Annotated in this window: 89 protein-coding genes, 3 tRNA genes, 5 rRNA genes and 12 pseudogenes (2 of these 109 cut by a window edge); 42 read left to right on the forward strand and 67 right to left on the reverse strand. The window is 36.0% G+C overall.

The window, feature by feature from the left end:
- The 7 genes from H3Z85_11035 to rrf (H3Z85_11065) form a co-directional block, all read left to right on the forward strand.
- Nucleotides 1-1,316, forward strand: a 23S ribosomal RNA gene (locus H3Z85_11035) (it extends 1,439 nt beyond the left edge of the window).
- 144 nt (nucleotides 1,317-1,460) lie between these two features.
- Nucleotides 1,461-1,568: ribosomal RNA gene (rrf, locus tag H3Z85_11040) — 5S ribosomal RNA — on the forward strand.
- Nucleotides 1,569-2,630: 1,062 nt separating this feature from the next.
- Nucleotides 2,631-4,151: ribosomal RNA gene (locus H3Z85_11045) — 16S ribosomal RNA — on the forward strand.
- A 206-nt stretch (nucleotides 4,152-4,357) separates the two neighbouring features.
- A tRNA-Ile gene (locus H3Z85_11050) sits at nucleotides 4,358-4,431 on the forward strand.
- A gap of 87 nt (nucleotides 4,432-4,518) precedes the next feature.
- A tRNA-Ala gene (locus tag H3Z85_11055) sits at nucleotides 4,519-4,592 on the forward strand.
- A 203-nt stretch (nucleotides 4,593-4,795) separates the two neighbouring features.
- A 23S ribosomal RNA gene (locus H3Z85_11060) occupies nucleotides 4,796-7,550 on the forward strand.
- A gap of 144 nt (nucleotides 7,551-7,694) precedes the next feature.
- A 5S ribosomal RNA gene (rrf, locus tag H3Z85_11065) occupies nucleotides 7,695-7,802 on the forward strand.
- Together the 16S, 23S and 5S rRNA genes with 2 tRNA genes alongside form the textbook arrangement of a ribosomal RNA operon.
- A gap of 250 nt (nucleotides 7,803-8,052) precedes the next feature.
- Here rrf (H3Z85_11065) and H3Z85_11070 read toward each other — a convergent pair.
- Nucleotides 8,053-9,681, reverse strand: coding sequence for an acyl-CoA carboxylase subunit beta (locus tag H3Z85_11070; protein QPQ53789.1), 1,629 nt, complete (start codon nucleotides 9,679-9,681; stop codon nucleotides 8,053-8,055).
- Between the two features lie 249 nt (nucleotides 9,682-9,930).
- Nucleotides 9,931-10,482: a GNAT family N-acetyltransferase gene (locus H3Z85_11075; protein ID QPQ53790.1), complete on the reverse strand. Its 552-nt coding sequence runs from the start codon at nucleotides 10,480-10,482 to the stop codon at nucleotides 9,931-9,933.
- Nucleotides 10,483-10,671: 189 nt separating this feature from the next.
- On the opposite strand from H3Z85_11075, the pseudogene H3Z85_11080 reads away from it, so the two are divergent.
- The 3 genes and pseudogenes from H3Z85_11080 (at nucleotide 10,672) to H3Z85_11090 (ending at nucleotide 13,408) form a co-directional block, all read left to right on the forward strand.
- Nucleotides 10,672-11,549: pseudogene (locus H3Z85_11080) on the forward strand (EamA family transporter).
- A gap of 13 nt (nucleotides 11,550-11,562) precedes the next feature.
- Nucleotides 11,563-12,645 (forward strand): PorV/PorQ family protein, encoded by a 1,083-nt coding sequence (locus H3Z85_11085; GenBank protein QPQ53791.1) that lies wholly within the window; start codon nucleotides 11,563-11,565, stop codon nucleotides 12,643-12,645.
- Nucleotides 12,638-13,408, forward strand: a complete 771-nt coding sequence (locus tag H3Z85_11090; GenBank protein QPQ53792.1) for a hypothetical protein — start codon at nucleotides 12,638-12,640, stop codon at nucleotides 13,406-13,408. The genes H3Z85_11085 and H3Z85_11090 overlap by 8 nt, the downstream gene beginning before the upstream one ends.
- Nucleotides 13,409-13,964: 556 nt before the next feature.
- Here H3Z85_11090 and uvrC read toward each other — a convergent pair.
- Both uvrC and H3Z85_11100 read right to left on the reverse strand, forming a co-directional pair.
- The gene (gene uvrC, locus H3Z85_11095) at nucleotides 13,965-15,758 is read right to left on the reverse strand and encodes an excinuclease ABC subunit UvrC (GenBank protein ID QPQ53793.1); all 1,794 of its coding nucleotides are present in this window, start codon (nucleotides 15,756-15,758) and stop codon (nucleotides 13,965-13,967) included.
- Nucleotides 15,759-15,787: 29 nt separating this feature from the next.
- A complete protein-coding gene (locus tag H3Z85_11100; GenBank protein QPQ53794.1) occupies nucleotides 15,788-16,543 on the reverse strand; it encodes a hypothetical protein in 756 nt (251 codons plus the stop codon).
- 131 nt (nucleotides 16,544-16,674) lie between these two features.
- Here H3Z85_11100 and hutH point away from each other — a divergent pair, with 131 nt between their 5' ends.
- The 3 genes and pseudogenes from hutH to H3Z85_11115 all read left to right on the forward strand — a co-directional run bounded on the left by hutH (nucleotide 16,675) and on the right by H3Z85_11115 (nucleotide 20,304).
- A complete protein-coding gene (hutH, locus tag H3Z85_11105; protein QPQ53795.1) occupies nucleotides 16,675-18,162 on the forward strand; it encodes a histidine ammonia-lyase in 1,488 nt (495 codons plus the stop codon).
- Nucleotides 18,163-18,226: 64 nt separating this feature from the next.
- Nucleotides 18,227-18,672, forward strand: a pseudogene (locus H3Z85_11110) (GNAT family N-acetyltransferase).
- Between the two features lie 150 nt (nucleotides 18,673-18,822).
- Nucleotides 18,823-20,304, forward strand: coding sequence for a S8 family serine peptidase (locus tag H3Z85_11115; GenBank protein ID QPQ53796.1), 1,482 nt, complete (start codon nucleotides 18,823-18,825; stop codon nucleotides 20,302-20,304).
- Nucleotides 20,305-20,370: 66 nt separating this feature from the next.
- On the opposite strand, the gene ygiD is transcribed toward H3Z85_11115, so the two are convergent.
- On the reverse strand, nucleotides 20,371-21,198 hold the full coding sequence (gene ygiD / locus H3Z85_11120) for a 4,5-DOPA dioxygenase extradiol (protein ID QPQ53797.1): 828 nt from the start codon (nucleotides 21,196-21,198) through the stop codon (nucleotides 20,371-20,373).
- An 83-nt stretch (nucleotides 21,199-21,281) separates the two neighbouring features.
- A complete protein-coding gene (locus tag H3Z85_11125) occupies nucleotides 21,282-21,794 on the reverse strand; it encodes a polyisoprenoid-binding protein (GenBank protein QPQ53798.1) in 513 nt (170 codons plus the stop codon).
- A 287-nt stretch (nucleotides 21,795-22,081) separates the two neighbouring features.
- Here H3Z85_11125 and H3Z85_11130 point away from each other — a divergent pair, with 287 nt between their 5' ends.
- A complete protein-coding gene (locus H3Z85_11130) occupies nucleotides 22,082-24,217 on the forward strand; it encodes a DPP IV N-terminal domain-containing protein (protein ID QPQ53799.1) in 2,136 nt (711 codons plus the stop codon).
- Between the two features lie 408 nt (nucleotides 24,218-24,625).
- Nucleotides 24,626-25,651 (forward strand): LLM class flavin-dependent oxidoreductase, encoded by a 1,026-nt coding sequence (locus H3Z85_11135; protein ID QPQ53800.1) that lies wholly within the window; start codon nucleotides 24,626-24,628, stop codon nucleotides 25,649-25,651.
- Nucleotides 25,652-25,736: 85 nt separating this feature from the next.
- On the opposite strand, the gene H3Z85_11140 is transcribed toward H3Z85_11135, so the two are convergent.
- The 4 genes from H3Z85_11140 to H3Z85_11155 all read right to left on the reverse strand — a co-directional run bounded on the left by H3Z85_11140 (nucleotide 25,737) and on the right by H3Z85_11155 (nucleotide 30,299).
- Entirely contained in the window at nucleotides 25,737-26,738 is a 1,002-nt protein-coding gene (locus H3Z85_11140; GenBank protein ID QPQ53801.1) for a hypothetical protein, read from the reverse strand.
- A 212-nt stretch (nucleotides 26,739-26,950) separates the two neighbouring features.
- Nucleotides 26,951-28,771, reverse strand: a complete 1,821-nt coding sequence (locus H3Z85_11145; GenBank protein ID QPQ53802.1) for an SMC family ATPase — start codon at nucleotides 28,769-28,771, stop codon at nucleotides 26,951-26,953.
- A gap of 3 nt (nucleotides 28,772-28,774) precedes the next feature.
- Nucleotides 28,775-29,980, reverse strand: coding sequence for an exonuclease subunit SbcD (gene sbcD, locus H3Z85_11150; GenBank protein QPQ53803.1), 1,206 nt, complete (start codon nucleotides 29,978-29,980; stop codon nucleotides 28,775-28,777).
- Between the two features lie 169 nt (nucleotides 29,981-30,149).
- A complete protein-coding gene (locus tag H3Z85_11155; GenBank protein ID QPQ53804.1) occupies nucleotides 30,150-30,299 on the reverse strand; it encodes a hypothetical protein in 150 nt (49 codons plus the stop codon).
- A gap of 117 nt (nucleotides 30,300-30,416) precedes the next feature.
- On the opposite strand from H3Z85_11155, the gene H3Z85_11160 reads away from it, so the two are divergent.
- Complete coding sequence (locus H3Z85_11160) at nucleotides 30,417-30,668, forward strand: DUF2132 domain-containing protein (protein QPQ53805.1); 252 nt, start codon at nucleotides 30,417-30,419, stop codon at nucleotides 30,666-30,668.
- Between the two features lie 211 nt (nucleotides 30,669-30,879).
- Nucleotides 30,880-31,380, forward strand: coding sequence for an FKBP-type peptidyl-prolyl cis-trans isomerase (locus tag H3Z85_11165; protein QPQ53806.1), 501 nt, complete (start codon nucleotides 30,880-30,882; stop codon nucleotides 31,378-31,380).
- A gap of 152 nt (nucleotides 31,381-31,532) precedes the next feature.
- Here the strand turns inward: H3Z85_11165 and H3Z85_11170 are convergent, their stop codons facing one another.
- The 3 genes from H3Z85_11170 to H3Z85_11180 all read right to left on the reverse strand — a co-directional run bounded on the left by H3Z85_11170 (nucleotide 31,533) and on the right by H3Z85_11180 (nucleotide 34,828).
- Nucleotides 31,533-32,126 (reverse strand): hypothetical protein, encoded by a 594-nt coding sequence (locus tag H3Z85_11170; GenBank protein ID QPQ53807.1) that lies wholly within the window; start codon nucleotides 32,124-32,126, stop codon nucleotides 31,533-31,535.
- Between the two features lie 6 nt (nucleotides 32,127-32,132).
- On the reverse strand, nucleotides 32,133-32,510 hold the full coding sequence (locus tag H3Z85_11175; protein QPQ53808.1) for a YchJ family protein: 378 nt from the start codon (nucleotides 32,508-32,510) through the stop codon (nucleotides 32,133-32,135).
- Between the two features lie 176 nt (nucleotides 32,511-32,686).
- Nucleotides 32,687-34,828 (reverse strand): M3 family metallopeptidase, encoded by a 2,142-nt coding sequence (locus H3Z85_11180; protein ID QPQ53809.1) that lies wholly within the window; start codon nucleotides 34,826-34,828, stop codon nucleotides 32,687-32,689.
- 231 nt (nucleotides 34,829-35,059) lie between these two features.
- Between H3Z85_11180 and H3Z85_11185 the strand changes: the two genes are divergently transcribed.
- The gene (locus tag H3Z85_11185; protein QPQ53810.1) at nucleotides 35,060-35,875 is read left to right on the forward strand and encodes a DUF2807 domain-containing protein; all 816 of its coding nucleotides are present in this window, start codon (nucleotides 35,060-35,062) and stop codon (nucleotides 35,873-35,875) included.
- Nucleotide 35,876: 1 nt separating this feature from the next.
- On the opposite strand, the pseudogene H3Z85_11190 reads toward H3Z85_11185, so the two are convergent.
- The 5 genes and pseudogenes from H3Z85_11190 to H3Z85_11210 form a co-directional block, all read right to left on the reverse strand.
- A pseudogene (locus tag H3Z85_11190) lies at nucleotides 35,877-37,762 on the reverse strand (cation:proton antiporter).
- A 3-nt stretch (nucleotides 37,763-37,765) separates the two neighbouring features.
- Nucleotides 37,766-38,286 (reverse strand): annotated as a pseudogene (locus H3Z85_11195) (NAD(P)H-dependent oxidoreductase).
- Nucleotides 38,287-38,484: 198 nt separating this feature from the next.
- Nucleotides 38,485-39,303 carry a TPM domain-containing protein gene (locus H3Z85_11200; protein ID QPQ50130.1) on the reverse strand — a complete coding sequence of 273 codons (819 nt, stop codon included), beginning with the start codon at nucleotides 39,301-39,303 and terminating at the stop codon, nucleotides 38,485-38,487.
- Complete coding sequence (locus H3Z85_11205) at nucleotides 39,284-39,715, reverse strand: TPM domain-containing protein (GenBank protein QPQ53877.1); 432 nt, start codon at nucleotides 39,713-39,715, stop codon at nucleotides 39,284-39,286. The genes H3Z85_11200 and H3Z85_11205 overlap by 20 nt, the downstream gene beginning before the upstream one ends.
- A complete protein-coding gene (locus tag H3Z85_11210) occupies nucleotides 39,712-40,317 on the reverse strand; it encodes a LemA family protein (protein ID QPQ50131.1) in 606 nt (201 codons plus the stop codon). Before H3Z85_11210 ends, H3Z85_11205 begins: the two co-directional genes overlap by 4 nt.
- 75 nt (nucleotides 40,318-40,392) lie before the next feature.
- On the opposite strand from H3Z85_11210, the gene H3Z85_11215 reads away from it, so the two are divergent.
- Together H3Z85_11215 and H3Z85_11220 are read left to right on the forward strand one after the other, a co-directional pair.
- The gene (locus H3Z85_11215; GenBank protein ID QPQ50132.1) at nucleotides 40,393-40,890 is read left to right on the forward strand and encodes a dihydrofolate reductase; all 498 of its coding nucleotides are present in this window, start codon (nucleotides 40,393-40,395) and stop codon (nucleotides 40,888-40,890) included.
- A gap of 148 nt (nucleotides 40,891-41,038) precedes the next feature.
- The gene (locus tag H3Z85_11220) at nucleotides 41,039-41,608 is read left to right on the forward strand and encodes a tetratricopeptide repeat protein (GenBank protein ID QPQ50133.1); all 570 of its coding nucleotides are present in this window, start codon (nucleotides 41,039-41,041) and stop codon (nucleotides 41,606-41,608) included.
- A gap of 70 nt (nucleotides 41,609-41,678) precedes the next feature.
- Here H3Z85_11220 and H3Z85_11225 read toward each other — a convergent pair whose 3' ends face one another.
- The 3 genes and pseudogenes from H3Z85_11225 to H3Z85_11235 all read right to left on the reverse strand — a co-directional run bounded on the left by H3Z85_11225 (nucleotide 41,679) and on the right by H3Z85_11235 (nucleotide 44,030).
- Nucleotides 41,679-42,311 carry a trimeric intracellular cation channel family protein gene (locus H3Z85_11225; GenBank protein QPQ50134.1) on the reverse strand — a complete coding sequence of 211 codons (633 nt, stop codon included), beginning with the start codon at nucleotides 42,309-42,311 and terminating at the stop codon, nucleotides 41,679-41,681.
- A gap of 224 nt (nucleotides 42,312-42,535) precedes the next feature.
- Nucleotides 42,536-42,999 (reverse strand): annotated as a pseudogene (gene coaD, locus H3Z85_11230) (pantetheine-phosphate adenylyltransferase).
- A 74-nt stretch (nucleotides 43,000-43,073) separates the two neighbouring features.
- Nucleotides 43,074-44,030 (reverse strand): D-alanine--D-alanine ligase, encoded by a 957-nt coding sequence (locus H3Z85_11235; protein ID QPQ53878.1) that lies wholly within the window; start codon nucleotides 44,028-44,030, stop codon nucleotides 43,074-43,076.
- Between the two features lie 182 nt (nucleotides 44,031-44,212).
- Between H3Z85_11235 and H3Z85_11240 the strand changes: the two genes are divergently transcribed.
- From H3Z85_11240 to H3Z85_11260, 5 genes are all read left to right on the forward strand, one after another.
- Nucleotides 44,213-45,301, forward strand: coding sequence for a PASTA domain-containing protein (locus H3Z85_11240; GenBank protein QPQ50135.1), 1,089 nt, complete (start codon nucleotides 44,213-44,215; stop codon nucleotides 45,299-45,301).
- Nucleotides 45,302-45,373: 72 nt separating this feature from the next.
- A complete protein-coding gene (locus H3Z85_11245; protein QPQ50136.1) occupies nucleotides 45,374-46,447 on the forward strand; it encodes an RluA family pseudouridine synthase in 1,074 nt (357 codons plus the stop codon).
- Nucleotides 46,448-46,498: 51 nt separating this feature from the next.
- On the forward strand, nucleotides 46,499-47,449 hold the full coding sequence (locus H3Z85_11250) for a PorP/SprF family type IX secretion system membrane protein (GenBank protein QPQ50137.1): 951 nt from the start codon (nucleotides 46,499-46,501) through the stop codon (nucleotides 47,447-47,449).
- A 51-nt stretch (nucleotides 47,450-47,500) separates the two neighbouring features.
- Nucleotides 47,501-48,625 (forward strand): radical SAM family heme chaperone HemW, encoded by a 1,125-nt coding sequence (gene hemW, locus H3Z85_11255; GenBank protein QPQ50138.1) that lies wholly within the window; start codon nucleotides 47,501-47,503, stop codon nucleotides 48,623-48,625.
- Nucleotides 48,626-48,688: 63 nt separating this feature from the next.
- Nucleotides 48,689-49,519: a glutamate racemase gene (locus tag H3Z85_11260; GenBank protein ID QPQ50139.1), complete on the forward strand. Its 831-nt coding sequence runs from the start codon at nucleotides 48,689-48,691 to the stop codon at nucleotides 49,517-49,519.
- 296 nt (nucleotides 49,520-49,815) lie between these two features.
- Here H3Z85_11260 and H3Z85_11265 read toward each other — a convergent pair whose 3' ends face one another.
- A complete protein-coding gene (locus H3Z85_11265) occupies nucleotides 49,816-50,415 on the reverse strand; it encodes a nitroreductase family protein (protein QPQ50140.1) in 600 nt (199 codons plus the stop codon).
- Nucleotides 50,416-50,499: 84 nt separating this feature from the next.
- Here H3Z85_11265 and H3Z85_11270 point away from each other — a divergent pair, with 84 nt between their 5' ends.
- Nucleotides 50,500-50,847 (forward strand): helix-turn-helix transcriptional regulator, encoded by a 348-nt coding sequence (locus H3Z85_11270; GenBank protein QPQ50141.1) that lies wholly within the window; start codon nucleotides 50,500-50,502, stop codon nucleotides 50,845-50,847.
- Here H3Z85_11270 and H3Z85_11275 read toward each other — a convergent pair.
- The 6 genes from H3Z85_11275 to H3Z85_11300 all read right to left on the reverse strand — a co-directional run bounded on the left by H3Z85_11275 (nucleotide 50,837) and on the right by H3Z85_11300 (nucleotide 54,275).
- On the reverse strand, nucleotides 50,837-51,415 hold the full coding sequence (locus H3Z85_11275) for an RsmD family RNA methyltransferase (protein QPQ50142.1): 579 nt from the start codon (nucleotides 51,413-51,415) through the stop codon (nucleotides 50,837-50,839). The genes H3Z85_11270 and H3Z85_11275 overlap by 11 nt on opposite strands.
- A gap of 88 nt (nucleotides 51,416-51,503) precedes the next feature.
- Complete coding sequence (locus H3Z85_11280; GenBank protein ID QPQ50143.1) at nucleotides 51,504-52,220, reverse strand: DUF3822 family protein; 717 nt, start codon at nucleotides 52,218-52,220, stop codon at nucleotides 51,504-51,506.
- An 18-nt stretch (nucleotides 52,221-52,238) separates the two neighbouring features.
- Nucleotides 52,239-52,733 carry a Smr/MutS family protein gene (locus tag H3Z85_11285; GenBank protein ID QPQ50144.1) on the reverse strand — a complete coding sequence of 165 codons (495 nt, stop codon included), beginning with the start codon at nucleotides 52,731-52,733 and terminating at the stop codon, nucleotides 52,239-52,241.
- Between the two features lie 42 nt (nucleotides 52,734-52,775).
- Complete coding sequence (locus tag H3Z85_11290) at nucleotides 52,776-53,273, reverse strand: metallophosphoesterase family protein (GenBank protein QPQ50145.1); 498 nt, start codon at nucleotides 53,271-53,273, stop codon at nucleotides 52,776-52,778.
- Nucleotides 53,273-53,722 carry a hypothetical protein gene (locus H3Z85_11295; protein QPQ50146.1) on the reverse strand — a complete coding sequence of 150 codons (450 nt, stop codon included), beginning with the start codon at nucleotides 53,720-53,722 and terminating at the stop codon, nucleotides 53,273-53,275. The genes H3Z85_11290 and H3Z85_11295 overlap by 1 nt, the downstream gene beginning before the upstream one ends.
- Nucleotides 53,723-53,810: 88 nt before the next feature.
- Nucleotides 53,811-54,275 carry a hypothetical protein gene (locus H3Z85_11300; protein QPQ50147.1) on the reverse strand — a complete coding sequence of 155 codons (465 nt, stop codon included), beginning with the start codon at nucleotides 54,273-54,275 and terminating at the stop codon, nucleotides 53,811-53,813.
- Nucleotides 54,276-54,369: 94 nt separating this feature from the next.
- Between H3Z85_11300 and H3Z85_11305 the strand changes: the two genes are divergently transcribed.
- Nucleotides 54,370-55,914 (forward strand): serine hydrolase, encoded by a 1,545-nt coding sequence (locus H3Z85_11305; protein ID QPQ50148.1) that lies wholly within the window; start codon nucleotides 54,370-54,372, stop codon nucleotides 55,912-55,914.
- A gap of 27 nt (nucleotides 55,915-55,941) precedes the next feature.
- On the opposite strand, the gene H3Z85_11310 is transcribed toward H3Z85_11305, so the two are convergent.
- Complete coding sequence (locus tag H3Z85_11310; protein QPQ50149.1) at nucleotides 55,942-56,418, reverse strand: histidine phosphatase family protein; 477 nt, start codon at nucleotides 56,416-56,418, stop codon at nucleotides 55,942-55,944.
- A gap of 115 nt (nucleotides 56,419-56,533) precedes the next feature.
- Here H3Z85_11310 and ruvX point away from each other — a divergent pair, with 115 nt between their 5' ends.
- From ruvX to H3Z85_11335, 5 genes are all read left to right on the forward strand, one after another.
- Nucleotides 56,534-56,950, forward strand: a complete 417-nt coding sequence (ruvX, locus tag H3Z85_11315) for a Holliday junction resolvase RuvX (protein QPQ50150.1) — start codon at nucleotides 56,534-56,536, stop codon at nucleotides 56,948-56,950.
- The gene (locus H3Z85_11320; protein QPQ50151.1) at nucleotides 56,947-57,519 is read left to right on the forward strand and encodes a peptide deformylase; all 573 of its coding nucleotides are present in this window, start codon (nucleotides 56,947-56,949) and stop codon (nucleotides 57,517-57,519) included. Before ruvX ends, H3Z85_11320 begins: the two co-directional genes overlap by 4 nt.
- Nucleotides 57,520-57,593: 74 nt before the next feature.
- On the forward strand, nucleotides 57,594-58,151 hold the full coding sequence (locus tag H3Z85_11325; GenBank protein QPQ50152.1) for a DUF5606 domain-containing protein: 558 nt from the start codon (nucleotides 57,594-57,596) through the stop codon (nucleotides 58,149-58,151).
- A 175-nt stretch (nucleotides 58,152-58,326) separates the two neighbouring features.
- Nucleotides 58,327-59,103, forward strand: coding sequence for a nucleoside triphosphate pyrophosphohydrolase (gene mazG / locus H3Z85_11330; GenBank protein QPQ50153.1), 777 nt, complete (start codon nucleotides 58,327-58,329; stop codon nucleotides 59,101-59,103).
- Nucleotides 59,104-59,154: 51 nt separating this feature from the next.
- On the forward strand, nucleotides 59,155-60,027 hold the full coding sequence (locus H3Z85_11335; GenBank protein QPQ50154.1) for a hypothetical protein: 873 nt from the start codon (nucleotides 59,155-59,157) through the stop codon (nucleotides 60,025-60,027).
- Nucleotides 60,028-60,117: 90 nt separating this feature from the next.
- Here the strand turns inward: H3Z85_11335 and H3Z85_11340 are convergent, their stop codons facing one another.
- Both H3Z85_11340 and H3Z85_11345 read right to left on the reverse strand, forming a co-directional pair.
- Nucleotides 60,118-60,837 carry a hypothetical protein gene (locus H3Z85_11340; GenBank protein QPQ50155.1) on the reverse strand — a complete coding sequence of 240 codons (720 nt, stop codon included), beginning with the start codon at nucleotides 60,835-60,837 and terminating at the stop codon, nucleotides 60,118-60,120.
- A 318-nt stretch (nucleotides 60,838-61,155) separates the two neighbouring features.
- A pseudogene (locus H3Z85_11345) lies at nucleotides 61,156-64,871 on the reverse strand (metallophosphoesterase).
- A 26-nt stretch (nucleotides 64,872-64,897) separates the two neighbouring features.
- Between H3Z85_11345 and H3Z85_11350 the strand changes: the two are divergent.
- Nucleotides 64,898-66,071 (forward strand): annotated as a pseudogene (locus tag H3Z85_11350) (HD domain-containing protein).
- Between the two features lie 67 nt (nucleotides 66,072-66,138).
- Here the strand turns inward: H3Z85_11350 and H3Z85_11355 are convergent.
- The 18 genes and pseudogenes from H3Z85_11355 to H3Z85_11440 form a co-directional block, all read right to left on the reverse strand.
- Nucleotides 66,139-68,439, reverse strand: a complete 2,301-nt coding sequence (locus H3Z85_11355) for a GAF domain-containing protein (GenBank protein ID QPQ50156.1) — start codon at nucleotides 68,437-68,439, stop codon at nucleotides 66,139-66,141.
- 311 nt (nucleotides 68,440-68,750) lie between these two features.
- Nucleotides 68,751-70,130, reverse strand: coding sequence for an NADH-quinone oxidoreductase subunit N (locus tag H3Z85_11360; protein ID QPQ50157.1), 1,380 nt, complete (start codon nucleotides 70,128-70,130; stop codon nucleotides 68,751-68,753).
- A gap of 154 nt (nucleotides 70,131-70,284) precedes the next feature.
- Nucleotides 70,285-71,778 (reverse strand): NADH-quinone oxidoreductase subunit M, encoded by a 1,494-nt coding sequence (locus H3Z85_11365; protein ID QPQ50158.1) that lies wholly within the window; start codon nucleotides 71,776-71,778, stop codon nucleotides 70,285-70,287.
- Between the two features lie 2 nt (nucleotides 71,779-71,780).
- A pseudogene (gene nuoL, locus H3Z85_11370) lies at nucleotides 71,781-73,695 on the reverse strand (NADH-quinone oxidoreductase subunit L).
- Nucleotides 73,696-73,697: 2 nt separating this feature from the next.
- On the reverse strand, nucleotides 73,698-74,027 hold the full coding sequence (nuoK, locus tag H3Z85_11375) for an NADH-quinone oxidoreductase subunit NuoK (protein ID QPQ50159.1): 330 nt from the start codon (nucleotides 74,025-74,027) through the stop codon (nucleotides 73,698-73,700).
- A gap of 4 nt (nucleotides 74,028-74,031) precedes the next feature.
- The gene (locus H3Z85_11380; protein ID QPQ50160.1) at nucleotides 74,032-74,529 is read right to left on the reverse strand and encodes an NADH-quinone oxidoreductase subunit J; all 498 of its coding nucleotides are present in this window, start codon (nucleotides 74,527-74,529) and stop codon (nucleotides 74,032-74,034) included.
- Entirely contained in the window at nucleotides 74,529-75,086 is a 558-nt protein-coding gene (locus H3Z85_11385) for an NADH-quinone oxidoreductase subunit I (protein ID QPQ50161.1), read from the reverse strand. The genes H3Z85_11380 and H3Z85_11385 overlap by 1 nt, the downstream gene beginning before the upstream one ends.
- 123 nt (nucleotides 75,087-75,209) lie before the next feature.
- A complete protein-coding gene (nuoH, locus tag H3Z85_11390; protein ID QPQ50162.1) occupies nucleotides 75,210-76,274 on the reverse strand; it encodes an NADH-quinone oxidoreductase subunit NuoH in 1,065 nt (354 codons plus the stop codon).
- Between the two features lie 96 nt (nucleotides 76,275-76,370).
- Nucleotides 76,371-77,369: a (2Fe-2S)-binding protein gene (locus H3Z85_11395; protein ID QPQ50163.1), complete on the reverse strand. Its 999-nt coding sequence runs from the start codon at nucleotides 77,367-77,369 to the stop codon at nucleotides 76,371-76,373.
- Nucleotides 77,370-77,410: 41 nt separating this feature from the next.
- Nucleotides 77,411-78,283: a hypothetical protein gene (locus H3Z85_11400; GenBank protein ID QPQ50164.1), complete on the reverse strand. Its 873-nt coding sequence runs from the start codon at nucleotides 78,281-78,283 to the stop codon at nucleotides 77,411-77,413.
- A gap of 5 nt (nucleotides 78,284-78,288) precedes the next feature.
- Nucleotides 78,289-79,647, reverse strand: coding sequence for an NADH-quinone oxidoreductase subunit NuoF (gene nuoF, locus H3Z85_11405; GenBank protein QPQ50165.1), 1,359 nt, complete (start codon nucleotides 79,645-79,647; stop codon nucleotides 78,289-78,291).
- A gap of 102 nt (nucleotides 79,648-79,749) precedes the next feature.
- Nucleotides 79,750-80,259, reverse strand: coding sequence for an NAD(P)H-dependent oxidoreductase subunit E (locus H3Z85_11410; protein QPQ50166.1), 510 nt, complete (start codon nucleotides 80,257-80,259; stop codon nucleotides 79,750-79,752).
- A gap of 126 nt (nucleotides 80,260-80,385) precedes the next feature.
- Nucleotides 80,386-81,609: an NADH dehydrogenase (quinone) subunit D gene (gene nuoD, locus H3Z85_11415; GenBank protein ID QPQ50167.1), complete on the reverse strand. Its 1,224-nt coding sequence runs from the start codon at nucleotides 81,607-81,609 to the stop codon at nucleotides 80,386-80,388.
- 75 nt (nucleotides 81,610-81,684) lie between these two features.
- On the reverse strand, nucleotides 81,685-82,179 hold the full coding sequence (locus H3Z85_11420; protein QPQ50168.1) for an NADH-quinone oxidoreductase subunit C: 495 nt from the start codon (nucleotides 82,177-82,179) through the stop codon (nucleotides 81,685-81,687).
- 6 nt (nucleotides 82,180-82,185) lie between these two features.
- Entirely contained in the window at nucleotides 82,186-82,746 is a 561-nt protein-coding gene (locus H3Z85_11425; GenBank protein QPQ50169.1) for an NADH-quinone oxidoreductase subunit B, read from the reverse strand.
- Between the two features lie 101 nt (nucleotides 82,747-82,847).
- Nucleotides 82,848-83,219, reverse strand: coding sequence for an NADH-quinone oxidoreductase subunit A (locus H3Z85_11430; protein ID QPQ50170.1), 372 nt, complete (start codon nucleotides 83,217-83,219; stop codon nucleotides 82,848-82,850).
- Nucleotides 83,220-83,341: 122 nt separating this feature from the next.
- Complete coding sequence (locus H3Z85_11435; protein QPQ50171.1) at nucleotides 83,342-83,518, reverse strand: hypothetical protein; 177 nt, start codon at nucleotides 83,516-83,518, stop codon at nucleotides 83,342-83,344.
- A gap of 53 nt (nucleotides 83,519-83,571) precedes the next feature.
- A pseudogene (locus tag H3Z85_11440) lies at nucleotides 83,572-84,710 on the reverse strand (GNAT family N-acetyltransferase).
- Nucleotides 84,711-84,814: 104 nt separating this feature from the next.
- On the opposite strand from H3Z85_11440, the gene H3Z85_11445 reads away from it, so the two are divergent.
- Entirely contained in the window at nucleotides 84,815-85,525 is a 711-nt protein-coding gene (locus H3Z85_11445) for a zinc metallopeptidase (protein ID QPQ50172.1), read from the forward strand.
- On the opposite strand, the gene H3Z85_11450 is transcribed toward H3Z85_11445, so the two are convergent.
- The 7 genes and pseudogenes from H3Z85_11450 to rbfA all read right to left on the reverse strand — a co-directional run bounded on the left by H3Z85_11450 (nucleotide 85,522) and on the right by rbfA (nucleotide 93,146).
- Nucleotides 85,522-86,124 (reverse strand): YigZ family protein, encoded by a 603-nt coding sequence (locus H3Z85_11450; protein ID QPQ50173.1) that lies wholly within the window; start codon nucleotides 86,122-86,124, stop codon nucleotides 85,522-85,524. The genes H3Z85_11445 and H3Z85_11450 overlap by 4 nt on opposite strands.
- 489 nt (nucleotides 86,125-86,613) lie before the next feature.
- The gene (ribD, locus tag H3Z85_11455) at nucleotides 86,614-87,648 is read right to left on the reverse strand and encodes a bifunctional diaminohydroxyphosphoribosylaminopyrimidine deaminase/5-amino-6-(5-phosphoribosylamino)uracil reductase RibD (GenBank protein QPQ50174.1); all 1,035 of its coding nucleotides are present in this window, start codon (nucleotides 87,646-87,648) and stop codon (nucleotides 86,614-86,616) included.
- A 63-nt stretch (nucleotides 87,649-87,711) separates the two neighbouring features.
- Complete coding sequence (locus H3Z85_11460; GenBank protein ID QPQ50175.1) at nucleotides 87,712-89,511, reverse strand: DUF349 domain-containing protein; 1,800 nt, start codon at nucleotides 89,509-89,511, stop codon at nucleotides 87,712-87,714.
- Nucleotides 89,512-89,594: 83 nt separating this feature from the next.
- Entirely contained in the window at nucleotides 89,595-90,323 is a 729-nt protein-coding gene (locus tag H3Z85_11465) for a shikimate dehydrogenase (protein ID QPQ50176.1), read from the reverse strand.
- Nucleotides 90,324-90,385: 62 nt separating this feature from the next.
- Nucleotides 90,386-91,498, reverse strand: coding sequence for an endonuclease (locus tag H3Z85_11470; protein ID QPQ50177.1), 1,113 nt, complete (start codon nucleotides 91,496-91,498; stop codon nucleotides 90,386-90,388).
- Nucleotides 91,499-91,578: 80 nt separating this feature from the next.
- A pseudogene (locus H3Z85_11475) lies at nucleotides 91,579-92,783 on the reverse strand (ABC transporter permease).
- Between the two features lie 3 nt (nucleotides 92,784-92,786).
- Nucleotides 92,787-93,146, reverse strand: a complete 360-nt coding sequence (rbfA, locus tag H3Z85_11480; GenBank protein QPQ50178.1) for a 30S ribosome-binding factor RbfA — start codon at nucleotides 93,144-93,146, stop codon at nucleotides 92,787-92,789.
- Between the two features lie 93 nt (nucleotides 93,147-93,239).
- Here rbfA and mce point away from each other — a divergent pair.
- A pseudogene (gene mce, locus H3Z85_11485) lies at nucleotides 93,240-93,637 on the forward strand (methylmalonyl-CoA epimerase).
- A gap of 62 nt (nucleotides 93,638-93,699) precedes the next feature.
- A tRNA-Ile gene (locus tag H3Z85_11490) sits at nucleotides 93,700-93,773 on the forward strand.
- Nucleotides 93,774-93,878: 105 nt separating this feature from the next.
- On the opposite strand, the gene H3Z85_11495 is transcribed toward H3Z85_11490, so the two are convergent.
- On the reverse strand, nucleotides 93,879-94,409 hold the full coding sequence (locus tag H3Z85_11495) for an antirestriction protein ArdA (GenBank protein QPQ50179.1): 531 nt from the start codon (nucleotides 94,407-94,409) through the stop codon (nucleotides 93,879-93,881).
- Nucleotides 94,410-95,023: 614 nt separating this feature from the next.
- Here H3Z85_11495 and H3Z85_11500 point away from each other — a divergent pair.
- Both H3Z85_11500 and H3Z85_11505 read left to right on the forward strand, forming a co-directional pair.
- A complete protein-coding gene (locus H3Z85_11500) occupies nucleotides 95,024-96,892 on the forward strand; it encodes a hypothetical protein (protein QPQ50180.1) in 1,869 nt (622 codons plus the stop codon).
- A 40-nt stretch (nucleotides 96,893-96,932) separates the two neighbouring features.
- On the forward strand, nucleotides 96,933-97,931 hold the full coding sequence (locus H3Z85_11505; GenBank protein ID QPQ50181.1) for a DUF4365 domain-containing protein: 999 nt from the start codon (nucleotides 96,933-96,935) through the stop codon (nucleotides 97,929-97,931).
- Nucleotides 97,932-98,019: 88 nt separating this feature from the next.
- Here H3Z85_11505 and H3Z85_11510 read toward each other — a convergent pair whose 3' ends face one another.
- The 6 genes and pseudogenes from H3Z85_11510 to H3Z85_11535 all read right to left on the reverse strand — a co-directional run bounded on the left by H3Z85_11510 (nucleotide 98,020) and on the right by H3Z85_11535 (nucleotide 103,829).
- Nucleotides 98,020-98,349, reverse strand: coding sequence for a hypothetical protein (locus tag H3Z85_11510; GenBank protein ID QPQ50182.1), 330 nt, complete (start codon nucleotides 98,347-98,349; stop codon nucleotides 98,020-98,022).
- Between the two features lie 15 nt (nucleotides 98,350-98,364).
- Nucleotides 98,365-98,715, reverse strand: a complete 351-nt coding sequence (locus H3Z85_11515) for a hypothetical protein (protein ID QPQ50183.1) — start codon at nucleotides 98,713-98,715, stop codon at nucleotides 98,365-98,367.
- 279 nt (nucleotides 98,716-98,994) lie between these two features.
- Nucleotides 98,995-100,945, reverse strand: a pseudogene (locus H3Z85_11520) (ATP-dependent helicase).
- Complete coding sequence (locus H3Z85_11525; GenBank protein QPQ50184.1) at nucleotides 100,927-103,083, reverse strand: AAA family ATPase; 2,157 nt, start codon at nucleotides 103,081-103,083, stop codon at nucleotides 100,927-100,929. The pseudogene H3Z85_11520 and the gene H3Z85_11525 overlap by 19 nt, the downstream one beginning before the upstream one ends.
- A gap of 94 nt (nucleotides 103,084-103,177) precedes the next feature.
- Nucleotides 103,178-103,522 carry a hypothetical protein gene (locus H3Z85_11530; GenBank protein QPQ50185.1) on the reverse strand — a complete coding sequence of 115 codons (345 nt, stop codon included), beginning with the start codon at nucleotides 103,520-103,522 and terminating at the stop codon, nucleotides 103,178-103,180.
- Nucleotides 103,523-103,535: 13 nt separating this feature from the next.
- Nucleotides 103,536-103,829, reverse strand: coding sequence for a hypothetical protein (locus H3Z85_11535; protein QPQ50186.1), 294 nt, complete (start codon nucleotides 103,827-103,829; stop codon nucleotides 103,536-103,538).
- Between the two features lie 291 nt (nucleotides 103,830-104,120).
- Here H3Z85_11535 and H3Z85_11540 point away from each other — a divergent pair, with 291 nt between their 5' ends.
- The 3 genes from H3Z85_11540 to H3Z85_11550 all read left to right on the forward strand — a co-directional run bounded on the left by H3Z85_11540 (nucleotide 104,121) and on the right by H3Z85_11550 (nucleotide 109,959).
- Complete coding sequence (locus H3Z85_11540) at nucleotides 104,121-106,034, forward strand: ATP-binding protein (protein ID QPQ50187.1); 1,914 nt, start codon at nucleotides 104,121-104,123, stop codon at nucleotides 106,032-106,034.
- A 71-nt stretch (nucleotides 106,035-106,105) separates the two neighbouring features.
- On the forward strand, nucleotides 106,106-109,135 hold the full coding sequence (locus tag H3Z85_11545; GenBank protein ID QPQ50188.1) for a hypothetical protein: 3,030 nt from the start codon (nucleotides 106,106-106,108) through the stop codon (nucleotides 109,133-109,135).
- Nucleotides 109,136-109,290: 155 nt separating this feature from the next.
- On the forward strand, nucleotides 109,291-109,959 hold the full coding sequence (locus H3Z85_11550) for a hypothetical protein (protein ID QPQ50189.1): 669 nt from the start codon (nucleotides 109,291-109,293) through the stop codon (nucleotides 109,957-109,959).
- Between the two features lie 116 nt (nucleotides 109,960-110,075).
- Here H3Z85_11550 and H3Z85_11555 read toward each other — a convergent pair whose 3' ends face one another.
- The 4 genes from H3Z85_11555 to H3Z85_11570 all read right to left on the reverse strand — a co-directional run bounded on the left by H3Z85_11555 (nucleotide 110,076) and on the right by H3Z85_11570 (nucleotide 114,416).
- Complete coding sequence (locus H3Z85_11555; protein QPQ50190.1) at nucleotides 110,076-111,353, reverse strand: hypothetical protein; 1,278 nt, start codon at nucleotides 111,351-111,353, stop codon at nucleotides 110,076-110,078.
- 224 nt (nucleotides 111,354-111,577) lie between these two features.
- Nucleotides 111,578-111,907, reverse strand: coding sequence for a DNA-binding protein (locus tag H3Z85_11560; GenBank protein QPQ50191.1), 330 nt, complete (start codon nucleotides 111,905-111,907; stop codon nucleotides 111,578-111,580).
- Between the two features lie 114 nt (nucleotides 111,908-112,021).
- The gene (locus H3Z85_11565) at nucleotides 112,022-113,134 is read right to left on the reverse strand and encodes a hypothetical protein (protein ID QPQ50192.1); all 1,113 of its coding nucleotides are present in this window, start codon (nucleotides 113,132-113,134) and stop codon (nucleotides 112,022-112,024) included.
- A gap of 58 nt (nucleotides 113,135-113,192) precedes the next feature.
- Complete coding sequence (locus tag H3Z85_11570) at nucleotides 113,193-114,416, reverse strand: site-specific integrase (GenBank protein ID QPQ50193.1); 1,224 nt, start codon at nucleotides 114,414-114,416, stop codon at nucleotides 113,193-113,195.
- Between the two features lie 339 nt (nucleotides 114,417-114,755).
- Here H3Z85_11570 and H3Z85_11575 point away from each other — a divergent pair, with 339 nt between their 5' ends.
- A protein-coding gene (locus tag H3Z85_11575; GenBank protein ID QPQ50194.1) for a T9SS type A sorting domain-containing protein crosses the window boundary here: on the forward strand, nucleotides 114,756-115,343 show its start. Its footprint extends 852 nt past the window's final position; 588 of the gene's 1,440 nt are visible here — the first part of the coding sequence; the start codon lies at nucleotides 114,756-114,758; the stop codon falls past the right edge of the window.

The following is a 115,343-nucleotide window of genomic DNA, read 5'->3' on the forward strand; positions in this document are numbered from 1 at the left end:
AAGGCCTAGCCTTCGGGCGAAGCTGCTGTAGGGAAAGTGCTTCCAAGAAAAGCCGAAGTGAAGCAACCCGTACCAAAACCGACACAGGTAGTCGAGGAGAGAATCCTAAGGTGCTAGAGTGAATCATGGTTAAGGAACTAGGCAAAATAGTCTCGTAACTTCGGGAGAAGAGACGCCATCAGCAATGGTGGCCGCAGTAAAGAGGCCCAGGCGACTGTTTATCAAAAACACAGGACTCTGCAAAATCGAAAGATGCAGTATAGGGTCTGACACCTGCCCGGTGCTGGAAGGTTAAGGAAGGTGCTTAGCGTAAGCGAAGGCATTGACTGAAGCCCCAGTAAACGGCGGCCGTAACTATAACGGTCCTAAGGTAGCGAAATTCCTTGTCGGGTAAGTTCCGACCTGCACGAATGGTGTAACGATCTGGGCACTGTCTCAACCATGAGCTCTGTGAAATTGTAGTATCGGTGAAGATGCCGATTACCCGCAATGGGACGAAAAGACCCTGTGAACCTTTACTATAACTTCGTATTGACTTTGAGTAAGTAATGTGTAGGATAGGTGGGAGGCTTTGAAGCTGGCACGCTAGTGTTGGTGGAGCCGACGTTGAAATACCACCCTTTACTTACTTGGAGCCTAACTTCTTTCAGAAGGACATTGCGTGGTGGGTAGTTTGACTGGGGTGGTCGCCTCCAAAAGAGTAACGGAGGCTTTCAAAGGTACCCTCAGCACGCTTGGTAACCGTGCGTAGAGTGTAATGGCATAAGGGTGCTTGACTGTGAGACCAACAAGTCGATCAGGTGCGAAAGCAGGACATAGTGATCCGGTGGTTCCGTATGGAAGGGCCATCGCTCATAGGATAAAAGGTACTCCGGGGATAACAGGCTAGTCTCCCCCAAGAGCTCACATCGACGGGGAGGTTCGGCACCTCGATGTCGGCTCGTCACATCCTGGGGCTGGAGAAGGTCCCAAGGGTTGGGCTGTTCGCCCATTAAAGTGGCACGCGAGCTGGGTTCAGAACGTCGTGAGACAGTTCGGTCTCTATCTATTGCGGGCGTTAGATGTTTGAGAGGGCTTGATTCTAGTACGAGAGGACCGAATTGAACAAACCTCTGGTGTATCAGTTGTACCGCCAGGTGCACTGCTGAGTAGCTACGTTTGGAAGAGATAAGCACTGAAGGCATATAAGTGCGAAACTCGCCTCAAGATGAGACATCTTTTAAGGGTCGTTGGAGATGACGACGTTGATAGGCTACAGGTGTAAAGGCAGTAATGTCATAGCCGAGTAGTACTAATTACCCGTAGATTTATAGCCTGATAAGGCGCACAAGAAAGTGCAGCAAGGTTAGCTCTTTGTGAAAGTTTTTATCGCTTAAAACAGATATCAGAGATGATCTCTCAGATCTCAGGCATTGGTCTGACATCTGAAGTCTTACCACTGACATCTTATATACAACCTTTAGGGTGGTTTTAGCGGTGGGGCTCACCTGTTCCCATTCCGAACACAGAAGTTAAGCCCACCAGCGCCGATGGTACTGCTAACGCGGGAGAGTAGGCCGCCGCCAGTTTTTATTTTATTTTTAAAAAGTCTCATACAGCAATGTATGAGACTTTTTTTTGCTTTATACCTAAGCAGGTTACAGGCAATAGGCAGTAAGCCTTAAGCTAATAGGCAGTAAACAAGAAGTATCAGGTAACAGATACTGTCTAAAATATCTTATATCACGCTCTTTGGTATTGTATGTCGAAGAATCTATCTTATCATTCCTGATTGATCATTTTCAACTCTCAATTCTCAATTTTCAACTGTTCTGAAGTTTGACTAAACCCAATGGAAATGCTTTTATTCAAACGGTCTAACGTCTGTACTATTGAATACTATTCTCCAACGGATCCCATGTATTTCGCGAAATGTAATTTCTAAATCTCAGTTATTATCTACAAAAAGATTTGTTTTAAAGATTTAGGACTTTCTGATTCTAAATGTTTATACATTGAAATTCTGTATCTCAATTCTAAAACAACAATAAATTCTTATCATATATTCAGCTATGCTTTTGTATTTCAATTACTTATGCTCATTGTGGATAAGTATAAATTGAGATATAAATATAAATAAATCAATAAGTTAAAAGTATAACTTATCCACAATAGATGTGTGTGGCTCAAATTTATGTTAAATAAACTTGCGGGGTATTGAGGAAGTCTCTATCTTTGCCCCACTGAAAAACGAAAGACATTCAGTAAGCGCAGAAGGGCTTTAGATAAGCAAAAACAAAATACTCTTAAAAGAAGCAGACGAAAAAAACTTCAAAACTTTTTACAAAAAAAAGTTGCCGGTTAAAAAAGAGTTTGTATCTTTGCAGTCCCAATTAGAGGGAGCGCAGGAGTAGAGTGATTAAGGTTTCGAGAAGGGTTTAGGGTTACACAATAAACTTTAAATTTTCTTCAAAAAACATTTGGTCAATTCAAAATAAAGTTTTACTTTTGCACTCGCAAATACGGAGCAACACTGACAGAAAGATTGCATCGTTATAAAGCGGAAGATATAAAGATCATTGACATACAATATAACAACCAAGTAAGGAAAAACTAAAGCGTTAAAAACTTTGAGTGAGTCAGACAAACATACAATGGAGAGTTTGATCCTGGCTCAGGATGAACGCTAGCGGGAGGCCTAACACATGCAAGCCGAGCGGTAGAGATCTTTCGGGATCTTGAGAGCGGCGTACGGGTGCGGAACACGTGTGCAACCTGCCTTTATCTGGGGGATAGCCTTTCGAAAGGAAGATTAATACCCCATAATATGTTGGATGGCATCATTCGACATTGAAAACTCCGGTGGATAGAGATGGGCACGCGCAAGATTAGATAGTTGGTGAGGTAACGGCTCACCAAGTCTGCGATCTTTAGGGGGCCTGAGAGGGTGATCCCCCACACTGGTACTGAGACACGGACCAGACTCCTACGGGAGGCAGCAGTGAGGAATATTGGACAATGGGTGAGAGCCTGATCCAGCCATCCCGCGTGAAGGACGACGGCCCTATGGGTTGTAAACTTCTTTTGTATAGGGATAAACCTACTCTCGTGAGAGTAGCTGAAGGTACTATACGAATAAGCACCGGCTAACTCCGTGCCAGCAGCCGCGGTAATACGGAGGGTGCAAGCGTTATCCGGATTTATTGGGTTTAAAGGGTCCGTAGGCGGATCTGTAAGTCAGTGGTGAAATCTCACAGCTTAACTGTGAAACTGCCATTGATACTGCAGGTCTTGAGTGTTGTTGAAGTAGCTGGAATAAGTAGTGTAGCGGTGAAATGCATAGATATTACTTAGAACACCAATTGCGAAGGCAGGTTACTAAGCAACAACTGACGCTGATGGACGAAAGCGTGGGGAGCGAACAGGATTAGATACCCTGGTAGTCCACGCCGTAAACGATGCTAACTCGTTTTTGGGCTTTCGGGTTCAGAGACTAAGCGAAAGTGATAAGTTAGCCACCTGGGGAGTACGAACGCAAGTTTGAAACTCAAAGGAATTGACGGGGGCCCGCACAAGCGGTGGATTATGTGGTTTAATTCGATGATACGCGAGGAACCTTACCAAGGCTTAAATGGGAAATGACAGGTTTAGAAATAGACTTTTCTTCGGACATTTTTCAAGGTGCTGCATGGTTGTCGTCAGCTCGTGCCGTGAGGTGTTAGGTTAAGTCCTGCAACGAGCGCAACCCCTGTCACTAGTTGCCATCATTAAGTTGGGGACTCTAGTGAGACTGCCTACGCAAGTAGAGAGGAAGGTGGGGATGACGTCAAATCATCACGGCCCTTACGCCTTGGGCCACACACGTAATACAATGGCCGGTACAGAGGGCAGCTACACAGCGATGTGATGCAAATCTCGAAAGCCGGTCTCAGTTCGGATTGGAGTCTGCAACTCGACTCTATGAAGCTGGAATCGCTAGTAATCGCGCATCAGCCATGGCGCGGTGAATACGTTCCCGGGCCTTGTACACACCGCCCGTCAAGCCATGGAAGTCTGGGGTACCTGAAGTCGGTGACCGTAACAGGAGCTGCCTAGGGTAAAACAGGTAACTAGGGCTAAGTCGTAACAAGGTAGCCGTACCGGAAGGTGCGGCTGGAACATCTCATTTTAGAGCGTCTTAAAGACGATAAAAAAATTAGTATCGCAAGATACAGCACTTACTTAAAGTTCAGGCTTTAGTTTTTATTTGGTTGATATATAACAATACAAAACCCACTAGAAATTAGTAAAGGGATTGAGATACAAGAGCCCAGAGCGAAGAACCAAGACGAATGAAAGTCTTGTATCTAGCATCTAGGATCTGTAAGTCTAAAAAGACAGTCTCGTAGCTCAGCTGGTTAGAGCGCTACACTGATAATGTAGAGGTCGGCAGTTCGAGCCTGCCCGAGACTACTAATTAAAAAGACGGGAAGACATCAGATATGAGACATCAGACATTTAAGTCTGAGATCTGGGATCTGATATCTGAAGTCTACTAGCGGGGAATTAGCTCAGCTGGCTAGAGCGCCTGCCTTGCACGCAGGAGGTCAAGGGTTCGACTCCCTTATTCTCCACAGTTTTGTGAGTTTGATTTAAAAGTTACGGATGGAGCCAAAAACAACATCTGTTTATCAGACGAGCAAGAAGCAATTAAGATCATTGACATTAACGGTAAAGACATCACAAAGAGATAACCGAGCACTTTCGAGTGCGAAGTTTAAAAATATTAATTAGCATTGAATGCTAATGACAAAACTAAACTAATATAATTATTAGGAAAGAAATCGTTAAGGGCGTATGGCGGATGCCTAGGCTTTCAGAGGCGAAGAAGGACGTGGTAAGCTGCGAAAAGCTGCGGGGATTGGCACACACGAATTGATCCGCAGATGTCCGAATGGGGCAACCCGGCATGTTGAAGACATGTCATCCCTTAGGGGAAGCAAACCCGGAGAACTGAAACATCTAAGTACCCGGAGGAAAAGAAATCGAAGAGATTCCGTAAGTAGTGGCGAGCGAAAGCGGATTAGCCCAAAAGTCTTTTATATTTAGAAGAATGTTCTGGAAAGAACAGCCATAGACGGTGATAGCCCGGTATTCGAAAGGTATATTAAGATGATAAATGAGTAGGGCGGGACACGTGAAATCCTGTCTGAATATGGGGGACCATCCTCCAAGGCTAAATACTCCTGAAAGACCGATAGTGAACAAGTACTGTGAAGGAAAGGTGAAAAGCACTTCGAATAGAAGGGTGAAATAGAACCTGAAACCGTACGCCTACAAGCGGTCGGAGCAGCGTAATGCTGTGACGGCGTGCCTTTTGCATAATGAGCCTACGAGTTAATTTTACTAGCGAGGTTAAGGTATTAAGTACCGGAGCCGGAGCGAAAGCGAGTCTGAATAGGGCGCATAGTTAGTAGGATTAGACGCGAAACCTTGTGATCTACCCATGGGCAGGTTGAAGCTCTGGTAACACAGAGTGGAGGACCGAACCGGTTGACGTTGAAAAGTCTTCGGATGACCTGTGGGTAGGGGTGAAAGGCCAATCAAACTGGGAGATAGCTCGTACTCTCCGAAATGCATTTAGGTGCAGCGTCGTATATAAGTTTATTAGAGGTAGAGCTACTGATTGGATGCGGGGGTTTCACCGCCTACCAATTCCTGACAAACTCCGAATGCTAATAAATGTTCTACGGCAGTGAGGGCATGGGTGCTAAGGTCCATGTCCGAGAGGGAAAGAACCCAGACCAACAGCTAAGGTCCCCAAATATATGTTAAGTTGAAGCAACGCGGTTGGACTGCATTGACAGCTAGGATGTTGGCTTGGAAGCAGCCATTCATTTAAAGAGTGCGTAACAGCTCACTAGTCGAGCGGTCCGGCATGGATAATAATCGGGCATAAACATATTACCGAAGCTATGGATTTGTATTTAAGATACATCTGGTAGGAGAGCATTCTATTTGCGCCGAAGCAGTACTGTGAGGTATTGTGGAGCGGATAGAAAAGAAAATGTAGGCATAAGTAACGATAAAGCAGGCGAGAAACCTGCTCACCGAAAGACTAAGGTTTCCTCAGCCATGCTAATCAGCTGAGGGTTAGTCGGGACCTAACGCGAACCCGAAAGGGGTAGTGGATGGACAATGGGTTAATATTCCCATACTTGCTCACACTAAAAAGGGGACGGAGTGCCGTACTTACTGGAGACTGACGGAATAGTCAAGGCCTAGCCTTCGGGCGAAGCTGCTGTAGGGAAAGTGCTTCCAAGAAAAGCCGAAGTGAAGCAACCCGTACCAAAACCGACACAGGTAGTCGAGGAGAGAATCCTAAGGTGCTAGAGTGAATCATGGTTAAGGAACTAGGCAAAATAGTCTCGTAACTTCGGGAGAAGAGACGCCATCAGCAATGGTGGCCGCAGTAAAGAGGCCCAGGCGACTGTTTATCAAAAACACAGGACTCTGCAAAATCGAAAGATGCAGTATAGGGTCTGACACCTGCCCGGTGCTGGAAGGTTAAGGAAGGTGCTTAGCGTAAGCGAAGGCATTGACTGAAGCCCCAGTAAACGGCGGCCGTAACTATAACGGTCCTAAGGTAGCGAAATTCCTTGTCGGGTAAGTTCCGACCTGCACGAATGGTGTAACGATCTGGGCACTGTCTCAACCATGAGCTCTGTGAAATTGTAGTATCGGTGAAGATGCCGATTACCCGCAATGGGACGAAAAGACCCTGTGAACCTTTACTATAACTTCGTATTGACTTTGAGTAAGTAATGTGTAGGATAGGTGGGAGGCTTTGAAGCTGGCACGCTAGTGTTGGTGGAGCCGACGTTGAAATACCACCCTTTACTTACTTGGAGCCTAACTTCTTTCAGAAGGACATTGCGTGGTGGGTAGTTTGACTGGGGTGGTCGCCTCCAAAAGAGTAACGGAGGCTTTCAAAGGTACCCTCAGCACGCTTGGTAACCGTGCGTAGAGTGTAATGGCATAAGGGTGCTTGACTGTGAGACCAACAAGTCGATCAGGTGCGAAAGCAGGACATAGTGATCCGGTGGTTCCGTATGGAAGGGCCATCGCTCATAGGATAAAAGGTACTCCGGGGATAACAGGCTAGTCTCCCCCAAGAGCTCACATCGACGGGGAGGTTCGGCACCTCGATGTCGGCTCGTCACATCCTGGGGCTGGAGAAGGTCCCAAGGGTTGGGCTGTTCGCCCATTAAAGTGGCACGCGAGCTGGGTTCAGAACGTCGTGAGACAGTTCGGTCTCTATCTATTGCGGGCGTTAGATGTTTGAGAGGGCTTGATTCTAGTACGAGAGGACCGAATTGAACAAACCTCTGGTGTATCAGTTGTACCGCCAGGTGCACTGCTGAGTAGCTACGTTTGGAAGAGATAAGCACTGAAGGCATATAAGTGCGAAACTCGCCTCAAGATGAGACATCTTTTAAGGGTCGTTGGAGATGACGACGTTGATAGGCTACAGGTGTAAAGGCAGTAATGTCATAGCCGAGTAGTACTAATTACCCGTAGATTTATAGCCTGATAAGGCGCACAAGAAAGTGCAGCAAGGTTAGCTCTTTGTGAAAGTTTTTATCGCTTAAAACAGATATCAGAGATGATCTCTCAGATCTCAGGCATTGGTCTGACATCTGAAGTCTTACCACTGACATCTTATATACAACCTTTAGGGTGGTTTTAGCGGTGGGGCTCACCTGTTCCCATTCCGAACACAGAAGTTAAGCCCACCAGCGCCGATGGTACTGCTAACGCGGGAGAGTAGGCCGCCGCCAGTTTTTATTTTATTTTTAAAAAGTCTCATACAGCAATGTATGAGACTTTTTTTTGCTTTATACCTAAGCAGGTTACAGATTATAGCTTACAGGTTACAGGCTATAGCCTATAGGCCCTAATCCACTAGATCATTCCTGATTGATCATTTTCAACTCTCAATTCTCAATTTTCAACTTATTATATAGCTAGAATATAAAAAATCGGCTATCTCAAAAAATTGAGATAGCCGATTTTTATTTATGAAATAGGTGATCAGACCTGGATCACTCCTAAATTAAATTTTTCTGTAATAGGAGAGTGATTAGCAGCTTCAATCCCCATGGAAATCCATTTTCTGGTATCTACAGGATTAATGATGGCATCTGTCCATAATCTGGCTGCAGCATAAGTAGATTCTGTTTGTTTTTGGTATCTTTTTGAGATCGTATCCAGAATTTCATTATGTTCTTCTTCAGAAATTTCTTTTCCTTGCTTTTTAAGGGTAGATTCCTGGATTTGTGCAAGTACTTTTGCAGCTTGTGCTCCACCCATTACGGCCAGGTCAGCCCAAGGCCATGCCACGATAAGTCTTGGGTCGTATGCTTTTCCGCACATTGCATAATTTCCGGCACCGTAAGAGTTTCCGGTAATAATAGTAAATTTTGGAACTACAGAGTTGGAAACGGCATTCACCATTTTGGCTCCGTCCTTGATAATTCCTCCATGTTCTGACTTAGATCCTACCATAAATCCTGTAACGTCCTGTAAAAAGATCAAAGGAATCTTTCTTTGATTACAGTTGGCAATGAATCGGGTAGCTTTATCTGCAGAATCTGAGTAAATTACTCCGCCGAACTGCATCTCTCCTTTTCCACTTTTTACCAATTTTCTCTGATTGGCTACAATTCCTACAGACCATCCGTCAATTCTCGCTGTGGCGCAGATTATACTTTTACCGTAATCAGGTTTATACTCTTCATATTCTGAGTTATCCACAATACATTTGATGATCTCAAAAGTATCATATTGTTCCGCTCTCGAAGCAGGCATAATTCCGAAGATATTTTCCGGATTTTCTTTGGGCGGAAAGCTTTCTGTTCTATCGAAACCTGCTTTTTCAGTACTTCCGAGAGACTTCATAATATTTTTAATTCTATTCAGAGCATCTTTATCATCCTTGGCCTTATAATCGGTCACCCCTGAAATAGAACAATGTGTGGTTGCTCCTCCTAACGTTTCGTTATCGATGCTTTCTCCGATGGCTGCTTTTACAAGATAGCTTCCGGCAAGAAAGATAGAGCCTGTTTTATCAACAATCATGGCTTCATCACTCATAATAGGTAAATAAGCTCCTCCGGCTACACAACTTCCCATAACCGCTGAGATCTGGATAATTCCCATAGAGCTCATCTTTGCATTATTTCTGAATATTCTTCCGAAATGCTCTTTATCAGGGAATATTTCATCCTGCATAGGAAGGTAAACTCCCGCAGAATCTACAAGATAAATAATAGGAAGTTTATTTTCCATAGCGATTTCCTGTGCTCTGAGATTTTTCTTTCCCGTGATCGGAAACCAGGCTCCTGCTTTTACAGACGCATCATTAGCCACGACAATACATTGTCTTCCTGAAATGTAGCCGATCACTACTACGACTCCCCCGCTGGGACAACCACCATGCTCAGGATACATTTCATATCCGGCAAATGCTCCTACTTCAATGGAATCTGAATCCTTATCAAGAAGATATTCTATTCTTTCTCTTGCAGTCATTTTTCCTTCTTCACGAAGCTTTTGAAGCCTCTTTTCTCCGCCTCCTTTTTTGATTTCGGTGAGCAAGCGATTGATTTCTGATAACTTTAATCTGTTGTGATCTTCCCGTTTGTTGAATTCGATGTCCATAAGATTTCAATTTTTACGCTTAAAGATACTATTTTTATGAAGAATATGGCTGTGAAGTAAAACAAGTGTTTAATACTTTGGTTATTAGTAAATTGTGAATTTTTTAACAGAAAAATATTTTTAAATGATTGAGATTTTTTCTAACTTTACATCAGAGTAACAGGGGGTGATATCCTCTGCAAATACTCTGTTCCTAGTTTATTTTTTTAATAGTTTATTATTTGAAGGCCCTGAAAGTTTACCAAATTTTCAGGGTTTTTTGTTACTCATCATTGCGGGCTCGTAGTATTTTCTATACTCTACAATACTAAGATCGGTGAGAATATCTTTGTACTTCTTATACCTTTTAGCAGGAATAAACCCAAGTTTTTCCGGAATTTTTCTACTGGCAACATTGGATTCGTCAACGGGGTAGAGGATATATTCAAAAGTAAAATGATTTTCGAGAAACTCAATCAGGCCTGTTATAATTTCACTTCCCAGTCCTTTCCCGTGAACGCCCTTTTTCAGCCATAAACCCAGCTCAACAGATTCCTGTGTTATATTGTGGATACCACAACATCCGATAAAATCTTCATTTGAATCCAGGGCAACCAGTACCAGATCTGTGTTTTGAGATAAAGTTCTTTTTGATTCATTCACAAAATTTACGATCTCCTCTCTGTCTCCTTGCGGATTAAAGGGCATGTATCTGGTGATTTCACTTGTGAAATGTTCCAAGATAGCATTGATGTCTGAGTCTCGGACAGGCTGCATAATTACCCGTTTCGTTCTTATTTTAATTTCAGGACTTAATATCATGGTATACTTTTTTTCTCTTCTCTTGTATTCTCTTTTTCATGAAATGAATAGAATGAATCAGGTATTAGCAAGAAAATCTATAAAAAACTTTATTTATCTTTTTTTTACTAATGTAAATTTATATTTTTTATAAGATTTGTAAAAGCCTATTTGTACCTTTGCCTGTTAAAAAATTGAAGTAGAAAGAATATGCATAAGCTGGCACTTTTTAGGTTGCATTTAATTGTATTTTTATGGGGTTTTACCGCTATTTTAGGGAAGTTGATTCATGCCAATGCCCAAATTTTGGTGTTTTACAGAATGTTGTTTGCAGCAATTTTTCTTTTTGTATTTATCAGAATTTATAAAAAGGAAAGCATCGCTGTTTCGAAAAAATATTTTTCCAGCTCGCTGCCATAGGATTTGCAATGGCTCTCCACTGGTACTGTTTTTTTTATTCCATTAAGGTTTCGAATGTTTCCATAGCTTTAAGCTGTCTTTCGTTGTCTACACTCTTTGCATCAATACTGGAACCTATTATTTTTAAGAGAAAGGTGGATGTTTCAGAAGTGGTCATGGGAGTGGTTATCGTAGCTTGTATTCTGATGATTTTTAAAACAGAATTCCATTTTAAAGAAGGAATTATATATGGGATCTTTTGTGCTGTTTTCGGGACCGTTTTTTCCGTATTTAATGGGAAGATGTTTGGAAAGACAAGCTCTGGTAATATTATATTTTATGAGATCTTCTGTGGTTGGTTTATTTTAATGTTATTTTATCTGTTTTCAGGTCAAATTATCCATATGAATGAAATAAATTACAGAGATCTGGCGTTAATATGCTTATTGGCCAGTGTTTTCACCGCTTTTCCGATGCTGGAATCGGTTAAGCTCATGAAGTATATATCACCGTTTACTCTAATTTTAACAGTTAATTTAGAACCAGTTTACGGAATTATACTAGCTTTTTTTATCTTTGGGGAATCAGAACATATGAGCCCTATATTTTATATTGCTTCAGCAGTTATGATACTGGCAATCATAGTGAACGGATTAATAAAAGCCAGGAAAACTAAAAACTTTAACTAAGCATCAATTGTATATGATGAAAAAATATTTTTTACTTGCATTTTCACTGCTGTTTGGGTGGTCTCAATCACAGATCATCAGGAAATATTCCAATGAATTTCTAAATATCGGAGCAGGCGCGAGGGGACTGGCGATGGGAGGAGCGGTAATCACTAACCAGGATGATGTCTATGCTCCTATGTGGAACCCTGCGGGATTGATGTCCATTGAAAGAGACTGGCAGGGCGCAGCGATGCACGCAGAATATTTTGAATCTATTGCAAAGTATGATTATCTGGCCTATGCCAGGGTATTGGAAGAAGGCGTATTTGGTGTTTCGGTAGTAAGACTGGGTGTAGATAACATATTGAATACAACCCAGATGATCGATTCCGAAGGAAATATCGATTATGATAAGATAACCAAGTTCTCACAATCTGATTATGCTGCCATCCTTTCATATGCCTTCAGACCTGGTGGAAACCCGAATCTGAACGTAGGGGTGAATGCCAAAATTGTATACAGGAATGTGGGTAAATTTGCAAACGGATATGGATTTGGTTTTGACGTGGGAGCAATTTATAAGGCAGATAACGGATGGAAATTTGGAGGGATGATCCGGGATATTACAACGACGGTAAACTTCTGGAGTATTAACCAAAAGGAACTTTCAACGGTTGTAAACGGGGAAGAATTTAACCCTGCACCAAAAGATAAGATGGAGCTTACCATGCCTAAACTTAACGTAGGTGCCAGTAAATTATTTGAAATCAACAGCAGTGTTTATGTTTTACCTGAAGCAGGTTTAAATGTAGATTTTGCAAAAACGGCATCACTGGTTTCAACTGATTTTGCCAGTATCAGCCCATATGCAGGTGCTGAATTAGGATATCAGAAAATGATATTTGTAAGATTGGGTATCAACAGATTTCAATCTATCACAGATATTGAAGATCTTAAAAGAAAAGTTTCTTTCCAGCCAAGCGCAGGAGTTGGGATAAGATACAGAGGCCTTACATTGGATTATGCGATTACAAATTCAGGGATAGGAGGCTCCAATTTTTATTCTAATTTCTTTTCACTTAAGCTCGATATGGGAGCATTTAGAAATGATTAAAAAAATAAAAATGAAGAAGACACTAGTAATTATAATGGCTGTATATTCAGCGGCAGTTTTCGGACAAAAAGTTTCGGATTATAAATATGTTTCAATTCCACAAAAATTCGAGACCTTTAAAGGTGATACTTTTGGATTGGAGGCTTTTTTAGCTAAGGGTTTGGCAGCAAAGAATTATACCGTTCTACCTGCTCATATAGATCAATGGCCTGCTGAAGCTAAAGATAATTCCTGTAACATCGTCAACGCAGAAGTAATTAATGATAAGAGCTTATTCACCAATAAAGTTATTGTACAATTTAAAGATTGCAATAAAAAAGTAATCTTCGAATCCAAAGGGCGTTCTGATATCAAAGAATTTGAAACGGGATATCCGGATGCACTAAAGGATGCATTACTAAAAGTGGCGTCTTCTAATCCTGTTGAGATGCTACCGGCTGTTCAGAAAAAAGTATCTGATCAGGTAGCTTCTGTTTCAGAACCTGTAGCTCAATCAACTTCAGTGGCTCCAACAGCGGGTAATTTTTCTAATGGAAAAACGGATGTCCAGAAAATACAGATTGATGCCAGTCAGTTTATTTTAGCTAAGTCAGGAAGCTCTGTGCCGTTTGCTGTTTTCAAAAATTCTTCAAAAAAAGATGTTTTTATTGTAAAACTGGCTGACGGTAATTCAACTGTAGGGTATTTTGAAAATGGCAGTATCGTCATTGATATTCCTCAATCTGATGGCAGATATACTAAGGAAGTGTTTACAGGTAAATAAAAGGTATTTCGATTACAATATAAAAATAAGCTCTTGAAAAAGAGCTTATTCGTTTTTAATATGATGATGTGTTTTTTAGGAAGTAAATGGTTGTATATCCATCAATTTTTCATTATCCTTTAATGATAGTATAATGAAAATCATCCTCATCAATAAATGATACCTTTTATTACAATACTAATTTACGATAAAAAATATAAATATTGTTAATTTTTAGTTAAGTTTTTATCATAAGATATTAATTGTTATTAATTTTTCTTTTGTTGATCGGTATTTATGTATTTTGTCTTTTTTTTGATATATAGAAAATATAATCCGTTGAAGACTGTTTCATATGGATATGAATCATAAAAAAGACCGCTGTTATTACTATAAAGCGGTCGGTGCAGATTGTGAAAAACTGCTAATTTTTAATAAACTTACCGCTAAAGTCATAAATTTTGACAGATTGAATCGTAGCAGTGCCTTCAATAGTTTACTGCTCACAGAACTTTTGAGGTGAAATCTGCTGGAAAAAGAAGGTAATTGTCAATATCAGCATTTGATTTTAAAGAAGTTAATCTATATTGAAAAATTCCCAAATAACTTTGGCCTTGGTCTTTCCTAAAATTTCTTCCAATGTTTCAAGATTGGATTCTTTAATTCTTTTTACAGACTTCAGTTTTGACAACAATAGTTCTATTGTTTTTTCTCCAACACCCGGAATTTCTTCCAACTCAGATTTTATTGTGGAATTTTTCCTTCGGGTTCTGTGATGCTTTACTCCAAAACGGTGAGCCTCATCTCTTACCCTTTGAAGAATTTTTAAAGTTTCAGATTTTTTATCAAGATATAATGGGATAGGATCTTCCGGGAAGAAGATCTCTTCCAGCCGCTTTGCAATTCCTACTATGGTAATTTTTCCGTATAGTCCCAGCAATCTTAAACTCTTTACGGCCGAAGATAATTGCCCTTTTCCACCATCAATAAGGATCAGCTGCGGAAGGCTTTCTCCTTCATCCAGCATCCTTTTGTAACGGCGGTAGATCACTTCTTCCATGGTAGCAAAATCGTTTGGCCCTTCTACTGTTTTAGGATGAAAAATTCTGTAATCCGCTTTGCTGGGTTTCCCGTCTTTAAAAACCACACAGGCAGATACCGGATTGGTTCCCTGAATATTGGAGTTATCAAAACCTTCAATATGTCTTGGTTCCAAAGGCATTCTCAGCAATTTCTGCATTTCCGCCATGATTCTGTTCGTATGTCTTTCAGGATCTACAATCTGAACCTGCTTTAATTTTTCCAAACGATATTCTTTGGCATTCTTTTCTGAAAGTTCCACAATTCTTTTCTTATCACCTACCTTGGGAACAATAAGCTTTACATTGGGGATTTCTACAGAAAGATGGAAAGGCAGGAGAACTTCCCTTGAATTGGAATCAAACTTTTGTCTGATTTCTATCAATGCTTCCTCCATAATATCTTCATCAGTTTCTTCCAGGATTTTTTTAATCTCTGTTGTAAAACTCTGAATGATATTACCATTCCTTATTTTAAAGAAATTGACATAAGCTGCGGTTTCATCACTGGTCATTCCAAAAACATCCACATCGTCAATATTGGGGTTGACAACAGTATTCTTAGCCTGATAATCTTCAAGAATGTCTAATCTTTCTTTAATGATCTGGGCTTCCTCAAACTGTAGGTTGGAGGCCAGTTTCATCATCTGATTTACCAGATATTCTTTTGCCTTACGGAAGTCCCCCTTGATTATCCCGCGGATGGCCTCTATCTTTTCATCATAGTCTTCCTTACTTTCAAGGTCCTCGCATGGGCCCTCACAGTTTTTGATATGATATTCCAGGCAGACTTTATACTTTCCGTCTGCTATTTTTGCAGGGGAAAGATTAAGATTACAGGTTCTGAGTTTATATATATGCTTAATCGTATCCAGTAAAATTTTAGCGGGACGAACTTTCGCATAAGGCCCATAGTATTCGGAACCGTCTTTAATTTTATTTCTGGTGAGAAAAATTCTCGGGAAATCCTCATTTTTAATGCAAATCCAGGGATAGGTTTTGTCATCTTTCAGCATGACGTTATAAAACGGCTGGTGTTCCTTAATCAGATTATTTTCCAAAAGAAGAGCATCATACTCACTGTTCACAATAGTCGTTTCCAGACGCTGGATTTTACTGACCATTATTTTAATCCTGTACCCGGAAAGATTTTTATTGAAGTAGGATAGTACCCTCTTTTTTAAATTTTTGGCCTTACCAACATACAAAAGCTGATCATTTTTATCATAATAACGATAAACGCCGGGTTCGGATGGTAAAGTTTTGAGTTGTAATTCTAAAGAAGGATTCATATAACAAAATTAAGGAAACTTTCTATATCTTAAAATAGAAAAACCTGCAGATTGCTCTGGAAACTGAAGTAATCCCATTCTACAGATTTCTTTGGATATTTCTTCATAAATTCCTGATGGTCTCCGAAAAGGAAATCATAATGGTCTTCAAAATCATCTTTATGAAGCCAAATTACTTTGTCCCCCTTTTTTACATAATAGGATTTAATAACGCCGCCGCCAAGCTGTGGAGAGCCCATGACAGAAAACCCTGTAGTTTCCTTAGCCCTTGGATCATGATATACTGCGATAATATCGTCAAACCCCGGATTGATAACCTGCATCAGAAATTCTTTATCGTCCTTTTTATTTTTCAGGGAAACTGTTTGGTTTACGAAGTAAATTCGGTCATTATTAGTGTTTTTGGTCAGTTTCTTTGTTCCGAAGTTTCTGATATTTCCCATGTATTTGGCCACTTTGGCAATTTTTTCTGCATTGCTTGGATATACATACATTTCACTGATCTGATCGGCATTAAAAGTACTGTTCTTTTTAGTAACACTATCTTTAATAGCTACTTCATAGATTTGTCCCTTCTTAGTTTCAATCTTATTGCAGAAACCTTTATAGGTATTTCCGTCTTTTAAAATAATAGTGGATGTCTTTTTGGGAGAGGGAGTATTAAAACCTTCATTAAAAAGATAAGTCTCCATTTTTTTGATCTCATCCTTTGAGTATTTTACTTTCTGTGCGAAGGTGGAAGTTCCTGCAACGCATAAAGCCAGCAGTAAAGTTTTCAGTCTCATGTATTATTGTTTTTTATGTTCAGGCCTAAAAATAGTAAATTAATTCACTCATTTTCATAAAAATAGAGAACAATGAAATTTAGTTTCTCCAATTATTGTTAAATGCTTAATTTTAAGAAAATTTTTTAGAAATGATATACGGAGTAGATGTTTTTACATTCCATGATGTTCTGGAAATATGTAAAAAACCTAATAAAGCCAAGCTGAACAAAGCAGCAAAAGAACAAATTTTAAAATCTCAGAAAAACGTACAGGAAATTGTAGAGTCCGATAGATGTGTATATGGAATCAATACGGGATTCGGGCCGCTGTGCGACACTAAAATATCAGCTGATGAAACAGCGCAGTTACAGTATAATTTAATTATTTCTCATGCTGTAGGGGTAGGAAAACCTATTCATAAAGAACTTTCCAAGATTATGATGATCGCTAAAGTTCATGCTTTATCAAAAGGGTTTTCCGGGGTTTCTCTCGATGTGATTGAAAGAATGATCCTGATGCTTGAAAAAGATATCATTCCTGTAGTACCTGAACAAGGTTCTGTAGGTGCCTCAGGAGATTTGGCTCCGTTGGCCCATCTTGTATTGCCATTGCTGGGGCTTGGACAGGTTTGGGAAGGTGATCAGGTGGCTGAAACGATGGATGTTTTGGAAAAGCATAATCTGGAACCTTTGGTTTTGGGACCTAAAGAAGGGCTGGGGTTAATCAATGGAACCCAGTTTATTTTAGCTCATGCCATTAAGGGGCTGGAAAAATTCGAATATTTACTTGACCTTGCCGATATGACGGCTGCCATGAGTATCGAAGCATATAGAGGTTCTGCAAGCCCGTTCAAAAAAGAACTTCATGATATCAGACCGTTCGAAGGAAGTAAAAAAGTGGCGGCCAGAATGCTTAAGTTCCTGAAAGGATCGCAGAACATGAAAGCGCATGAAGATTGCGAGAGAGTTCAGGATCCCTATTCGATGAGATGTGTACCACAGGTACATGGAGCGAGCAGAAATGCTTTTGAGCATTTGAGGAGTATGGCTGAAACAGAATTAAATTCAGTCACAGACAATCCAATTGTTCTTAGTGCAGAAGAATCTATTTCGGGAGGAAATTTCCACGGACAGCTAATGGCATTACCGTTAGATTATGCTACATTGGCTGCGGCTGAATTGGGAAATATTTCTGACAGAAGAAGCTACTTGCTGCTGGAAGGAAAATACGGACTTCCAAGATTATTGACAGAAAGCTCAGGATTAAACTCAGGATTTATGATTCCTCAATATACTTCAGCTGCTTTGGTTACAGAAAACAAAACATTATGTTTCCCTGCATCTGCCGATTCTATTCCTACAAGTTTAGGTCAGGAAGACCATGTTTCTATGGGAAGTATTTCAGGAAGAAAATTCAATCAGGTCCTAGGAAACCTGGTTAATATTTTATCTGTTGAATTGATGTTTGCCGCTCAGGGACTGGAGTTCAGAAGACCTTCCAAATGTTCCAAAGTCATTGAAGAAAACTTTGCTATTCTTCGCTCCAGAGTTTCTAAACTGGAAGACGACAGGCTTATCGGTAAAGATATGCTGGCGATTGCAGCACTTATTAATGAAAGAAAATTTATCGTCAACTAACCGTACTATATAAAAGCTTCCAATCGGAAGCTTTTTGCTTTTAATTTTTAAAATTTAAATAGTCATGACAATACAAAGACTGGATTCCACTCACCCGGACTTTCAAAATCTGGTAAAACATCTTGATGCGACACTAGCCGAACATAATGGTGAAAATGATGATTTTTTCAGCCAGTTTAATACCATAGATACTCCTAAAAATTGTATTGTAGTGTATGTTGATGGGATCCCGGCTGCGTGCGGGGCTTTTAAACCTTTTTCCAAAGATACCGTTGAAATTAAAAGGATGTACACGGACCTGAATTTCAGAAAAGAGGATTAGCTTCTGCAATGGTTACTGAATTAGAAAGCTGGGCTAAAGAACAGGGATTTGGAAAAGCTGTCCTGGAAACTTCTTCAGGATTGCATAGTGCGATTTCCGTATATGAAAAAAGCGGATTCTACAGGATTCCCAATTATGGACAATATATGGGAATAGAAAGCAGTGTCTGTTATGAGAAAATACTTTAACTGTATTTTTATATTATTATTTTGTTAATATTTTGCTATTTATTTCGTTTTTATATTATATTTAGTGTTGTTTAATGCTAAATTCACTTTTTAAAATTCGTTAATTCCCGGTAAAGTGTTATATTGTGATCACAATCAAAATTATAACATATGAAAAAAAGTGTATTCCTACTGGCACTATGTATTGCTTTACATTCCTGTACCAGAGATGAACTTCAAAATGAAAATCCGAAAATTGAAGTGTCTCAGAAAGATCCGTTGACAGGTAAACAAATCAATGAGAGAATTAATCAGTCTATCAAAACTGATGGTACCTTCAACTGGAGCAACGAATCAGATCATTTTTTGTGGAGCGCAGTTTTTCGCGGAAACAGGATGGTATCTATCGGATTTGGATCCTCTAAGGACGATTTTGACAGAAGTAAATCTCCGGAAAATAAGGTTATGGAAGGCGAAATTTTATCCGTAATCAAACAATATGAAGGATCGGAACCTGCGAGATTTCTTCTTACTTCTGATAAATATCTTAATCAGATAGATGTCGTTATCGAAAAGGAAGAGACTTTGACAGCACTTCGTCAGATGAAAAATATCCGATATGTGGAGCCGGCGGATTACCATTATTTTGAAATAGAAAACCAATATAATTTAGCTTCAAAATCTTCAGGTAGCGGATCATCAGGATGTGGCTTTTCATCCACAGCTTTAAATGCCGCAGATTATACTTCAACTACTCCGGGTGCAAAAATTCCGTGGGCTTTTGCCAAACACAATATTCCCGATGCCTGGAGCTACAGTACCGGAGCAGGCGTCACCATCGGTCTTGTAGATACAGGAGTTTCACCTGAACAAACCTTGCTTGGAACAAGCTTTAATAATGGGGCTTCCTCAGGAAGAACAATCAGTAAATTCGGAGTATTCAATTCAGATGGGTCAGCCGACCAGTGTGGGCATGGAACGAAGATGGCTTCAGTAATGACTGCACCAAGAAATAATGCGGGATTACCGGTGGGGGTTGCTTATAATGCCAATTTAATTGCTTACAGAGCTGCAGAAAACGTGGTGCTGGAAACCTCCGCAGAACAAAACGGGGTAAAGACTGCATTTACAGAACTGGGGAATAATGCCAATGTAAAGATTATTTCCATGTCAATGGGACATATCTTTTCAGTAGGTAAAATTGAAGACGGGGTAAAATATGCCTATAGTAAAGGAAAACTGATTTTCTGCGCAGGCGGAACTTCCACTAGTTTTACCAATTTTGTAGGAGTGATCTTCCCTGCATCCATGTCTGAAACACAAGCCATCACAGGGGTGAAGGAAGGAACATCCAACCAGAAATGTAATGTCTGCCATTCCGGAAGCCAGATTGATTTTACCTTTCAGATGGAGAGAGCTTCAGGGAATACCGTTCCTGTGTTAAGTTATTATAACGGACAGTCTGACTATGTAGGAGGATCTTCTGTAGCTACCGCTGCTACCGCGGGAATTGCTGCTTTGGTTTGGGCTAAAAATCCTTCCTGGACCAGAGATCAGGTACTGAACAAAATGAGACAGTCTGCCACTTATTATCCTAACGTAAATTCCAGCTACGGCTACGGGAATATCAATGTGCTAAAGGCTGTTCAGTAATACAAATTCTAAACTATAAAAAGAAAGGAAATATCTCTTGAGGTATTTCCTTTTTATTTTAAGGTCTTATCCGATCCTGACACTTGTCATACTTAAAGAGCCTCCGATGAGCTCGTCGTTGAATAATGCAAGTTCCTCAGACCTGTCCTTTAATCCCAACGTATAAATGAGAGGCAGATAATGATCAGGAGTTGGGATGGCATACTGTAAGGATGTACCTTGCTTATGGTATTCGATGATATTTTGGAAATTGCCGTCCAGAAGCCAGTTATTGGTTTTTTCACGGGCTTCAATCGCCCAATCCCAGCCGGCACCAACGGTATTGATATTTTTCCAGTCTATCAGTCGGAGATTATGAACAATATTTCCGCTTCCGATGATGAGGATCCCTTTTTCCCGAAGTCTATTAAGCTGTTTGGCCAGATCATAATGGTATTGTGCAGGTTTTGTATGATCTATACTAAGTTGTATCACAGGAATATCAGCTTCCGGATACATATGTTTGATCACCGACCAGGCACCATGATCAAGTCCCCAGCTGTGGTCTTCTTCCACGATGGCCGGTAACAGAAGCTCTGCCGTTTCTTTTGCCAGTTCAGGACTTCCCGGAGCAGGATATTGTACATCAAATAAAGCTTTTGGGAAACCATAAAAATCATGAATGGTCTTGGGCATGTCCATAGCCGTCACAAAAGTTCCTTCCGTATACCAGTGGGCAGAAATACACAAAATAGCATTGGGTTTTGGTATTTCTCCGGCTGCTTTTCGGAAGCCTTGTACAAATTGATTTTCTTCAATTGCATTCATTGGTGATCCGTGGCCGAGAAATAAAACGGGCATTCTTTGAGTTGAATTAAACTGATCACTTATATTTTGAAGATCATGTAGATTCATAATTGATAGGAATTAATAAAAAACAAAAGGTTCAGAGGTTTTGTAGCAAAATCCCTGAACCTTTTATATGATATGGTACCAAATTATACTTGTTTTACAAACTGCAATTCTCCGGCAATTTTTACATCATCACTTACCATTACACCTCCTGCTTCAAGAGCTGCATTCCAGTTAAGTCCAAAGTCTTTTCTGCTGATTTTTCCTTCAAAAGAGAAACCTGCTTTTGTATTACCCCATGGGTCAACATTGATTCCTCCGAAGTCAACGTCCAAAGTTACCGGTTTTGTGATCCCGTTGATCGTAAGATTTCCAACGACTTCATTATTTAAATTTTGAGATTCAAAAGTGATGGTTGGATGTGCCTCAGCATTAAAAAACTCTGCTGATTTTAAGTGATTATCTCTGTCTGTATTATTAGTGAACACAGAATCAGTCTGGATCGTTGCAGTAGTTTTTGCATTACCGAAAAATTCGTCTTCAGATTCAATTTCTGCAGTGAAAGTTCTGAAGCTTCCCTTTACATTAGAAATCATCATATGTTTTACTTTGAAAGTGATTTCACTATGTGTTGGGTCTAGGTTCCATTTTGTTGCCATTGTATTGTATTTTTTATTTGTTATTGATACTGCAAATTTAGGATAGGGAGCATATACGGAACATTGATATAGGATAAGAAATGCTTCTGATACTTAAAATGATTAGTTTGGGTTTAAAATCCATCAATTTTCAATTTAAGTTCTCCATTTTCAATTCAAAAAATTCTAGTAGTAAGTTAAGAAATAATTTCATTGGATGCATTAATTCTATTTTATGAAGGTTTTATTTTAACATTTCTTAACGGATGATTTTTATTTCTTATTTTTGATGGATTCAATTCTATACAATGAAATTAAATAAATTTTCTTTATTGATGCTTGTTTTGGGCGGTGCAGCATTGGCCCAGACGCAGAAATTTACGATGGCGGAGGCTGTAAATGGGATGAGAACAAATCTTGCCGTGAAAAATATTTCTCAGTTTTCATGGTCTGCAGACGGGAAATCTTATATTCAGGGTGTGAAAGGAGGATATCTGATCACAGATCTTAAAACCAATAAACAAGATACTTTAGTGTCTTTAACTCAGTTGAATAAATTCTCGGATGATAAACTGAAAGCTGTTCCACAGATAAGGTTTGCCGATAATTCAAGAGGATATTTCAATAGCGGAGGCAAAATGTTCTGGATCGAAAAATCCGGAAATGACTGGAAAGTAAAAAATACAGCAACGATGGACAAAGATGCTGCCAATGTGAAAATGTTCAGTGACGGACAAACCTTTGCATTTACAGCAAAGAATAATTTATTTGTCAGTAAAAACGGAAAAACGATCGCGGTAACGAATGAATCTAATGAAAATATCATCAGTGGTCAGGCTGTTCACAGAAACGAATTCGGAATCGATACAGGAATTTTCCCGGCTCCCAATTCTGAAAGCGTAGCCTTCTATAAAATGGATCAGAGCATGGTGGCAGATTACCCGATCATTGACTGGTCTGTAACCCCTGCCGTGAACCATAATATCAAATACCCGATGGCCGGTCAGACCTCTCATCAGGTAACTTTGGGAGTATATAATATTAAAACCCAAACTACAACCTTCTTAAAAGTAGAAGGTGAAAAAGATCAGTATTTAACAGCAGTTACCTGGAGCCCGGATTCTAAATATATTTTCATCGCTGTTCTGAACAGAGGCCAGAATCATATGAAAATGAATCAATATAATGCGGCTACAGGAGAATTGGTAAAAACATTATTCGAAGAAACAGACAGCAAATATGTGGAGCCACAGCATCCGCTTACTTTCTTCCCGAATTCGAATACAGACTTTATATGGCAAAGCCAGAGAACAGGGTACAACCACCTGTTCCACTACAGCCTTGAAAAAGGACTTGTGGCACAGATCACAAAAGGAGACTGGCTGGTAACCGATATCCTCGGATTCAATGAGAAGAAAAAGGAAATCTATTTTACGTCAACAAAAGAAACGCCTTTAGAAAGACATTTGTATAAGATCAACTGGACCAACTTCAAAATGCAGAGACTGGATGATGCACCGGGAATGCATATCGGAACGTTAAGCAATGATGGGAATTACTTATATGATGCTTACAGCAATGCGAACTCACCAAGAATCGCTAATATCATTAATACATCAAATCTGAAATCCAGTAATATTCTCACCTCTGAAAACCCGTTAAAGAACTATCAGAGACCTGAGATTAAAAATGTAGAATTAAAAGCTGATGACGGAACTCCTTTGTATGGAAAAATTATTCTTCCAACAAATTTTGATCCCAACAAAAAATATCCGACGATCGTTTATCTTTATAACGGACCACACTTACAACTGATCACCAACAGCTTTCCGGCTTCAGGAAACCTGTGGTATGAATATATGGCTCAAAACGGATACATCATTTTCACAATGGACGGAAGAGGATCTTCAAACCGTGGAATGAAATTCGAGCAGGCTGTTTTCAGAAACCTGGGAACCACAGAAATGAATGACCAGATGAAGGGAGTAGATTACTTAAAATCTCTTCCTTATGTAGATGCTGAAAAAATGGGAATCCATGGATGGAGCTTCGGAGGATTTATGACAACAAGCTTTATGCTTCGCAAGCCGGATGTATTTAAAGTGGGAGTTGCGGGAGGCCCTGTAATCGACTGGAGCATGTACGAAATTATGTATGGTGAAAGATATATGGATACGCCACAGGAAAACCCTCAGGGATATGCTGCAGCCAACCTGTTGGATAAAGTTCAGAATCTGAAAGGAAAACTATTGATGATTCATGGTGCTCAGGATGATGTCGTAGTATGGCAACATTCTATAAAGTTCATTAAATCGGCTGTTGATAACGGAGTTCAGCTGGATTACTTTGCGTATCCGGGACACCCACACAACGTGATCGGAAAAGACAGGGTACACCTGATGCAGAAAATCACAGATTATTTTGATTTATATCTGAAGAAATAATAGTAAAATCCAACCATAACGGTTGGGTTTTTTGTTTGTGTATTGATTCGAAATTACAAATATGCAAAAAGATGTAATGACGTACTGTTTTTATAGGCGTAAGGATTTTATCTGTGATAAAATGCTGGTATGCTTTATTGCCAAGAATTCACGAATATTTTTAACGCATAAAACCTATGTGTCTGTGTGGTTCAAATTTTAGAACCACATAGACCCATAGAATATATATTAATATGCAGCCTTATTAAAAAAAATTATGAATTCGTGGCAACAAAACTGGAGTATGGCTTGCTGAAACCTTTGATGTTCTTATACTTTTAGTGTGTAAACATATGGTCGTCGTTCTTATCAAACATCAATGCATATGATATTTCATAGCGCTATTTTTGTAGTACTAAAATCAACAATATGGAATTAGGAATAGGAATGTTTGGAGATCTGGCATTAGACCAGTCCACCGGAAAATATAGAGATGCCGGAACTAAGATTCATGAAATATTGGATCAGGTAAAATTAATGGATGAGGTAGGAATTGACGTATTTGCAATGGGAGAACACCACCGCCCGGATTATGCCGTTTCTTCTCCGGAAATGGTATTGGCCGCGGCAGCCGGTATTACAAAAAATATAAAATTAGCAAGTGGGGTTACTGTTTTGAGTTCTTCGGAACCGGTAAAAGTTTATGAAGACTTTGCCACACTGGATCTTATTTCCAATGGAAGAGCGGAGATATTCGTGGGAAGGGGAAGCTTTATAGAATCTTTTCCTTTATATGGATATTCATTGAACGACTATGAAGAGCTTTTTGACGAGAAACTGGAATTATTGTTAAAAATCAATTCTGAAGAAAACGTAAGCTGGTCAGGAAAGCTTCGTGCTCCAATGCAGAATCAGACTGTTTACCCGAGAGCAAAAAATGACGGGAAACTTCCGATCTGGAGAGCAGTAGGAGGGACGCCACAATCTGTTTTGAATGCTGCTCAATTAGGAATGCCTTTAGTGGTAGCCATCATTGGAGGAATGCCGATCCAGTTTAAAAACCTGATTGAGTTTTATAAGCAGGAATACGAAAAGGCAGGGCATGATATGGCTGAAATGCAGATTGCAGTTCATTCACACACTTTTGTAAGTGATGATCCCAATGTTGTAGACGGATATTTCCACAATTATAAATCCCAGATGGACAGGGTAGGGGCTTCCCGAGGCTGGGCTCCTTATACTAAAATGCAGTATGACGGAGGAAGAAGTAAAGATGGAGCTTTATTTATCGGAAGTCCGAAAGAAGTTGCAGATAAAATTGCTTATATGAAAGAGCTTTTCGGGATCACGAGGTTTATCGGGCATATGGATATCGGCGATCCTGCCCATGATATAATGATGAAATCCATCGAGCTATTCGGGAATGAAGTAAAGCCTTTGGTTCAGCACTTATAATTAAAGAGATTATTCAACCACAAAAGTCACAAAAGTATTTTTCAGATAAAACTTTTGTGACTTTTGCGTTTTTAAAATTTATTGTTTAGCCAATTCCGATCAAACTACCTCTTTCTTCATCTTTAATAATGGTAAGCGCTGTAGGAATTTTTTCTTTAAGCTCTTCCACGTGCGAGATGATTCCCACGATTCTGTTTTCTTTGATCAGATTGGTAAGGGTTTCAAATACAATATTGACAGACTCCGTATCCTGCGTCCCGAAACCTTCATCGATAAAAAAGAAATTCTTGTCTGCCTGTGCATTCGCCTGTACACTTTCTGCCAATGCCAGTGCAAGGCTCAGTGATACCTGGAATGCCTGACCTCCCGATAGGGTCTTTACACTTCTGCTGCGGCCTTCGTTGAGGTAATCGATGATTTCGAAATCATTATTTTCATTGAGTTGCAGACTCAGCTGGTTCCGGGTCATTCTGTGAAAACGCACATTAGCATGGTCACAGAGCTGCCTCAGATAAATAGAAGAAACGTATTGTACAAAACCGGCTCCTTTGAAAAGATTGACCATCAGTTTTAAATTTTCAGCACGTTTCTGAAGAGCTGCAAGATCTTTTAAAAGTTGTTCTTTTTTAGCATATTCTTTTTCCAGACGCTGAATTTCAGATGTCATTGTAACGACAGAATCATTGACCTGCTGAACTTCAGCTTTCACGTCATTATATTGCTTTTCTGCCAAGGAAAACTGTTCATTGTCAAAAGAAAGATTTTTGAGTTTGAGTTCCAATCCTTCAATCACTTTTTTCAGGGTTTGGAAATCGATTTTGAACTTCTGGATCTGAGCTCTTGACTGCTCAATATTGATTTCCTGAGAAAGAATATGTTCAACTTCTTTGAAATCTGCAAATTGATGCTCCTTTAAAGAGCCGGCTATAGCCTTCTGATGATTATCGATCTCTTTTTCAAGCGTCATGATCAGTTTTTCAGTCTGACTAACAATGGCTTTTTGTTCTGCCAGCACGGGAGCCAATATTTTTTCCTGTTCAACGGCTGCCTGATAATTCTGTTCGGTTTCTTTATTGCTTTGAACCAACTTCTGATAAGCTTCTTCAACTTCCTGAACCGTTTTATGCTGGTAAAGATTCCAGTCCAGAGTTTTAAGTCCCGAGCGGCTTATGTTAATCTGTTCCTGTTTCGTCGCTTCTTCCAGTCTGAAGGCTTCCAGCGCCGATTTATATTTTTCTAAGAGCTTGTTTTCTTTGTCGGTTTCCTCACGTTCCGCGGTAATGTTCCGTTCTATTTCTTCTATCTTTTTTCTACGGCAAAAGAATCCTGGCGTTTTTTATCAAATTCTTCCTCACGTGCAGGGCTGAACTCTTTCCAGATAAAAAGCTGAATATGATTCTCCAGATCTTTTTGAATGGCTTGTAACGTCGTTTGTTCGTTGATAAGCTGATCTTCAAAAATCTTTTTTCTATCAAGAACTTTTTCGATTTCCGTTTCCTGTTTCTGAAGTTTCTGAAGCTGCTCATCAAGAGCATTTATCTTTTCCTGGGTTTCCTGCATTTCCATATGTACATCGTGAAATTCCACAATATAGGGATGTTCCTTAGAACCACAAAGAGGACAGGATTCTCCGTTTTGAAGTTCACTGGCAAAACGGGATAGTTCTTTTTGTATTTTTAAATGGTCTAGCTTCTGAACCCATTGTTTTTTGTTACTTTCAAGACTTTCTTTCTGCGTTCTGAAATTTTCCTGATAATTTTTGTGGTAAGGAAAAACCTTTAATTCTTCAGCGACGCCATGAACCTGTTTCTGTTGTTTTTCAGTTTTTTCCGTTTGCTCAAGCTGGGATTTTTGTAAATTTTTATGTTGAATAAACCAGTTGCCAATTTGAGAAAGAAGAGCGGTGTCAAGCTTTTGCTCTTTTAAAGTCACCAGACTTTTGGTAAGTTCTGTAATCTTTTTAAGGTTGCTTTCTCTTTTTGTCTCTACTTCCGTTACTTTTTCTGAACCCTTCTGCGTACGCTCATTGAGTACTTTGATCTCTTCAGAAAATTTGAGAATATTGACAATTAGATTCAGATCGTTTTCCTGTATTCTGGATTGATCCAAAGATTTAAATTGGGGCTCAAGAATAATCAGTTGCTCTTTGACAGCATTGAACTTTTTTTCAGTGTCCTGCACAACCTTCACATGGTTTTCTTTTTCCGTCTGCTGATCTTTTATTTCTTTTGAAAGCTTGTTTTTTTCAATAATCAAAGGATTAAAAACCCTGAAAACGCGGTCGTACAGATCGGTCTTAATTTCCAGCGCATCAATCATGGGTTTTTGGAGAGAGAGCTCAGCGAAATTTTCTCTGTTCTGTTGCAGGCTTTCAAAGTCGGTTTTTAAATTCTTTAGCTGTTGATAAGTATTGGATACCTGTTCCAGTTTCTCATTGACCTGAGTGAGTTTTTTCTGTTCCTCTGTTAAAAATTCCTTTTGCTGCTGAATCTTTTCTTCACTGATTTCTTCAAAACCTTTCAGCTGTCCTTCAAGCTGATCCAGTTCGGACCTGTTTCTGACGTTCAGGGAAGAAACATTATTCTGGAGATCAAATCTCTGAAGACTGAAGATCTCCTTCATCATATTGGTTCTTTCTGCAGCACCAAGTTCAAGAAACTCTTTAAACTGACCTTGTGGAATGATAATGGTTCGCTTGAAATTAGGATAACTTAGCCCAATGATCGTCTCCGCATTGGAATGATCCAGCGGAACCCATTTGTTATCAATATTTTCATAAAAAGTGACGGAATAAGGCTTTACATCGTCAAATTTCTTGGAATTACGTCTGAAATCCCTGGTTGCACGAAACTGTTTATTTTCAAAATTGATGAAATCAAATTCGATATAAGAATTGTTTGATTTTAAATTCATCATGTTGTACGCCCTCTTATCACGCATATTCAGACGTTCCGTTTCGCCGTATAACACAAATGAGATGGCTTCAAGAATCGAAGACTTTCCGGAACCTACCGGCCCGAAAATACCGAATAAACCGCCTTCCGTAAGATTTTTAAAATCAATAATCTGGCGTTCCTGGTAAGAATATAAACCTTCAACTGTTAATTTTACTGGAATCATAGATCAGGCATTTAAAATTTCATTAAACAAATTCATCAATTCTTCATTAGCCTCCTGGCCTCCGTTTTTAGATTTAAAATAATCTTTAAATAATGCTTCTATATTTTGATTCAGATTAATTTCGTGATTTTCAGGCTCTATGAGTTCTCTATTTTTAATTTTCGGGATCAGATACACAATTCCGTTGTGAGACTGATAGATAAGCCTTCTTTCATCAGCGGTTAAGAAAGTTTCACTTTCTAAAGTAAGCTCGATAAAGGTATCAGGATTTTCTTTAAGCCACTTAATGGTGTCTTCTGTTGAAGTGAATGTTTTCCGTACCAACGCTCTTCCGCTTTTCAAAGCTTTCTTCTCATAGGTAACAGATTTTCCCGGCTCTGCATTAATAATAGATACATATTTTATCTGACCTGCTTCACTGAAACTGTAACATAACGGAGAAGAAGAATAAACCACAGGTTTTTCTCTGGTTCCTATATTCTGAAAGCCATGAAGGTGTCCTAATGCCGTATATTGAATCTGCTCAGGAATACTATCCGAAAAAATAAGATCAGCATTTCCTATTTTAATAGGTTTTTCCCCCTCCGGTTCTTCCAGAATTTCATTTCCTTTTTTATTCATGTATAAATGAGCCGTCAGCAGATTGACCCCTGCATCATCACAAAACTGCTCTGCAAGCTCATTCCAGGTGTGGGCAAGGACTTTGTTGATTTCTTCTTCTTTATTCTCACCAAAATATTCCTTTAAACGGATCTCATTGGCATAAGGGGTGTGAAGGATTCGTACCGGAAAATCAATGGTATTGATTTTCATTTCTATAAAGCCTTCCCGGGAGTTCAGGATGCTGAAATATTCTGTTCCAAAAGGCTGTATGACTGTTTTGGGATGTCCGATTAAAATAATTCCGCATTCCCTGGCCAATGGATCAGGTGCGTTGATGAGGTTCGGTGAATCATGATTTCCTGAAATGGCAATGACAGGACGTTGTCCGTTTTTGGATAAACGTTTCAGGGTTTTATAAAAAAGTTCCACAGCTTCTACGCCGGGGTTAAAGGCATCAAAGAGATCTCCGGCCACCAGGATAAGATCTGCATTTTCTTCATCAGCAATGCCGATGATTTCTTCTATCACCAATATTTGCTCCTCGAGACGCGAAAAGCGATCCAGTCTTTTTCCTAAGTGCCAGTCGGCAGTATGCAGAATTTTCATAAAAAATTATCATTGTTAACAGTCAATATCCAAAGATAAATGAAGTTGTATTGTTAAAATTACGGCTTACCTTACTTCATCGGGATCTACACCTGTGTCAAAAGAATCTGCTTGAACCTTAGACAATTTTACAGTTTCAAAACCAGGATGTTTAGTAATGAAGGATGGATTATTTTTGATCGCCCTCTTTTGCTTTAAAATCTTCCAGAATCTGCTTTAAACGGGCTTTTCTTTCTGCTTCAGCATTTTGTGTTTTCCGTTTTTTCTGGTCGATCATCTTTTTATTCTTTTTCCTGTTTGCTTCGTTGTTTTTGCTCATATTTTTGATACGGATAACTTTATGGGTAAGCCATCGCTTCATCAAAAATACTAAAGATTAAGAGTCGAAACAATTTTAGTCGGTAAGTCTGATAAAATGTTTTAATTTTACTGCGTTATGGAAGAAAAATCAAAAGATCCCTTACACGGAAAAAGACTCGATGCCATTCTCGAAGAATTGGTAGAATACTACGAAGGCTTTGAGAAATTGGGTGAGCAGATCAATATCAGATGCTTTACAGATCATCCGAGTATCAGTTCTTCCCTTAAGTTTTTACGAAAAACACCATGGGCAAGGACAAAAGTTGAAAGTTTATATCTGTTTGTACTAAGACAGAAGAAGAGAGAAGAAAACAGAAATAGTAAATAAAGGGCGAAAGCTGGAAATTATTTCCGCCTTGTAACTTATTTTTAAAATTAGTAAAAATGAATTTTTGGAAGTTAAAAAACAGATGTGGTGTACTTTATGCCCCTCATAACTTCCTTCTTCCATCTCCCGTCTTTCAACCTGATCAAATCATTTCAAAAACAGTATCTTTGTACCATTAATCGTGAAAGAGCTCACGACAAAAAAGAATAATATGACAATTGAAAACAATCACGTTGTAGCTGTAAAATACATTCTTCACACCATCGAAGAGGATGGAAGTAAAGTTCTTGTAGAAGAAACAACAACAGAAAATCCACTTACATTCTTGTACGGTGTGGGAATGATGATTCCAAAATTTGAGCAAAATATCTTAGGATTGAAAGCTGGTGATAAAGCTGCTTTTGTAATTCAGCCGGAAGAAGCTTACGGTGAAAGACAACCTGATGCTATCGCACAATTGCCAATCGAGATGTTTAAAGAATCAGGTACTCCTCCGATCGGGGCGATTTTACCTTTATCAGACAACCAGGGAAATAACTTCCAGGCGTTTGTAGTAGAAGTAACTCCGGAGGTTGTTGTAGCAGATCTTAACCACCCAATGGCAGGTAAAGTATTAGATTTCCAGGTAGAAGTGCTAAGCACTCGTCCGGCAACAGAAGAAGAATTGTCTCACGGACATGCACACGGAATTGACGGAACTGAAGGTCACTAAAAAATAAAAATGCCCGGTATTCGGGACATTTGTAAAAACCACAGCTTCAGCTGTGGTTTTTTATGGTTTATGTCAGCCAAACAATGCCTTGGCATTCCGGGATGTCAATCTACGATTTGGCGGAGTGGCCTACACCGTGATGATTATCCACATTATTCCGCATTATATTCCGTTACATCAATAAACGTAAGAACCCATTTTCCCTTGATCTTAGTCATCACAAACCTGAATCCGTTGATCGGAGCTTTCTCTTTAGTATTCTCGGCAAGCGTTACAAAAACTACATTCTTAGCATCAGAATTAATTTTAAAAATCGTCTGATCTTTTACAGAATACTGATCAGGGAATTGATCTGCATATTCATTCACTGCATCAGAGTTGGACTGAACAAATAATCCCTCTTTTTTCCATTTTTTGCTTTCTGAATCATACTCGTAAGCTGAATCAAACTGGATAGGAAACTGATTTCTGATAGTCCATGCTTTTGAAATATAACCTAATGGCATACTGAAATCCACATCTTCATTCGATACAAACCCAAGATTACCGCCACTTTTAAAAAGAACGCCTATTCCGTAGTTTTTGTCTACATATTTGTTCATAAGTTCTCCGTTTTTAGTCTGGAAGCCTTTTAAAATATCCGTAACGGCAGCCGTGATCTGTTTTTTGTCATCTGCGGTCTGAGCCTGGGAAAAGGCGAAACCGCAAACCAGCATCAATACTGTGTAAATAAAACTCTTCTTCATATTATATTAATCTAAAAATTCTCCTGAAACATAATACCAGCGTTCATGCATTTTTTGAAAAACAGAAAACTCATGATGAACCTGAGGATGGCCGTCCTGATCTGTGTAATACGCTTTAAACTCTACATGGTTTAATGCGGGCGTCTGGATGATTTCCAGTTTTGTCCACTCATTGATTTCGCCCCATTCCTGAAGATCCTGTTTGTTGTGGTACTTTCTTTTGCCCGGAAGGGTAGTTTCCATTAAATATTCTCCATTCGGAACAGCGAAGGCAGAAAATCGGGAGCGCATTAAGGCTTCAGCAGTTGGCGCATGCTTTTCTCCTGTATGATAAGGTTTGCAGCATTCTTCATAACTTTTTCCTGAGCAGCAGGGACAATTCATAGGTTGTATTTTAATTTCGAGCCACAAAAATAAGAAATATCAATAGAAATGGGCTTTAGTTATTATAACCTCTCAACAACTGAGATGTTCGGGTAAGCCTTTATGATGTACCTGTTTCTATGAAATTAATATTTCAACAAAAAAGAAGCACTCTAAAAAGAATGCTTCTGATTGTATTATTTGATAAATCCTCTGTTTCTTAGTAGAGGCTTAATGTCCGGATCATGTCCTGTGAAATCTCTGAATGCCTGGTTAAGGTCTACAGAATTTCCTACGGAAAGAATATATTTTCTGAAACGGTCTCCATTTTCTCTTGTTAAGCCGCCATTGTTTTTAATCCACTCCCATGCGTCATTATCCAAAGTTTCAGACCATAAGTAAGCGTAATATCCTGCTGAATAGCCACCTCCCCAGATGTGAGCAAAATAAGGAGTATGGTATCTCGGCGGAACTGTTGCTAAATTGAATCCGTGATTTGCCAACGATTGTTTTTCAAAATCTAAAACAGGAATAAACTGCTTTTCATCGCTTACTGTATGCCAGTCCATGTCAAGTTCAGCAGCAGAGATCAATTCAGTGGTCATATATCCCTGATTGAATGTTGATGCTTTTTTTATTTTTTCTACCAATGTTTGCGGAATCGGCTGTTTTGTTTCGTAATGAACGGCATAATTTTTCAGTACAACCGGATCCAGTGCCCAATGCTCGTTAATTTGTGACGGGAACTCCACGAAGTCTCTCGGTACGTTAGTTCCGGATAATGAAGGGTATTTCTGACTTGCAAACATCCCGTGGATCGAGTGTCCAAATTCATGGAAAATTGTTGAAACATCATCAAAACTGATTAATGAAGGTTTTCCCGGAGCCGGTTTCTGATAGTTGTAGCAGTTTACGATGACAGGTTTTGTACCCATTAAGTAAGACTGTTCAACGAAATTGCTCATCCATGCTCCACCGTTTTTAGAGTCTCTGGTGTAGAAGTCAAGATAGTAAATAGCAATCGATTTACCGTCGTGATCGAAAACCTCGTAGGTTACAACATCAGGATGGTAAACCGGAAGATCTGTTCTTTTTTTGAACGTTAGTCCGTAGAATTTTTCTGCTGCGAAGAAAACTCCTTTTTCTAAAACCGTAGTGATTTCAAAGTAAGGTTTTATTTCACTCTCATCAAGGTCGAATTTTGCTTTTCTTACTTGCTCTGCATAGAAATTCCAGTCCCAAGGTTCTACTTTGAAACCTCCTTTTTGCTGATCAATCAGATCCTGAATATCTTTTGCCTCACGTCTTGCTGTTTCTACAGCCGGAGTAGCCACCTGATTCATTAGCTTAGTAGCAGCTTCAGGAGTTTTGGCCATCTGGTCCTGTAATTTCCATTCTGCGAAATTCTTTTTACCTAAGATCTGTGCTTTTTTCAGTCTAAGTTTAGCCAGTTTTTCAATGGTTTCCCTGGTGTCATTGGCATCACCTTTTTCAGCACGCGTCCACGAAGCTTTGAAAAGTTTTTCTCTTGTGGATCTGTTTTTTAAATTTTGCAAAAGAGGTTGTTGCGTAGTATTCTGTAAAGCCAGAAGATATTTTCCAGGTTGTCCTGCAGTCTTAGCATCAGCTGCAGCCGCAGCGATTTCATCTGCAGAAAGCCCGTCAAGTTCCTTTGCATCAGCAAAGAATACCCCTCCCTGCTTTCTTGCTTCCAGTAATTTATTGGAGTACTGAGTAGAAAGAGAGGCAAGTTCCTGGTTATATTGCTTTAATTTCTCTTTGTCAGCCGTTGAAAGATTAGCACCTGCAATCTCAAAATTTTGTTTGTAATATTGAAGAAGCTTTTTACTTTCAGAATCTAATCCGTCTTCTTTGATCGATTTGATTCTTTTATAAAGATTTTCATTCAGGTACATTTTATCGGAATGTGCAGCAAAAATTGGTGCATATTCTTGATCTAATGCCTGTAATGTAGGGTTGGTATTAGCACTTGTAAGATTCGAAAAAACAATGATTGCTCTTTTCAAAACTTCGCCACTTTTTTCCAATTCTACAATTGTATTTTCAAAAGTAGGAGAAGCCGGGTTGTTGGCAATTTTTTCAATTTCAGCAGCATGTTGTTTTAAACCAAAATCAAAAGCCGGTTTGAAATGTTCGTTTTTAATTTTATCAAATTCCGGAGCTTCGTATTGAAGCTTGCTTTTCTTCATAAACGGATTAGAAGATAAAGACGGGTCAGGAGCAGGAATTTCCTGTTGAGTATCGGTTTTTTTCATTGTAGTACAAGATTGATTGAACGCCAAGGCAGAAATTAATAATACCGATGAAATATTCTTCATAAAATAGTTGTTATTAAAGCATAAAGATATTAAAAACTTACTGTATAGGACTTATTTTGTAAATCGAATTAAGATAAAGAAACAGAAATATATTTTTTAAGTGAATACATGCCAGACTATTAGTTAATTTTGAATACTTACATAGTCTTTCGGTACTGATGTAATATTTTTCATACATTAGTTGTTTTAATATTAAAATAGCAAGAAAATAATCTATAAAAGATAATAAACATGAAAACAAGGACTCTTTTTATTTTTTCAGCCTTAGTGGTATTGGCCTCATGTAACGAAAGACATGAGAAGAAAAACAGAGAAAAAAGCGGATGGGTAGAGAAAGTAATCAATAAAGAAAGCGGCCCGATGCAGCAGAAAGAATTTACCGGAGAATTTGATGAAATCCAGGTTTCACAGGCTATTGATGCAGAGGTGATCAAGTCGGAAACTGAGAAAGTAGTTATTTCAGCTCCTCAAAGTATAATCAACGAAGTTCTTGTAGATAATGAAGGGGGAAAGCTCCATATTCATTATAAAAGAGGAATCAGAGTGATGAATATCAATAATGTAAGCGCGAAAATTTATACTAAAGATTTTTCGAAACTTGGAGCCGATTCTGCGGCAAAAATTACCGTAAAAGATAAATTTACCCAGGAAAAAACGGATATTGAGGTGTCAAGTGCGGGAAGTGTCTCCGGTGATCTTGAGGCGAATGATTTTAACATCAATGCAGGCAGCAGCAGTAATTTCAGTGGAAAGGTCTGGGCGGTAAACCTTGATATTGAGGCGTCTTCCGGATCAAGTATTGATATTTCAGGAAAAGCAAAACATGCAGACGTGAGTGCTTCTTCAGGAAGTAGTATTTCTGCCCAGCAGGTTATTGCAGACAATGTAGAAGCTGATGCTTCCAGTGGTGCAAGTGTCCAGTTGAGCGCGGTGTCTTCTGTAAAGGCGTCAGCATCATCAGGTGGAAGCGTTGATATTTCTAAAAAAGGCGAACTGAAAAACGTAAGTAAAGACGAAAGCAGTGGCGGAAGCGTAAGCATTCAATAAATTAACCCTGGGAATCTTCCTCATCTTCTTCTTCGGTTGATGAGGAATCCTCCCAATTTTTAGTATCAAAATTAAGATTATCAAAAGCAAGTAATTCCTCCTCCCGTTGGAGGATTTCTTTTGTGGTAAATAATTCAATATCATCTTCCTCTTTCGATTTTGCCAGCTTTCTGATCGAAGCTTTATCAATAGCCATAAACCTTTGCCCCAGACGCCTTGCCGCATATTTTCTCATTCCCGTTTCATGAAGGACGTCAATAGCCATATCAACGGCAGTACCTAAGGTTTCACGGTAGATATGATTGATTCCGTTGTTAAGATATTCATACGCGTCGATTCTGTTTTTCGCCCGCACAAAAATCTTTACCTTCGGATAATGTTCACGAACAAGTTCTGCAATAAACATATTATCATCAGGGTCATCAAGGCATAAAACGAGTATTTCAGCATCTTCAATACCGGCCGCTCGTAAAATGGGAATTCTTGTGGCATCCCCATAATAGACTTTAAAACCATAACTTCTTAACAATTTCACACGGTCGGAGTCTCTGTCCAGCACGGTTGCTGATATTTTATTGGCTTTCAGAAGACGGCCTACAGTACTTCCGAAATGCCCAAATCCTACAATTATAATTTTCTTCTGGCTAATGTCACTGTCAAGAATATTAAAATCATGCTCCTCTTCAGGAATTTCCCTGATAAATTTCGGGGTGATAAATTTATCGTTGACAATGAGTAGAATAGGAGTGATACACATCGTGATAGCAGTTACAGCCATTAACTGAGCATTAAGTTCGGGACTTAACAGATAAAGATCGGAAGCATAGTTGATGAGGACAAATGCGAATTCTCCCACCTGCGAAAGGGCAAATGCATAAAACAAGCTTTGCGGATTATCCATTCTGAAAAACTTTCCGATGATGTACAAGACTACAAATTTTATTGTTACGACAGCAAAAACGGTAGTGAAAATAAAAAGAGGATCCTGCTGAATGATATTGAAATTTATCGTTGAGCCTACGCTTACAAAAAATACAGCCAGTAATAAGCCTTTAAAAGGATCGATCTGCGCTTCAAGCTCATGGCGGAATTCGCTGTTGGCGAGCATCACTCCCGCCAGGAAAGCTCCCAGTGCAGGTGAAAGTCCGATCACAATCATCAGCTCAGAAACTCCGATTACTAGAAATAGGGAAGAAGCTGTTAATAGCTCGGTCATTCCCGATTTTGAAACATACCGTAAAAAAGGAACGAATACATATCTACCCAATAAGATGAGTAAAGCCACTCCGAAAATTACTGTCCCGGCCTGAAGCCATTCCGGAAGTTTTTGAATCAGGATCTGAATTTCATTATCATGATGTTTTGCCTTATAATTAGCAACAATAGGGAGTATGGCTAAAATAGGGATGACAGAAATATCCTGGAATAATAAAGTTGAAAACGATGCTTCGCCAGCCATTGTTTTCAGGTTGTTTTTTTCATGCAGGGTTTGAAGAACGATAGCTGTGGAAGACAAAGCAAAGCACATGGCCACAGCAATTGCTTTATCTATTCTCCAGCCAACGGTGATGAATACAAGGAAAAGTAAAGAAATGGTAAGAAGCATCTGAGTAAGGCCTAATCCCATGATCTTTTTCGCATTTCCCAGAATTTCCGGGGCTCAAGTTCAAGTCCTACCAGGAATAACAGCATAATAACACCAAATTCACTGGCGTGCATGATGTCATTTACATTATGTCCTGTCAATTTCAACACATAAGGACCAATAATAATTCCTCCTAAAATATAACCGATTACAGAACTTAAACCCAATTTTCTGGCCAGTGGAACCATAATAATGGCTACACCTAAGAAAATTAATGTGTTCATCGCTAAGCTGGACTCCATATGCTATTGATTGAGTAGTTCTGTAAACTCTTTTTATGTAAAATAATTTCTTTTTTAGACAACTTATTAGCTTCGTAAACAATTTTGATATGTTTAATATCTGCTTTGAAAACTTTTAATGAAACAATAAGGCCGCTGATCAACTCGTCAACGGTATATTGATAGGTACCTGTTTTACTGAAAGACCTTTCTTTTCCGCCGGTGGTAATCAGAATGTAGACTTCTTTATTTTCCAGCGGGTTGTATTTTCCGGGCTGCAGCCAGTCTCTGTCAAAAACTTCATCAATCCATAATCTGAGCAAAGGAGGCATTCCGAACCATATTAAAGGAAACTGGAAAACAAACCGGTCGTAGTTGGCTAAACGTTTTCTTTCTCTGAAGGCTGCGATATGAAAATCAGGATATTCTTCATAAAGATCGCGTAAAGTATAATGCTGGTGCCGAACGTAGAAGTTAATGAGCTCCACATTCGAATTAGAGTGCTCCAGATAAGGGTGTGCAAATACTACTAATGTCTTCTTCATAAATCCTGTTTTCAGTAAATATAATGATAAATTTTTGAATAAAAGAATGAATTTGTACGGGTTTATTAATTTTTCAACATGTAAATATCAATTTAATGTTAAAATAAATCAAATAAAACAGGTTATTTTAAGGTTTTAAATAAAAAATCAGGCCGTGAAGACCTGATCTGTTTATGTATTGTTATCATTGTTCAAAGATTACCATCCACCGGATGCTCCGCCTCCGCCAAAGCTACCTCCGCCTCCGAAGCCACCGAAACCTCCGCCACCTCCGGAGCTTCCTCCACCGAAGCCACCGCCTCCGAAACTGCCCGGGAAAGGGAAGAAACCACCGGGATAATTTCTGCGCCCTCTTCGGCTGATAATGACATCATCATCGTCGTCATAATTTCCGCCACCACCACGTCCGCCTCCTCTGTTGCCAAACAGGATGGCAATAATGATAAAAATGATAAAGGCGATAACGAGTACTTTAAGAGCACTTCCATTACCGGAAGGTGCTGTAGTGGCTACAGGTTTAAATTTTCCCTGCACCGCTTCCATAATGGCTGATGTACCGCCATTGATTCCTGCGTACCAGTCTCCTTTTCTAAAGTTTGGAGTAACAATATAGTCCAGAATCTGCCCTGCTACGGAAGCCGTCAGATACTGCTCTACTGCTCTTCCTTGCTGGATAGACATGGTTCTGTCTTCGGTAGCAATCAGAAATACGACACCATTATCGACCCCTTTTTTTCCAATTTTCCATTTTTGACCGAACATGGTTGCCAGGAAATTGACATCTTCGCCTTTGGTAGACTTGATAATCACTACCTCAATTTCTGTTGAGGTAGTATCGGCAAATTTGATCAGTTTATTATTAAGCTCATCTTTCTCCTGTTGGGAAAGAAGATTGGCTTCATCAAAAACGGGATAGAGTACTGCCGGTTTTTCAGGTACGGTATATTGTGCTGATACAATGGTGTAAAAGCAGATCAGTAAAAATGAAAATACTATTTTAAGAGAACGTAATTTCATTCGGGAGTTGGTTTGGGTTTTCTCCTTCTACAGGAAAATATTTTTTGAGTTCAAGACCTGTTTCAAGAATGGCACTTTTTAATGCCTTATAATAATTTCCTTTTGCAAATTCAGCCGTAATATAGTCATGCAGATGATCCCAATATGATTGATGCACTTTTTCATGGATCCCGAGATCTCCTATAATAGTCAGATATTTCTTTTCAAAATTGACATGAAAAAGCACCGCATTCCTATCGGTAGTTTTATCCATACGAAGTTCTTTGAAGACTTCAAATGCCGTTTTAGCATGCTGGTCTTCCGTATTAGAATCAATATGAACTCTAATTTCTCCCGTAGAATGGTCTTCTGCCGACTGAATCGCTTCCGCAAGGGAAGCGATTTGCTGATTGGTAAGGAATTTACTCATTATTTGAATACTTCAGGGGCTTTTTGAGCGCCTGCTTCAGCTTTGAAATAAGGTTTTTCTTTAAAGTTGGTAAAATTCGCCAAAATATTATTGGGGAACGTTTTGATCGAGGTGTTATAATCCTGGGCAGCTTCGTTATAGTAAACCGTTTCAGTTCTGATGCTGTTTTCAATAGCGGTATATTCTCTTTGGAAGTTGATATACTGCTGATCTGCTTTTAGGTTAGGATACGACTCCACTACAGCCATTAAACGGCTTAATGCTCCGGATAATTCTCCTTGTGCCGCCTGGAATTTTGCAATATCTGCATCGGTCATATTGGTAGGATCGATGTTGATTGATGTTGCTTTAGAACGTGCTTCAACAACTTGTGTTAACGTTTCCTGCTCGAATTTTGAGTAAGATTTTACCGTTCTTTCAAGGTTAGGAATAAGATTCGCTCTTTTCTGATATACAGTCTCAATATTAGACCATTTTGTGTTCACATTCTGTTCTTTGGTTACAAAGTTGTTATATCCGCTTTTTCCCCAAAAGAATAGAACTGCAACAATAATAAGGAGGGCAATACCAATGGTTCCGGCGCCCAGACATCCTTTATTTTTCATAGTTTATTTTTTTTAATTTTTTGTGCTAATCAAATATACAAATTATGTGCTAATTTTGTGAAAAATTATATTTGAATGACAACAATAGTGGTAGCAATGGGAGAGAAGAATGAAATTGGTTTTGAAAACCAGTTGCTTTGGCATCTTCCTAAAGACTTAAAACATTTTAAAGATATTACTTCCGGGCATCCTGTAATTATGGGTAGAAAAACCTATGAAAGTATTGGGAAACCTCTTCCTAACCGTACAAATATTGTTGTTTCAAGAAAAAAAGACTGGTTTGAAGAAGGTATTCTTATTGTGGGCAGTATAAAAGAGGCTGTAAAATTTGCTAAAAAAATTGATGAGGAAGTCTTTATCATAGGAGGCGGAAATATTTATGAACAGACCATGGATATGGTGGATAAGCTGGAAGTTACCCTTGTAAAGGCTGATCTTGAAGCTGATACATTCTTCCCTAAAATAGACGGAAAAATCTGGAAAAAAACGAATGAAACCTGCCATGAAAAAGATGAGAAAAATATGTATGATTTCTGTTTCCAGACGTTTGAAAGAAACAAAAAAGAAGAGTAAAGGTCCAAGATCAAATTTGGCTTTGCAGGTAAATTGTGATTTCCGGATGATACCAGCAACGGACAAGCACGGAGAATTGACCATTCACCATTGACTTTTTGAACTTTAAGGCTTAAATTTATTATCTTTGCACTTCTAAAATTTAAAAATGAATAAGTACATAAAAATTGCAGTAGCAGCAATTCTGATTTTATTAGGACTTTATATGATGATTTTCACAAGAAATCTTGGTTGGGGAATTGTTGTGTTTCTTTTGGCTGCATTTCCGATCCTGCTTTTCTTTAAAAATGAATATATCCTTTTGGCATTCTGGCAGCTAAGAAAACAAAATATGGAGAAAGCTGCAGAATGGCTGACAAAAATAACAGATTACCAGAGGCAGCTTCATAAATCTCAGTATGGGTATTTCCATTATTTAGAGGGATTAACACAAGCTCAAGATCACCCGGCGAAAGTAGAGCCTTTGATGAAAAAAGCGCTGGAATATGGTCTGAATATGAAACATGACCGGGCTATGGCTACCCTGAACCTTGCAGCAGCAGCGATATCTAAAGGAAGAAAACAGGAAGGACAAAAACTCCTGGAAGAAGCAAAAAGATTAGACAGTGCCGGTATGATGACTGATCAGATCAAAATGATGAAAGATCAGTTGAAAATGCCATCTATGCAAAAGCACATGCATAATCCGAATATGAGAAACAGAGGAAAATTCTTCTAGTCAGAAAAAATAAATATAAAAAAGCACCTGAAAGAAAAACAGGTGCTTTTTTTATTTTTAAAAGATATTTCTACATTTCAGAAGTCTGATCATATCCGTAAAACTTTGGCATCTGCCAGTGATATTTTACGGCTAAAGTTCTTATCCCTACAATCAGTAAAATTGTAAAAATCTGAATGAAAGTATAGGATAAAGATGTGTATTTGGTCATCAGTAAAAATGCTGCACCTCCTACAATACAGGCTGTAGCATAAATTTCTTTTCTGAAAATAAGAGGAATCCGGTTGAGCAGAATATCGCGGATAATCCCTCCGAAACATCCGGTAATGGTTCCCAAGCCAATACAGATGAGCGGATGTATGCCTACATTCAATCCTTTCTGGATCCCGATAATGGTAAACAGGCCAAGTCCGAAACTGTCGAAAATGAATAAGGTAACCTTAAAGTTTTTTTCCAGTGATTTAAATACCATGGAAAAGATACTGGTCACCAAGATTAAAATGCACATGAGGAGATCATGCATCCAGAATACTGGGATATCAAGTAAAAGATCTCTTACAGTTCCTCCTCCTACAGAAGTCACAAAGGCAATAATAAGCACCCCAAACGGATCGAGCCGCTTCTGCATGGCTGCAAAACTTCCGGACATGGAGAAGGCAATAGTTCCGAGGACTTCTATCGCGAAATTGAACTGTTCGTGCATAAAGGTATAAATAATGAATAATGAGCAATCAGTAATAAAAATTATGCCATTTAAATTGAGATAATTTTATCAGTTCTTCACATTCTGTTTTTAAATGTAAAATATTTTCCGGACTTATATATTTAAACTTTCAATAATTTCAAGTCAGAGTCGGGTTTTATCAATTTCTTCAACCACAATATACATCATTATTATTCATTCCTGATTGCTCATTACGTATCTATTTATCTCTCGACTCTTACTGAATCCGGAACCAGGAGCTCATATTCACCACCGTGATTAATGATCTCTCTTACAATGCTGCTGCTGATGAAAGATTTTCCGGATGATGTCAGAAGGAATACCGTTTCCAGTTTTTTATGAGCCAAGGTTCTGTTGGTGTGGGCGATTGCTTTTTCAAATTCGAAATCAGCAGGATTTCTAAGTCCCCTGATAATGTACTGCGCATTTTTTCAAAACAATAATCTACCGTAAGGCCCTCGAAATAATCTACTTCTACATTAGGAAATTCAGCCACGGAATTTTGAATGAATTCCATTCTTTTTTCCAATGGGAACATATATTTTTTTTGAGAATTTTGTCCGATGGCAATAATTAATTTGTCAAAAAGCGGTGCCGCTCTTTCTATAATATCGTAATGTCCTAAGGTAATCGGGTCAAACGATCCCGGGAAAACAGCAATTTTCATGTTGTACAAGTTATGAGTTTGAGTCAAAAACGATAAGAAAGCGATGGATCTTATGTTTATATTGAACTTCTGAATTATTTATTAAGTGCTTTTTCAACTTCATTTCCACAAAGATCCATGATAGAAATTCCATAATGTTTTGCTTGCTGAGGAAGAATGCTGGCAGGAGAGAATCCCGGGTTAGTATTCATTTCAAGCATATAAGGAACTCCGGCCATCAGGATAAATTCGCTTCTTGAAAATCCGCTCATTCCCAGTGAGTTGTAAGCTCTTTTCGCGATTTCTTCTACTTTTTTTGTCGTTACTTCATCAATTCTGGCCGGTGTAATTTCTTCAGATGCTCCTTCATATTTTGCTTCGTAATCAAAGAATTCATTCTGAGGAACAATTTCAGTGATTCCCAAAACAATTGTTTCTCCTTTAAAATCGATCACTCCTACAGAAACTTCCATACCGTTCAGGAAACTTTCAATAAGGATTTCATCATCTTCTTTAAAAGCAATTTCCGTAGCAGCAATCAGTTCTGACTTTTCTTTTACTTTGGAAATTCCGAGTGATGAACCGGATTGGTTAGGTTTTACAAAAAGAGGAAGATTTAATTCTGAAATGATCTCATCAACGTTAATGTGCTCTCCTTTTCTCAGATAAATGCTTTTCGCAGAAGGGATTCCATATTTGGACAATACAGCAAGGGTATCTTTTTTATTGAAAGTAAGGGCACTCTGGTAAAAACCGCAACCTGTGTATTTCTGACCTATTGCATCCCAATATGCCTGCAGTATCCCATTTTCACCGGGCGTTCCGTGGATGATGTTGAAACATACATCAAACTTCAATGTTTCACCATTATCTAAGGTAACTGAAAAATCACCCCTGTTGATGGGATACTTTTTATCATTTTCGTCTAAAAAATACCATTCATCTTTAAGGATTACTACTTTATATACATCATACAGATTTCTGTCTAAGGAATCATAGATCAATTGTCCGCTTTTTAAAGAAACTACATATTCATCAGAATAGCCTCCCATTACTACGGCAACACTTTTTTGTTCATAACCATATAGTATCAATTAAGGCAAATTTAAACATTTTATGTAATGCAATACGGGAAATAAGGAAATTTTAAAATCAAAAATGAATTGTGTTAAATAAAAAGCCCATTCTAAAATTATTAGCTATATTTGCCGTTGTAATTAAAGTAATTTTAAGTATGCTTAAATCACTTTTCAATTGGAAAGTTTTACTGAATTTAGTAATAGCCATCGGCGTTTTCGTGGGTCTGGTATGGCTTACATTTCGTTGGTTGGAATATCATACTAACCACGGTCAGGAAATTCCTGTTCCCAATGTAGTCAATAAATCTGTACATGATGCAGTTAAAATATTAGATGATACAGGACTGGAGTATGAAGTAGATAGTGCGAATTATGATCCTAAATACAGACCATTTCAGGTTCTGCAGATTTATCCTGCCCCGGGATCCCGTGTAAAAGACGGAAGAACAGTTCGTTTAAAAGTAAATCCGAGAACATGGGCTCAGATCGCTGTACCGGATGTAATCAATAAATATTCAGGGTTGGCGTTCCAGAGATTAGACCAGGTTGGTCTTAAAATCGGAGATACTATTTATGAACCGAGTATTCAGAAAGATGCCCTTCTAAGAATTTTATATAAAGGAAATGCAGTAAATCCGGGAGCACGTTTACCGAGGTTTTCTGTGATCGATGTAGTAGTAGGATCCGGTCCTATGAGAAATATTTCAATTCCTAACGTAGTAGGGCTTTCGGTAAAAGAAGCCAGAGCCGTTATTGCCAAAAGTATGTTTGAAGTAGGGTTGGTAGAGCATGAAGACGGGAATAAAGATGAGTCTGATATTATTTATTACCAGGATCCAGCCTCAGGAGATGTCCGTGATCAGGGAATGCAGATTGATCTTTGGGCAAGTAAGAGAACCCCGGCAGAGCTTAGAGCCAAGGTGGAGCAGTTGAATTCTATCTATCGTATGAAAGTAGATACTTCTCTGCCACCGGTACAATACGAAGAAGTTCGTTCCGAGCCGAGCTATGTACCACCGGTAGCTCCGCCACCTGCCCCTAAGAGAGAGACCCCTAAGGCAGAACCTGTAAAAACAGAGACTCCAAAGGCTCAGACTACAAGCCCGAAACCGGCTGGTTCAACTTCGGATAAGCCTAAAGCTACCGGAAACAGTCAGACTTCAGGAACTGCACATAAACCTGCTTCTACAGCTACAAAAGAGCCGGCAGAAAAACCAAAAGCGAAAAAAGTAGTCGTAGAGTAATACGCCACTATGCTAATAAAATATAGGCTTCAACTGAAAATGTTGAAGCCTTTTGTATAAAAATCAAAAACAATGTCAGAAGATAACGAAGATTTTTTAGATGAAGAGTTATTAGACTCCAACAGTATTGAAAATATCGATATAGACGAAGAAAATAAGGGATTGTATGAGCATCTTAATATCACTGTTGACCCGAAACAGGATCCGTTAAGAATTGATAAGTTTCTATTGATACACAGGCAGAATTCGTCAAGAAATAAAATTTCACAGACCTGCAGGGCCGGAAACGTTATTGTAAACGGAGTTGCGGTAAAGCAGAATTATCGGGTAAAACCGGGTGATCAGATCTCTGTGCTGCTTACCAGACCTCCAAGGGAAAATGTAATTATTCCGCAGGATATCCCTTTGAATATTGTGTATGAAGATGATGATCTGGTTGTTGTTGATAAGGAAGCCGGAATGGTAGTGCATCCGGGACATGGTAACTGGGACGGAACCCTGGTGAATGCATTAGCTTATCATTTTGAAAAGAACGGGCAAAAGTCTGATCTCGACAGGGTAGGGCTTGTTCATAGGATTGATAAGGATACATCAGGCCTTTTGGTTATTGCTAAAAATGAATATGCCTTAAGCTTTCTGGCCAAGCAGTTCTTCAACAGAACTACGAAAAGGCTGTATTGGGCTTTTGTTTGGGGAAATCTTAAAGATGAAGAAGGTACCATCAGAGGACATATCGGAAGACATCCTAAAAACAGGATGCAAATGTATGTCTATGAAGACGGAAGTCAGGGAAAACATGCCGTTACGCACTATAAAGTATTGGAAAGGTTCAAATATATGACATGGGTAGAATGTAAGCTGGAAACGGGAAGAACCCACCAGATCAGGGCACATTTCAAACACATAGGACATACTTTGTTTAATGATGAACGGTATGAAGGTCATACCCCTCTGAGAGGAGTAAATCTTCCAAAATATAAGCAATTTATCAATAATGTCTTTGAAATTCTGCCAAGACATGCACTTCATGCCCATACCCTGGGATTTATACATCCTACTACTAAAACGGAATTATATTTTGAGAGCCCAATGCCCAAAGATATGGAGGATGCTGTAAAAAAATGGAGAAATTATTTAGAAAACTAAAAATATATTGAGATTTTTTTTATATTTGTTGAATTGAAATCAAGATTTGTTATGAGAAAACTATATGCTATCGTATGTTTAGCTCTTTTGTCAAATGCATACAAAGCACAAGAATCACTACCATATTATCAACAGTATCTTTTGGATGGTGACTTCCTGTTCAACCCAGCTCAATACGGAAAAACAGATTACGTACAGCTCAATGCCATTTATCAAAAACAATTTTCAAAATTCAGCGAATCCCCAAATGTTCAATCTGTGGGAATCAATGCAAACATATTCGATAGAGTAGGTGCCGGTCTTACCATGTTCAGAGACAGCAATGGAGCTGAATCTGCGGGAGGTGTTACAGTGGGTGCTTCATATTTTATTCCTCTAAGTAGTGAAGGAGACAGAAAAGATCAGTTCTCGTTTGGTACCAGTGTTAGTTTGTATAATAGAAATTTTGATTATTCGAAAATTAACGTAGAAGATCAGGGAGATCCTTTAGTAAGAGGGGATCAAAGTAATATCTTTATGGCTTATGCCAATTTTGGTTTGGCTGCTACTTACAGAAACCTTTTCGGGGGTGTATCTGTAAATGATATTGCATTAGGTAATGACAGACCGATTGTAAACGGTTATGAGCCTTCTCCGATTAAGTTTTTCTTAAACTTAGGATACAACTGGCATATTGCAGACAATATTATGATCACGCCTGCAGCGATGATCAACCTGAATACCAACTCAACAAGAGTAATGGATTACAACTTAATGGCGACTTTCAAAAATGAAATTAACGCGTTCTCTTTCGGGGTAAGTTATAGAGCCGCTCAAAACAGATTCGACAGCCAGCAGTTGGAAATCGCTCCGGTTGTAAAAGTAAGATTCAATAAGTTTATGATCGGTGCTACATATAACCTTGGGTTATCTGATATCCAGACATATGGTGGAAACAGTTTCATGATTGGTCTTGGATACAACTTCGATAACTTTATTAATGTTAGAGGATATAGATATTAATCAATTTAATTTAAATAAATTTGAGCTCTGAATTTTTTCAGAGCTTTTTTTATGATATATATTCACATTCCGTTCTGTAAACAGAAGTGCAGCTACTGTAATTTCCATTTCTCAACATCTCTGAATTTTAAGGATGAAATGCTTAATGCCATGAAAACAGAGCTTATGCTGAGAAAAAATGAATTACAGAACCAAAGTTTAAAATCCCTGTATTTCGGAGGTGGAACACCCTCTATTCTATCTGTTGATGAAATCAATTCCATGATAGATGAGGTTTTGCGCTATTTCAGTTTTGAAAAAGATGTCGAAATTACCCTGGAAGCTAATCCCGATGACCTTGATAAAAACTTTTTAAAGCAATTATCCGGAACGCCTGTCAATCGTCTGTCTATTGGTACTCAGAGCTTTTTTGAAGAAGACCTGAAATTGATGAACAGGGCGCATAATGCCTCAGAAGCGGAGAGTTCTATAAAACGTGCCCAGGATTTTGGATTTGAAAATCTCAGCATAGATTTAATTTATGGTTCTCCCACTTCAAATCTGGAGATCTGGAAAGAAAATTTACATAAAACAATAGCTCTTGAAGTTCCCCATATTTCTTCTTATGCCCTTACGGTTGAGCCTAAAACTGCTTTGGAAAACTGGATTTCCAAGGGAAAAGTAAAAAGCCCCAGAGAAGAAGAACAAAATAAAGAATTCTATTACCTCTCAGATTTTTTAAAGGATAATGGTTTTGAACATTATGAAGTGTCCAATTTTGCCAGACCAGGATTTTATTCCAGACATAATTCTGCCTATTGGAAATACCAGGAATATTTGGGAATAGGCCCTTCAGCACATTCTTACAATGGATTTGATGTGAGAAGCTGGAATGTAGCAAACAACCAGCAATACATTAAAAAACTGGCGGGAAAAATTCTTGCCAAAGAAGAAGAAATCCTTTCACAGGAGGATCAGTTTAATGAGATGATTATGATTGGGCTGCGCACAATATGGGGAGTAGATATTACAAGTTTAACAGCCAAATTCCCGGAAAGATTATTAGAACATTTTCAAACCGAAATAAAATCCAAAATTGACGAAGGAATTTTAATCATTGAAAACGATCATCTGAAAATCCCCGAAAAACATTGGTTTATGGCTGATGGAATTGCATCGGATATATTCATTGTATAATTTTTTTTCGGTACAATATTAACACCGTAAAATTCACTATTTTTGTATAAAATTTCAGTTCATTTGAAAACTAAAAAACAAGATTATTCGCATCTTTCATCCAGCCAGCCTATCGGTATTTTTGACAGTGGTGTAGGAGGCCTTACCGTAGCTAAAGAAATTAAAAGACTTCTTCCTCTTGAAGACCTGATTTACTTTGGAGATACCAAACACCTTCCCTACGGAGAGAAGTCAAAAGATGCTATTATTGAATATTCCACGAAGATTACCAATTTTCTGTTGGAACAGAACTGTAAAGCCATTGTGATTGCCTGTAATACGGCTACCGCAAATGCTTTGAATGAAGTTATGCAGTCTGTCGCAGGTAAAGTTCCTGTGATTGACGTTATTAATCCTGTTGCTGAAAAAGTGTCGTATGAAATTCATAATAACGTGGGAGTGATTGCTACCAAAGCAACGGTGAATTCCGGACTCTATAAAAAAAGTATCAGAAAGCATAATAAATGGATCAAGGTAGATGAGCTGGCAACACCATTATTGGTTCCTGCCATTGAAGAAGGTTTTAAGAATCATCCGATAACCCATGCGATTATTTATAATTATCTCAGCAATAGTAAATTAAAGAATATTGAAACATTGATTTTAGGATGTACACACTATCCCCTTTTAATTGATGAAATCAAACAATATTACGGAAACAGGGTTCGGGTAATCGATTCTCCCAATATTGTGGCCAATCATCTGAAAATCATTCTGGATAAATATAACTTGCTGAATGATCATAATCCGAAACCTAATTATCATTTCTATCTTTCGGATCTGACAAAAAACTTTGAAAAAATTTCAAAAAAGTTCTTTGGAAAAACAATCGATTTAGAACTGAAAGTATTATAAAATAAAAAGTCTGCCTCGTAAAGAAGCAGACTTTTTTATTTCTTACCCTCGTCATTGCGAGCGTAGCGAAGCAATCTCAATATTATAATTATATGTTGAACAAGACAAAGACACAAATGCTCTGAGTTTTGCATTTTTAAGACCCAGTATTTTATCTTCGATATTTTTATTCTCAGAATTTTTCTCGCAGATTTCGAGAATTACGCAGAATTTTTTGTTTTATGATCTGCTACATAATCTGCGAGAGTATTACTATATATTTCTTGTGAAAAAAATTGTGAGACCTGCGCTTAAAATTATGCTTCCAGAATCACTTTCTCAGCCTGCAATCTTGCTTTAGGGTTGAATTGAGGCTGGTTCGCATCTGTAATATGTCTTTCACCGATAGCTACGGCAAAAAGTGTTTCATATTCAACATTCTGAAGGATGTTGTCGTATTCTTCAGGTTCAATTCCCTCCATCGGGGTAGAATCTATTCCCATTGCTGCACAGGCAGAAAGAAATACTCCCAGCGACAGATATACCTGATGTCTTAACCAGGCTTTTACGGCTGCTTCACCCTTAGGTTTCACCATGGTTTTGTAATAGGTAATATTACCTTCCGAAAGGGTTTCTTCAATTTGTTTTTCAAATTTTTCAATGTTTTTTATGACCTGGAATACAATAATATAGCTGCTGTCCAAAACCTTTTCCTTGTTAAAATAAGATTTTTCTCCCAATTGCGCCTTCACTTCCGGTTCATGTACAAAAATAAAATTCCATGGCTGGCTATTGATGGAAGAAGGGCTAAGGTTAAGAATTTCTTTCAGCTGGTGGATTTGTTCCTTGCTGATGACTCCCTGAGGGTTATACTTCTTTACAGTATACCTTTTTTTCATTTGATCTAAAAAGTTCATAATTTTATACTATCATTTTTATAGTTACAAAATTAATTTAAGTTTAATAACTTTGCAATAACGGTTAAAAATGATAGTATAAAAATGTATACAATAGATAATAAGTCATACCCTTGCTGTACCAGTGTTACAATGAGGTTTATCGGCGGAAAATGGAAGGCAGTGATTTTGCATCATCTGATCGATGGTGCGAAAAGATATAATGAATTGAGAAAGTCAATTCCTACGATTACTGAGCGTACATTAAGTCTGCAGCTTAAACAATTGGAAGACGACAACGTAATAAGCAGAACCGTTTTTACGGAAAAACCTCCATTGGTGGTTGAATATGAACTGACAGAATTGGGAAAAACTCTGCTCCCTGTTTTAGAAGCGATTACAAAATGGGGTGAAGGATCACCTGAACTGTCAAAAAAAATAATCAGGAATTAAATTTCCTGATTATCTTGTTTATTAGGTTCAAAAAACTGAAACTTACATTTCCGTATTTTCGGGTATCGGTCAGATTGGGATGCTCCAGTTTCATTCGGCTCTGGTGTTCTACAATGAGCACTCCGTTTTCTTTTAAGTACTTATTATTCAGTACTAAGGAAATAAGCTCATAATACTTCTTTTCTTCCATTTCAAAAGGGGCGTCAGAAAAGACAATTTCAAAAGATTTTTTATTCCTGAATTTTTTAAGCCAGTCGAATACGTCACCTCTCTGTACATTGATCTGAAGTGCCATATCAAGTTCTGAAGCTGTAGAATTGATAAATGCCGTATGTTTCGGATTCATCTCTACGGACGTCACATCCTGGCATCCTCTGGAAGCCAGTTCTAACGAAATAGAACCAATCCCTGCAAACAAATCAAGAACGGAAATCGATTGCATATCGTATTTATTTTCCAGGATGCTGAATAAAGCTTCTTTCGCAAAATCTGTAGTAGGTCTTACATCAAAGTTTTTAGGAGCGGCTATTTTTTTGGCTTTCCATTTGCCGGATATGATTCTGAACATATTTTTATTAGGGTTTAGGTAAAAGGTTGTAGAAAAGCTACAATTATTTGTTTTATAAAGTATCTTTTCTTTCGTGATCCTTTATCCCTTAATTAAGTATAAAATTTTTATTAGGAACGTTGTCAAAAACAATTTTCAGGTTTTTAACAAATTTCTGGAGCTCGGAAATGAACGTTTCATTCTCCGTTGTTTCACCGTAAGCATAAAAGCTGGTTTCATTAATTCCAAAACCGATCTTGCTCAATGTGAACATAATGAAGTAGAGGAAATCAACTTCTGAGTTCACATCAAGGTTATTATAAAGGATGATTTTTTTGTTATCAATCGCAAAAAATTCACACTGGTTATGATAAAGATTGATGTGGATTTCTTTATTGTTTTTATTGTTGACAGAGTTTAAAAACTTTTCTCCGGAAAAATTAAAGTGTACCGGTACCGCCAGCTCCTTTATTTTTTTATAATAGTTTTTAGGAAAAGTATAATAAAACTGAATATTGAATTTTTTGTTGATAGAAAGCATCAGCTCTTCCTTCTCTTTGTCAGCAGGAGCATTGTAAGCAATAAGATCAAAACCCGCGTCGTGATCAGAAAAACCTTCAGGCATCAGAGTAAAATGATTAAATGCCGAAACCACCTGAATCTCATCAAAACGTTGCTTGATAAGGACTTCATCCAGTTTATCATCGATAAGGTTGGCCGGGGTTTCTTCAGTAACGAAATACGATTTTTCTTCCAGAATGCTTTTATTTTTTACAATCTGATAAATCAACCCGTCTTTGGTAAAAAGTAAATTAAGTACGTTCATAATTCAATTGCTGCAAATTTAGTGAAATTCTACCATTACCGCACCTGATTGATGGTGAAGTATTTCCTTATTATAAAAATCAATGCTCACCTGGCTTTCCAGAACATCGCGAACCATTCTCTGTAAGGTTCCGTCACCAATACCATGAACAATCTCAAGTCTCTTTAAATTATTTTTCCTGCAGAATTCCAATACTTCTATTAATTTTTCCTTTTGAATGAAGAGTCTTTCAAAACTATCATAGTCATCAGGATTCTTTACCAAATTATGAAAATGCAGATCCAAAACCAAATGATTTTTCTGATGTTTTTTAGAAATTATTTTTCTGGGCTCTGCTTTTTTTACCACCCTTATATTTTCATACAACTCCGCATTTTTGGGTACCAGTTTTTCTTTTGGATATTGGTGGGTAAAACCATAATTATCCTTAAAGACAACAATATTCCCCTTCACGGAAGTCACGACTCCGCTTAAATCTTCATCTACTACAGAAACGGTATCCCCGATTTTCATTTTTTTGCCTGCTTTGAATTACCAACTTGACCTGTCACGGCTTTAAACTTTTGGACCTAGCTCTATTACTTCCAGATCTTTTATTTCCTCACCATCTACTACAAAACGCATCATAGTTCTTACCTTATGCCAGCCTTGTTTCCCACATGCACCCGGGTTGAGATGCAAAATATTATTTTTGTCGTCGTACATCGCCTTTAAAATATGAGAATGCCCGGAAATAAATAATTTCGGAGCTTTTTCAGAGATTTCTTTCTTTGTTAACGGGGTATATTTACCGGGATATCCACCAATATGGATCATCAGAACCTCCAGCTTTTCACAAAAAAAACGATTCACTTCCGGAAATTCAGCACGGATTCTGGCATTATCTATATTGCCGTATACTCCTCGTAAAGGCTTTATTTTTTCAAGCAGCTCAATCACATCCATGCTTCCGAAATCTCCGCAATGCCAGACTTCATCTGCCTGTGAAGCATATTCCAGAATGCGGTCGTCTATATACGAATGGGAGTCGGATAGGAGGAGAATCTTTGTCATTATCTAAGGGTTCTGGCGGTAATATTTTCGTCGTATTTCTCTTTGAAGACAGCCAAACGGTCAGAATTCAGCTCACCGTCCTGGTTAATAACTCTTTCTTTCAGTAGCCATCTTATGATCTTTTCCATCCCTTTTCTTGAGTTCATAAAGTTGGAAACTTTTCCCAGATCTCCGGATTCTACTTTTACTTTTTCAGTCAGAAAATTTAAAATGAAATAATCATCACTTACATAGCTTGGAGTTTCATTATCCATGTATTTGTACATCAAAATCTCATCGTCATTCTTCATGGAGAAAAAAGAATATTGAGCAAGACTGAGCTTTTCTGCTTTTAAGATCTGTTTGCCGTCCAGTAAAACTTTATCATCTTTGATGGTAACGTTCTGGGAAAAATATAAATTACTGCTTATCATCAGGATGAAGAAAGCCAATAATCGGTTCAATGCCATTTTTTAATGCTTTTATTCTGCAAATATAAAGAAGCTGGAATAAAATTAATTTTTACGGGCTGATGATTAAAGGAGATTTTTTCAGAGATTAATCAAGAATGTTTCTCTCTCTGCGGATAGAATCCATTTTCTTTTCTGTTTTAGGATCGAAAAGCTTTCTTAGTTTTAATTCAGTGCTGGTCAGTCTTGAAATAATAAAATGACCATTCATGCTTGCGTTGGAAGGGAAGGTGATGGTAAGTGTACTGTCCGAAGTTTTTTTCCAGTCACCTGTGTAACGTTCGAATCGTAATGATTTATTGCTGATATCTTCAGGATTGCCATTTCCACTTCCCGGGCGCGGTAAACTTCCCTGTAGTTTTCCATTTTCTTTGAATCTGATTCCATAGCTTTTGTTGTCAGAAACATCTCTTCTTTCATAAGTGTAAATATAGGTATCCAGGCTGATGAGCTTCCAGGTCTGCAGCAGTAAAGGATTTGAAACCTTGGTCTGGCTTTTTACAAAACTGATGGCAAAAAAGGATAACAGGAAAATACATATGGACTTTTTCATAGGTAACAAAACTGATGGTTCGTAATGTAAGTAAACTTTTAACTGTGCAAAATTAAGATCAATATTTACTAAATTTGAGAAAATTAATAAAATAATGAAACAAAAGTTTTCTTTTTTCATTTTTCTTTTAACTGTAGGGGTAGTGAATGCTCAGGTTGAAGAGAAAAAATTGGATGAGCTGATCCAAAACACCCTTACAACTTTCGATGTTCCCGGAATGTCGGTAGGAATTGTTAAAGATGGAAAAGTAACCTATTCCAAAGGGTTCGGAGTACGCTCCCTTACAACCAAACAGCCAATGGATGAGAATACCCTGGTTGGTATAGCCTCCAATTCCAAAGGTTTTACCTGTGTAGCACTGGCTATTCTTGCAGATGAAGGAAAGCTAGGCTGGGACGATAAAGTTTCAAAATATATTCCTGAATTTCAGATGTATGATCCATACGTTTCTCAAAATATAACGATCAAGGATTTGATTACGCACAGAGCCGGTTTAGGGCTGGGGCAGGGAGATCTGATGTTTTTTCCTGAAGGGGGTAGCCTGACAGTGAATGATATTGTACACAATGTAAGGTACCTTAAGCCTGAAAATCCTTTCAGAACAAAGCTTGATTATAATAATATCATGTTCATTGTTGCGGGCGAAGTGATCCATAGAATTTCGGGACTCAGTTGGGCAGAATTTATTGAACAGAGAATTATGAAACCGGTAGGGATGAATTCAAGTTTTGGCAGTTATAACAGGGCTAAAGCAGCAATCAATAAAATAGATGCTCATGCTCCGGTAGATGGAAAGGCTGTAGCAGTTCCTCATGACTGGAATGAAACAGGTAATGCTGCAGGAGGAATTATGAGTAATATCAAAGACATGACGACCTGGGCAGAATGTCTGATGAATAATTTTACCACGAAAGACGGTAAAAAACTGGTGTCAGATAAGAATGCCCAACAATTGTGGAGCCTTCAGATTCCTGATAGAGTAGCTGCCAAAAATCCATATGATACCAGTTTTTACGGATATGGATTAGGATGGTTTTTAAGCGATGTAAAAGGTCACAAACAGGTACAGCATACGGGTGGATTGATTGGTACAGTGACGCAGTTTACCCTGATTCCGGATATGAAACTGGGAATTGTTGTTTTAACCAATCAGCAGTCCGGGGCTGCTTTCAATACCATTACCAACACCGTGAAAGATTCTTATCTGGGAGTAGCAGACAGAAACTGGCTGAAAACATATGGTGAAAGAATGTCTAAAATCAACGCTGACTACGATAAAGAAAAGAAGGATGCTTTTGCAAAATCAGAGGCTTTTAAAAAAGAAAAGACGCTTCAGCCTAAAGCAGAACAGTTTGTAGGAACGTACAACGATGTATGGTTTGGTGATGTGGACATTGCCCGCCAGGGAAATACGTACAGACTTTCGTGTAAAAATTCACCAAGGTTAAAAGGAGAGCTGCTTCCGTTTTCCAATAATTCTTTCATCATAAAATGGGACGACAGAAGCTATGATGCAGATGCGTATATCATTTTTGATTACGATGAAACCGGGAAGGCACAATCTGCAAAGCTGAAGGCTATTTCCGGGGTTACTGATTTTAGCTTTGATTTTGATGATCTGGATCTGAGAAAAAAATAATTCAATAGAAACGGGCTAAAGCCCGTTTTATATTTTTCCGGGTTCATAAAAGAAAAGAAGTCTTTTCTTTGCTCCGTCAAATTCGGACCATGAGTTGCAGTCTACTTCAAAACCGGCAACTCCGCAGGTGGGAAAATGGAAAATATCTTCAGAAATGGAATTGGCAAAATTGGAAATTCCATTGTTATGGAGAAAAAAAGCTACAGAACTCAAATTATCATCCAGATCGTAAATGACAGACTCAAAACTCCTTTCCGATGGATTGTATAATTTCTGATCCGTAGAACAGTTCAGCTGATAGGCCTGGTTGAAAATTTTGCAGGTGTTCAGCGCTCGTACCGCAGGACTGGATACGAAATGATCAATTGAAATATGATTATTTTTCATGAATCTGGACATGTTCATAGCGTCCTCCAAACCTTTGTCCGCCAAAGGTCTGTCAAAGTCCTCCGTTTCTTCCGGCCAGTCGCTCTTTGCATGTCTTACGAGGATGAGTCTCTTCATATAATTGTTTTTTGGAAGATTAAAATTATAAAAAAAATAATGGAATAAAACATGATTTATATAAAAAAACTGCGTTATGAATAAAATCATTAAATTTTAGTAAATTTGCAAAATTATGGGACAAATCCTTGCAATAGACTATGGAAAGGCACGTTGTGGCATTGCTGCAACCGACGACATGCAGATTATAGCCAGTGGTCTGGACACTGTGGAAACCAAAATTTTGATTGAATTTTTGAAAAAATATTTTAATGAAAATAAGGTGGATGAGGTAGTGATTGGGCTTCCCATAGATTTGAAAGGAAATATTTCCGAGGTGGAAACCGATATTTTAAAATTCATTGAAGAATTTAAAAAAGAATTTTCGGATATTGCAGTCCATCGTTTTGATGAAAGATTTACATCCAAAATGGCCTCCTTTTTTATTTCACAAAGTGGAAAAACCAAGAAAAAGAGACAGGAAAAAGGATTAATAGATAAAGTAAGTGCAACCATCATATTGCAGAATTTTTTAGAACAAAGAGTAAGATGATATTACCGATAAGAGCTTTTGGGGATCCTGTTTTAAGAAAAATGGGTAAAGATATTGACAAAGATTATCCCGGATTACAGGAATTGATAGATAATATGTTTGAAACGATGTACAGCGCCAATGGCATAGGTCTTGCTGCGCCACAGATCGGGTTGGATATTCGTCTGTTTGTAATCGATGTAACACCTCTTGCAGAAGATGAGGATTATGAAGATATCAAAGATGAGTTGGCAGAGTTCAAAAAAGTTTTTATCAATGCCAGAATTCTTGAAGAATCAGGTGAAGAATGGAAATTTAATGAAGGCTGTCTTTCTATTCCGGATGTCCGAGAAGATGTAAAAAGGAAAGGGACAATCGTTATTGAATATTATGACGAAAATTTTGTGAAACATACAGAAACTTTTTCCGATATTAGAGCCCGCGTAATTCAACATGAATACGACCATATCGAAGGGATCTTATTTACCGATCATTTAAGTGCATTAAAAAAGAAACTGGTAAAAGGGAAACTGACAAAGATTTCTCAGGGCGATGTAAATATCGGCTATAAGATGAGATTCCCAAAATAATGTAAACAAGGATTAAAAGAAATAATAAAAAGCAAAAGCTTAAGCTCGTTGCAAAATTTACAAAAAATAAAATTATGCTGTTAGAAAAAATAATTTCAATTTCCGGAAAACCGGGACTTTTCAAATTAGTTTCTCAATTAAGAAACGGATTCATTATTGAAGATGTTACCAACAAGAAAAAAGTAAGCATCGGAAATTCAAGCCAGGTAAGCTTACTGGATAATATTGCCATGTTTACATTTGAAAAAGAAGTTCCTTTGTTCGAAGTTTTTGAAAATATTGCTAAAAACAACGATTATAAAGAAACGATCTCTCACAAATCTTCAGATGCAGAGTTAAAAGACTTTATGCTGGCTTCACTTCCTAACTATGATACAGAAAGAGTGTATTCTTCTGATATCAAAAAGCTGGCCCAGTGGTACAACATTCTTCAGAAAGCAGGATATATCACTCCTGAAAGCTTTGTAAAAGCAGAACCTGAAACTTTGGAAGGAGAACCTGCAGAGGAAGTAAGCATCGAAAAGGAAGCTAAAAAAGCAGCTCCAAAGGCAGAAAAACCTGCTGCTCCAAAAGTAAAAGCGACTTCAGCAGCAAAATCAGCTCCGAAAAGTACACACACTAAAAAAGGATAATTCTTTGCTGTATTCACCATATAAAACCTTGTCAGAAATGATGAGGTTTTTTGTTGGCAGCAGCATTATTGATGATACCCAAAGATTGAATCTGCATTCCGCAACTTTTACTCCCAACGTTTGTAATGATGCCCGAATAACCCTTACATTTGTATAGATTGAATTTCCCATTATTATGAACACGAAACAGGAAAAACTAGAAGCTTTCGGAAGATTACTCGATATTATGGATGATCTTCGTGAGAAATGCCCTTGGGACGAGAAGCAAACCCTGGAGTCCCTGCGCCATTTGACTCTTGAAGAAACTTATGAACTATCCGATGCCATTCTGCAGAACAATTTACAGGAAATAAAAAAAGAATTAGGCGATGTTTTACTTCATCTGGTTTTTTATGCTAAAATAGGTTCGGAAAAAGAAAGTTTTGATATTGCAGATGTGATCAATTCACTCAACGAAAAACTGATTTTCCGACACCCTCATATCTATGGAGATACCCAGGTGAAAGATGAAGAAGAAGTAAAACAGAATTGGGAGAAACTCAAACTTAAGGAAGGGAACAAATCTATTCTGGGAGGTGTTCCGAAGAGTCTGCCAAGTTTGGTGAAAGCCTATAGAATCCAGGACAAAGTAAAAGGAATCGGTTTCGAATTTCGCGATGCCGAAGATGCCTGGAAAAAGGTGGATGAGGAGATTCAGGAATTTCATGCGGAAACTGATCCGGAAAAAAAGGAGCAGGAGCTTGGAGACGTATTTTTCTCCCTGATTAATTATGCCAGAATTTCAGGTCTCAATCCGGATTCTGCATTGGAAAGAACCAATCTGAAATTTATTTCAAGATTCCAGAAGATGGAGGGAATGGCGGATGAGCAAGAATTAAAACTTGCCGACATGTCACTGGAAGAGATGGATGTCCTTTGGGAAAAGGCAAAACTCTTGTCCGGCAACTCCTGATTGGAATGATTAATGCTTCTTATTTTCAGTTTAAACTTTTAAATAAATAAAATGTTACGATTTCTTATGCTACCTTTTCTTTTTTTGCTGAGTTGTAATCCAAAAGCTCAGAATTCACCGGGTAAAAACGGTGACCTGGAAGTACAATTTTCATTTCCTAAAAAATTAAAGGAAGTTTCAGGTTTTGCATTGTCGAAAGATAAAAAAACAATCTGGGTCATCGAAGACAGAGGTAATAAAAACGCAGTGTACGGCCTTAATGATAAAGGAGAAATGATTGCGAAAGTACCTGTAGAGAATGCTGAAAATACAGATTGGGAAGATATTATATCCGATACTCAGGGGAATATTTATATCGGGGATTTCGGAAATAATGATAATGACAGGAGAGATCTGGCTATTTTAAAAACCGATCTGCAGGATCCAACGCAGAAAACAACTAAAGTTGTACAGACCACAACATTTCATTACGAGGGACAAACGGAATTTCCGCCTAAAAAATCCAATTTACTGTACGATTGTGAAGCTTTTGTGGAAATGGACGGTAACTTTTATCTTTTTACCAAAAACAGGAGTAAAGGATTTGACGGAACGTTTTTGGTTTTTAAAGTTCCCAATAAAGAAGGCGATTTTGAAGCTAAATTGATAGGTACTTTAAAACTTCAGGGAGGATATAGTGATGCAGCGATTACATCGGCAACGATCAATACTACAAAAGATAAAATCGTGTTGCTTACCCATAAAAATGTTCATGTTCTTACCGGATTTAATGCGGACGATTTTGGTTCTTCTAAAATACAGAAAATTCCGCTGAATCATAATTCTCAGAAGGAAGCGATCGTATTTCTAAATGATAGCACAGTATTAATAGGTGATGAAAAAGCAAAGAGTGAAGGCGGGAACGTTTATCAATTCTCTTTTTAATTTCATACGCCCAGACATAAATGAAAATCCACAGAAGAACTCTGTGGATTTTTTTGAATAGTATAATTGATATGATTTGAAGCCAAATTGTTAAGGTGTGAGATAAGATATATGAATATTGCCACCGGACAGTCTGAAATTCTGAGTGTAGCGGCAACGTATTCTGAAAGTATCCCCGGGATTGAAAAAATTGATGGAAGATAAATTATGATTCAGCCCGGTGGTGCGCTCTCCATGACCTGTAGAGATCCCTGCCAGCGTGGTTTGTGAAGGAGCAACTCTCTGAATGTATGAATTGGCCGTTCCTGCGGTCTGCCCGGATGGATTTAAGTTCAGGTCGTAGGTGACATAAGGCACAATATTATAAAAACCTGCTTTCACTACGGTGAATAGTCCCGTACCGGAATTATAGGTCAAATAGGAAGTATCAATTTTGTTGCTTACATTGAAAATATACGTTTGGGAATAACTTTCATGCGTACTGACCGGAGCTGTGTGGCTTCCTGTATAGCTTCCGCTGGCAGGGCTTATGTCATTTTTGTTTCCTACATAAATAACTTTCAGGAAGTTTTCAGATTCTATGTTTCTCCATACCGGTGCATTGCCGGCTCCATTTGACATCAGAAATTCCCCACGGTTTCCCGAACTTCCTTTGGTGTTGGCATTACCGCCTAAATTAATGTCTTTTACTACCTGAAGAGAACCGTTTACATGTAATGAATGTTGTGGCGTGGAAGTATGTATCCCAACTTGTGCGTAACTACTTATGGACATCACTAATAATGCCATGTATAATAGCTTTTTTTTCATCTTTTTGTTGATTTTTATTGAAATAATTTTAAACAAATATATATTCTTTTTAAAACATTCATTTTTTTTGAAATCAACAAAAATATAGGTCTATCGATGTATTTAGTATTTGACGCTGAAAATATGGCTCTTATTTAAAAACCATATTTAAGTTATGTGTGAAAAGTATCAATTAAAAAGTGGAATTATTAATTTTTATTTAAATTATTTTTTTTAATTCTAAACAATAAAAAGCCTGACGGGCGGTTTGCTGTCGGTGAATTGTAATTTTTACAACTCTTTTTTTACATTAAAAATTAGAGTTAAATTTATTTTTCACTAAAATTTCATTCCTATTCCTGCAGAAATCCTTCCTCCGTCTGAACCATAGAAATAATTTAATCTTGCGGACATCATTTCCACAATGCTTAACCAGATCCCGGCGCCTACAGATTCGTGCCATTTTCTCGAATTTTCAGTATCATTCCAGACACGGCCGATATCATAACCCACAAGAATTCCCAGATTGGTTGGAGCAATATTGTTTCGTATTCTGCCGAAATCCCACCGGATTTCAGAATTATTGGTAAAATAGGATCTACCGGAAAACCTTTCATTTCTGAAAGCCCTCATTCCATTATTACCTCCGATTGCGGCAGCCTGAAAGAATTCAAAATTGTTATTATTGATCCACATGACATTACTTGAATTGGCAAATACAAAATTTCCTTTTTATCAATTCTGTGATCAATGGCAAGCTTTCCTCTAAAAGTCAGGAAGTTTTTGTTGAAATCTGAAAGAGTTGCTTTCCAGTCGGCATTGAGCATAAATTCAAGCCCAAGAGTAGGAAAGGCAACGTTATCAGCATTTTTATAACCAAATGTATAGTTGGCTCCCACAAACTGCTGACTATTGAATACTTCAGGTTTTACATCAGGGGATATATTAACGAACCGATTATCTTTTCTCTGTACCTTATTATCCTCAAAAGTAAGCTGAATCTGATGGCTGAGGTTCATCCAGCTTTTTTGGGAGATTGACGGCGCAAAATTGAATTTCGAGATTCGGGCTCTGTTATACTCTCTTTCTGTATCTTCTTTATTGTATTCGCTTTCATTAGACAACCCGAAGAAGTTTTGAGAAAAACGTGGAGTAGTATAAGCAGCGTCCAAATTGAAATCCCATCCCGAGATAGCTTTCTTAAATATTCCTTTATAAACAAGGCTGAAACCAGCCGTGGCAGTATAGAAATTAGCTTTTAAACTATGTTTTTGGGTAAAGGGATCACGGATAAAATTATTGACCGTATAATTGGCCAGAACACCTATGATAACCCCGTCATCCGGGTTGTAATCAGCATTGGGATAACCGGCTACAGAATTGTATTTCGGATGCTTGTAATTGTAAGAATTGATATCATAGTCATCAGAGATATTTTTGGTAGCATTACCGGCATTATATGTATTCTTTTGAGATTTAAAATCATAAATTTTTACCTTTCTTCCGTCGGCTACATTATAAACATCATGGTTATAGCCACCAATTAACCTGATGGTCATTTTAGGACTACCGGTTCCTACGACGTCATAAACATCATCGTCTTCAAGTCCGTAGATCCAAAGTTCCTTTGTTTTTGAATCATGATACGTCTTTTCAAAAACGAGCTCGTTCTGATCTTTGTTTTTGCCTAATTTATATTGTTGTACAAGCACTGAGTGTCCGTTTTTTGTAATAACGAATTTATCCGGGCTTGTGGTGCCGGCTAAAGGAACTTTTGCCTGCAGTACATCATAGTATTGGGACGCGTAATCCTGTAGCTTTGTTTTTCTTATTTTAAGTTTTCGCTGAATATCAGCAATGGTTTCATCCTGCACTTCTTTGGGAAGATTCTGAAAAGCATTATCGATATCCGGATCCGTTAAATGTTCCTGAATATATCTTGCCTGTGCTTCCCAATCTTCTTTGGTTGCTCCTTTTAAGAAAACCAGATCCATCGGGTAAGGCTCCATAGCCAGCCATTTTACACTGCTGATCTCTTCTGTAAAGGTTTTCATATGGCGGATGGCGGGAACATTCATGATAATTTTAAAAGCTGCCCCGTCATATTTGCTGAATGCCTGGTCCCTGTCTTTTGGAATCGGCTTATAAACCACTTTATCCCCAACTTCATATTCTGCCCATTTCCACTGATCAGAATGTCGGTCCCAGTCACCAATCAGCATATCAAACATTCTTGCTCTGATATAAGATTCTTTGTCTACAGAGTATTTGGTGCTCTTGTTAATATTTTTCAATACATCGTCGGTAGAAAGAATATCCTTTGCATTATCCAGGGAGGCCAAAGTTTTCGGATCTGAAGAAAAACGCTCCTCGATCATGTACATTTCGTCTCCATAGTTTTGGTTATACTTCCCCAAAGCCTTTTGCTTAGGGATATAATACAACTTTGGATCACTGTGGAAAATATTCAGCTTTTCAGACATATTTCCGACTGAAAATGGCGTGAAGGGATGATTGGTTGTATAGAAGTCTAATAAGAATTTCTCAGGAAAGGTATCTGCCAGCTCCTCGCCGAGTGTACTTTTCTGAAAAGCCATGTTATTAAGAAATCGGATAGCACTTTTTTTCACCCCACGCATCACGAATTCCTGTCCGTCAGCTGCTTTTAATCTTAAACTGTTCGACTGGTTTCCGCCTCCTTCTCTGAAAGGGATATATCCGCCATTGAGTTCTGAAAGATTGGCCGTTGGTGCTTCAATCGGAATTCCGTAATATCTTCTGTAATGATCTCCCCAGAGCCATCTGTAAAATTTACGTTTTTCAGTGAGCTGAACAGGATAGATACTCGAAGAGAATGTTGCAGGAAAAGAATTGGGAAAGTTGTTCACAAATACATCCGGCTTGGAAATAACGGAAATATGGGTCAACTTTTTCAATTGGGCATCTTTGGTAGAAAAATATTCAATATCTGTGCTCTGATCGTTTCTGATATTCATAACGGCAAAGCCACTGCCGCCATACGAGAAGTCTGTTTTTTCAACAATGGTAGCCGGGTCAACTTTGGAGCCTGCCCCGCTGATGACCTGTCTTATATTTCCCTCTTCATGATATTGTAAGTTATGATCATGTCCGGAGACAAAAATAATGTTTTCTTTATCCTGTACAATGCTTTTTAATCTGTTGGCAAGATCAGCGTAATGCTGGTTATTGATATCGGCGGGGCTTGCTCCTGAAGAGCTTCTCAGGATATTAACCGTACTGGCTATTACAGGAAGAGGAACCTTGCTATTAAAAGGGTACAGATGAGATTTTGCCGAGGTAAAACCGGCATGGGTTCCACTGCTGATAATCGGGTGGTGTAAGGCAACAATAATTCTTTTTCCCTGGTTTTTAATAATAAGATCTTTAAATTCTGTATAAAAATCTTCCCGTGTCTTGATATTGCAGTTTTTGTTAATTCCCGGGTGGTTGTCCCAGTTTGTAATGACCCATTCTGTATCGATAACGATTAATTTAATATCCTTTGAAAGGCTGATATCATCAATAGGACATCCGCTTTTAGGTAAAAAAGCTTTTTTATCATCAAAATATTTTTTAACGAAACCTTCCTGAGTATTTAATCCTTCGACCCCACTGTACCAGTCATGATTTCCCGGAATTACCAGTGTTTTTCCTTTGAAATTTTTGGTGATGGCGAGTTGATCTTCCAGTTTTTTTTCGGCTAAAGGATAATCTCTATCTTTCTTCTGAGGCATTCCATTGGGATAAACGTTATCTCCAAGAAAGATCAGCATTGAATTACTGCTCGCAGAATCCAGTTTGCCTTTAAGTAAATTCAATGTCTTCTGTGCCTGGGCTTCATCTGCATTTCCGGCATCCCCGATCAGGAACAATTTAAAATCGTTTTCAGATTTTATCTCTGAATCTGCTACTTCGAATAAGTTTTTGCCCTTTTGTACGTTATAGGTTGCGCAGGAATACAGTGCTCCGGCAGACATTACCGTTCTAAGAACAATAGAAGTATTTTTTAAATGTGTTTTAAAGGATAAATTCATAAATTTACATTAACAAAAATTCAAGGATGAGCATTCTAGACAAAGCTAAAAATTATGTTGAAATCTTATTCAAAGATAAGTTATCTTCAGTTTACTTTTACCATAATTTTATTCATACTGCCTATACGGTCAATAAGGCTGAGGAAATCATGAAGAATACACCTGTTTCTGAAGAGGATCAGGAAAAAGTGCTCGTGGCTTTATGGTTTCATGATACAGGATATATAGAATGTGCTAAAAACCATGAAGAAAGAGGCGTGGAAATCATGAAAAATTTTCTACATCAGGAAAATTATCCGACAAACTATATTGATGATGTGGAAAAGCTTATTCTGGCAACGAAAATCACGCATGAACCGCAGGGGTTACTGGAGAAAATTGTAAAGGATGCAGACTTCAGTCATTTTGCAGGCCACGATTACAGTGATATTTCTGATGCTTTAAGAAAAGAATGGGAACTTACCAATGTAAAATGTTTCTCCAACGAAGAATGGAATTCGGGTAACCTGGATATGCTTAAGAACAAGCATACCTTTTATACCGAATATGCTAAGGAAAACTGGGAGCCTTTAAAAAGAAAAACATCAAGAAAATAGAGAAGAAACTGGAAAAAGAAGAACAAAAAAAGAAGATAAAAAAGAGAATATCGAAGGAAAAAAAGAAAAGGAGAAATCAGACAGAAGCGTTGATACTTTATTCAGAGTAACCTTGAATAACCATACGAGACTGAGTGATATCGCAGACAGCAAAGCCAATATCTTACTTTCTGTCAATGCAATCATTATTTCAGTTTGTCTTTCTGTGCTTGTTCCGAAACTTGATGCTCCAAAAAATTCGCATCTCATTCTTCCAAGCTTTATATTGCTTCTTTCAAGTGTATTTACAATCGTATTTGCCATTCTTTCAACCAAACCGAACGTCACCAAAACGACTTTTACACCTCAGGATATTGTGAACAGAAAAGTCAACCTTTTGTTTTTTGGAAATTTCCAGCAGATGATGTTTGATGATTATCACAATGCCATGAGGGATTTGATCAAAGACAGAGATTATATTTACGATTCTATGGTGAAAGACCTGTATTATCTGGGAAAAGTCCTGGACAGGAAGTACAAGCTTTTATCCATTACCTATAAGATCTTTATGGCCGGCATTATTATTTCGGTACTGTCTTTTGGTGTAGCTTTTCTGAGTCTGTAATTAACAATAAATAAGAGCTGAATGATTATTGGATGATATCTGATAATCATTTTTTTGTTATGTTCGCCTATACCAATGAAACCCTCAACGCCAGCAGGCCTGTGATTCCCTGGAGATCTTCCACTTTAAGGAATTCTACATCATGCTGCAGAATTTCTTTCTTTTGCAGTTTGGATATATATTCCAGGTATTCTTTCTGATTTTCCATTCCAAAATAGACAATGGTGATTTTTCCCGGGGCGGTTATTCTTTCCGATGAATTTTTGACGTGGGCTTTATCCAGACGCTTTTTGATGATTTCGTAGTAAGAATTGTAGGCGCCGTCTACGTCAAAGCGCTTTTCATCCATTCTGAAGCGGATGTCAATTTTTTCATTATAGACGAAAATCAATGAGGCAATATCGAGCTCAATGGGAAGCGTTTTTTTAAAAGTCTGAAATTCCCTTTCTATTTTACAAATGGTTTTCAGCTGCCAGTATCTCAATCTGTGAACGACTTTTGCCGTATAATGGAGATCCGGAGCAATGGTAGAACCGATATAGAGGTTGTGTTCCACTCCGTCGGATTTAAACCTTTCATAATAATGTGGAAAGACCTGTTGTGCCTTTACCTGGCTTTCATCCAGAATATCTGCGAGTTTTCTATTGACAAGAGTAATGGAATCATCCAGTTTTTTCCTGTGATTGTAAAATAAATTCGTTTGGGCCAGGAGCTGTGAAAAATAGTCTTTAATCTTTAGTTTTACTTCCTTTGACGTTCTTACTTCCAGTTTTCCCTGTAAGAAAGGGTGTATTTCTTCCCGTAATAATCTTTGAAAACGTTGTTCTGTATCAGCTTTGATTTCGTGATTGAGTTCGCTTTCAAAAATATCAAGCGCCAGGATGAATTTTTCGGAATCCGAATTTGTCAGGGTGAAAATATCTTTCAGAGCTTCAATTTGCTGATTCAGGTCTTCAAGCATCAGGTTGAAACGTTTTTCTGAAGAAGAACGGATGTCTGAGACCCCGAATAACGGAGTAAGGTTTCTAAAGGAAATCTGTTTTAAAGTATACATTTTTTTCCCCAGTGAAGCTGTAAAGTATCTTTCAGCCTCGTTTCTGAACTTCCATACAACACTGTCGTGGATGGTTGTGTATTCACGTTGGATAATGGCTTCAATCTGATAATTTTTCTCAAAATAAAATCTACTGAGAGAAAACAACACCATATCAGTGAAAAATTCCATCTTTTTAAGCTTTAAACCATTGAAGCTGCCTGCCAGAGGGGAGGTAAACTCCATAATGGCAAGAAGTTCATTATCTTTCATGATGGGAATCACCATGAAGCTGTTGATATTATTATCTTTTAAAATACTGAAAGAGGGCAGCTGTTTTACATTTTCATCCAGTTTGTTCACATTGCTGACGACAATTGGCTTTGAATTATTGCTTAAGTTTTCAAAGGTGTTTTTACGTGTTTCTTCATCAAATGTATTAATCCAGAAATCAAGAATATGATTGGTTAAAAGACTTTCGTAGATCGGAAGTTTATCAAGTTTCTGTTCCTTTTTATTGAAGGTCATAATCCCGAAATTCAGATCAGCAACATCAAAATAGGATTTGAAAATTTCTGTCAGATTCTCATTGGGATTTAAATTTTCAGGATCGATTTCTATCATACTGGACTTCAGGTCGGATAAAGCTACTTCTGAGGTACAGTCTACCAGCGAAATAATGGTAAACCCTCTCAATATCCAGGATTGGGAAGGAAAGTACTTTTTCCACAATTTAAAATCATCGAGATTTTCCAACAGCATATCCAGAATGTCATCAGAAGGTATTCTGGCATTTTCGGTAGGGATTATTTCTGTGAAGTCTGAGTTTACAGTTATTTTATAATGCTTCATGATTCCCTGCTGATTAGGGATATCATAATAAAACGGGATTGTGCTTCTGATATCCTTTTTGAAATAGCTCTGGAGAATCAGGCAACAGCAGAATACATAGAATTCGTTATCCGTAATGTTTCTGAGTTCTATTTCAAAATCTTTTCCGGCATCTTTAAGGATGTTTTTAAATCGTTGCGTATAATTGAACGTGATATTTGAAAGAGGGATGCTGGCTGCCTTTATTTCATTATGGGTAAGGCCAGTCGGAAAAAGATCAGCAAGAAGTAATCTGATAAGATCTGCATTTTTTTCGAGAATGCTTATATCCTGGAAGCCTTCTTTGAGTTCTTTAAAGTTCCTGGTGCTTTCAATCAGCGATTCGGCATAGTTGACCCTGTATTCCATTCGGTCATTATAACGGATGTGTTCCAGGACATCCAAATATTTTTTGAATGATATGAAAACCTGAAAGGGAGAGTCTTTTTTGTAGAGATTAGCCAAAAGCTGAAATTTGAAAGTAAAGTTATGAAAAATACTCTACTTACAAATTTATTTTTCGCTGGGTAAAAATGATCTTTTTTTTGTTTTATTATTCTTTATTGAGGAAAAAATTGAAAAAGAATAAGGTATTCTGCGGATGTTCATTCTCTTTCTGTAAAAATTTCCATGTAAGTATATTTTCCTTTACAATTTTAAAAAATTTACCCCGGAAAACTGAATGAACATTGGTAATGAATACAGCTTTTTAAAGGACCACAAAAAAACCTTCCAGTGAACTGAAAGGTTTTTAATATGAATTATTATACTATTATTTACAGTCCGAACATGCTTGCAAAGAAATCCGGGAAGACTCCTAAAATAATAATCAATGCAATTACGGCTACAGCAACAATATTATAAGTAAGGGTTACTTTTTCAGATGATTTGAATGTTGATTCTTTAAAGAAGAACATTGCGATGATCAATCTTAAATAATAAGCAATCGATAGGGCAGACCCTAATACGGCTACCAATACAAGGAAAGCGGCACCATTCATTGCCTGGGAGAATAAAGCAAATTTTCCCATGAAACCGGCTGTCAACGGAACTCCTGCCATAGAAAGCATAGAGATTGTAGCCACCGTTGCCAATAAAGGTTCTGTTTTTGCCAATCCTTTGAAAGCTCCGAAAGAAGTTTCTCTTTTTAATTTCTCTACCCAGATCAGACACATGAAAACTCCAACTGTAGATAAAGAATAGGCGAATAAATAGAATGCTAAGTTATACGTAGAAAGACTTGTCATTCCGAAGAATACCAATCCGATGTACCCGGCGTGAGATACTGAAGAGTAAGCCAACATTCTTTTTGCATTCGTCTGAGCAAGACCCATAACGTTTGCTAATAATAAAGTAATGATTAAGAATACTCCCAAAACATTGATCCATTCGTGTGTTACTCCTGCAAAACCGATCGTCATCAATCTGAACAGGGCGAAGAATCCTGAAATCTTAACCACACTCGCCATAAAAGCAGTGATCAGTGAAGGAGATCCTGAATATACATCCGGGCTCCACATGTGGAAAGGCGCCAGCGCTACTTTGAATGCCAATGCACAAAGGATCAATAATACCCCAAGGATAAACATCACGTTCGTAGCGTTTGCTACGCCAAAATCATGGATTTTATATAAATCAAAACTTCCGGCACTTCCGTAGATAAATGCAATACCGAACAATAAGAAACCTGTCGCGAATGCACCCATTAAGAAATATTTGATGGAAGCTTCATTTGATCTCAGATCAGTTTTGTTGGCTCCGGCCATTACATATAACGGAATGGAAAGAATTTCTACACCTAAGAACATAGTAACTAGGTTCTGGTATCCGAAAAGAACAATTCCTCCACATAATGCAAATAGCATCAAAGCGTATAATTCCGATTGGTGGCTTCTGTGGTTGCTGAAAGCAAAACCTCCAAGGAAGAATAACAATAAGGTTGTTACAATGGATATTTTGGTAAACAATGCAGCATTGGCACTGTATTCATACATATGTTTGTAATGATCGAAAAACGAGCATTCAGGCATGAAACTTACATACAATGCAATGATTAAACCCAAAATCCCAATGTATCTTGCGAATTTTCCTTGTTCAAAAACTCCCGAAAATAACGCAATAACTGCCGTTAGGAAAACAATAATTAAAACACTCATAATATAGATTTGAGATGTGAGATTTTAATTGAAAGAATAAAATTGAAAATGTGAATAATACCCGTAAATCGGTTCTTAAACTCTTTGTTCTTTTCTCTTTATTCTTGCCTTTTTTTAATCTCTTATTTTTTTAATTTTTAAATCTTTTAATTTTTTAGTTAGCCATCGCCGTGTAGATAAACTTCACTGAACTACCTATCATATCGATTACCGGTTGAGGGAAAATACCCAGTAAAATCACAAAAACCGCTAAGCTTGCCAATACAGAAAATTCTACCCCTGATAAATCTTTTGCTGTACTTAACACGGCTGCATCACCTTCTCCAAACATTGCTTTTCCATAGAATCTCAATAAGTACACCGCACAAAGAATTACCGTAAGACCAGCAATTACAGCTGCTGTCCCGTTAAAATCATACACAGATTTCAATAGAATAAATTCTCCGATGAACCCATTAGTTAATGGAACTCCCATGGAACCTAATATAATGATCAGGAATAGCACGGCAAACTTAGGAGCAACTTTCGCCAATCCCCCCATTTGTCTGATGTCTCTTGATTTAAATCTCTTATATAAAATATCACAACAGTAGAATAAACCTACCACGTTGATACCGTGAGCGAAGGTCTGTACCAAAGCTCCTTCAGCACCTTCCACATTGAAACTTCCTCTTAAAGTAACTACCGCAGAAGCGAAGATACCTGCCACCATCAAGCCTACGTGAGAGAAAGATGAATACGCGATGATTCTCTTCATATCCGTCTGGATGATCGCGATCAAAGCTCCGTGAACAATTCCCACGATCGCAAGGATGATTACAATCTGTCCTGAAATTCCTGCAATCGGAAGCGGAGTAATAGGAAGTAAATAACGCATTACCCCATAGACCGCCATTTTAAGCATGATTCCGGATAACAACATCGATCCCTGAGTAGGAGAGTAGGTATAGGTATCAGGCTGCCAGGTATGGAAAGGGAATACCGGTAATTTCACTGCAAAAGCAAAGAAAATGAACCAGAATACCACAGTCTGTTGTGTTTCGTTCAGTTGTGCATTGTATAGATCCGTTAAAGCGAATGATGCAGAGTGGTTGTACACATAGATCAATCCGGCTAACATAAATAAAGATCCCACGAATGTATATACGAAGAACTTCGTAGTAAATTCAAACCTTTTATTCTCTTGTCCCCAAAGTCCGGCAATAAACCAAATTGGAATCAAAGTGACTTCCCAGAAAATGTAGAACAATAATCCGTCTAAAGAAGTAAATACTCCCACAAGACCGAATTGCATCAACAGAATCAATCCGTAGAATGTATTTCTGTAGTTTACACTTTCGTTGAAAGAAGATAAAATAATGATTGGCGCCAGAATGTTGGTCAGCAATAAAAGAAGCATACTCATCCCATCGATACCGAAGTGAAGAGAGCTCTTCATGAATTGCGACCAAGGGTAATTGATCTCGTGCTGCAGTACGCTGTCTACCGTCGGAGTAAAATCAAAATCCGAAAGGATGTAAAACGTAAGGAGCATTTGTACCAATGCAATTCCCAGTGCCAAATATTTGCTGGAATTATTCTTCCAGGCAAAAACTAATCCCGAACCTACTAGAGGTAATAGTAATAATGTTAATAATAAACAAGACATTATTATTGTAATAAAAAGTTAACAATTAATATAATTCCCACAGCTAAAGACATGATAAGAATATACGTCTCTACATTTCCGTTTTGTACGCGCTTCATAGCTTTTCCGCTATCTTCAGCACCATCACCTACAAAGTTTACAAAACGATCCAAGATACCCTTATCAAACATTTTTCCTCCCGCGTCCTAATCCTTCAACAGTTTTTACAATCAATGCGTTGTAAAGCTCGTCAACATATAATTTTTTAGCAGAAAGCTTTTCCCATCCGGTATAGTTTTCTTCTGCAACAGCCATCTTCTTCTTGTTTACATAGGTATTTCTTACGATAAACCATACAGAGAAGAACATAATTACTGTCGCTGCCAATAAGATCATTTCAGTATTGAAATCTACTCCTGAAAGAGTAGCTTCCATCTGGCTGTAGCTTTGTTCCGTAAGAACTGGCTTTAGCCATTCCATCAGTTTGGCATAATGTCCGTGGCCGATGAAGTGTGGCAGGTTAATGAAACCTCCGATTACAGAAAGGATAGCCAATACGATCAATGGTAATGTCATATTAGACGGGCTTTCGTGTAAGTGATGCTTTTGCTCTTCAGTACCTCTGAATTCTCCGTGGAAAGTCAGGTAGTATAATCTGAACATATACGTGGCAGTCATTGCCGCTAAAACAAATAAGATTACCCAATAAATTGGATTTTTAGCGAAAGCTGCTACTAAAATTTCGTCTTTAGAGATCATCCCTGATAATAAAGGGAAACCCGAGATGGCTAATGTTCCGATCAGGAAGGTAGCGTGAGTAAGAGGAATATATTTTTTAAGACCTCCCATGAAACGCATATCCTGCTCGTTGCTCATAGCGTGGATTACAGAACCTGCTCCTAAGAATAATAAAGCTTTAAAGAAAGCGTGTGTCATTACGTGGAACATTGCTGTTGTATAAGCACCAAGACCTAAAGCGATGAACATAAATCCAAGCTGTGAAACGGTAGAGTATGCCAATACTTTTTTGATGTCGTTCTGACGCAGTGCATAGAATCCTGCTAAAGCTGCCGTTAAGAATCCGATGAATAAAATTCCTCCCTGTACAGTTGGAGCTAAAGTAAATAAGAAGTTAGATCTTACTACTAAATAGATCCCCGCCGTTACCATCGTTGCTGCGTGAATTAATGCAGAAACAGGAGTTGGCCCGGCCATCGCATCCGGTAACCATGTATATAATGGAACCTGAGCCGATTTACCGGTAGCACCGATGAATAAACTCGCTGTGATAAAGATAATCACTGTTCCGTCTAATTCAAATTTTGAAGCATTTTCTGCTACTGAAAGGTAGTCTACAGCGTTTGTCTGAGCCGCAATCATGAAGATCCCGATCAACAATGCCAGGTCACCAATTCTGTTCATGATGAAAGCTTTTCTTGCTGCTTTACCGTATTCTTCATTCGTATACCAGAATCCGATCAACAGGTAAGAACAAAGACCTACACCTTCCCATCCGATGAATAGGATAAGATAGTTGCTTCCCATCACTAAAAGTAACATTGAGAAGATGAAAAGATTCAGGTAAGTAAAGAACTTATAGAATCCTTTATCATGACTCATATATCCGATAGAGTATAAGTGGATCAGTGAACCGATACCCGTGATGATCATCACCATCATCAAAGACAGCTGATCGATCTGGAATCCAAAATTGATCTGAACTCCGTTTACTCTAAACCATTCAAAAGCTTTTACGATTACAGGCTGGCTTTCAGAATTGAAATTCATGAAAAGACTTACAGCAATACAGAATGATCCGAAAACCATTGCTGTAGCCAAAGAACCAACTACTATTTTTGGAAGATTTTTTCCGAATAAACCGTTTATAAGAAACCCTAAAAGTGGTAAAAGTACTATTGCATATACTAGATTCTCCATTCTTATCCTCTTAATTTATTAAATATACTCACATCTACAGAACGGGTATTTCTATACAGCATAGCAATAATTGCCAAACCTACCGCCACTTCCGCGGCAGCAACCACCATAATGAAGAAAACTAAAAGTTGTCCGTCGCCGTTGCCTTTGTACGCTGAAAAAGCTGCCAACAAAAGGTTTACAGAATTAAGCATAAGCTCTACACAGCCCAGAATCACAATAGCATTTTTTCTAAGCAAAACTCCCATCACTCCTAAACTGAACAATACAGAACAAAGGATGATGAAGTAATTCAAAGGGATGCTTTGTATAAATGTATTTACTTCTCCCATAATTTTATAAATCTTTTTTACCGATTAATACCGCGCCTACAATACCTGCTAAAATCAGGATAGAAGCAAGCTCAAACGGTAAAACATATTCATTAAACAAAAGTCTACCCAGGTTCTTCGTAAGACCAACTCCTCTGTCTACATTCTCAACAACGATATGGTTTTGCTGAACTCCTCTGAATACTCCCAACACTCCTACCAAAAGAAGACCTGCCGTAAAAACTCCAACAAATTTTAAAGTATTGTTCTTTTTACTTTCGTCTGCTTTATTAAGGTTAAGCATCATTAAGATATAAAGGAAAAGTACCATGATGGCACCTGCGTACACTATAATCTGGATAATTGCCAGGAACTGAGCATTCAGAAGAATGTACATTCCTGCAATTGAAAACATCGTAACAATCAATGACAAAATAGCATAGAGAGGATTTCTGGCAAATACGAAGTATACTGCACTTGCTACTGCTAAAAACGCCACCAAGAAAAATAAAAACTGATCCATTATTTTACCGCATTTTTTTGTTTCTCGGATTGTCTTGTCGTGATGTCAATCCTTTCATTTATTTTTTCAACTAATTTATCTTTTCCGTAAATGAAAGAACCTCTGTTGGTTTCTACGTCTACCAGTCTGTCGGTAAGGTAGATGGCAGATTTAGGGCAAGCTTCTTCACACATTCCGCAGAAAATACATCTTAGCATATTGATTTCATATACTGAAGCATACTTTTCTTCTCTGTAAAGATCTTTTTCCTCTTTAGTTCTTTCAGCAGCAGTCATGGTGATGGCTTCTGCAGGACAAGCTACCGCACAAAGTCCGCAAGCGGTACATCTTTCTCTGCCTTGCTCGTCTCTTTTCAAGACGTGCTGGCCTCTCCAGATAGTCGTTCTTGGCTTCTGTACTTCCGGATACGAATATACTGCGGGAGCACCCTTTATCACGGTTCTTACAGCATGCTTAAATGTAATCCCCATCCCTGTAAAGATCGCAGGAAGATAGATTTTTTCAGCAAGGGTCATTTCTTTGTTGGAAACAACTTTTGATCTGTTAGTTAATTTCATTTAATTATAGATATTAGATGTTAGACACCAGATTTTAGACTAATCTTGTCTGTTATCTTAATTTTTAATATTCAATATTCACACAAACCTAACAGGTTTTTAAAACCAGTTAGGTTCGATAATTTAATTTCCAAACGCTAGAATTACAGCTCCTGTAATCAATAGGTTTACCAATGCCATCGGGATCAAAGTTTTCCATCCTAAGTGCATCAGCTGGTCATATCTGAATCTTGGAAGCGTCCATCTGATCCACATGAAGATCAGAATTCCGATTACCGTTTTCGTTAAGAATGCTACGATACTCAAGATCCCTGCAGTGTTCTCGCCCCAGTTCTGAGTTACCCATTCAATACCAGGATAGTTATATCCTCCGAAGAAAAGAACCACCATGAAAGCATTAGAGATAAACATGTTCACGTATTCCCCGAACATATATAACCCTAACTTCATGGAAGAGTATTCTGTAGAATATCCTGTTACCAATTCAGATTCACACTCAGGTAAATCGAACGGGTGTCTGTTCGTTTCAGCTAAAGCCGCTACAAAGAATACAAGGAAAGCGATTGGCTGGTAGAAAATATTCCAGTTCATCCCTGAAACCCAAGGAATGATTCCCCAAAGTTTACCGTGAGTCTGGTTTTCAGTAATTACTTTTAAATCTAAACTTCCTGCCATCATGATGATAGAAAGAAGTGCCAATCCCATTGCCAATTCATAAGAAATCATCTGAGAAGAAGCACGGATAGCACCTAATAATGAATATTTGTTGTTCGAAGCCCAACCTCCGATCATGATTCCGTACACCCCGATTGAAGCCATTCCGATGATAAATAGTACACCAACGTCAATGTTGGCAACCTGAAGATCAAAAGAAGTACCTGCAATATTTAAACTTTTACCCCAAGGAATAACTGCTCCCGTGATCAATGAAATAAACATTACTAAAGCCGGTCCCAATACGAAAAGGAATTTTTCAGCATTGGCAGGTGTAAAGTCTTCCTTGAAGAAGAATTTACCACCGTCAGCTAGAGGCTGCAGTAATCCGAAAGGTCCGGCTCTGTTCGGACCGATTCTATCCTGCATGATAGAGGCAACTTTTCTTTCTGCCCAGGTAGAGTAGGCTGCAATCGTTAACGAAAGCAGGAAAAGTGCTAGTACAAGTATAAGTTTAAATGTAAGTAAATCCATTTTTGTTTTAAAGATTTTTAGATGTGAGATGTCAGATACTAGATAGAAGGTTAAGTCTGATGTCTTGTGTCTGAAATCTAATTGTCTTTATTAAAATTATTTTTCGTCTTTTTCACTGATTTCTTTAGCCATTGGATTGTCTAAGACTCTTAGCTCATCTTTAGGCTTTTCGTAGTGATTCAATGAAATTACAGAATGTCTGTCGATGTGTCTAGGATCTTCGATGTTCCAGTCTGATAATGCTTTTCTTTCGAAACGGCATGTATCACAGATGAATTCTTCCACTTCACCCCATTGGTCTTTTCTTGCAGTAACTCTTACAATTTCGTCACCTTTCATCCATACTACAGCTTTTCCGGAACACTTATCGCATTTGCAAGTAGCATTCATTGGTTTTGTAAACCATACTCTGCTTGCAAAACGGGAAGTTCTGTCTGTTAATGCTCCTACAGGACAAACGTCGATAACGTTTCCGATGAAGTCGTTATCTAAAGCTTTATTTAAATAGGTTGAAATCTCAGCGTGATCTCCTCTGAAAAGAATACCATGCTCTCTTTCACCTGTTAACTGGTTAGCTGCCAATACACATCTTGCACAAAGAATACAACGGTTCATGTTCAGCTTGATGTGTGGCCCAAGATCATCGGCTTCGTACGTATTTCTTTCGAATTCTGTTCTTGTTTCAAGATTTCCATGCTCATATCCAAGATCCTGAAGGTGGCATTCACCTGCCTGGTCACAAACCGGACAGTCAAGAGGGTGGTTCACCAATAAGAATTCAGTAACGGCTTTTCTTCCTTCCTGAGCTTTCTCAGAAGTAAGGTTTTTAACCTCCATACCGTCCATTACATTCGTTCTGCAACTTGCTACCAATTTCGGCATAGGACGAGGGTCTGCTTCAGATCCTTTAGAAACTTCTACCAGACATGTTCTGCATCTTCCTCCGCTGGTTTCCAATTTGCTATAGTAGCACATAGCCGGAGGTACAGATTTTCCACCGATTTGTCTTGCCGCTTCCAGAATAGAAGTACCGGGCATAACTTCGGTAGTCTGGCCGTCTATGGTTATTTTGAATTTTTTAACTTCTTCGCTCATATTGTATGCTTTAAGCTTTATGCGTTAAGCAATAGGCTTTGTTATTTATATTTCTTTGTATTAAATGTATATCCAATTCCTGCAAGGACCTGTCCGAAAACGAAATCCTGTTGGGCTTTGTCCGGCTTGTTATTCAAAGTGGTTTTAATATCCCACATATTGATGTAGCCTGCTTTTCCTTCTAATCTTACCATGACGTGATTCCAAAGGACAAGGTTGAGACTGGCTCTTACGTCAGTTCCAAGACCTGCAACATGGAAACGGTCACTTCTTTCATTTCCAAAAAGTTTCACATTACTTTTCGGGAACATAAATCCGACACCGGCACCATAAGACCAGACCAAATCAACATTTTTTTTATTGATCAGACTCTGGTATCTTTCAAGACCTAAGTTTTCATAATTAAGTCCGTCTGTATGTTCAAAAGTAAGGAACTTCTCATCTGCCAGGTTTACCTGACCATTTTGTACCATGGCTGCATATTCAGGATCTGAAATATGTCCTTTAAAGTTAACAGTCTGATTTTGGTCCATCACATATTTCATGTGGTCGATCCCTAAAACAAGCGCTAAATTATCCTTAATAAAATATCCTAATCTGAAATTATACTGTGTTACTGTAAACCAACTTGGATCAAAATAAACAATTCCAAATTTTGTAGGTCTGTCCTGGGCAGTCACATTATTCAGCTGGAAGTCATACCCATTTCCTTTGAAATGGATGTCAGAATTGCTATACGCTGCTCTGTTCCATCCGTAAAAAACGAACATCTGTCCTTTTTTGCTTAAAGGCTCTGGTTTTTTATAAACAGGAGTTTTAAACAAATCTGCATTATTTTCTGCTACTAAAGAATCTTTTTTTTGTCCGAAAACAAAACTCGACATCATTAAGCCGACCACCAATAATTTTTTCATTTCAATTAAGCGTTCTTTTCAACAGCCGGGATAGGATCTGCATAATGCGCTAATCCGTAATTTTGAGTTTGAGATAACTCGGGGTTTTTCACGTGCCACTCAAATTCATCTCTGAAGTGACGGATGGCTGCTGCGACCGGCCAAGCTGCTGCATCACCCAATGGGCAAATGGTATTTCCTTCGATTTTTCTCTGGATATCCCAAAGAAGATCGATATCTTCCATTTTTCCTTCTCCTTTTTCAATTTTTTTCAGGATTTTGTACATCCATCCTGTACCTTCACGGCAAGGTGTACATTGTCCGCAACTTTCGTGGTTGTAGAATCTTGCCAATGTCATGGTGTGATCTACAATACACTGGTCTTCATCTAAAACAATGAAACCTCCTGAACCCATCATTGTTCCGGTAGCGAAACCACCGTCAGCTAATGATTCATAGTTCATATATCTCGGCTCTCCGTTCACTGTTCTCAACAATAAGTTTGCTGGAACAATTGGAACAGAACTTCCTCCTGGAATACAGGCCTTTAATCTTTTTCCGTCTTTAATACCTCCACAGTATTCATCAGAGTAGATGAATTCTTCTACCGTGATGGTCATATCGATTTCGTAGACACCCGGTTTGTTGATGTTTCCACAAGCAGAAATCAATTTCGTACCTGTAGATCTACCGACACCGATTTTAGCATACTCAGCACCAGTAATATCAATGATTGGAACGATTGCCGCGATAGACTCAACGTTGTTTACTACCGTTGGTCTTTCCCAAAGACCTTTTACAGCCGGGAATGGTGGTTTTAATCTTGGGTTACCTCTTTTTCCTTCAAGGGATTCAAGCAATGCAGTTTCTTCACCGCAGATGTATGCTCCACCACCTCTTTGTACGTAGATTTCAAGATCGAAACCTGTTCCTAAAATATTTTTACCTAAAAATCCTGCTGCCTTAGCTTCTTCAATGGCTTCTTCAAGGATATCCGGAATCCATGAATATTCTCCACGGATGTAGATATAAGAAGTGTTGGAACCTAAACAGTAAGATGAAATCAGCATTCCTTCGATCAACAGGTGAGGAAGAAATTCCATCAGATATCTGTCCTTGAATGTTCCGGGTTCAGATTCATCCGCATTGACTACAAGGTGTCTTGGAACACCTTCAGGTTTTGCCAAAAAGCTCCATTTCATCCCTGTCGGGAATCCAGCTCCACCACGACCTCTTAATCCTGAAGTTTTTACTTCTTCCAGGATTTCGTCAGGAGTCATTTTCAAGGCTTTTTCAGCTGCTGTGTAACCTCCCTGTTTACGGTATGTTTCAAAGTAGCGGATACCTTCTATATGTGCGTCTTTAAGTAAAAGTTTTTTACTCATTGTTTATTATGCTTTTCGCTATCGGCTTTGGGCTTCTAGCTTTTATAATTATTAAAAAAATTAACTGAGTTTACATCCAAAATTCGGGATCCAAAATCTTTATTAGTCTAAAGCAACCTGTCCCTGTCTGCAAAGTTCAAGGATTTCGTCTACTTTTTCTATTGTTAAATTTTCATGAAAGAACTTTCCAAGCTGCATCATGGGTGCATAACCACACGCTCCAAGACATTCAGCAGGCTTTAAGGTGAACATACCGTCTTCAGTAGTTTCTCCGTCCTTAATGTTCAGTTTTGTTCTGATATGGTCAAGGATTTTTTCGCTTCCACAAACCATACAAGGTCCGGTTCTGCAAACTTCCAGAACATATTTACCTACCGGCTTCATATTGAACATGGTATAGAAAGTAGCCACTTCATATACTTCAATCGGTTTGATACTTAATAGTCCGGCAACATAATCCATCACAGGAACATCTAACCATCCTCCGAATTCTTTCTGCGCCAAGTGAAGTACGGGAAGAAGAGCAGATTTCTGTCTTCCTTCAGGATATCTTGCGATAATTTTGTGTACCTGTGCTAAACTTTCCGGTTTAAAAGCTATTGTTTCGCTCATTTTTTTATATAGATTAAAGAACAAAGAACCAAGAAAAAAGACTTTTTGATTCGTGATCTAAATTCATTTTTATTTAATTTGAAGAAAGTCTTTATTCTTTCCTCTTTTATCTTTTTGTCTGTTATATTATGCGTCTAATTCTCCCGCAATAATATTCATACTACACATCGTTACAATGGCATCCGAAATTACAGAACCTGTAATCATTTCAGGATATGCCTGATAGTAGATGAAACATGGTCTTCTGAAGTGAAGTCTGTAAGGGCTTCTTCCTCCGTCACTCACAAGATAGAAACCTAATTCTCCGTTTCCACCTTCTACAGCATGGTAAACTTCTCCTTTAGGTACATCAGTTTCTCCCATTACAATTTTGAAGTGGTAGATCAAAGCTTCCATTTTCTGATATACATCTGCTTTTTCAGGAAGATAGAAATCAGGAACATCCGCGTGGAATGGCCCTTCAGGAAGGTTTTCGTATGCTTGTTTGATAATTTTAATAGATTCCCAGATTTCCTGTTGACGAACCATGAAACGGTCGTAAGTATCTCCTGAAGTTCCTACAGGAATAATGAAGTCGAAATCCTGGTATGAAGAATAAGGTTGTGCAACTCTCACATCATAATCTACACCTGCTGCACGTAAGTTTGGACCTGTAAACCCGTAGCTTAATGCTCTTTCTGCTGAAATAGCTCCTGTACCGATGGTTCTGTCCATGAAAATTCTGTTTCTTTCTAATAGGGTACAGAATTCTTTGAATCTTGGTGGGAAAGTCTTTAAAAAGTCTTTCAATAACTCATGGAACTTAGGAGTGAAATCTCTTTCAAATCCTCCGATTCTTCCCATGTTAGTCGTCATTCTTGCTCCACAGATCTGCTCATACATATCATAAATACGTTCTCTTTCAATGAACATGTAAGTAAGACCAGTAATCGCTCCTGAGTCCATTCCGGTTACCCCGTTACAGATCAGGTGGTCACCGATTCTCGCTAGTTCCATTAAGATAACACGCATATAGTCTACACGTTTTGGAACTTGAACGCCAATCAGCTTTTCTACTGTCATGTGCCAACCTAAATTGTTGATCGGTGCAGAACAGTAATTCATACGGTCAGTAAGGGTAGTGATCTGAGAATAATTTCTTCTTTCAGAAATTTTCTCAAATGCTCTGTGGATATATCCTACCGTTTGCTCAGCATGAAGGATTCTTTCTCCATCCATCGTTAAGACGTTCTGGAAGATTCCGTGAGTAGCAGGGTGGGTAGGTCCTAGATTCAGGGTATACAATTGCCCGTCAATCTGTTCCTTGCTTTCGTACTGGTTAAGTATATTGGATAATGAGTTATCTTTCATAATTTAAATGCTTTAGGCTATAGGCTTTAGGCTTTAAGCGTATGGCTTGCTGCTTTCTGCTTATTGCATTATTTTTTATCTTCCGAACATATTATCATCCTTGTCGGTTCTTGTACCGTCTTCAAGTCGATATTCTTTCAACATTGGGTGGTATCCGAGATCTTCCATATTTAAAATAGGTCTGAGATCCGGGTGTCCCTTGAATTTAATCCCGTAAAAGTCATAAGTCTCTCTTTCCATCCAATTGGCACCGGCATATAATTCAACGAGAGAATCCACTTCAATATTTTCTCTGGACATAAAGATTTTCAGACGTAATCTGAAATTGGCCATCATATTATGTAAATGATATACAACACCAATCTCCTTGTCCGGGAATTCCGGGTAATGAATACCGCAGATATCTGTAAGGAAATTAAATTCCAGTGATGAGTCCTTAAGATAGTGGATGATCTTTTTGATATCTTCTTTCTTTACTTCAATGGTCAGCATCCCATAAGGTTCTGAACTTGAAATAACAGATTCCGGAAATTCTCTTGTGATTGCTTCTAATACAAATTCGTTTGTCATTTCCGTTTAGTTGCTTATGTTGTAAGAATCTAATAGTTTCTGATACTCAGGCATATCTCTTCTTCTGATGCTTTCGCTTTCTGCAAGAGCTTGTACCTGCATTACCCCTTCAATGATCTGTTCAGGTCTTGGAGGGCATCCCGGAACATAGACGTCTACAGGAATGATTTTATCAATCCCCTGAAGTACGGAATACGTATCAAAAATACCACCACTGGAAGCACATGCTCCTACAGCTACTACCCATTTAGGTTCAGCCATCTGGGTGTATACTTCTTTTAGGACCGGACCTAGTTTCTTTGATATAGTTCCGCAAACCATCAGCATATCTGCTTGTCTTGGGGAGAAAGAGTTTCTTTCCATACCAAATCTTGATGCATCATAGGTAGGGTTCAGGGTAGCCATGAACTCAATACCACAACAAGAAGTAGCAAATGGCAATGGCCAAAGTGAAAACTTTCTTGCCATTCCGATTACACTGCTCAGTTTTGTTGCGAAAAACCCTTCTCCTTCATATCCTTCGGGAGCAGGTGCATCTGTTCTTATTACTGGTTTTTTATCTGACATTTTTAGTAAATATTTAAAGATTAAAATATTTAAAGATTAAAAAAAATAAGATCTTGGAAATCTTTAAACTACTTAAATACATTCAATCTTTTAATTAAAATTTATTTATCCCAATCGAGCGCACCACGTTTCCAGACATAGAAAAATGCCATGAAGAAAATGGCTACGAATGTAAGCACTGCCAGGAATCCTTCCATTCCGAATTCTCTGAAGTTTACAGCGTAGGGATAAAAAAATACGATTTCAATATCGAATAGTACGAACAATACCGCAGTCAGGAAGTACTTGATAGAAAACGGTGTTCTTGCATTTCCTTCAACAGGAACTCCACATTCCCAGCTTTGGTTTTTTACAGAGTTTCCTTTTTTCTGCTGTGGCCCCAAGAAATGTGCCCCAAGCAAAGAAACCGCTACAAATCCTACTGCTACACCAGCCTGGATAAGGATTGGAATATAACTTTCAGGTAAATTCATTTTTGCATTATTATCTCAATTTGCAAATTTAGCGAATAAACAAGAAAGCATGAAATTTATCAGCTTAAAAGTAGGCTGAAAATAAGGAAAACCGATAATTTAGAATCAATAAAAATAACAGGTTATTTCTTCATTTTTTTAAGAAGAGAGTAGGCCATAAATGCAATATATCCAAAGAGTATACTGGCAAAAAGGATGTTGATTACGGTATTCGTTTTATCATCCTGAGATTGGAAAAAGAAGTTGTAAACAATGAATCCGGTAATTAAAATGGCGAAAATGACAAGCTGTGGTTTCATGAGGTGAACGTGTTTGAGGTGAATAGAGTTTTAGAGAGAAAACATGATGCTATTTATTCATCATTTTGATTGATTTCCATGGAGTAGGTCCTTCTTCTCTTGTGATTCACAGGGTTATAATCTTGCCATAAAAGCTGGATGCTTTTGTTTTCTTCCAGTTCCGGGTTGGTTTCAAGGAACTTTACGCCTTTTTTCTGAAAATATCCCAGATTTCTTTGAAAATAATAGAGGTAACCCCTCTTCTTTGGTAATCGGGATGAATACCGATCAGATAAAAGTTTGCCCTGTCGTTTTTCTTCCCTGCCTGTAAAAAATGCCACCAGCCAAACGGGAGTAATTTTCCGCCGGATTTTTGTAAAGCTTTTGAATAGGAAGGCATTGTGATGGCGAATGAGATCAGATTATTGTTTTCATCCGCAATACACACGATAAAATCTTTATCGATGAGTTTGAAGTATTTTTCCTTGTACGTTTTTCTCTGCTCATCAGAAATAGGAGTGTAAGTGGATAGATGTTTATAAGTTTCATCCAATAAATCAAACATCGGATCTACATATTGAATGATCTCCTCTTTGTTTTTAAATCGTAAAACCTTGAGCTTATATTTTTCAGAAATTAACTGATTAAATTTGTGGATTTTTTCAGGTAAGGTCTCCGGGAAAATAATTTCAAATTCTACCCATTCCTTTTCTTTCACCAGTCCGAGTTTTTCCAGGTGTTTTGGGTAGTATTCGTGATTATAGATCCCAATCATTGTAGCCAGCTGGTCAAAGCCTTTAATGAGCATACCTGCTTTATCAAGATTAGTAAAGCCCATAGGCCCTTCAATAGTCCGGATGCTTTTTTCTTTAGCATAATCAATGGCTTTCTGGATTAATGCTTTTGAAACTTCATCATCATCTATAAAATCAATCCATCCGAAACGTACTTTCCGGATCCCTAATTCTTTTTCTTCTTTATGGTTGATAATAACAGCAATACGCCCTACAATCTTATCATTTTTATACGCCAAATACTGTTTCGCTTCAGAATATTGAAGGGCGGGATTTTCATCAGCATTCCATATATTTATTTCATCATTGATAAAAGATGGAACAAAGTATGGATTATTTTTGTACAGATCCATAGGGAATCTTACGAATTGCTTCAGCTGACCGGCCGTTTTTACTTCAATAATTGAAACTGTAGACATGTTCTTAAAGGTAAATTTGAGGACAAATATAAATAATAATATGGTATACTTTGGCACAGTTTTTATTTCATTATGGGTAAAAATGAACACAAAATCTATATAAAATGGCGGGTTATTATATCATTATTGGAATTTCAATGCTGGTGAGCTGGTGGGTTTCATCGAGATTGAAATCGAAATTTGAATACTATTCCAACGTACATCTCCGAAATGGACTTTCGGGCAAAGAAGTAGCGGAAAAAATGTTGAGAGATAACGGGATCAATGATGTTCAGGTAATATCAGTTCTCGGACAGTTGACGGACCACTATAATCCGGCAGATAAAACAGTAAACCTTTCGGAAGGAGTTTATATGCAGAGAAATGCAGCTGCTGCAGCTGTGGCAGCGCACGAATGCGGACATGCAGTGCAACATGCTGTAGGATATTCTATGCTGAACCTTCGCTCTAAACTCGTTCCTATTGTTAATATTAGCTCTAATCTGATGCAGTTTGTTCTTATTGCAGGTATTGCGGTAATGGCAGCGTCCAGAAGTATTGAAAATCCAAATGGAAATACAACGGTTTTGGCCATTGGCGTTGCCATGTTTGCGGTAACCACTCTTTTTGCATTTGTAACATTACCTGTGGAGTATGATGCAAGCAATAGGGCTATGAAATGGCTTAAGGATACCGGAACTGTAACTGCTGAAGAATTTGTAGGCGTACAGGATAGTTTGAAATGGGCTGCCAGAACGTATGTGGTAGCAGCTTTAGGGTCTTTGGCTCAACTTCTTTATTGGGGCTCATTGCTCCTCGGAGGAAGAAGGGATTAATCTTTAAATTCAAATGAAACATATTGCATCTCGGAGAGTTTTTCCGAGATGTTTTCTTTTTGTACCAGTTTTAGGGAGGCAGTGAGAGTACAATTTTCATTGGCGTCAAACTTGAGGACCTTCGCATCAAATTTAGATAATAAAGTGAATATTGTATTTTGTTGATTGAAGTTAAACTGTATTTCGATTTCAGTTTCCAGTTCCCGTGTAATGATATGGGCTTCTTCAAGAGTGATTTTGGCAGACTCTTTATATGCTTTTACCAGGCCGGAGACCCCTAATTTGGTTCCTCCGTAATAACGTACGGAAATAACTAAAACATTGGTGATCTCGTTAGCCAATAATTGATTGTATATTGGTAGACCTGCACTTCCGGAAGGCTCGCCATCGTCATTGGCTCTATAGTTTTCCCCATTTAGCCCTATTCGGAATGCATAACAGTGATGGGTTGCTTTAGGATGTTCTTCCCGCACCTTTTCCAGCGCATTTTTCAATTCACTTTCATTGTTTACGGGGTAAGCAAATCCGATGAACTTGCTGCCTTTTTCTTTTAAAAGAGTATTTTCTATGGGTTTTTCTATGGTTTTGTATTCAAACATTTCCTACTGCTGTTGATCCTGCAAATTTAAACTTTAGAATTTAGTATTGAACTACATTAAATAAAAAAGAGCACCGAAGTGCTCTGTTATTAAACGCAAATTGATTTAAAATCTCCCTCTAACCAAGGTGGTGGACAACTCATATCATAAGGTTTTGGGCAACATTGTGCCTGTAAACTTGGTGGATAGAAAGTACAGCACGTAGCTGGAGTAACTAATCCCCCACCAATGATCCTTCTCAAGTTTTGTCTTGTGATTCTCTTTTTGTTTTTCATGGGTTTTAATTTATGTCTAGCTAATATATGTAAAATATTTCATTGCCAGGTGATAGAGCATGGATAATTTTATAAAATATTCACTGGTTTTAAAAATATCCTATATAATATGATGATTTAGCTTTTTTTTTTGTAATAAAATAAAAGTTGAAATAATGATTTGAAAATAAAGGTAGCTTTGTCTTTATGATTAATTATGTTGATAAGAAGATATCTATATTATGTATTGTCTCCGGTAGTAGGTGATTATGTTGTCTCTGTACTCTTGCTTTTTATAGGGAATATAATTAAATTCCGGAGCTTTAGTTCCGTTTTCTAATATTAATCCTTCATTTTTAATGACGATGGCTTCGTCCCAAAGATCAGCATCAATAAATTGTTGAAGAGTAAAGCGCCCGCCTTCGATGATCACAGATTGTATTTGTTCTTTGTATAAGGCATTCATCAGATCCGGTAAAAAGTTTTCCTTATCAATTGTAATGAACTGAATATATTCTTGAGTCTCTTCCTTTACAGAATTAAAAATTAATGTTCTGGCTTCTTTGTTATAGAGTGAAAAATGTTCCGGAACTTTTAAATCAAAATCAATTAAAATCCTGACAGGATTTATACCTTCTACATTTCTGACCGTTAAACCCGGGTTGTCATTCAATGCGGTTTGAGTGCCTACCAAAATGGCATGTTCATCAGCTCTTACCTGATGTACAAATTGATTCACTAAAGAATTCGAAATGGCAGCAGGCTTGAAATCTCGATCTAAAAATCCGTCACCGGATTCTGCCCATTTCAAAATGATATAAGGTCTTTTCTTTTCGTGGAAGGTAAAAAATCTCTTGTTGAGTTCAATGCATTCGTTTTCCAGAATTCCTGAAATGACTTCTATACCGGCTTCCTGAATAATCTTTTTTCCTTTTCCGTTAACCTTATCATGAGAATCCATGGCACCAATAACAACTTTTTTAAAACCTAATTCTTTTATTTTTAAAGCACAAGGAGGTGTTTTGCCATAATGGGCACAAGGTTCCAATGAAACGTAAATCGTAGATTCAGGGATGAGTTCTTTATTTTTTACAGAATTGATAGCGTTGATCTCAGCATGATTTTCTCCGGCTTTATGGTGATAACCTTCACCGATGATTTTTCCATCGTGAACAATTACACTTCCCACAAGAGGGTTGGGGTACGTTCTTCCCAGGGCTTTTTGAGCCAGCTCAATACATCTTTTAATATATAATTCGTCGTTGTTCATGTTTGTAAAAAGAAAAAGCGAAGACAAATTGCTTTGCTCCGCCTTTATTTATTTTGTTAAGAATTAATCTCCTGTAATAATATTATGAAGATTTTGCTTTAATGTTTCCAAATGAGCTTTTTTCTCATCAATCGTATTGTAAGTGTCTTTCAATAAAGGATTTTCTCTTGATGGCTTGTTAAAGAAGGAAAGGTTATTTTCCAGTTTAACGATTTCACCTTCAAGATCTGAAATCTGGTTTTTAATCTTTCTTGCCTTATCGGTAAGCTGATTTTCAGATAGACCTTCTTCTTTAAGTTCGAGTTCGTTGATTTTATTGATCTTTAATTTTTCTCTTAACGTCTTATTAAATTCAGAGTTGATTGCGATCTTATCTCTCGGAACTTTTCCTATATTGTTCCACGAAGTTTTAATCTGTTCGATTTTTTCGATACTTCCTTCTTCGTTGGTTACCATTTTCAATTCATCAAGAAGTGCCTTTTTGTTTTTGTAATTCTCCTTCCAGTTATCTGTAGAAGTATTGCTTTTCTCTCTGTAATTGTTGAAGAACGCATTACAAGCATCACGGAATTCGTCCCAGATCTTATTGGTCATGCTCTTTGGAACGTGGCCTATTTTTTTCCAGTCTTCCTGAAGTTTTTTGAATAGCGGAACCGCGATATCCCATTCTTCATTGTTCATATTGTCCTGAGCAGTCTGGATAAGTTTTAATTTTTCTTCCAGGTTAGCCTGCTGAGAACCTTTTAACGATTTGTAATAGTTGTTCTTCGTGGTATTGAAGCCTCGGAGTGTTGTTTTAAAATCATTCCAGTTTTGGTTGGAAAGTTTTCTCGGTACACTTCCGGTTTTTAAGAAATCAGAACGAAGGTCTTCCACTCTTTTGATAGCATTTTGCCAATAGTTGTGGTTTGGGGTTTCAGAAGGTTCTGAAAGCTTTTTGATCTCCGCAATGATCTGGTTTTTCTTTTCCAGATTGGCACTTTGTTCCTGTTCAATCACGGCAGAAAGTTCAGATTTTCTTTCGTGAATTTTATTGGAAATTTCTTTAAACTCTTCCCATGTTTTTTCACGGAATTCTTCTGCAACAGGCTCTGCCTCTTCTTTCCAAAGTTTGTGAAGATATTGCAGCTCATTGAGCGCCTTCTGAATCACCGGTTCGTTTTCCAGTTCCTGGGCACGAGCGATAATGTGCTGTCTTTTTTCTAAGTTGTGGCTGTATTCCTGCTCTAAAAATTCTTTGTTAAGATCCAGCATTTGATAAAACTGATTCAAATGGTGGAAATAGTTATTATTAAGAATTTTAAATTCAGATTTGGCTACCTGTCCTGCTTTTGACCATTCTTCTTTGATCTCACGAATCGATTTGAAAAGATTGATTCCCGGCTCAGAGCTGGTGTATAGATTTTTTAGTCTTTCAATGATATTCTGGCGATGTTCAAGATTTTTCTTCTGCTCTTCTTCCTGGCCTTTCTGGAAATCATCATGCTTTTCCCTGAAAATATTCACTAATGCTGAATATTTAGCCTGGGAAGGGTGTTCGTAACTGAAATTTTCCGGAGCATTCCCTGCGTCCACGTATTCGTGTTTCTTATCTTCCACTTCATCATGGATGTAATGACTTGCTTTCTCTTTCAAAAGGCTGAATCTTCTGAAATTCTCGCCTGCGTTGGGAGTGTTAATGATTTTTTCCATTTCCTTTAAAGCATCTGCTAAAGAAATTTCAACATCATCATGTTCTTCTGCATGTTCATTTTCATCATCATGGTGATTGGCATCAGGAGACGTAATGTTTTCTGATGATTCTTGTGGTACTTCGTTAGGATTCTTTTCTTCGTTTTCAGAAAGATTGTTTTCTGTAATCATAGCAAATCTTTTATGTGAGTGGCGTTAATATCCTTCAAATATAGCTGTAAAGCCAATTAAAGCACTAATTTATGTTATTTTTTTTAAAAATTCCAAATTTCCCAAGCTTTTTCTGCTTGTTGTTCAAGCATATAATAACCGTTTACGGTTTTTGCTCCTTTCTCTGAGGCTTTGATGATGAACTGGGTGTAGTTGGGGTTGTAGATCAGGTCGATCACCAAATGATCGGCGGAGAGTCCTTCGAAAGGAAAACTCAGGCAGTCTTCCACATTAGGGAAAGTTCCGACGGGAGTGCATTGGATGATGATTTTGTGATTCTCAACTGTCGTTTTATCAAGATTTTCAAAATTAATTTCTGTACTTCTTGAAATTGTTTTGGAGGGGATATTATGCTTGTCAAGAATGTATTTTACCGCTTTGGCAGCACCTCCGTTTCCGAGGATCAATGCTTTATCCTGAAGTTCTTTTTTATGGAGAAGAAGAGTTTTTTCAAAACCGAATGCATCAGTATTGTATCCCGTTTTTTTACCATTTTTAATTAAAACACAGTTTACGGCTCCAATTGTTTCGGCTTCGTCACTGAGTTCATCAAGGTAATCAATGATTTTTTCCTTGTAGGGAATGGTCACATTAAAACCTAAAAGTCCCGGCGAAGAAAAAAGATCTTCTACTTCATTAATTTCGCTCAGGTCAAAAATATCATAGGAAAAGTCCTTAAGCATAAGCTTTTGAAACTTGTTTTCGAAGAATTTTTTAGAAAAAGAATAGGAAATATTCCTGCCTATCAGTCCTAATTTTTTGTTAGAATCCATATGATCAAAAATAAAAAAAAGACCGGACAAATCCGGCCTTTAGTTTGAAATATTTTTATTAATTATTCCACGATAAATTTTGTAGAGAAATTATCTGTTTTTAAGATGTATGTTCCTTTTACGAAACCTTTAAAATGGATTTTATTTGAATTTTTGAAAGGCTGGGCAAAAGTTTCAATCAGTTTCCCTGAAAGGTCATAGATCTCAGCTTTTGAAATTTTGTTTAGATTTTCGCCTTTTACAAACAGTTCATTGTTTTTTACGGGGTTAGGGTAGATGGAGAGCTCAATATTTTTTACGGTATTACTTTCATCAATAGAAAGAACAGACCCCCAAATCATGTTGATCCACTCAGGGTGATCAATAAACGGATTTCTGTTCCCCTGCCTTGCGTAGATTGCATTGTTTCTGTCTATCTCTCTCTGTGAAACCGGATCCTGAGAAGACCACTTTAGCATAAGGCTAAGGTACCATTGCTGTAAGCCTCTGTCTACAGTTCCATCTAGAGGGCTTGATGCATTTTGAAACTGGCTGAAAGAGGCAAGCTTATCCTGATATCTTGTTACAAAATATAACTGCATTCTTGCGATATCTCCTTTAAATGCATCAATAGGTTCAAAAATAACCCCGCTGTATCCTGGATAATTACAAGTTCCGATTTTACTTCCGTTAGTAAAAGTCATTGTAGGTGAAGCTGTTTCACCATAAGGATAGCTTCCTCTTTTACTGTTTACATAATAATCTGTAGGAATTACAAAATGTGCATCATTTGCCATCGGGATTGCATTTTGTCCTCCGAAGTAAGTTTTGGGAAGAGAATGTTCTCTGTTGTAGCAGAACCCTTCGTTATTTTGATTTTGACTTCCACACTGATTTCCACCAGAAGAAGACGGTCCTATTACAAATTCGTAAGCATCAGGCCCGGCTGGTTTTTCGGAATACATATCAAGCAAGGTCCCATTATTCTCGTAATATTTGTCAACATCTGATGTTGCATAAGTCGTCCATAATGCACTATATCCCAAATCTGACGAAGCTTTAATGATTTGATGAAGTTTTGTTTTTAAAGTATATCCGGTTAATCCTGCTGTGCCGTCATAATAGTTAGCGGGAGCCTGGGCCAAAGCGGAAACAAATGTTGCGCTTGACAGAAAAAAAGATAAAATTCGTTTCATTTTTTTTAAATTGGGGCGTAAATGTACAAAAAAATGAAACCGTAAAGGATTAATTTTACGAAATGTATATCTGTTATGTGTTAACTTTTAGTAATATACTCTTTGCTGATCTTTGAAAAGAACCATGAAATGGCAATTCCAAATACGGATGCCGTAAGAGCTACGATAAAGTAATTTTTACCAACAATTTTAACCGGGAAAGGAAGAACTTCATTCGCTCTGAAGAATTCCGTATACAACTGGAAGTAACATAATGCTGTCCCGAATATTAAACCGGTAATCACTCCTGAAATAACAATGAGAATTCCGGTATAGAAATAGGTCATTCGTAAATGGCTCAAAGGAAAGCCTAGGGAAATAAGTGATTTTGCCTGTTCTTTTTTATCAAGCTGTAAAATAATAATCGCTCCGGCAAGATTAAAGGTGGTAATGAAAATCACCAGGGCAAAAATAAGATAGATAAACAGTTTTTCGGTATTGATCATTTTCCAGAAAGCCGCGTTTTCCTCTTCTTTGGTTTTTATTTCAACTGTTTTTCCGAGAGAAGATAACAGGCTTTGCTTTACAGCATCTGCATTTTCGGAATTTTTTAATTTAATGACAATCTGATACGCTGATTTTTTAGGAAGATTTAATAGCTCTTCGGTAAGCTCAATAGGAGAGATAATATAACTGTCCAGCTGGTCTTTTCCGGGGAAAACTCCTGTGACCGAAATATCTCGCTTGTTATAAATATCTTCTTCTTTACTGATCATACCGGTTCCCGGCTTCGGCATAAAGATCGTTGCATAATTATTGGATGAATCAACGGGAATGGATAGCCTGTTGTCAAGGCTATTCTCCATTAATACTTCATTCGAGTATTTGAAGCTCGGGTAAGTTCCATAAAATACATCCTTATTAATAGGATTAACCTTAATATATGCGGAATCGACACCTCTTAAATAAGCAATGTCGCCTTTCCCATTGGAACTGATATATACTTTTTCCTCAATAACACGGGAAAAGCTTGTAATTTCTTTATGAGCAGATAAAGCGGCATTGACTTTATCGAGGTTTTTAATCGTTTTTCCCGAAGTACTTTTTAGGGTAAGGTCGGCATGAAGATTAGAGATAAGATCTTTATTTAAATCCTCCAGCCCGGAAAAAACGGAAATAATGACGAACATTGCAGTCACAGCAACCGTCATGGCACCAACAGACAGCCACGTGATAAACGTAACGGCGGTACTCCTTTTTTAGCCAAAAGGTATCTGGATGCTATGTAAAATGCAATATTCTTCAAGATCTATAAAACAGGATTGTCGCCTTCGCCTCTTAATTCTCTTTCCAATTTTTCAACGTCATCAAGAGCGGTGTCCAGGTAGAAGTTAAGCTGTGGAATAATACGTACCTGTTTTGCCATTTTCTGGCCGATGAAATTTCTGTATTGAGGTTTATTTTCTTCAATTTCCTTCATCACTGCAGTACGGAATTCCTGTGGGAAAATGCTTAAATAAATTTTAGCAATTCCTAAGTCTGCGGTTACTTTCACATCTGAAACGGATACCAATATACTTTGCTTACTTTCTGAAGCCTGTTTGCGAAAAAGTTCTGCAAAATCTTCCTGAATGATCTGTGCTACTTTTCTTTGTCTGTTACTTTCCATAATTTCTGCAAATTTAGTACTTTTGTTTGAATTGATACTTTGAAATTCTGCTCCGGTATCAAATTTACGATTTAATTATATTTATTAGTCTATATGAAACTAGAACATATTGGTATTGCTGTAAAGTCTTTGGGAATCTCGGACGATCTTTTTACTAAATTGTTGGGAAAAGAATCCTATAAGAAAGAAACAGTAGAAAGGGAAGGGGTGGTGACTTCTTTCTATGAAACAGGAGAAAGCAAAATTGAGCTGTTGGAAGCCAGTAATCCGGAAAGCCCGATCTCAAAATTTATAGAAAAGAAAGGGGAAGGCATCCATCATCTGGCCTTCGGGGTTGAAAATATACTGGAAGAAGTAGAAAGATTAAAAAAGAAGGATTTCAGTTTATTTCCGAAGAACCAAAAGAAGGTGCTGATAATAAATTAGTTGTCTTCCTTCACCCGAAATCCACAAACGGCGTGCTGGTAGAACTTTGCCAAGAAAAGCAATAAAAAATTTTGTAGTGAAAGAAATTTTACTATTTTTGCAAACACAAAATTTAACCAAGTTTTGAGGTCCTATAGCTCAGTTGGTTAGAGCACCTGACTCATAATCAGGTGGTCCCTGGTTCGAGCCCAGGTGGGACCACTTTTTAAATCAAGCACTTACAGATTTGTAGGTGCTTTTGTTTTGTAATGGGTCAAGGTATAGGTCAAGTTTAAAAGTAAACACAAGTAAGCTGAATAATCTTTATTAACTTCGGAAATAATGTCCGTTACTTTCAAAATAATCACACATTATATTTCTTGCTGTAGCTTCCCAATCAATGTAAATATAGTTTGGTAAACTTACAGAAATACTTTCTTCTAATATGTATTGTGCAAATGTTTCATAGTCTGAATGTTCACCTATATAATAATTTATTAAACTTTCATAAATACCTGAAAAATCCGTCTTTCCAACACAATCGACATAAGCCTTAAAAACTTCAAAATCATAGCTAGAATTGTTTATTTGCTCTGCTATTTCATATATTTCATCAGAAAAATAATTTTCTCCGATTAATCCTAACTTTTCAAAGAAAGAACAGTTCTCATAATCCTGAAACATAAATTCGGGATCGTTTTCATCTTTGTGTAGTTCTTTCATAGCTTCTAATAATTCGTCATAATCTGAATAATTGGCTAAATCAAGCCATTTTCCGTAAAGGCTTCCATTGTTGTACTTTGCATACGTTCCTACATAGATACTGCAAGAATCAAGACAATTTAGTAAATTCGTCATGTTGATAAGTTTTAGGAATGTTAAAATTTATTGATGTTGCCTTGTTGTGTTCTCAGCACTTCAAGGCTTTTTTATATATAATTGTGAAAATCTATGTAGAAAAAGAATCAAAAACAGTTCTTTGATATATTAATAAAGTCAATATTCATGCCAACTGACAGAGATTTTACTTAAAAATAAAAGTTGTTAAAATATTTTTAAGCCACAAACAAAAACTGTCAAAAAAATATCAATAAAACATGCTACCTGAAGTGTTTCACCAGTAAAAATGTAAGTGGAAAATAAAAATAGATCCACAAAAACCAAATAAAACAAAACTTACTTTTGAGAAAATGTTTACAGTTTGGGGAGGGGCTAGAAAAAAGACCTCGCCTAAAGGTATACCTTTACATTCAGTGGGGAATATCCCTACACTCAAAATATTTTATTGGTGTTAAATTGAGGTAAATTCTACTATAAAGGATTGCTTTATTTTTTTTAATGAATTGTAGGATATATTTTGTTGCCTTTCCTTTGACCCTTGTATTTTTAAATAGCAAAATTTATCTTTTCTAACTACATTCTTTTGAAGAAAAATTGTATTTTGAAATTTAATTATTTTAAATATAAACTACATGACACATCTAGATGGTATTATCAAATTCTATTTGCGAAATGAAACTAATAATTCATTGTTAATAACGGGAGATTGGGGAGTTGGTAAAACGTATTATTACAAAAATATTTTAGAAAAAGAAATTGAGACTTTTCCCACTTATTTTGATAATAAAAAAAAATATAAATCTATAGTTGTATCATTGTTTGGCATTTCATCAATTGACGAAATACAATCACAAATACTTCTCTCGTTATATCCTATTTTAGGAAATAAAAAAGTCAAGATAAGTGCTGCAATTGCTAAAATATTCATTAAAGGAATATTGAAATTTAAAAATATAGATCAATATTATGACATTGTTTCAGAGGTAGGTATTGATAAAAAAGACCTTATTAATTTTAATGGTTTAGTTATTTGTTTTGACGACTTGGAAAGAATGGATCCAGACTTCAATATTGAAATTTTAATTGGATTTATAAATTCTCTAACGGAGGGCAACAATGCTAAAATTATAATTATTGCTAATAGCAGTAAATTAGAAAAAGCAACGTTTAATAAATTGAAAGAAAAAGTTATTGGAAATACAATTCAATTTAATCCTGATATCCAGAGTGTTTATAATAACATTATTGAAATAAAATTCAGTGGCGACAAACTATATAGAGATTTTTTGAAGATAGAAAAACAATTCTTTTTGGAGGTATTTGAAGCAAATTCTAATAATCTCAGAACCCTCAATTTTATCCTACTTTATTTCAAACAAATTTTTTATATAATAGAATTACTTTCTAGTCAACATAAATTTTTGGGACAGCATAAAAATAGTATATTAAAAAAGGCTCTCAGATTTATCATTAGTATTTCGATTGAGAATAGAAATGGTGATTTATCCAATGATAATAAACAAGATGTTAGTGATTCAAAAAATAGTTTAACTGCAATTGCTATAAGGAAATTACGTCTAAAAAGATCTATACAAAATAGTAATAACAAAGCGCAAGAAGATAAACAAACATATACAGAAATTTTTCTTGAAAAATATTATAAAGACACAGAATATCATTTTTTTGAATCTATTTACAATTTTATTATTGGAGAGAAAATTTTTGAAGGAGATGATTTCTTGGAGGATTTAAAAACAATATATAATATTGAAGATGAAAAAATCCCCGAACATTATTTAATTTTCAATAAGTTAAGCCCCTCTAATATTTTTGATTTAAGCGATAAAGAATACAGACTGTTGACGAAGCAATTACTAACCTATACAGATCAGGGAATGTATAAACTTGGCGATTATTCAACTATCTTTTATTATTTAGTGAGATTCAATAATCCCCTAAAATTTAAATCTTTAGAAAACTTAGAAAAGAGAATTATAAGAGGTATGCAGAAAGGTACTGATCATTATATATTTCATGTTAATCTTGACATGTATCTCAAAGTAGACAAAAATTCAGAATTCTTTAAGAACTTTGAATCAATTAAAAATGCTTGCCTTGAAATAAATGAAAAATTGAGATTAAAAAATATTCTTCTTGAAACTGAGATTCTTGAAAATCTATATCATACTAATTTTGAACTTTTCGACAATAAACTTACTAATAAAGATAGTGCTTGGTCATCATCTTCTATCCTTAACCATTTTAATGTTCAAAAGTTTTATAGTTTCTTTATTAATGCCAGTAATTTGACAAAATGGGAAATTATTAAACTCATTCAATACAGACATTCAGCAAATTCCTTTGGAAATTTTGTTGAAGAAATTTTATTTTTAAACCAATTACAAATAAAGATTGAAAAAAAAATAAAAAATATTTCTAAAAATGGGTTAGATTATTTCGTTTATACTGAATTTAATAATTTACTTTTAAGCTTAACGTAATAAATTGACTTTATATTTCTATAATTAATCTTATAAATAAATGGCAAGAAAAAAGCAACGAGTGCTACAGCATATAATGGAAGACGAATCCTATCAAATTATTAAAGCTCTTATTCCAAAGGAGAATGTTATTAGAGAATTTAACAGACCTGATTATGGAATTGATTTAGTAATTGAGCTTTTTGATAAAATAGAAGAAAATGCATATGAGACACTTGGTGAATTTATTTTTGTACAGGTAAAATCAATAAAAAGAGCAGAAATTAAACGAGAAAAAATTTTTCCTGTTGGTAACGTGGCAAAAGGAAAATGGAATGAAGATAAATCAGAATATATTGAGCTTGATGTCATAAAATATAGTATGGATACCAATTCTATCTATACAATTCAAACTTTAGGAGGGAGCGTATCTGTATTACTATTTTTAGTTGATATTTTTAATCAGGATACTTACTTTGTATGCCTTAATGATTATATTGATAAAATTATTCTTCCTCGAAATCCCAATTATGGTGAACAAGAATATTACACAATAAAAATACCCATATTAAATAATTTGAAGGATAAACTTGTTAGCAATAATGCATTTAAGTTTTATGGTAAACGAGCAAAACTCCTTTCAGCATTTTCTAAATTTTCTTACCAAAAAAATGAGATTTCTCATTTATTAAAAATTAAAGATTTTCCAGTAATAACAATGAGAGATGAATTAGAAAAAAATAAAGAAATTTCAGATATTGAACTTTACCAACAAGCTCTATTTTTTATAGATCAGATTGATAAATTAGATATTTGGAATCATAATGAATGGGAAATCTTACCTATAATGAAAAATAATTTGGATGAATTAAGGATGTTTTTGGAAAAGGATATATTCGATGCGAAAGAGGCTAGAGAAAAAATACTTGTTATGTGGCATCAATTATCGAATTTAGGAAGAATATATGAAGATTTATCTAGAGAATGGTATTTACCCAAATTTATAAGTTTATTATCATCATATCCCGAAGAACCTAATATTAAAAAAAGCAAAAAATAAAATAGCTCAATCAACTTAACAACCGTCATAATAAAAGAGTGATGATAAATTACCTATCAGTAGTTTATTATCACTCTTTAGATTTAGTTTATATTTTTTTATAACCCTCAACAAACTCTGTATAATTTTTAGAAGTATGAATTAAATGAAAATACCTTTGAACAAATCTATTCTTGTCCTTTATATAGTCACTATAACTAATTATTTCGTCCACCAATCCTGTGAGAGCCAATATAAATAATATGGGAAAAGCTGGAATAAGTAGAATACACCACCAGTACTTTTTTAAAATTGCTGTAGAAGGATTTTCGGGAATTGGTGGAAGGGTTCTTTTTAATTGCACATATTCATTCTCCGAAACTGGACTGTGGGGTTTTGTAAAATAATACCTGTATTGTTTTACTTTATGAATTGCCATAATTATATTATTATTTTACTTAGAAACTGTATCAAAAGGATTCTCTCCTGCACCCATAAAAACTGTCCCCATTCTTTTATACTTCATTGGCTTTCCTGCAACACAAACTGAATACATTCCATTTCCCTTTTGTTCTGATATTCTTAAAAAGATTACATCCTTCTCGTTACAATCATTTTCTACAGCAATATGTTTTCTTAAATCTTCAATGGTAGCGTCAGCACGTTTTAACCATAATTGGATTTTTTTATCTGGTTGAGGTTCTTGATAATTTTTAGGAAGATCACACTTATTGTCTTTTTCTGTCTGTTGGGCAAATGCCATTGCTGAAACTATTATCAATAATGCTGATAAAAACTTTTTCATATAATTTAATTTTTGAATTTATGATTAGCTTCTCGGTAAACAGCTTTTCTGAAAAATAGAAAAGCAAGTGGTTCTCACTTGCTCTAGTTCTGAAGGCTCGGCAAAGCCTATGTTACATAGAAACAGGATAAGCCACTTGCCATATGACAAGTGTGCTGAACTGTTTGCATTTTGTAACATTTTAGAATTTTGCCGATTCACAGAACAAAAGCAAAAGTTTTTACACTTTTATTTTCCGATAAAATTTGAATTACAAATATATAAATTTTGATTTAATCTTTAGAAGTCATCAATATTTATGGTATTTTCTTCACCAAACCAAGCTATTGCAGTGTTTATAACAGATGGTTGCGGATTATGATAGAAAACAGCTAGTTTTTCTTTAGAACGAGTACAGCATACATAAAATATTTTTTCCGTTCTTTCTTTTATTTTAGGATAACTTGACAATTTTGATTTTGTTTTTGATTTTCCTTCAACTAAAGATTTATACACTGTACCATCATCAAAAACATATTCAAAATTATAATTATTCCAACCTCCTCTATCTAATATAACAAGGACTTTTTCAAATTCTCTTCCTTTTGTTTTATGTTGGGTTGAGAACGGAGTAAACCCTTCTAAATAATTATATAAATTAATAAATTCAGAATATTTAACCTTAGAAATTCTATTATAAACATATCGCTTATTTTGTATAAACTCATAGAGTTTATCGTCAGCATAAACCAATTTATATTCATCTGCTTTTTCAATTACATCACCAATCGTTTTTTCATCAGTTTTTGAAAGAGCTTCTATATGATCTTGTAATATTTTCTTGTCTTCAATTGAATTAATCTTATAATCTGTAATTTTCAAAAATTCATTATATCTCTTTTCATTGTATAGCCTTATACAATTTTGGATTTTAAATAAATGTTTTAATAAGTTATCTCTTTTTGTTCCTTTCTTGATTAAGTCTTTTTCATTTTGTTTTTTATCGTCCGTAAGAATATCACTATTTAAGTAAATTTTTCTAAACAAATTAAACTTATATGATTTAGCTTCGTTAAATAGATCAATATTTGCATTAATGAAGTCAGACATTTTACCACCATTAGGAACTTGTCCAGATTTTTTTATTGCATCTCCAAAAGTATCATTTTCATCAATTTGAATTTGTAAATTATTTTTTAAGAAAACATCAACAAGATATTTATATTCTAATATTTGGTCATTGTTATAAATATCCATTAAGGATCCAAATTGAGATTCTTTTGCTATAAGATTATGAGTAAGATTTAACTCTTTACACTTTAAATTTCCGTCTTTATCCCTCTCATTAAAATCCCATTCTAAATATTTTCTAACTTTATCCAAATTATTTTCCGCAGAATATAAAAATCTAATTTCTCCTTCCTTAATTGTACCATCTTCATTCATATTCGGGGGAATAGGGTTTGTTTTTTCCAATTGCGGTAATTGCTCTAGACCATCACTTCTTACTTTATTAGCTAAATTAATAACATTAAGTGGACTTCTTCTGTTTTCTAGTTTCTTAACTTCTTGAACCAAACCACCCGCATTTTCTTTATACTTATTTAAATCTCCGATACCATCTTCATAAATAGATTGCATTGCATCTCCGAAAAAAACCTATTATATTCTTTTTTGAACCCTTTCTGAAATGATCTAGAAAAATCCTTATCACTAATTCGCTAGTATCCTGATATTCATCAATCAATATAAAATTAAATTTGTCTTTGATTATATCACATAATTTTTCATAGTTTTCAAATAAATATTCAGCAATTACTAATAATTCATTATGTGAAATTATTCCTTTAGATAAATTTAGATTTTCCATATATCTAATACCTTCGGAAAACATTTCTACACTAGGGCTCTCTATATTTATTTTTTTCTGCAAGGGATTATTAGCTAGGGTAACTATTGCATGTTTTAATTCGTTTTGAAAATTTTTTATACAATCCCATAAGAAATCATGAATGGTTAAAACCTGTAAATTTTTATGATCTATACGCTCTTCAATTTCTTTAACAGCAGAATTTGTATATGTAATACAGGCAATCTTATGATTTGGAAACTTATCAATTATTCCAATTATACACTGTACTAATGTATATGTTTTTCCACTTCCAGCTCCACCACTTAATAAAAAATTATCCCCTTTTTCTATATGATCAAAAATCTGATCTATTTCACTTTTTAATTCTCTTTCAACCATAACAAACCTTCTTTTATATATTCAGGAATTTCCCAATTAGAATAATCATCATTACTATGATATAAGATGTCTAAGGCAAAATGGGGTTTCTTATTAATACATTCATTTGCTAAATCATAAGAATCTTTATTTTCATTATTAAAATGTCTAGGATTTTTAATTCCTTTAAAGCTATCTATTTTACTAATAACTAAATTCTTATTTTGTGGTATAGCTAAAAAAGAATCTTCAAAGCTTCTTGCGGTATATCCATCATAATCAGTTTGATAAGTAATACATACAGTTCCATTTTCATTTGGAATCCATTTATCATCTGTTTTAATCAAACATTTATCTTTTAATGTGAGAGATTTTAATTCTTCAAGAGTTTTGTTATTTAAGAAAAATTTAAGTGCTGGATTTGCATAATTATCTCCAATTGCGACACGACAGGCTTCACCTTTTGTGATTTCTTTATCATTTTTATTTAGTTTTTTAACTTTACGAGTGCTATCTAAGTCAGTAACAATAAGTGTTTTAACGCCTATAAAATCTATACAAAGTTCAAATATTTCAGAATAAGCTCCAACCTCGATAATTGAAATATTTTGAGATAGTAATGGGATTTTTTTCTCTTCTTTATCAGAGTGAGATAACTGAATATCTATTTTCTTCATTATTGTTGGTAGAAGTATACGCTCCGTATCTCCCTCTATTAAAATAGCCTTGTCAGCAAAAAAAATTTCTGCCCTACTTATAGTAAGATATTGTTTAAGAAATTGATATTGCTTTCCCGTTTCATCATATAGATTTTTTAAATCCTTTAAATTTTTAGAAGTTATAGTATCTGTCTTTTTTAAATATTTAATTTCATCAAAATCACTATCTGCAACAATATGAGAAGAATGTGTAGAAATTATTGTCTGTAAACTACGGCAAATCTCAAATTCTGTATTATCAACATTTTTAATTGTTTTTGATATTTTATCTCCCACGATTGTTCTAATATTTTTTATAAAAACATATTGCATTTGTGGGTGAGTATGTGCTTCAGGTTCTTCTATAAACAATAAATTAATATCTGCGGGAGCTTCTAATAAAGACCTTTGAAACTCATATTTTTTTATTTCAATTTCAAAGATCATGCTTATAAGATTTAGGTATCCCAAACCATTATAGTGTTCTGGTAAATCCGACAGTTCATGTTTATAGTAAACAGTTGTATTACCTTTTAAAAGTTCTCTAGACTGTAATGTGGAAAGTACGCTTAATACTGATTCATTTTCACGTATTCCACCTAGACTTTTTATTTTTTCAATTATGTCTTCAAAAAAAACTTTGTAAATTTTTGATAATTCTTCATCAGTATTAATTATAGTATCATGAAAATCATCTATTTTCTTAGCTTCATTTTCATCATTTTCTTTTCTTTCGTATATCTTTGAAGTTTGTAATGATAATGTCTTATCTGTTTCTTTGTTAGTAACATCTCTTCTAGCTGAAATGTATTTAAAACTAATGAAATCAGATATTTTCAAGTCTTCAATTAATATATAGTTATCCTCAATTATTTTTTGTGAAGTCTTGTCATAGAAAATTGATTTTTTCCTAGTTTCAAAATATTTTTGATAATGTAATTTGAAAAATTCCGAAAATCCTTTTACATTATATTTTTTAGGTGGCTCACAGGCTTCTGCCTCAGCTTTTTTAACATTTTCACGATGTCTATATTGTGCTAAATCTTTCCTGATTCCTAAATAATTTTTATAACTTAAATAATAATCAAATCCTAATACAATATGGTTATTTTCGGGATCAAGGTCTAACATTAATTTTTGAATATTGATGAAACTATCAGTATTATTATACAATACTAATATTCTTAATGAAATACCATTGTAGCATTTCAGATACTCTTCTTCAGAAAGCTCTGTAGTATCTTCAATAAGAATTTGCAATTGTTGTTTAAAGGACAAATTAAAGTCTTCAATTGAAAAATTATTCTTATCACTTTGATTTAAAAATTTATCCAGAACTGTAAGAATAGAAGTTTTACCTGAGTTATTTTTTCCTATAACCAACGAAATTTCATCTTCTAAGTCAATTTGAAAATCAGAAAGTATTCTAAAGTTTTTAATAAAAAGTTTTTTTATATTCATGGTTATTAATATTTTAAACTTTAAATTTTAGGAAGAATTTGAAATTCAATATTGGTTATGCTTATATTTTTATTTTTTTTTCATTTCAGTATTTTTAATTTTTTCGATTTGGAGTTATAATTATTTTATAATTTCCAATTTTTCTATTATTTGAGTGACAACCTTTTATAAGAAGGTATTTGTCATTTTCATATACCATTTCATCAAATTTTGCCTTAAACACAGTTGGATACAAATCTGTATTAAGTGTACTTTCAATAAAAGTTACTACAACCCAATTAAATGTATCTGCAAAAGATATTATGACCTTCGTTTTAATATCTATACTATTTAAATATGTATTTATTGATATATCAGCGTTAAAAATTTCATGCTCTTCTAAGTTTTGTTCGCTAAGAAATTTATTAATTTCATCTATACTAGAATAAGGGTGCTTCATAATTCCGTTAAAATTAAATTTTACTTAATTCGTATTTAATTCTATAGAGAAGATTATTTTTAAAAATTAAATCTAAAAGTTCACCTGATACGATTGTAGTTTCTTTAGATTTTACAAGGTCAAAAATATTTTTAATTTTGGGATCACTCATATTATCAATATTTATAGCAATCAAATAATTAATTTCATCTAATTGTTTATCAAGATAGTTATCTAAACTTACTTTATCCAGCATCTCAATTTCATTTTCTTTTTCGTAATTAAGCGATATTAATTGCTTCTTTAATTCTTCTAATGTGTAATTCATGGATTTTATAATTTTTTATTTCGATTATTATACTTCAAATAATCACTAAATTAAATAAATATCATTACAAATCAATTTCTAAATATGAGATACTTATATTTATGTACTAACTTAGGTGAAGTAATATGGATTTATCTTTAAGTATTTGCAATATTTTGATATTCAAATAAGGCACATTTACTGAAGTTGAATTAATTAATTTTGTAGATATTTATATAAAAATATTAGTTTTATATACTAAATCTATGATCAACGTCTAATATTACTATTTAAACTAATAACTAATACACAATGAAAAAACATGATTTTGTACAAGGTTCTTTATTTGAAGAAGATTTTTTATTGAGAACACTAGGCAATTTAGGATCTCAACCTGACATTGCTTTAACTGAACTAGTTGCAAATGCGTGGGATGCAGGAGCAACTGAAGTCGATATTTTCTTGCCAGATGAGTATGGGCAGCCACTAATCATAAAAGATAATGGTACTGGATTAACTGCTGATGAATTCAAAGCTCGTTGGATGAAACTTGGGTACAACAGATTGAAAAATCAAGGAAAAAAAGTTGAATTTGCAAAGGGTATAGATCTAAAAAGGATTGCATATGGTCGAAACGGTGTTGGAAGACATGGATTACTATGTTTTAATGATGAATATAAAATAATCACTAATAAAGATGGCAAGGAATCGACATTTACTATTACTACAAAAGATGATACAGAGCCATTTATAATAAAAAAGGAACAATTTGCAAAATCAAGCTATCCTGGGACAAAATTGGAAGTAATTGTAAAAAAAAATATTCCCAAATCTTCTGAAATAAATGATATTATTTCCGCTAGATTTTTACATGATCCTAATTTTAAAATTTCTATAAATAAAAAAATAATTAATTTAGAAAATCATTCGGGCGTAGTTAAAACAATTCCAATTGAAATAGAGAAATGTAGTTTCATTATAAGTTTGATAGATACTAAAAAATCAAGAAAAAACACGCTTTATCAAGGTGTGGCAATTTGGCAATCAGGTAGATTAATTGGTGAACCGTCATGGGCGTTGGGAACAAATATTATTTTAGATGGGAGAACGCAGGAAGCAAAAAAGTATTCTGTCATTATTCAAACAAATGATCTCGAAAGTTATATTAGAGAAGATTGGTCTGGCTTCAAAAAAAGTAGAGACTTAGATTTTATTTTTGAAAAACTGTCGGAAGAAATAGGAATTATTTTTAACGAAATTGCAATAGAAAATGTTGAAGAAACAAAGAAAATTGTTAAGCAAAACTATAATAAAGATTATGCATCTCTTACACCATTGGCAAAATATGAATTTAATGAAGCATTAGATCATATTACTAAAACAAACCCAACTGCTAAGCAAGAATCAATTAATCTTGCAATGGAAACATTGATTAATTTAGAGAATACAAGGAATGGTTCTGAATTGCTTCAAAAGATCTCTACACTTACAAGCGAAGATATAAATGGTTTGAATAAGCTTCTGGATAATTGGTCAATAAAAGATGCTTTAATTGTTTTAGATGAAATTGATAAAAGAATTTCTGTTATAGAATCCATAAGAAAATTATCATCCGACAAGACAGTTGATGAGCTTCATGTTTTACATCCACTAATTGCTAGTGCGAGATGGATATTTGGTCCTGAATACGACTCTCCAGAATATTCCTACAATAATCAATTACATACTACAGTACAGAAAGTTTTTGGAAAGAAAATCGATAAGGATAATTTCAACAATAACAAAAAAAGACCAGATATCGTTGTAATGGGAGATTCCACCTTTTCAATAAATTGTATTAATGATTATGATACTGAAACAAGTATTTCAAATATCAAAAAAGTTTTAATTATAGAATTAAAAAGAGGAGGCTATAAACTCGGCAGAGAAGAAAAAAATCAAGCGGTAGGTTACGTAGAAGATTTTATGAACTGTGGAACTCTACTTGGAAATCCTTACATAAATGCATTTTTAGTTGGCGAATCATTTTCAGAAAAGATACAACCTAATCATACCGTTTCAAACTCTAATAATGTTGAAATGGGTAAAGTTCAAATTTGTTTATTTTCTCAAATTGTAGACTCTTCTGAAAAAAGATTATTTAACCTTAGAGATAAACTTTCTGAACGATACTCAGAGTTTACAGAACAAGATATATTAAGTACTCAGAAAAAAATTGTAATCTAATTTTTATTTATCAATAAAATATTCTACAATTAATTTTATAATTATAACAAAACATAAGCTAATAACCTGAAATGAGTATACAATTATCTGGACCAAAAGGTTATGAATATCAATACCGAGTTACAGTATTAAATGCATTATTTCTGAGAAATAATTCTACAAAGATGTATGTAGAAAAAATAGGAAGTGAAGATGCTTTAATAGAAATTGAAAATGAAGATTCTACTAAGCAGTTTATTGAAATACAAGTTAAAAGAGAGGAGGGAATTTTAGGAATACCTCAATTAATAAAGTGGCTGTGTCATTTTGAGGAACGTACAAGTAATAATAATCTATTACAGAAGCTTATAGATAATGAAAATACTAAAGTTATATTTGTAACTCGTTCAAGATGTAGTGATTCTATTGTATCTTTAAAAAAAGACTATAACAAAATAAATGATTCCGCTGCTGTTCTTACTTCTAAAGAATTATCAAGTTTTTTTTTGAAGGAACTTAAAAAAATAAAAATAGGAGATACTGACCTTAATAAAAAAAGAGAGCAATTTTGTTATAACCAAGCATTGAAGCTTAACCATAAAATGGTTAAAGATTTATTGGAAAAATGTATAATTGTAGAAGAATTCACTGATGAAAAGGTAGACACGGCAGTTTTACAATATTTAAATAGCAAATGTCAAATTGCGCAATCAAAAACTGAAGAAATTTATCTGAAATTGATACAGGTTGTATTAGGTGGAAGAGATGAAGGATTTGATATTAGTAAAAGGATTAAAGAACTTTTAGAATTAAATAAGATAGGAAATCCATTTGTTGATCCATTATATAAAACCCGAAATGAAGAGAAAAGTTTATTACTAAAACTTGAAAAAGATCATGTCTTATTATTGACAGGTACTTCATTGTGTGGTAAGACTGAGTTGGCAAAAAAAATATCTGAGAGTTTTGTCTTGAAGGGCTATAATTATTTTATTCACGATGAAATTTATAATATCAAAAAATTTCTACAAACCAATATTTTAGATAACAAAATAGTAATTCTATCAGACCCTTTTGGTCATGTTGAACTCAAAGATAAATTTACGGAAATATTAAAAAGTATTAAGGAGTTATTAGATATTAAAGAAAAGCATCATTTATTAATAATAACAAGTCGTATAGAACTTTTGTTTGATGTGTATAATACCAAAACGATAGAAGAATGTTCAATTGGAAAAATGCAGTGGTTTGATTTGACTCTTCATGATATAGAAACTTTGCTTCCTTTTTGGGAGTTTATATCAAAGGAGAATTCATTGACAAAAAATATTTTTGAAACAGTTGAAAAAGGCATAATAGAATCACAAAATGAAAGCCAGCTTCAAATTGGACAGCTTAGATATTTAGCAAGTGAGGATATAGAAAAATTAGAGGGTAAAAATTTTAGTGAACTAGTACATATTGCTAAAAGTAATTCTAGAGAGATTGCCAATCAACTGGAAACATCAAATTTATCTTCAGCACAATTGTTATCAATACTATCTGTATCATCCTCTTCAGTTTATGGAGTTGATTTCAAAGATTTAGCATATATCTATTCTTCAGATACTGAATTGCCTTCAAGCTTAGGAGAAGATGTATATATTCACTCCCTAGACGAAAACGAATCTGATTTTCCTTCTTATTCTGAGAATTTTACTCCAAGTATACAACTTAAAAAAGATTTAGGTTATCTAGAAAAAAGAAATTTAATTTCAATAAAAAAACAAATAGTTATCACAACCCACTCAAATTTTTTAAGTGCAGGACTAAATCTTTTTCTCGATAAAAGCACTATTTATCTTGAAGAGAAATTAGACCTATACAAAAAAAGTATTTTCTGCCTTAATGAACAAACAGCCTTTATTGCTTCAAGAAATTTATTCTTTATCTATAATCAGATTAATCCTGAATTTAGATCGCAAGTAATAGAATTAGGATTTAAAGCTTTAAATTCTATTTTTCCAGCAGTTGAAGATAATTCCCTTTTATTTTTAACAAAAATAATTGGAGATTTAAATATAGAACAACAAGAAAAAATAATCTTTAAAATACAAAAAGGAGGAACTGATTATTATGATATTGAATGGTATAACAATCAAATACCATTTAAAACGAATGGTGGAGCAGGCATGAAAAACTTGTCCTTAAGCTTGGATAAAAGCAAAGTGTCTGAAGTCGAAAATAAATTGAAACAAAAAGAATTTCCGTCAAGCTATGAAATTTGGGGGTATATTAAAACACAAAAAGGAAAGAATACTATTGATAAAGAAATTTTTGTAATACTTCTGCAAGTAAAAGAGGCTTTTATAAGGTCTGAAATTATATACGAAATTTTTAGAAACCAAAATATTTTAGATGAAAAATTTATAGAGTTCCTTTTTAAAGATGAGCATCCTACAGTTATATTTAATTTAATAAGTGCTGTAATACAAAATTGGTTTAATTTTTCAGAAGAATTGAAAGTTATATGTAATAGCCTAATCGTTAAATCTTTAAATCGAACTGATGTGGCTATTAGAGCTTATGAAGTTATAGCAACATTTTCAATTGATTACGGGAGTGAATCAATTATTAAATGGAAAAAATTTAATCAAAAACAAATTGTAGAATTATGGAATTTGTGGGGTGTTATTTATCCGCAAATTATAAATAATATTCCCTTAAAAATTTATTTAAATGGGGCTAGGTTTAGCTCAACCATGTCTACAGCTACTAAATATATAGATATCAAAATAGGTATGGAGGTTTTGAATGCTTGGTATAAAAGAATAGATTTTCAAATTTCAAAAAATAAAATTATTGACGAATATGAAATGTCTATAATGGAAGATTTGTTAGCATTAACTAAAAATAATTCAGAAATTAGAAAGAATCTTTTTTCAAATTTAATTAATTATTATGATACTAGTTTCTTATTATCTAATTTAAAATGGGTATTAAATAATTGGGAATATATAGTTCAATTAGAAAAAGAACAAATTTTTACAATATTAGACGGTAATAGAATGGATCTACGTTGGATTAAGGCTGTTATATTAACTACAGAAAATCCACCAAAAGAGTTAACTGAAAAATTTTAGGGAATATTGATTTATTTAATGAAGACGTAACAGTTTTTCTATCAAATGTAAACGATAGTCTGTTATGTGACTGTTTAAATGTTTTCTGCGGATTTCCACAACCTTTATGGTGGTTAGCCTTACATCATAAAAATCGTAATTTCTGGTTTGAAATTATGTATAAAATTCTCCTAAATGAAAATAATGTAGGTTTCAAAATTTGTTTAGAAAATTTTATAGGTAATGGAGTTATTGGATTTACTCAAGAATGGAAAGAATGGGAAACTTTATGGGATATTATTTGTAATAATTCTTCTGAAAAAGAATATCTATTTGAAAGACTTTTATACAATACAGCAAATGCTACTTGCAACTTGGCATCGGCTAAAAAGATGTGGACAAAATTAATTGAAACCTTTGACTCTCACAATCAATCAAATATAATTGATTGTTTAATTTTGGAGAACCTTGAGATCTTACAGCAAACTGGGCATGGAAACGAAGATGTATTTAAAATTTTTGAAGAACAATTTTTGTTTAAAAGAATTATTCCGAAAATCTCCCCAGATAATGTCATTCGTCAAATTATTGATTTAATTCAAAGAGATCAGTATAACGATATGGCATTCAACTTTTTTGAAAAAATTACCGAAGAGCATAATACGAGATTTTTGGGAACACTCACATATGCAAAGAATGTTTTAGATCTTCAGAAAGAAGAAAATCAAAAAGTCATAGAAACTATAAAAAAAATGAATAACAAGATATATGATTCAGGAAGAATACAAATGAAACAAATGAATATTTTTAATTATAAATTAGATAATTGGATAGGAATTAATTGATTTATAATTAACTTATAGTTGTAATAAAGAAAACCTCCAATGTTGGAGGTCTTATAAATTTGAAATATTCATAATTACATGCTTTGAACAACTTTTTCCTTCTATGAAATTGGAAATTATATTTCTAAGATGTTTTCTTGTTTTTTAATCTTTGGATCCATAATTGGGATTAATTTAGCCTTTAACTCTTTATAATATTTCTGGACAGTCTTTCTGTTTTTTGAAGCTATTTTTGACAGACTTTTGATGGTAATTTTGCCATGTATACTATAATTCCATTCCTTCATTACTTTGAATAATTCAGCTACAGATTTATTAGACTTATCCTTTCCGAGTTGTTTCATATTTAGGATTCTTTTTTCCTTTGTAGTAAGATCCTTTGTTTTATCATAAATAAATCTTCTTTCTTCATTAAAATTAGGTTCAATCTCTTTTATGTTTTTATATATCTTATTTAAAAGATCTTCTACAAAATTATTTTCAACAGGAGGAGTCATTCTATTGTTGTTAATTTTATTAATACAACTGTAAATATTTTTTTTAGATACTTTTTTATTTAAAGCTACTAATTGAAGAGTTATTTTTTCTAATATATAGTATCTTTTATCTGACTCTATAGCTGTAAAAGGAACAAAAACTTTAGCATATCTCAATTTACTATCCTTTCCAAAATCATAAAAACCATTTTCGTCATATTCTATATTTTTAGATTCTATGAGTTCATCCAAATTGTCAAATCTAATTTTATACCCATTACAATCGTATTTAGACAGTTTTTTAATATTATTATTGTTAATACTATTGTAGTGGGTATTTTTTGTAACTTCATTTTCATCAGAAACTGTCAAATCGGATGATAACAATTGAAATACTGGAATAATTTCTGTGCTACTATTGAAGTATGCATGTCTGTCATAAGGAAGAACGGTCAACCTATCAATTGATACTGCTTTCTCATCATAAGGTATATCTAATAATCTAGCTATCTTTTTGGTAGCTTCCTTAAAGTTATTTAGAGTTAATCCATCTACTTTCACAACTAATGTCATTCCTGTGTTAGATAAACTTCTCCAGTATGCACATATATAGGTTGTATTAATCTCAAAATCTTGTTCGGTCATTCCATCAACATCGAGATAAAGATATCCTGTAGGATTCAAAACATTTTTTCCTGATATATAATTATTTGAGAAATTAAAATTAATTGTTATTGCAGGTAATTTGTTGATCTTAATGTAGTTGTATTCTTTAGATTTTCTTTCCAGGTTTCTAGCATTTTCTACATATTGAATATGTTCTTGAGGTGGAGATTTAATGAAATTTACTACTTCTTCAATATTATTAAATGAGCTTACAATAGCTCTGTTTTTACAATTGTTTATTTTGTTAATCATTTTATTACTTAAAATAAGGATATAGCGATAGCTCATACAGCTTGTTTGCTATATTTTTTGAGGTTTTATATTGTTTTAAAATTTTACTTGATTTTTAGGCTATTATTTGAGATCTAAATCCGACTGTCTGAATGATTAACAAGATTATTATGCGCAATCTAAACCAAACTGTCAAAAGAAAATAAACTAAAACAAAGTCTATTGTATTTTTGTGTTTTCCATAATTAAGCTGTCTTTCTTGCCAAATATTTATTTACATTATTTTGGAAATCAGTAAAATTGTTTCTTTTGTGTTTTGTCATCCATTCCAACAATTCTAATCTTTTAAAGTAAAGTTTTCCATTGCCAGAAGATGAGTAGATAGGTAAATCTGTTCCTACACTACTAAGTTTATGTATATAACTTACCTTATATCCTGTGAGTACCGCAGCTTCATATACATCCAATACTTCTTTATTAAGAATAGTTGACATTTTAACTGTTTCTTTCAGCTCTTTTAATTCTCTTGCAATGTTCGTTAGAATTTCTCTTAATTCATTTACAATTTTTATCATATAATTTTCTTTTTATTGTTATATAAATTCAATTGCAATTTCTGTATATTTTTGAGGAAGAGTTGAGGAATAGATTATTCCACAAAAAATAAAAACTCCCTGTATAAAGGAGTTTTAAAACTTTTTGTTAAGATTGTGTGGAATTACTGCGGAATGAGTTCTTAAATTTTCAACAATTTCAGCAATTGTGTTAATTTTTGTTGGTTGTCTATTGCCTGTTTTCACTTCACTAATAATTCTGCTAATACTATTTTTGTCTTTAATTTTTGGAATCTGATTGTTACTATTAGTTAAAAACAGAAATCTTTCTGCCCAAAACTTATTAAAAAATGTGCTATCCTGATAATCTTCTTTGAAAAAGTCTCTTAGAGAATCAATCAGATGTGCTAAATCAGATTGGGTTTTACCAATCAGTATAATTGGTTCTGATGGAATTATATCTATATAAAAATGCTGTAAAAATACTTCTTTAGTACAAGATTCGTCAATAAATCCTTTTGTCCATAGGTTTTCATGCAGTTGCCCAATAAAATCAAAGTTCTTTCCAAAAACAGTTTGTTTGATTGTATTATTGGGTGGAGTAGAATTAGAATGTACTGGATTTACAAAAATTGAGATATTGAGATATTGAGAAAATGTATTTTTTATCATTGTTAATACTTGCTGATATAGCAAAGTGATTTTTTCAGTAAGTAAATAGATATCATCTTTTGTAGTATTGGCATCTAAAAACACACTATTATATTCAATAGATTCTTGCAATTGGTTAATAATATCTTTGAAAATTTTATTTTTACCAATGGGGTCAATTTCTAAATCATCAACTAGACTTTTGAGTAATCCATAACAATTTACCATTAAATCATTATCGGAAAGGCTATAAGAAAAAGGAGCTATATCATATAGTGATATATCAAAATGCCAGTCATTCACTTTTTTCTCTATATCAGCAGCAGAATTATTAAAAATATGTGGAAATTCCTCAGATAGAGATCCTTTCCAATTAAAATATTCAAAATCATCACGTTTTCCAATTATTTGACTTTCATAATTAAGTTCCTTGATGATATTGTTAATGACAATGATCTTTCCCTTATCATTTAGATTTTGGTATCTTAAATTATATTGCTGAGGGATAAAATCCTTAATATATCCGTGTTCTAAATATAAATTTTGCTCAATCAGATTTTTAATGCCATCCAATCCCCCTATTCCAATCTCACGCATTATTCTATTGTAAGATTGTATGTCGTATGTACTTATGTTTTTCAATTGGAGAAAAATTTTATACTAATTTACTAAAAGCATCATCAATAATGCCATCCTCAAAATCTTTCAGGTACGAATTAGTAACAGAAACAGAAGAGTGTCCCATTACTTGACTAATTACATCCGCAGAAACATTATTAAATTTTAAGTGAGTGGCAAAAGTATGTCTCCCTACATAACTGGTTATATCTTCATCAATTTCCGTTTGTTCTGCTATGAATTTCAAATCAGAGTTAAAGATTTTTAAACATCTTCTATACCTTCCGTACAATTGCTTATCTGAAAGTTTGTTTTTTAAGATAACAGGAAAGATATATTTTACTTCTTCTGGTTTTAAGTAATTTCTGTAGTATTCCAATATTTCCAATGCTTCTGACCTCAAAGGAACATTGAAATCCCGACCTGTTTTACTTCTGGTATAGTACAGACGGTTACCTTTTATATCATCCCATTCTAAGAATGCCATGTCTTTAAAGTTCATACCGCCAACATAGTAAGAAAATAAAAACATTTTGTAAGTATTAGTGTATTTGGGAAAACTTCCACAATCAAATAATTTAAACATTGAAAACTGCCCTTCGCTCAATGCTATTTTGCGGGATTGCATTTTCAATCTTTTCTGAATACTGTAACTTCCGAACGGATAATCTTCTTTTCTTGCATAACCCGACCTTATAGCAAGATTAAATAATGTTCTTAAATCAGTCATTCTGATTCTGATAGTTGTATTGCTACACGATTTTGCTAAAAAATTTTCATATTTCACTAAAAATTCAAAATCAATATCCTTAAATCTTAAGTCTATATTTTTTTCAAATTTGAATAACGATTGCATGGATTCTTTAATTGTTTTGGCATATCCGAATTTACTAAGCTCATTTAATGCATCAATTCTCTGTTGAAAAAAATCTTTCACAGAAATAGATTTTATTTTGTTACCTGCGGATTGTGCTCTAAACCTTGCATCAATGTCGTCTAAATTATAATCAAGCTCTTCGGATTCCAGTTCTATGATAGCTTCATTAAGACGGGTGTCTAGTTTTTTCAAAGATTCATTAATTTCACGAGCTTTACCATGATTAGATTTCACTTTCTTGTTTTTGGTATCCCATTGGTTCTCCTGTACAGAAAACGGAGTAGTGATAATTTTAGATTTGTTGCCTAAGTATACTTTAAAAACAATTGGAAGACTTCCATCTGCTTTAGGTTTATTTCGGAGCATTAGTTGTGTTGTTGCCATAGGTCAAGTTAAAGGTCAAGGTTGAAGGTCAAAAATAGTAAAAATAAGTCAAAATTTAAAATGAAATATTATTGTAAATAATTGTAAAACAGTATTATTGTAAATGAAAGTATACAGGAGTAAATACCCTGACTCCTTACTCATAATCAGGTGGTCCCTGGTTCGAGCCCAGGTGGGACCACATAAAAGCAACCACTTACAGTAATGTGAGTGGTTTTTTTTATGATTATAGTAACATTTTTATTATTCAGGATGTAAGTCAAGAGTTTTTCTATATTTGCCACTTATTGCGGGAATCTTAATTTTCTGTTCAATATTTAACTAATAACTTATGTATTTATGAAAAAAGTTTTATTTCTTATCAGCTTTTTTGTCCTGTTGCTATGGAGTGGAGAATCGCAGGCACAGGCAAACGTAGATCTCGATACATCTTTTGTTACCGAAGCAGGATTTAACAACGCAGTGATGACTACTGCTGTACAACCGGATGGAAAAATTCTTGTAGGAGGTTGGTTTACTACTTACCGGGGGATATCCAGAAGCAATATTGCCCGCTTAAATGCGGATGGAAGCCTTGATACTTCTTTTAATGTAGGAGCAGGGTTTGATGCGGTTGTTTATAGTATTGTTTTACAGGCTGATGGTAAAATCCTTGTGGGAGGCGATTTTACCACGTACAACGGAATTACTCAAAACAGTATTACCCGTTTAAACGCAGATGGCAGTATAGATACGTCTTTTAATATGGGAAATGGGCTTACAACATCCGGAGGGATGGCATTTGTCAATACAATGGCTATACAGAATGACGGAAAAATTCTTGTAGGTGGCAGATTTACAGACTATAATGGAACTCCGCGACAACGTATTGCCCGCATCAATACAGACGGAACTATAGATACTTCATTTGTCGTTGGTTCAGGCTTT

It is taken from the genome of Chryseobacterium indologenes, from assembly GCA_016025055.1.
Taxonomy (GTDB): Bacteria; Bacteroidota; Bacteroidia; order Flavobacteriales; family Weeksellaceae; genus Chryseobacterium; species Chryseobacterium indologenes.

What these genes read in the sequence shown, in the direction of transcription:
- H3Z85_11560 (QPQ50191.1), bottom strand. Translation starts at nt 111,907, where the DNA reads ATGATAAAAATTGTAAATGAATTAAGAGAAATTCTAACGAACATTGCA.
- H3Z85_11540 (QPQ50187.1), top strand. Translation starts at nt 104,121, where the DNA reads ATGAAAAAACATGATTTTGTACAAGGTTCTTTATTTGAAGAAGATTTT.
- H3Z85_11570 (QPQ50193.1), bottom strand. Translation starts at nt 114,416, where the DNA reads ATGGCAACAACACAACTAATGCTCCGAAATAAACCTAAAGCAGATGGA.
- ygiD (QPQ53797.1), bottom strand. Translation starts at nt 21,198, where the DNA reads ATGAATCTACATGATCTTCAAAATATAAGTGATCAGTTTAATTCAACT.
- H3Z85_11155 (QPQ53804.1), bottom strand. Translation starts at nt 30,299, where the DNA reads ATGAGCAAAAACAACGAAGCAAACAGGAAAAAGAATAAAAAGATGATC.
- H3Z85_11180 (QPQ53809.1), bottom strand. Translation starts at nt 34,828, where the DNA reads ATGAAGAATATTTCATCGGTATTATTAATTTCTGCCTTGGCGTTCAAT.
- nuoF (QPQ50165.1), bottom strand. Translation starts at nt 79,647, where the DNA reads ATGAGTAAAAAACTTTTACTTAAAGACGCACATATAGAAGGTATCCGC.
- H3Z85_11285 (QPQ50144.1), bottom strand. Translation starts at nt 52,733, where the DNA reads ATGAAAATCGGGGATACCGTTTCTGTAGTAGATGAAGATTTAAGCGGA.
- H3Z85_11450 (QPQ50173.1), bottom strand. Translation starts at nt 86,124, where the DNA reads ATGTTTGAATACAAAACCATAGAAAAACCCATAGAAAATACTCTTTTA.
- H3Z85_11175 (QPQ53808.1), bottom strand. Translation starts at nt 32,510, where the DNA reads ATGAATTGTCCCTGCTGCTCAGGAAAAAGTTATGAAGAATGCTGCAAA.
- H3Z85_11290 (QPQ50145.1), bottom strand. Translation starts at nt 53,273, where the DNA reads ATGACAAAGATTCTCCTCCTATCCGACTCCCATTCGTATATAGACGAC.
- H3Z85_11135 (QPQ53800.1), top strand. Translation starts at nt 24,626, where the DNA reads ATGGAATTAGGAATAGGAATGTTTGGAGATCTGGCATTAGACCAGTCC.
- H3Z85_11365 (QPQ50158.1), bottom strand. Translation starts at nt 71,778, where the DNA reads ATGTCTTGTTTATTATTAACATTATTACTATTACCTCTAGTAGGTTCG.
- H3Z85_11185 (QPQ53810.1), top strand. Translation starts at nt 35,060, where the DNA reads ATGAAAACAAGGACTCTTTTTATTTTTTCAGCCTTAGTGGTATTGGCC.
- H3Z85_11430 (QPQ50170.1), bottom strand. Translation starts at nt 83,219, where the DNA reads ATGAATTTACCTGAAAGTTATATTCCAATCCTTATCCAGGCTGGTGTA.
- H3Z85_11165 (QPQ53806.1), top strand. Translation starts at nt 30,880, where the DNA reads ATGACAATTGAAAACAATCACGTTGTAGCTGTAAAATACATTCTTCAC.
- mazG (QPQ50153.1), top strand. Translation starts at nt 58,327, where the DNA reads ATGAACACGAAACAGGAAAAACTAGAAGCTTTCGGAAGATTACTCGAT.
- H3Z85_11265 (QPQ50140.1), bottom strand. Translation starts at nt 50,415, where the DNA reads ATGAACTTTTTAGATCAAATGAAAAAAAGGTATACTGTAAAGAAGTAT.
- nuoH (QPQ50162.1), bottom strand. Translation starts at nt 76,274, where the DNA reads ATGGATTTACTTACATTTAAACTTATACTTGTACTAGCACTTTTCCTG.
- H3Z85_11325 (QPQ50152.1), top strand. Translation starts at nt 57,594, where the DNA reads ATGCTGTTAGAAAAAATAATTTCAATTTCCGGAAAACCGGGACTTTTC.
- H3Z85_11305 (QPQ50148.1), top strand. Translation starts at nt 54,370, where the DNA reads ATGAAACAAAAGTTTTCTTTTTTCATTTTTCTTTTAACTGTAGGGGTA.
- H3Z85_11460 (QPQ50175.1), bottom strand. Translation starts at nt 89,511, where the DNA reads ATGATTACAGAAAACAATCTTTCTGAAAACGAAGAAAAGAATCCTAAC.
- H3Z85_11310 (QPQ50149.1), bottom strand. Translation starts at nt 56,418, where the DNA reads ATGAAGAGACTCATCCTCGTAAGACATGCAAAGAGCGACTGGCCGGAA.
- H3Z85_11340 (QPQ50155.1), bottom strand. Translation starts at nt 60,837, where the DNA reads ATGAAAAAAAAGCTATTATACATGGCATTATTAGTGATGTCCATAAGT.
- ruvX (QPQ50150.1), top strand. Translation starts at nt 56,534, where the DNA reads ATGGGACAAATCCTTGCAATAGACTATGGAAAGGCACGTTGTGGCATT.
- H3Z85_11555 (QPQ50190.1), bottom strand. Translation starts at nt 111,353, where the DNA reads ATGATTAACAAAATAAACAATTGTAAAAACAGAGCTATTGTAAGCTCA.
- nuoD (QPQ50167.1), bottom strand. Translation starts at nt 81,609, where the DNA reads ATGAAAGATAACTCATTATCCAATATACTTAACCAGTACGAAAGCAAG.
- H3Z85_11160 (QPQ53805.1), top strand. Translation starts at nt 30,417, where the DNA reads ATGGAAGAAAAATCAAAAGATCCCTTACACGGAAAAAGACTCGATGCC.
- H3Z85_11530 (QPQ50185.1), bottom strand. Translation starts at nt 103,522, where the DNA reads ATGAAGCACCCTTATTCTAGTATAGATGAAATTAATAAATTTCTTAGC.
- H3Z85_11395 (QPQ50163.1), bottom strand. Translation starts at nt 77,369, where the DNA reads ATGAGCGAAGAAGTTAAAAAATTCAAAATAACCATAGACGGCCAGACT.
- H3Z85_11445 (QPQ50172.1), top strand. Translation starts at nt 84,815, where the DNA reads ATGGCGGGTTATTATATCATTATTGGAATTTCAATGCTGGTGAGCTGG.
- hutH (QPQ53795.1), top strand. Translation starts at nt 16,675, where the DNA reads ATGATATACGGAGTAGATGTTTTTACATTCCATGATGTTCTGGAAATA.
- H3Z85_11075 (QPQ53790.1), bottom strand. Translation starts at nt 10,482, where the DNA reads ATGATATTAAGTCCTGAAATTAAAATAAGAACGAAACGGGTAATTATG.
- H3Z85_11505 (QPQ50181.1), top strand. Translation starts at nt 96,933, where the DNA reads ATGGCAAGAAAAAAGCAACGAGTGCTACAGCATATAATGGAAGACGAA.
- H3Z85_11420 (QPQ50168.1), bottom strand. Translation starts at nt 82,179, where the DNA reads ATGACAAACGAATTTGTATTAGAAGCAATCACAAGAGAATTTCCGGAA.
- H3Z85_11090 (QPQ53792.1), top strand. Translation starts at nt 12,638, where the DNA reads ATGATTAAAAAAATAAAAATGAAGAAGACACTAGTAATTATAATGGCT.
- H3Z85_11215 (QPQ50132.1), top strand. Translation starts at nt 40,393, where the DNA reads ATGACAACAATAGTGGTAGCAATGGGAGAGAAGAATGAAATTGGTTTT.
- H3Z85_11360 (QPQ50157.1), bottom strand. Translation starts at nt 70,130, where the DNA reads ATGAGTGTTTTAATTATTGTTTTCCTAACGGCAGTTATTGCGTTATTT.
- H3Z85_11565 (QPQ50192.1), bottom strand. Translation starts at nt 113,134, where the DNA reads ATGCGTGAGATTGGAATAGGGGGATTGGATGGCATTAAAAATCTGATT.
- H3Z85_11245 (QPQ50136.1), top strand. Translation starts at nt 45,374, where the DNA reads ATGTCAGAAGATAACGAAGATTTTTTAGATGAAGAGTTATTAGACTCC.
- H3Z85_11410 (QPQ50166.1), bottom strand. Translation starts at nt 80,259, where the DNA reads ATGAGCGAAACAATAGCTTTTAAACCGGAAAGTTTAGCACAGGTACAC.
- H3Z85_11235 (QPQ53878.1), bottom strand. Translation starts at nt 44,030, where the DNA reads ATGGGAGGCTATTCTGATGAATATGTAGTTTCTTTAAAAAGCGGACAA.
- H3Z85_11070 (QPQ53789.1), bottom strand. Translation starts at nt 9,681, where the DNA reads ATGGACATCGAATTCAACAAACGGGAAGATCACAACAGATTAAAGTTA.
- H3Z85_11125 (QPQ53798.1), bottom strand. Translation starts at nt 21,794, where the DNA reads ATGGCAACAAAATGGAACCTAGACCCAACACATAGTGAAATCACTTTC.
- nuoK (QPQ50159.1), bottom strand. Translation starts at nt 74,027, where the DNA reads ATGGGAGAAGTAAATACATTTATACAAAGCATCCCTTTGAATTACTTC.
- H3Z85_11250 (QPQ50137.1), top strand. Translation starts at nt 46,499, where the DNA reads ATGAGAAAACTATATGCTATCGTATGTTTAGCTCTTTTGTCAAATGCA.
- H3Z85_11470 (QPQ50177.1), bottom strand. Translation starts at nt 91,498, where the DNA reads ATGAAACGAATTTTATCTTTTTTTCTGTCAAGCGCAACATTTGTTTCC.
- H3Z85_11275 (QPQ50142.1), bottom strand. Translation starts at nt 51,415, where the DNA reads ATGTTCAGAATCATATCCGGCAAATGGAAAGCCAAAAAAATAGCCGCT.
- H3Z85_11425 (QPQ50169.1), bottom strand. Translation starts at nt 82,746, where the DNA reads ATGTCAGATAAAAAACCAGTAATAAGAACAGATGCACCTGCTCCCGAA.
- H3Z85_11400 (QPQ50164.1), bottom strand. Translation starts at nt 78,283, where the DNA reads ATGAAAAAATTATTGGTGGTCGGCTTAATGATGTCGAGTTTTGTTTTC.
- hemW (QPQ50138.1), top strand. Translation starts at nt 47,501, where the DNA reads ATGATATATATTCACATTCCGTTCTGTAAACAGAAGTGCAGCTACTGT.
- H3Z85_11130 (QPQ53799.1), top strand. Translation starts at nt 22,082, where the DNA reads ATGAAATTAAATAAATTTTCTTTATTGATGCTTGTTTTGGGCGGTGCA.
- H3Z85_11145 (QPQ53802.1), bottom strand. Translation starts at nt 28,771, where the DNA reads ATGATTCCAGTAAAATTAACAGTTGAAGGTTTATATTCTTACCAGGAA.
- H3Z85_11220 (QPQ50133.1), top strand. Translation starts at nt 41,039, where the DNA reads ATGAATAAGTACATAAAAATTGCAGTAGCAGCAATTCTGATTTTATTA.
- H3Z85_11545 (QPQ50188.1), top strand. Translation starts at nt 106,106, where the DNA reads ATGAGTATACAATTATCTGGACCAAAAGGTTATGAATATCAATACCGA.
- H3Z85_11320 (QPQ50151.1), top strand. Translation starts at nt 56,947, where the DNA reads ATGATATTACCGATAAGAGCTTTTGGGGATCCTGTTTTAAGAAAAATG.
- H3Z85_11240 (QPQ50135.1), top strand. Translation starts at nt 44,213, where the DNA reads ATGCTTAAATCACTTTTCAATTGGAAAGTTTTACTGAATTTAGTAATA.
- sbcD (QPQ53803.1), bottom strand. Translation starts at nt 29,980, where the DNA reads ATGAAAATTCTGCATACTGCCGACTGGCACTTAGGAAAAAGACTGGAT.
- H3Z85_11115 (QPQ53796.1), top strand. Translation starts at nt 18,823, where the DNA reads ATGAAAAAAAGTGTATTCCTACTGGCACTATGTATTGCTTTACATTCC.
- H3Z85_11380 (QPQ50160.1), bottom strand. Translation starts at nt 74,529, where the DNA reads ATGGATCAGTTTTTATTTTTCTTGGTGGCGTTTTTAGCAGTAGCAAGT.
- H3Z85_11550 (QPQ50189.1), top strand. Translation starts at nt 109,291, where the DNA reads ATGTATAAAATTCTCCTAAATGAAAATAATGTAGGTTTCAAAATTTGT.
- H3Z85_11295 (QPQ50146.1), bottom strand. Translation starts at nt 53,722, where the DNA reads ATGGCATTGAACCGATTATTGGCTTTCTTCATCCTGATGATAAGCAGT.
- H3Z85_11085 (QPQ53791.1), top strand. Translation starts at nt 11,563, where the DNA reads ATGATGAAAAAATATTTTTTACTTGCATTTTCACTGCTGTTTGGGTGG.
- H3Z85_11280 (QPQ50143.1), bottom strand. Translation starts at nt 52,220, where the DNA reads ATGAACGTACTTAATTTACTTTTTACCAAAGACGGGTTGATTTATCAG.
- H3Z85_11525 (QPQ50184.1), bottom strand. Translation starts at nt 103,083, where the DNA reads ATGAATATAAAAAAACTTTTTATTAAAAACTTTAGAATACTTTCTGAT.
- H3Z85_11225 (QPQ50134.1), bottom strand. Translation starts at nt 42,311, where the DNA reads ATGCACGAACAGTTCAATTTCGCGATAGAAGTCCTCGGAACTATTGCC.
- H3Z85_11465 (QPQ50176.1), bottom strand. Translation starts at nt 90,323, where the DNA reads ATGGATTCTAACAAAAAATTAGGACTGATAGGCAGGAATATTTCCTAT.
- H3Z85_11385 (QPQ50161.1), bottom strand. Translation starts at nt 75,086, where the DNA reads ATGAAATTAACTAACAGATCAAAAGTTGTTTCCAACAAAGAAATGACC.
- H3Z85_11170 (QPQ53807.1), bottom strand. Translation starts at nt 32,126, where the DNA reads ATGAAGAAGAGTTTTATTTACACAGTATTGATGCTGGTTTGCGGTTTC.
- H3Z85_11335 (QPQ50154.1), top strand. Translation starts at nt 59,155, where the DNA reads ATGTTACGATTTCTTATGCTACCTTTTCTTTTTTTGCTGAGTTGTAAT.
- H3Z85_11510 (QPQ50182.1), bottom strand. Translation starts at nt 98,349, where the DNA reads ATGGCAATTCATAAAGTAAAACAATACAGGTATTATTTTACAAAACCC.
- H3Z85_11515 (QPQ50183.1), bottom strand. Translation starts at nt 98,715, where the DNA reads ATGAAAAAGTTTTTATCAGCATTATTGATAATAGTTTCAGCAATGGCA.
- H3Z85_11270 (QPQ50141.1), top strand. Translation starts at nt 50,500, where the DNA reads ATGTATACAATAGATAATAAGTCATACCCTTGCTGTACCAGTGTTACA.
- uvrC (QPQ53793.1), bottom strand. Translation starts at nt 15,758, where the DNA reads ATGAATCCTTCTTTAGAATTACAACTCAAAACTTTACCATCCGAACCC.
- H3Z85_11495 (QPQ50179.1), bottom strand. Translation starts at nt 94,409, where the DNA reads ATGACGAATTTACTAAATTGTCTTGATTCTTGCAGTATCTATGTAGGA.
- H3Z85_11435 (QPQ50171.1), bottom strand. Translation starts at nt 83,518, where the DNA reads ATGAAACCACAGCTTGTCATTTTCGCCATTTTAATTACCGGATTCATT.
- H3Z85_11500 (QPQ50180.1), top strand. Translation starts at nt 95,024, where the DNA reads ATGACACATCTAGATGGTATTATCAAATTCTATTTGCGAAATGAAACT.
- H3Z85_11100 (QPQ53794.1), bottom strand. Translation starts at nt 16,543, where the DNA reads ATGAGACTGAAAACTTTACTGCTGGCTTTATGCGTTGCAGGAACTTCC.
- H3Z85_11210 (QPQ50131.1), bottom strand. Translation starts at nt 40,317, where the DNA reads ATGAAAAATAAAGGATGTCTGGGCGCCGGAACCATTGGTATTGCCCTC.
- ribD (QPQ50174.1), bottom strand. Translation starts at nt 87,648, where the DNA reads ATGAACAACGACGAATTATATATTAAAAGATGTATTGAGCTGGCTCAA.
- H3Z85_11200 (QPQ50130.1), bottom strand. Translation starts at nt 39,303, where the DNA reads ATGAAATTACGTTCTCTTAAAATAGTATTTTCATTTTTACTGATCTGC.
- H3Z85_11300 (QPQ50147.1), bottom strand. Translation starts at nt 54,275, where the DNA reads ATGAAAAAGTCCATATGTATTTTCCTGTTATCCTTTTTTGCCATCAGT.
- H3Z85_11535 (QPQ50186.1), bottom strand. Translation starts at nt 103,829, where the DNA reads ATGAATTACACATTAGAAGAATTAAAGAAGCAATTAATATCGCTTAAT.
- rbfA (QPQ50178.1), bottom strand. Translation starts at nt 93,146, where the DNA reads ATGGAAAGTAACAGACAAAGAAAAGTAGCACAGATCATTCAGGAAGAT.